The sequence below is a fragment of the Jeotgalibacillus marinus genome, assembly GCF_040801915.1.
In the GTDB taxonomy this organism is placed as follows: domain Bacteria; phylum Bacillota; class Bacilli; order Bacillales; family Jeotgalibacillaceae; genus Jeotgalibacillus; species Jeotgalibacillus marinus.
The window spans coordinates 57672-173014 of the sequence record NZ_JBFMIA010000005.1 but is presented as its reverse complement, the minus strand read 5'-3'; the positions used below and the strand labels follow the sequence as shown (position 1 = coordinate 173014).

The 115343-nt window shown below is 37.9% G+C and carries 105 protein-coding genes, 3 pseudogenes, 1 riboswitch and 2 other annotated features (2 of these 111 cut by a window edge); of the genes and pseudogenes, 92 read left to right on the top strand and 16 right to left on the bottom strand.

The features are described from left to right. The 8 genes from AB1471_RS08595 to AB1471_RS08560 form a co-directional block, all read left to right on the top strand. On the top strand, positions 1 to 400 hold the 3' portion of the coding sequence (locus AB1471_RS08595; protein WP_367779341.1) for a THUMP domain-containing class I SAM-dependent RNA methyltransferase. The gene continues 743 nt to the left of window position 1, outside the view; the window shows 400 of its 1143 coding nt (coding positions 744-1143); its start codon lies off the left edge, out of view; the stop codon is at positions 398 to 400. Positions 401 to 519: 119 nt separating this feature from the next. Next, a complete protein-coding gene (locus AB1471_RS08590; RefSeq protein WP_437342348.1) occupies positions 520 to 2451 on the top strand; it encodes an ATP-dependent DNA helicase in 1932 nt (643 codons plus the stop codon). A gap of 103 nt (positions 2452 to 2554) precedes the next feature. Beyond that, positions 2555 to 4075, top strand: a complete 1521-nt coding sequence (locus AB1471_RS08585; protein WP_367779339.1) for a carboxypeptidase M32 — start codon at positions 2555 to 2557, stop codon at positions 4073 to 4075. Positions 4076 to 4254: 179 nt separating this feature from the next. Next, positions 4255 to 5028, top strand: a complete 774-nt coding sequence (locus tag AB1471_RS08580) for an SDR family NAD(P)-dependent oxidoreductase (RefSeq protein WP_367779356.1) — start codon at positions 4255 to 4257, stop codon at positions 5026 to 5028. Positions 5029 to 5361: 333 nt separating this feature from the next. Further along, positions 5362 to 8973, top strand: coding sequence for a dynamin family protein (locus tag AB1471_RS08575; protein ID WP_367779338.1), 3612 nt, complete (start codon positions 5362 to 5364; stop codon positions 8971 to 8973). Between the two features lie 185 nt (positions 8974 to 9158). Then, complete coding sequence (locus AB1471_RS08570) at positions 9159 to 10013, top strand: sulfurtransferase (protein WP_367779337.1); 855 nt, start codon at positions 9159 to 9161, stop codon at positions 10011 to 10013. A 21-nt stretch (positions 10014 to 10034) separates the two neighbouring features. Next, a complete protein-coding gene (locus AB1471_RS08565; protein WP_367779336.1) occupies positions 10035 to 10928 on the top strand; it encodes a 5'-3' exonuclease in 894 nt (297 codons plus the stop codon). Further along, positions 10925 to 11191 carry a DUF6123 family protein gene (locus tag AB1471_RS08560; protein ID WP_367779335.1) on the top strand — a complete coding sequence of 89 codons (267 nt, stop codon included), beginning with the start codon at positions 10925 to 10927 and terminating at the stop codon, positions 11189 to 11191. Before AB1471_RS08565 ends, AB1471_RS08560 begins: the two co-directional genes overlap by 4 nt. A gap of 372 nt (positions 11192 to 11563) precedes the next feature. Here AB1471_RS08560 and AB1471_RS08555 read toward each other — a convergent pair whose 3' ends face one another. Further along, a complete protein-coding gene (locus AB1471_RS08555; RefSeq protein ID WP_367779334.1) occupies positions 11564 to 12520 on the bottom strand; it encodes a right-handed parallel beta-helix repeat-containing protein in 957 nt (318 codons plus the stop codon). A 616-nt stretch (positions 12521 to 13136) separates the two neighbouring features. Further along, on the bottom strand, positions 13137 to 13526 hold the full coding sequence (locus tag AB1471_RS08550; RefSeq protein WP_367779333.1) for a reverse transcriptase-like protein: 390 nt from the start codon (positions 13524 to 13526) through the stop codon (positions 13137 to 13139). A gap of 96 nt (positions 13527 to 13622) precedes the next feature. Here AB1471_RS08550 and AB1471_RS08545 point away from each other — a divergent pair, with 96 nt between their 5' ends. Both AB1471_RS08545 and AB1471_RS08540 read left to right on the top strand, forming a co-directional pair. Next, entirely contained in the window at positions 13623 to 14279 is a 657-nt protein-coding gene (locus AB1471_RS08545) for a reverse transcriptase-like protein (protein ID WP_367779332.1), read from the top strand. 23 nt (positions 14280 to 14302) lie between these two features. Next, complete coding sequence (locus AB1471_RS08540; protein WP_367779330.1) at positions 14303 to 14479, top strand: zinc-finger domain-containing protein; 177 nt, start codon at positions 14303 to 14305, stop codon at positions 14477 to 14479. A gap of 69 nt (positions 14480 to 14548) precedes the next feature. Here AB1471_RS08540 and cspD read toward each other — a convergent pair whose 3' ends face one another. Beyond that, positions 14549 to 14746: a cold-shock protein CspD gene (cspD, locus tag AB1471_RS08535; protein WP_367779329.1), complete on the bottom strand. Its 198-nt coding sequence runs from the start codon at positions 14744 to 14746 to the stop codon at positions 14549 to 14551. 341 nt (positions 14747 to 15087) lie between these two features. Between cspD and AB1471_RS08530 the strand changes: the two genes are divergently transcribed. From AB1471_RS08530 to AB1471_RS08460, 15 genes are all read left to right on the top strand, one after another. Beyond that, on the top strand, positions 15088 to 16029 hold the full coding sequence (locus AB1471_RS08530; protein ID WP_367779328.1) for a metal ABC transporter solute-binding protein, Zn/Mn family: 942 nt from the start codon (positions 15088 to 15090) through the stop codon (positions 16027 to 16029). Positions 16030 to 16031: 2 nt separating this feature from the next. Beyond that, positions 16032 to 16781, top strand: coding sequence for a metal ABC transporter ATP-binding protein (locus tag AB1471_RS08525; RefSeq protein WP_367779327.1), 750 nt, complete (start codon positions 16032 to 16034; stop codon positions 16779 to 16781). Further along, positions 16762 to 17670: a metal ABC transporter permease gene (locus tag AB1471_RS08520; RefSeq protein WP_367779326.1), complete on the top strand. Its 909-nt coding sequence runs from the start codon at positions 16762 to 16764 to the stop codon at positions 17668 to 17670. Before AB1471_RS08525 ends, AB1471_RS08520 begins: the two co-directional genes overlap by 20 nt. Then, a complete protein-coding gene (locus AB1471_RS08515; protein WP_367779325.1) occupies positions 17667 to 18539 on the top strand; it encodes a metal ABC transporter permease in 873 nt (290 codons plus the stop codon). Before AB1471_RS08520 ends, AB1471_RS08515 begins: the two co-directional genes overlap by 4 nt. 88 nt (positions 18540 to 18627) lie before the next feature. Next, the gene (gene mntR, locus AB1471_RS08510) at positions 18628 to 19047 is read left to right on the top strand and encodes a transcriptional regulator MntR (RefSeq protein WP_367779324.1); all 420 of its coding nucleotides are present in this window, start codon (positions 18628 to 18630) and stop codon (positions 19045 to 19047) included. Between the two features lie 83 nt (positions 19048 to 19130). Further along, positions 19131 to 19811: a class I SAM-dependent methyltransferase gene (locus AB1471_RS08505; RefSeq protein ID WP_367779323.1), complete on the top strand. Its 681-nt coding sequence runs from the start codon at positions 19131 to 19133 to the stop codon at positions 19809 to 19811. Positions 19812 to 19902: 91 nt separating this feature from the next. Continuing rightward, positions 19903 to 21588 (top strand): formate--tetrahydrofolate ligase, encoded by a 1686-nt coding sequence (locus tag AB1471_RS08500; RefSeq protein ID WP_367779322.1) that lies wholly within the window; start codon positions 19903 to 19905, stop codon positions 21586 to 21588. A gap of 93 nt (positions 21589 to 21681) precedes the next feature. Beyond that, entirely contained in the window at positions 21682 to 22401 is a 720-nt protein-coding gene (locus tag AB1471_RS08495; protein WP_367779321.1) for an HD domain-containing protein, read from the top strand. Continuing rightward, positions 22398 to 24266, top strand: coding sequence for an ABC-F family ATP-binding cassette domain-containing protein (locus tag AB1471_RS08490; RefSeq protein ID WP_367779320.1), 1869 nt, complete (start codon positions 22398 to 22400; stop codon positions 24264 to 24266). The genes AB1471_RS08495 and AB1471_RS08490 overlap by 4 nt, the downstream gene beginning before the upstream one ends. A gap of 71 nt (positions 24267 to 24337) precedes the next feature. Beyond that, positions 24338 to 25471, top strand: a complete 1134-nt coding sequence (locus AB1471_RS08485) for a conserved virulence factor C family protein (protein WP_367779319.1) — start codon at positions 24338 to 24340, stop codon at positions 25469 to 25471. Positions 25472 to 25483: 12 nt separating this feature from the next. Further along, entirely contained in the window at positions 25484 to 25918 is a 435-nt protein-coding gene (locus AB1471_RS08480; RefSeq protein WP_367779318.1) for a BrxA/BrxB family bacilliredoxin, read from the top strand. A gap of 49 nt (positions 25919 to 25967) precedes the next feature. Next, positions 25968 to 26744, top strand: a complete 777-nt coding sequence (locus AB1471_RS08475; protein WP_367779317.1) for a class I SAM-dependent methyltransferase — start codon at positions 25968 to 25970, stop codon at positions 26742 to 26744. 310 nt (positions 26745 to 27054) lie between these two features. Then, complete coding sequence (locus AB1471_RS08470; protein ID WP_367779316.1) at positions 27055 to 27660, top strand: YpjP family protein; 606 nt, start codon at positions 27055 to 27057, stop codon at positions 27658 to 27660. Positions 27661 to 27752: 92 nt separating this feature from the next. After that, positions 27753 to 28694: a thymidylate synthase gene (locus tag AB1471_RS08465; RefSeq protein ID WP_367779315.1), complete on the top strand. Its 942-nt coding sequence runs from the start codon at positions 27753 to 27755 to the stop codon at positions 28692 to 28694. Between the two features lie 14 nt (positions 28695 to 28708). Next, positions 28709 to 29221, top strand: coding sequence for a dihydrofolate reductase (locus AB1471_RS08460; RefSeq protein ID WP_367779314.1), 513 nt, complete (start codon positions 28709 to 28711; stop codon positions 29219 to 29221). A 91-nt stretch (positions 29222 to 29312) separates the two neighbouring features. Here the strand turns inward: AB1471_RS08460 and trhA are convergent, their stop codons facing one another. Then, complete coding sequence (trhA, locus tag AB1471_RS08455) at positions 29313 to 29948, bottom strand: PAQR family membrane homeostasis protein TrhA (RefSeq protein WP_367779313.1); 636 nt, start codon at positions 29946 to 29948, stop codon at positions 29313 to 29315. A 315-nt stretch (positions 29949 to 30263) separates the two neighbouring features. Here trhA and AB1471_RS08450 point away from each other — a divergent pair, with 315 nt between their 5' ends. The 16 genes and pseudogenes from AB1471_RS08450 to AB1471_RS08375 all read left to right on the top strand — a co-directional run. Then, the gene (locus tag AB1471_RS08450) at positions 30264 to 31106 is read left to right on the top strand and encodes a DegV family protein (RefSeq protein ID WP_367779312.1); all 843 of its coding nucleotides are present in this window, start codon (positions 30264 to 30266) and stop codon (positions 31104 to 31106) included. A 289-nt stretch (positions 31107 to 31395) separates the two neighbouring features. Next, the gene (locus tag AB1471_RS08445) at positions 31396 to 32187 is read left to right on the top strand and encodes an SGNH/GDSL hydrolase family protein (RefSeq protein WP_367779311.1); all 792 of its coding nucleotides are present in this window, start codon (positions 31396 to 31398) and stop codon (positions 32185 to 32187) included. A 13-nt stretch (positions 32188 to 32200) separates the two neighbouring features. After that, positions 32201 to 32776, top strand: coding sequence for a YpmS family protein (locus tag AB1471_RS08440; RefSeq protein ID WP_367779310.1), 576 nt, complete (start codon positions 32201 to 32203; stop codon positions 32774 to 32776). A gap of 17 nt (positions 32777 to 32793) precedes the next feature. Next, positions 32794 to 33351, top strand: coding sequence for a peptide-methionine (S)-S-oxide reductase MsrA (gene msrA, locus AB1471_RS08435; protein WP_367779309.1), 558 nt, complete (start codon positions 32794 to 32796; stop codon positions 33349 to 33351). Continuing rightward, entirely contained in the window at positions 33335 to 33763 is a 429-nt protein-coding gene (gene msrB / locus AB1471_RS08430) for a peptide-methionine (R)-S-oxide reductase MsrB (protein ID WP_367779308.1), read from the top strand. The genes msrA and msrB overlap by 17 nt, the downstream gene beginning before the upstream one ends. A 404-nt stretch (positions 33764 to 34167) precedes the next feature. Beyond that, positions 34168 to 34401: a YozE family protein gene (locus tag AB1471_RS08425; protein ID WP_367779307.1), complete on the top strand. Its 234-nt coding sequence runs from the start codon at positions 34168 to 34170 to the stop codon at positions 34399 to 34401. A gap of 64 nt (positions 34402 to 34465) precedes the next feature. Then, entirely contained in the window at positions 34466 to 35221 is a 756-nt protein-coding gene (locus tag AB1471_RS08420; protein WP_367779306.1) for a sporulation protein, read from the top strand. A gap of 83 nt (positions 35222 to 35304) precedes the next feature. Next, entirely contained in the window at positions 35305 to 36009 is a 705-nt protein-coding gene (gene deoD, locus AB1471_RS08415) for a purine-nucleoside phosphorylase (protein ID WP_367779305.1), read from the top strand. Positions 36010 to 36300: 291 nt separating this feature from the next. Continuing rightward, a complete protein-coding gene (locus tag AB1471_RS08410) occupies positions 36301 to 37833 on the top strand; it encodes a S41 family peptidase (RefSeq protein ID WP_367779304.1) in 1533 nt (510 codons plus the stop codon). A gap of 171 nt (positions 37834 to 38004) precedes the next feature. After that, on the top strand, positions 38005 to 38940 hold the full coding sequence (locus tag AB1471_RS08405; RefSeq protein ID WP_367779303.1) for a CobW family GTP-binding protein: 936 nt from the start codon (positions 38005 to 38007) through the stop codon (positions 38938 to 38940). A 2-nt stretch (positions 38941 to 38942) separates the two neighbouring features. Then, the gene (gene yoyC, locus AB1471_RS08400; RefSeq protein ID WP_367779302.1) at positions 38943 to 39215 is read left to right on the top strand and encodes a protein YoyC; all 273 of its coding nucleotides are present in this window, start codon (positions 38943 to 38945) and stop codon (positions 39213 to 39215) included. Positions 39216 to 39522: 307 nt separating this feature from the next. Then, positions 39523 to 40422: a CAP domain-containing protein gene (locus AB1471_RS08395; protein ID WP_367779301.1), complete on the top strand. Its 900-nt coding sequence runs from the start codon at positions 39523 to 39525 to the stop codon at positions 40420 to 40422. A 195-nt stretch (positions 40423 to 40617) separates the two neighbouring features. Further along, positions 40618 to 41409 carry a phosphotransferase enzyme family protein gene (locus AB1471_RS08390; protein ID WP_367779300.1) on the top strand — a complete coding sequence of 264 codons (792 nt, stop codon included), beginning with the start codon at positions 40618 to 40620 and terminating at the stop codon, positions 41407 to 41409. A gap of 486 nt (positions 41410 to 41895) precedes the next feature. Next, a complete protein-coding gene (locus tag AB1471_RS08385; RefSeq protein WP_367779299.1) occupies positions 41896 to 42786 on the top strand; it encodes an alpha/beta fold hydrolase in 891 nt (296 codons plus the stop codon). A gap of 150 nt (positions 42787 to 42936) precedes the next feature. Beyond that, positions 42937 to 43392 carry a GNAT family N-acetyltransferase gene (locus AB1471_RS08380; protein WP_367779298.1) on the top strand — a complete coding sequence of 152 codons (456 nt, stop codon included), beginning with the start codon at positions 42937 to 42939 and terminating at the stop codon, positions 43390 to 43392. A gap of 35 nt (positions 43393 to 43427) precedes the next feature. Then, positions 43428 to 43854, top strand: a pseudogene (locus tag AB1471_RS08375) (GNAT family N-acetyltransferase); the annotation flags it as partial. An 85-nt stretch (positions 43855 to 43939) separates the two neighbouring features. Here the strand turns inward: AB1471_RS08375 and AB1471_RS08370 are convergent. Next, positions 43940 to 45115, bottom strand: a complete 1176-nt coding sequence (locus tag AB1471_RS08370; RefSeq protein ID WP_367779297.1) for an oxalate decarboxylase family bicupin — start codon at positions 45113 to 45115, stop codon at positions 43940 to 43942. Between the two features lie 162 nt (positions 45116 to 45277). Here AB1471_RS08370 and AB1471_RS08365 point away from each other — a divergent pair. The 9 genes and pseudogenes from AB1471_RS08365 to AB1471_RS08325 all read left to right on the top strand — a co-directional run. After that, a pseudogene (locus AB1471_RS08365) lies at positions 45278 to 45769 on the top strand (GNAT family N-acetyltransferase); the annotation flags it as partial. 544 nt (positions 45770 to 46313) lie between these two features. After that, complete coding sequence (locus AB1471_RS08360) at positions 46314 to 48116, top strand: glycoside hydrolase family 3 protein (RefSeq protein WP_367779355.1); 1803 nt, start codon at positions 46314 to 46316, stop codon at positions 48114 to 48116. 73 nt (positions 48117 to 48189) lie between these two features. Then, positions 48190 to 49474: pseudogene (locus AB1471_RS08355) on the top strand (serine hydrolase domain-containing protein). 21 nt (positions 49475 to 49495) lie between these two features. Next, the gene (locus AB1471_RS08350) at positions 49496 to 50761 is read left to right on the top strand and encodes an exo-beta-N-acetylmuramidase NamZ family protein (protein WP_367779296.1); all 1266 of its coding nucleotides are present in this window, start codon (positions 49496 to 49498) and stop codon (positions 50759 to 50761) included. A gap of 315 nt (positions 50762 to 51076) precedes the next feature. Continuing rightward, a complete protein-coding gene (gene murQ, locus AB1471_RS08345) occupies positions 51077 to 51967 on the top strand; it encodes an N-acetylmuramic acid 6-phosphate etherase (RefSeq protein ID WP_367779295.1) in 891 nt (296 codons plus the stop codon). Between the two features lie 23 nt (positions 51968 to 51990). Next, on the top strand, positions 51991 to 53358 hold the full coding sequence (locus AB1471_RS08340; RefSeq protein ID WP_367779294.1) for a PTS transporter subunit EIIC: 1368 nt from the start codon (positions 51991 to 51993) through the stop codon (positions 53356 to 53358). A 60-nt stretch (positions 53359 to 53418) separates the two neighbouring features. After that, positions 53419 to 54486 (top strand): MupG family TIM beta-alpha barrel fold protein, encoded by a 1068-nt coding sequence (locus AB1471_RS08335; RefSeq protein ID WP_367779293.1) that lies wholly within the window; start codon positions 53419 to 53421, stop codon positions 54484 to 54486. 89 nt (positions 54487 to 54575) lie between these two features. Continuing rightward, positions 54576 to 55436 (top strand): MurR/RpiR family transcriptional regulator, encoded by an 861-nt coding sequence (locus AB1471_RS08330; RefSeq protein ID WP_367779292.1) that lies wholly within the window; start codon positions 54576 to 54578, stop codon positions 55434 to 55436. Positions 55437 to 55630: 194 nt separating this feature from the next. Further along, positions 55631 to 56434 (top strand): SDR family oxidoreductase, encoded by an 804-nt coding sequence (locus AB1471_RS08325; protein ID WP_367779291.1) that lies wholly within the window; start codon positions 55631 to 55633, stop codon positions 56432 to 56434. Positions 56435 to 56459: 25 nt separating this feature from the next. Here the strand turns inward: AB1471_RS08325 and AB1471_RS08320 are convergent, their stop codons facing one another. Next, complete coding sequence (locus tag AB1471_RS08320) at positions 56460 to 57815, bottom strand: MATE family efflux transporter (RefSeq protein WP_367779290.1); 1356 nt, start codon at positions 57813 to 57815, stop codon at positions 56460 to 56462. A gap of 488 nt (positions 57816 to 58303) precedes the next feature. Between AB1471_RS08320 and murG the strand changes: the two genes are divergently transcribed. The 4 genes from murG to AB1471_RS08300 all read left to right on the top strand — a co-directional run bounded on the left by murG (position 58304) and on the right by AB1471_RS08300 (position 62958). After that, complete coding sequence (murG, locus tag AB1471_RS08315; RefSeq protein ID WP_367779289.1) at positions 58304 to 59371, top strand: undecaprenyldiphospho-muramoylpentapeptide beta-N-acetylglucosaminyltransferase; 1068 nt, start codon at positions 58304 to 58306, stop codon at positions 59369 to 59371. A gap of 949 nt (positions 59372 to 60320) precedes the next feature. Next, positions 60321 to 60680, top strand: a complete 360-nt coding sequence (locus AB1471_RS08310) for a phage holin family protein (protein ID WP_367779288.1) — start codon at positions 60321 to 60323, stop codon at positions 60678 to 60680. 606 nt (positions 60681 to 61286) lie between these two features. Beyond that, positions 61287 to 61508: a transcriptional regulator gene (locus tag AB1471_RS08305; RefSeq protein WP_367779287.1), complete on the top strand. Its 222-nt coding sequence runs from the start codon at positions 61287 to 61289 to the stop codon at positions 61506 to 61508. A gap of 850 nt (positions 61509 to 62358) precedes the next feature. Beyond that, positions 62359 to 62958 (top strand): hypothetical protein, encoded by a 600-nt coding sequence (locus tag AB1471_RS08300; RefSeq protein ID WP_367779286.1) that lies wholly within the window; start codon positions 62359 to 62361, stop codon positions 62956 to 62958. A 686-nt stretch (positions 62959 to 63644) separates the two neighbouring features. Here AB1471_RS08300 and AB1471_RS08295 read toward each other — a convergent pair. Then, positions 63645 to 63878, bottom strand: coding sequence for a winged helix-turn-helix transcriptional regulator (locus AB1471_RS08295; RefSeq protein WP_367779285.1), 234 nt, complete (start codon positions 63876 to 63878; stop codon positions 63645 to 63647). A 1182-nt stretch (positions 63879 to 65060) separates the two neighbouring features. On the opposite strand from AB1471_RS08295, the gene AB1471_RS08290 reads away from it, so the two are divergent. From AB1471_RS08290 to AB1471_RS08270, 5 genes are all read left to right on the top strand, one after another. After that, entirely contained in the window at positions 65061 to 66392 is a 1332-nt protein-coding gene (locus tag AB1471_RS08290) for an HBL/NHE enterotoxin family protein (protein ID WP_367779284.1), read from the top strand. 386 nt (positions 66393 to 66778) lie between these two features. After that, positions 66779 to 68533 carry an HBL/NHE enterotoxin family protein gene (locus AB1471_RS08285; RefSeq protein ID WP_367779283.1) on the top strand — a complete coding sequence of 585 codons (1755 nt, stop codon included), beginning with the start codon at positions 66779 to 66781 and terminating at the stop codon, positions 68531 to 68533. A gap of 267 nt (positions 68534 to 68800) precedes the next feature. Next, positions 68801 to 69868 carry a fibronectin type III domain-containing protein gene (locus tag AB1471_RS08280; RefSeq protein WP_367779282.1) on the top strand — a complete coding sequence of 356 codons (1068 nt, stop codon included), beginning with the start codon at positions 68801 to 68803 and terminating at the stop codon, positions 69866 to 69868. Positions 69869 to 70294: 426 nt separating this feature from the next. Further along, a complete protein-coding gene (locus AB1471_RS08275) occupies positions 70295 to 70861 on the top strand; it encodes a hypothetical protein (RefSeq protein ID WP_367779281.1) in 567 nt (188 codons plus the stop codon). Positions 70862 to 71033: 172 nt separating this feature from the next. After that, positions 71034 to 71534, top strand: a complete 501-nt coding sequence (locus tag AB1471_RS08270) for a GNAT family N-acetyltransferase (RefSeq protein ID WP_367779280.1) — start codon at positions 71034 to 71036, stop codon at positions 71532 to 71534. A gap of 232 nt (positions 71535 to 71766) precedes the next feature. On the opposite strand, the gene AB1471_RS08265 is transcribed toward AB1471_RS08270, so the two are convergent. The 3 genes from AB1471_RS08265 to AB1471_RS08255 are packed head-to-tail and all read right to left on the bottom strand — an operon-like array spanning position 71767 to position 74074. After that, positions 71767 to 73038: an MFS transporter gene (locus tag AB1471_RS08265; protein WP_367779279.1), complete on the bottom strand. Its 1272-nt coding sequence runs from the start codon at positions 73036 to 73038 to the stop codon at positions 71767 to 71769. A 40-nt stretch (positions 73039 to 73078) separates the two neighbouring features. Continuing rightward, positions 73079 to 73399 (bottom strand): DsrE family protein, encoded by a 321-nt coding sequence (locus AB1471_RS08260; RefSeq protein ID WP_367779278.1) that lies wholly within the window; start codon positions 73397 to 73399, stop codon positions 73079 to 73081. 24 nt (positions 73400 to 73423) lie between these two features. Continuing rightward, complete coding sequence (locus tag AB1471_RS08255; protein WP_367779277.1) at positions 73424 to 74074, bottom strand: ArsR/SmtB family transcription factor; 651 nt, start codon at positions 74072 to 74074, stop codon at positions 73424 to 73426. 623 nt (positions 74075 to 74697) lie between these two features. Beyond that, positions 74698 to 74831: riboswitch (FMN riboswitch) on the top strand. Between the two features lie 117 nt (positions 74832 to 74948). Here AB1471_RS08255 and ribD point away from each other — a divergent pair. The 15 genes from ribD (at position 74949) to AB1471_RS08180 (ending at position 90863) form a co-directional block, all read left to right on the top strand. Then, complete coding sequence (ribD, locus tag AB1471_RS08250; RefSeq protein WP_367779354.1) at positions 74949 to 76040, top strand: bifunctional diaminohydroxyphosphoribosylaminopyrimidine deaminase/5-amino-6-(5-phosphoribosylamino)uracil reductase RibD; 1092 nt, start codon at positions 74949 to 74951, stop codon at positions 76038 to 76040. A gap of 6 nt (positions 76041 to 76046) precedes the next feature. Continuing rightward, the gene (ribE, locus tag AB1471_RS08245; RefSeq protein WP_367779276.1) at positions 76047 to 76700 is read left to right on the top strand and encodes a riboflavin synthase; all 654 of its coding nucleotides are present in this window, start codon (positions 76047 to 76049) and stop codon (positions 76698 to 76700) included. A gap of 12 nt (positions 76701 to 76712) precedes the next feature. Further along, the gene (locus tag AB1471_RS08240) at positions 76713 to 77906 is read left to right on the top strand and encodes a bifunctional 3,4-dihydroxy-2-butanone-4-phosphate synthase/GTP cyclohydrolase II (protein WP_367779275.1); all 1194 of its coding nucleotides are present in this window, start codon (positions 76713 to 76715) and stop codon (positions 77904 to 77906) included. Positions 77907 to 77918: 12 nt separating this feature from the next. Continuing rightward, positions 77919 to 78389: a 6,7-dimethyl-8-ribityllumazine synthase gene (gene ribH / locus AB1471_RS08235; protein WP_367779274.1), complete on the top strand. Its 471-nt coding sequence runs from the start codon at positions 77919 to 77921 to the stop codon at positions 78387 to 78389. Positions 78390 to 78716: 327 nt separating this feature from the next. Then, positions 78717 to 80009, top strand: coding sequence for an NCS2 family permease (locus tag AB1471_RS08230; protein WP_367779273.1), 1293 nt, complete (start codon positions 78717 to 78719; stop codon positions 80007 to 80009). A gap of 448 nt (positions 80010 to 80457) precedes the next feature. Then, positions 80458 to 81456, top strand: a complete 999-nt coding sequence (gene dapF, locus AB1471_RS08225; RefSeq protein WP_367779272.1) for a diaminopimelate epimerase — start codon at positions 80458 to 80460, stop codon at positions 81454 to 81456. A 115-nt stretch (positions 81457 to 81571) separates the two neighbouring features. Then, positions 81572 to 81812 (top strand) — a binding site (T-box leader). A gap of 29 nt (positions 81813 to 81841) precedes the next feature. Next, positions 81842 to 82061: a binding site (T-box leader), on the top strand. A 73-nt stretch (positions 82062 to 82134) separates the two neighbouring features. Next, entirely contained in the window at positions 82135 to 83538 is a 1404-nt protein-coding gene (trpE, locus tag AB1471_RS08220; RefSeq protein WP_367779271.1) for an anthranilate synthase component I, read from the top strand. After that, positions 83535 to 84104 (top strand): anthranilate synthase component II, encoded by a 570-nt coding sequence (locus AB1471_RS08215; protein ID WP_367779270.1) that lies wholly within the window; start codon positions 83535 to 83537, stop codon positions 84102 to 84104. Before trpE ends, AB1471_RS08215 begins: the two co-directional genes overlap by 4 nt. A 37-nt stretch (positions 84105 to 84141) precedes the next feature. After that, complete coding sequence (gene trpD, locus AB1471_RS08210; protein ID WP_367779269.1) at positions 84142 to 85164, top strand: anthranilate phosphoribosyltransferase; 1023 nt, start codon at positions 84142 to 84144, stop codon at positions 85162 to 85164. Next, on the top strand, positions 85161 to 85961 hold the full coding sequence (gene trpC / locus AB1471_RS08205) for an indole-3-glycerol phosphate synthase TrpC (RefSeq protein WP_367779268.1): 801 nt from the start codon (positions 85161 to 85163) through the stop codon (positions 85959 to 85961). The genes trpD and trpC overlap by 4 nt, the downstream gene beginning before the upstream one ends. Then, positions 85958 to 86572 carry a phosphoribosylanthranilate isomerase gene (locus AB1471_RS08200; protein WP_367779267.1) on the top strand — a complete coding sequence of 205 codons (615 nt, stop codon included), beginning with the start codon at positions 85958 to 85960 and terminating at the stop codon, positions 86570 to 86572. The genes trpC and AB1471_RS08200 overlap by 4 nt, the downstream gene beginning before the upstream one ends. Further along, on the top strand, positions 86569 to 87771 hold the full coding sequence (gene trpB / locus AB1471_RS08195; RefSeq protein ID WP_367779266.1) for a tryptophan synthase subunit beta: 1203 nt from the start codon (positions 86569 to 86571) through the stop codon (positions 87769 to 87771). Before AB1471_RS08200 ends, trpB begins: the two co-directional genes overlap by 4 nt. Then, on the top strand, positions 87764 to 88540 hold the full coding sequence (gene trpA, locus AB1471_RS08190; protein WP_367779265.1) for a tryptophan synthase subunit alpha: 777 nt from the start codon (positions 87764 to 87766) through the stop codon (positions 88538 to 88540). Before trpB ends, trpA begins: the two co-directional genes overlap by 8 nt. A 239-nt stretch (positions 88541 to 88779) precedes the next feature. Further along, the gene (locus tag AB1471_RS08185; RefSeq protein ID WP_367779264.1) at positions 88780 to 89460 is read left to right on the top strand and encodes a response regulator transcription factor; all 681 of its coding nucleotides are present in this window, start codon (positions 88780 to 88782) and stop codon (positions 89458 to 89460) included. Next, positions 89457 to 90863: a HAMP domain-containing sensor histidine kinase gene (locus tag AB1471_RS08180; RefSeq protein ID WP_367779263.1), complete on the top strand. Its 1407-nt coding sequence runs from the start codon at positions 89457 to 89459 to the stop codon at positions 90861 to 90863. The genes AB1471_RS08185 and AB1471_RS08180 overlap by 4 nt, the downstream gene beginning before the upstream one ends. On the opposite strand, the gene AB1471_RS08175 is transcribed toward AB1471_RS08180, so the two are convergent. Next, entirely contained in the window at positions 90844 to 91278 is a 435-nt protein-coding gene (locus tag AB1471_RS08175) for an Hsp20/alpha crystallin family protein (RefSeq protein ID WP_367779262.1), read from the bottom strand. The two genes, AB1471_RS08180 and AB1471_RS08175, sit on opposite strands and share 20 nt — an antisense overlap. Positions 91279 to 91601: 323 nt before the next feature. Between AB1471_RS08175 and AB1471_RS08170 the strand changes: the two genes are divergently transcribed. The 3 genes from AB1471_RS08170 to AB1471_RS08160 all read left to right on the top strand — a co-directional run bounded on the left by AB1471_RS08170 (position 91602) and on the right by AB1471_RS08160 (position 96557). Then, positions 91602 to 94424 (top strand): 2-oxoglutarate dehydrogenase E1 component, encoded by a 2823-nt coding sequence (locus AB1471_RS08170; protein WP_367779261.1) that lies wholly within the window; start codon positions 91602 to 91604, stop codon positions 94422 to 94424. A 29-nt stretch (positions 94425 to 94453) separates the two neighbouring features. Next, positions 94454 to 95701, top strand: coding sequence for a 2-oxoglutarate dehydrogenase complex dihydrolipoyllysine-residue succinyltransferase (gene odhB / locus AB1471_RS08165; RefSeq protein ID WP_367779260.1), 1248 nt, complete (start codon positions 94454 to 94456; stop codon positions 95699 to 95701). Positions 95702 to 95888: 187 nt separating this feature from the next. Further along, complete coding sequence (locus tag AB1471_RS08160) at positions 95889 to 96557, top strand: GNAT family N-acetyltransferase (RefSeq protein ID WP_367779259.1); 669 nt, start codon at positions 95889 to 95891, stop codon at positions 96555 to 96557. A gap of 313 nt (positions 96558 to 96870) precedes the next feature. Here the strand turns inward: AB1471_RS08160 and AB1471_RS08155 are convergent, their stop codons facing one another. Beyond that, positions 96871 to 97236: a GNAT family N-acetyltransferase gene (locus AB1471_RS08155; RefSeq protein ID WP_367779258.1), complete on the bottom strand. Its 366-nt coding sequence runs from the start codon at positions 97234 to 97236 to the stop codon at positions 96871 to 96873. A 527-nt stretch (positions 97237 to 97763) separates the two neighbouring features. Between AB1471_RS08155 and AB1471_RS08150 the strand changes: the two genes are divergently transcribed. The 7 genes from AB1471_RS08150 (at position 97764) to murB (ending at position 104387) form a co-directional block, all read left to right on the top strand. Next, complete coding sequence (locus tag AB1471_RS08150; protein ID WP_367779257.1) at positions 97764 to 98249, top strand: hypothetical protein; 486 nt, start codon at positions 97764 to 97766, stop codon at positions 98247 to 98249. Continuing rightward, entirely contained in the window at positions 98239 to 99003 is a 765-nt protein-coding gene (locus tag AB1471_RS08145) for a 6-carboxyhexanoate--CoA ligase (RefSeq protein WP_367779256.1), read from the top strand. The genes AB1471_RS08150 and AB1471_RS08145 overlap by 11 nt, the downstream gene beginning before the upstream one ends. A 5-nt stretch (positions 99004 to 99008) precedes the next feature. Further along, a complete protein-coding gene (bioA, locus tag AB1471_RS08140; protein WP_367779255.1) occupies positions 99009 to 100379 on the top strand; it encodes an adenosylmethionine--8-amino-7-oxononanoate transaminase in 1371 nt (456 codons plus the stop codon). Next, positions 100363 to 101541 (top strand): 8-amino-7-oxononanoate synthase, encoded by a 1179-nt coding sequence (gene bioF, locus AB1471_RS08135; protein ID WP_367779254.1) that lies wholly within the window; start codon positions 100363 to 100365, stop codon positions 101539 to 101541. The genes bioA and bioF overlap by 17 nt, the downstream gene beginning before the upstream one ends. Beyond that, positions 101538 to 102239 carry a dethiobiotin synthase gene (bioD, locus tag AB1471_RS08130; protein ID WP_367779253.1) on the top strand — a complete coding sequence of 234 codons (702 nt, stop codon included), beginning with the start codon at positions 101538 to 101540 and terminating at the stop codon, positions 102237 to 102239. Before bioF ends, bioD begins: the two co-directional genes overlap by 4 nt. Then, positions 102236 to 103234, top strand: a complete 999-nt coding sequence (gene bioB / locus AB1471_RS08125) for a biotin synthase BioB (RefSeq protein ID WP_367779252.1) — start codon at positions 102236 to 102238, stop codon at positions 103232 to 103234. Before bioD ends, bioB begins: the two co-directional genes overlap by 4 nt. Positions 103235 to 103529: 295 nt before the next feature. Continuing rightward, positions 103530 to 104387, top strand: coding sequence for a UDP-N-acetylmuramate dehydrogenase (gene murB, locus AB1471_RS08120; RefSeq protein WP_367779251.1), 858 nt, complete (start codon positions 103530 to 103532; stop codon positions 104385 to 104387). 180 nt (positions 104388 to 104567) lie between these two features. Here the strand turns inward: murB and AB1471_RS08115 are convergent, their stop codons facing one another. After that, positions 104568 to 104702, bottom strand: coding sequence for a sporulation histidine kinase inhibitor Sda (locus tag AB1471_RS08115; protein ID WP_367779250.1), 135 nt, complete (start codon positions 104700 to 104702; stop codon positions 104568 to 104570). 1006 nt (positions 104703 to 105708) lie between these two features. Between AB1471_RS08115 and AB1471_RS08110 the strand changes: the two genes are divergently transcribed. From AB1471_RS08110 to AB1471_RS08100, 3 genes are all read left to right on the top strand, one after another. Further along, positions 105709 to 106821, top strand: a complete 1113-nt coding sequence (locus AB1471_RS08110; protein WP_367779249.1) for an N-acetylmuramoyl-L-alanine amidase family protein — start codon at positions 105709 to 105711, stop codon at positions 106819 to 106821. Between the two features lie 475 nt (positions 106822 to 107296). Continuing rightward, positions 107297 to 107500 (top strand): DUF6501 family protein, encoded by a 204-nt coding sequence (locus AB1471_RS08105; RefSeq protein WP_367779248.1) that lies wholly within the window; start codon positions 107297 to 107299, stop codon positions 107498 to 107500. 109 nt (positions 107501 to 107609) lie between these two features. Next, positions 107610 to 108080, top strand: a complete 471-nt coding sequence (locus AB1471_RS08100) for a Rok-like winged helix domain-containing protein (protein ID WP_367779247.1) — start codon at positions 107610 to 107612, stop codon at positions 108078 to 108080. 59 nt (positions 108081 to 108139) lie between these two features. On the opposite strand, the gene AB1471_RS08095 is transcribed toward AB1471_RS08100, so the two are convergent. Beyond that, entirely contained in the window at positions 108140 to 108949 is an 810-nt protein-coding gene (locus AB1471_RS08095; protein WP_367779246.1) for an ion transporter, read from the bottom strand. 220 nt (positions 108950 to 109169) lie between these two features. Here AB1471_RS08095 and AB1471_RS08090 point away from each other — a divergent pair, with 220 nt between their 5' ends. Both AB1471_RS08090 and AB1471_RS08085 read left to right on the top strand, forming a co-directional pair. Further along, positions 109170 to 110051, top strand: a complete 882-nt coding sequence (locus AB1471_RS08090) for an ATP-binding protein (RefSeq protein WP_367779245.1) — start codon at positions 109170 to 109172, stop codon at positions 110049 to 110051. A 12-nt stretch (positions 110052 to 110063) separates the two neighbouring features. Further along, positions 110064 to 111980, top strand: coding sequence for a vWA domain-containing protein (locus AB1471_RS08085; protein WP_367779244.1), 1917 nt, complete (start codon positions 110064 to 110066; stop codon positions 111978 to 111980). A 381-nt stretch (positions 111981 to 112361) separates the two neighbouring features. On the opposite strand, the gene AB1471_RS08080 is transcribed toward AB1471_RS08085, so the two are convergent. Together AB1471_RS08080 and AB1471_RS08075 are read right to left on the bottom strand one after the other, a co-directional pair. Continuing rightward, complete coding sequence (locus AB1471_RS08080) at positions 112362 to 113543, bottom strand: toxic anion resistance protein (protein ID WP_367779243.1); 1182 nt, start codon at positions 113541 to 113543, stop codon at positions 112362 to 112364. Between the two features lie 2 nt (positions 113544 to 113545). Next, on the bottom strand, positions 113546 to 114190 hold the full coding sequence (locus AB1471_RS08075; protein ID WP_367779242.1) for a 5-bromo-4-chloroindolyl phosphate hydrolysis family protein: 645 nt from the start codon (positions 114188 to 114190) through the stop codon (positions 113546 to 113548). A 279-nt stretch (positions 114191 to 114469) separates the two neighbouring features. Between AB1471_RS08075 and AB1471_RS08070 the strand changes: the two genes are divergently transcribed. From AB1471_RS08070 to AB1471_RS08060, 3 genes are all read left to right on the top strand, one after another. After that, positions 114470 to 114805, top strand: coding sequence for an ArsR/SmtB family transcription factor (locus AB1471_RS08070; protein WP_367779241.1), 336 nt, complete (start codon positions 114470 to 114472; stop codon positions 114803 to 114805). Between the two features lie 74 nt (positions 114806 to 114879). Next, complete coding sequence (locus AB1471_RS08065; protein WP_367779239.1) at positions 114880 to 115254, top strand: fluoride efflux transporter FluC; 375 nt, start codon at positions 114880 to 114882, stop codon at positions 115252 to 115254. Then, positions 115251 to 115343: the 5' end (the start) of a fluoride efflux transporter FluC gene (locus tag AB1471_RS08060; protein WP_367779238.1), read on the top strand. 246 nt of this gene lie beyond the right edge of the window; 93 of the gene's 339 nt are visible here — the first part of the coding sequence; the start codon lies at positions 115251 to 115253; its stop codon lies beyond the right edge, outside the window. The genes AB1471_RS08065 and AB1471_RS08060 overlap by 4 nt, the downstream gene beginning before the upstream one ends.

Genomic DNA, 115343 nt, shown 5'->3' with positions numbered 1-115343 from the left:
TTACGATCAACCGTTAGAGATTTATGGGACAGATATCGATCATAAAATGGTTGAAATCGCGAAGGAAAATGCAATTGAAGCAGGTCTAGGGGAACTTATTCAGTTTAAGCAAATGCAAGTGCGAGACTTTACTGCATACAATGACTATGGCGTCATTGTCGGTAATCCACCATATGGCGAGCGTATTGGTGAAGAAGAAGCGGTTGAGCAAATGTATAAAGAGATGGGTGAAGCGTTTGAAAAATACCCAACATGGTCTAAGTATATTATTACCTCACACCCTGCTTTTGAAGAGCTATACGGAAAGCCAGCAACGAAGAAACGTAAATTATTTAATGGGTTTATCCGAACGGATTATTACCAATACTGGGGAACAAGACCTCCTAGAAAACCACAATAACCATCCAGATTTTTTTACCTTTAAGAGTGAAAGGCATGCAAGCGCAATCTGCATGCCTTTCTTCTCTGTTATATAAACCATTTACCATATGAAACTTGATGAAAAGAGGTCGGTCAGTTTTGACAACGAAATCATTGCCTTTCCCATTAACAGGAGACCAGTCATTTTACGAAGCGTTAGGAGATTGGATTGGAGATGTTTTTTATGACATTTTTCCTGAAAAAGGTTTGGAGCTTCGCGATGAACAAATTTTTATGGCTTTTCAGCTTGAACAAGCATTTAAAAAGAAGTCAATCATGTTTGCAGAAGCTGGTGTAGGGACGGGAAAAACGCTTGCTTATCTTTTATATACAATTTGCTATGCTCGCTATACAGGAAAGCCAGCAATTATCGCATGTTCTGATGAGACGTTAATCGAGCAACTTGTTAAAAAAACAGGCGATATTCATAAAATAGAAGAGCTATTAGACTTAAGCGTTGATGTACGATTAGCTAAGTCAAGAGAGCAGTATCTATGTTTAACAAAACTTGATAAAACTGCCTCTAAAACAGATGATGAAGATATTGATTTTGTGTATGAGCAACTACCTGAATTTGTGCATGGCAACGGATCAATGACTTCATTTTATCCGTATGGTGACCGTAAAGAGTACCCTTATTTAGATGATGATCAGTGGAAAAGTGTCAACTATGATTCATTACAAGATTGTCTATCGTGCGATGTACGCCACCGATGTGGACAAACATTAAATCGCGAACATTACCGTGCAGCTGGTGACTTAATCGTTTGTTCACACGATTTCTACATGGAACATATTTGGACAAAGGAAGCGAGAAAAAGAGAGGGGCAGCTACCATTACTTCCAGAAGCTAGTGCAGTTATATTTGATGAAGGTCATTTACTCGAGTTTGCTGCTCAAAAAGCATTAACGTATCGTACGTCTTTATCAAACTTGGCTGTTATTTTAGATAAACTATCAAGTAACGATATTCGCGAAAAAACGCTTTATTTAATTGATCGTATTCTTGAACAACATGATCAATGGTTTGCTGAAATCAGCAGACAAGCTGATCATAATAGCATGACAGAAAGACTTGCTATTAAACGCCATCCTGATTTAATGACAAAATCAAAAATGTTAAAAGAAAGCATTGATCAATTGCTAGAAGAACTTGTGTTTGAATCTGAACTATATGTCATTGATGATTATGATCTAAAAATAGTTGAAGAATACCTTGAACGAGTGTTGTTTTCTTTGAAGCTATTTGTAGACGACGATGGCGCGATTGTGTGGTTAGAAGAGTCCAGTGAAGATGACACGCTTGTGATCATGCCAAGACTCGTAGAAGATATTTTACGTGAAGAAGTTTTCTCTAAAAAAATTCCATATATCTTTTCTTCAGCAACATTATCTGTCAAAGAAGATTTCTCTTATTTAGCACATAGTCTCGGAATTGATCAATACGATGCATTCACGGTATCCTCACCATTCGAGTATGAGGATACGATGGATGTGACCATTCATGTGATGGATGAATTCGACAAAGGTGAAAAACAAGTAGAGTTATTAAAAGCTAATCATACTGGTGGCAGTCTTGTTCTATTTAATTCGAAAGGTGATCAAGATCTATTCCAAGTTGGTTGCTCTCATGAATTATCTAACAGAGGCACAATTTATTTTGAGGGTGATGAAGAGATTAGTACACTCGTTGAAAAATTCCAAATGGACTCATCGAGTATATTATCCGCACATCATTTATGGGAAGGGCTTGATGTCCCGGGAGTAAGCCTGAGTCAAGTCATTATTGATTCGTTACCTATCCCGCCGCTAGATCCGGTTTTTGAAGCAAAAAGAAACCATGTTGCTGACCCTGTTCAACAAGTTGATCTGCCTTATATGTTGCTAAGGCTTCAACAAGGGATCGGCCGTTTAATTCGAACTTCAAGCGATAAAGGATCGGTGCATATTTTTTTAACTCAGGAAGATTTAAAATGGATAGACGAAGTAACATCAATTTTACCCGTTCAACCGAAAATTTTGCAAAGATAAGAAACAAAAAAGAGAGAGCGCAAATGAGCTCTTTTCTTTTTTATTTCTTAATTTCTGAAAAATGTGATAAAATAGGTTATATGAACAATAAGGGGGAAGCTAAATGACAATTACAGTAGCACAACTAGAAAAAGAATTTCTTACATATGTAAATAAAATGACAGCTTACAATGAAGCGCTAGGGTTAATTTACTGGGATTTACGAACAGGCGCACCGAAAAAAGCAGTTGATCAACGTTCGCAAGTCATTGGAACACTTTCATCTGAATTATTTGACCTGTCAACCTCTGATGAAATGGCATCATTTGTTGCTGGTTTATCTCCTCATAAAGCAGAGCTTGATGAAGTAACGGTAAAAACACTAGAAGAATGTCAAAAAGAATATGAACGAAATAAAAAGATCCCTGCTGACGAATATCGTGAATATGTCATCCTGCAATCTAGAGCGGAAAGTGTATGGGAAGAGGCACGTGAAAAATCGGATTTCTCTTTATTCCAACCGTTTTTAGAAAAATTGGTAGAAACAAATAAACGTTTTGTGAATTACTGGGGCTATAAAGGAGATCCATATAATACTCTGCTAGATTCCTATGAGCCTGGTGTAACTGTTGAAGTGTTGGATCGTGTTTTTGGACAAGTAAGAGAAGCAATTGTACCACTTGTAAAACAAATTCAAGAATCACCTCATAAGCCAGACACATCCTTTATTTATAAGCATTTTCCAAACGATGCTCAGAAGAAATTCAGTTTAAAAATTCTTGAGGAAATCGGATATGATTTCGAAGCCGGTCGACTTGATGAAGCTGTTCATCCATTTGCGACAGGGTTGAATCCTGGAGATGTCCGCGTGACCACCCGTTACGATGAAGAAGATTTCCGTGGAGCGATCTTTGGGACGATTCACGAGGGAGGCCATGCTCTTTATGAACAAAATGTAAGTGAAAAATTGGTTGGGACACCGCTTTGTAGTGGAACATCAATGGGAATTCACGAGTCACAATCACTATTTTATGAGAATTTTGTTGGAAGACACCCGTCATTTTGGGCGCGTCATTATGGCTTGTTAAAAGAACATTCTACCGGTCAATTTGATGATGTTCCTGTTGAACAATTTGTACGCGCGATTAATGAGTCAAAGCCGTCCCTTATTCGAGTTGAGTCGGACGAACTAACCTATCCTCTTCATGTGATGGTTCGCTATGAAATCGAAAAAGGATTGTTTAATAATGAGTTCGAAGTGGAAGATCTCCCTCGAATTTGGAATGACAAGTATGAAGAGTATTTAGGTGTTCGTCCTGAGAATGACGGCGAAGGTGTGTTGCAGGATGTTCACTGGTCAAGTGGAGCTTTCGGCTATTTTCCATCGTATGCTCTTGGCTATATGTATGCGGCACAATTGAAACATTCGATGCTAAAGGACTTGCCAAATTATGATGAGCTTCTTTCTACCGGAGATGTTGAACCGATTAAACAATGGTTGACAGAGCGTGTTCATCAGTTTGGTAAAATGAAAAAGCCACTCGAAATTATTCAAGACACAACGGGTGAAGGGTTAAATGCACAGTACTTGATCGACTATTTGACGGACAAGTATTCAGAAATTTATTCATTAGAACACGTATAAGATTCGGTAAGAGCATTCCAGTTAGCAGCATTTTCGGGGACTTAACATAGAAAGAGCCCCTCGTGGTATATACGGGGGTCAAGACATATACGAACGTTCCTCTCATTGAGGATTTTATCATCATCTTTCTAACGGCACAAATCGTTAATACATCAATATTTATAGAGAGAGGGATAGGCGTGTACACACCTTCGTTTAGGTTAGATGGAAAAACAGCCATTATTACAGGAGCAGGTCGGGGAATTGGCAGGGCCTTATCGATTGGTCTTGCTCAAGCTGGTGCAGAAGTAGTGTTACTTTCTCGTACGCTAAAAGATCTTGAAGAAGTAGCAAACTTAATAAAAAGCCAGGGTGGAAAAGCACATGTGATGTCAGTAGATGTAACCGACCGTAGTCAAATCTACAATTGTATAAAACATGTTAAAGAAACAATTGGAAAGATCGATATTTTGATCAATAATGCAGGAATCAACATTCGCTCATCCGCTACGGAAGTAACAGATGAAGAATGGTCTGCAATTATGGATACTAATTTGAAATCTGCATTTATGATGTCTCAAGAAGTCGGAAGAATCATGAAGGAGCAGGAAAGCGGGGGGAGTATTTTATCCGTTTCTTCTGTAGCGGGACACGTTGCACTTCGGACGGGTGTTGCGTATGCTGCGTCAAAAGCTGCTTTAATTCAAATGACAAAAGTCTTGGCTTTAGAGTGGGGCGATCATAATATTCGCGTAAATTCCATTGGACCTTGGTATTTTGAAACCCCATTAACGGAACAGTTGTTAGCAAACGAAGAGTATTTGAACGACATTTTAGCTGTCACCCCTTTAAAAAGAGTGGGTCAGTTAGATGAATTGGTTGGTCCAGCCATTTTCTTTGTCTCGGATGCTGGTAGTTACGTAACTGGGCAAACACTTTTTGTAGATGGTGGAATGACTATTCAGGGTTTTTGATTAGTAGTTAAATGTTTAATAAAATTAAAACAAGCTTCTCAGTATATGAGAGGCTTGTTCGTTATCGTTTAGGAGATTATAGTGTTTAATTGGTGTGAAACACACTTTACCTACATTGTCACCTAGATCCGTGTTGCAAGCACTTCTAGATGGTTATTTTCTTTCACTTCTATTGTTCTGGAGACATGCCTAAAAATTTTGGTCAGCCCACCACTTATTATTCCAAAAGAATAATTCGACTCCTTTTGTGAGTGATTTTTCTTGTCAAGATAGGATTCTCTTGAAAAATCCGCTACAATTAAGAGAAGGTAAGGAAAAGGGGATGCATGTGTCATGGAACGTCAATTGTTTGAAGAAAACAAAGAAAATTTATTATACCAATTAGCCGAATTTCACTCTCAGTGTGTTGAAAATCAGGATGAGACGAGAGCGATTAAAATTGAAAAATTAGCACATAAACTTGTCCAAGAAGAATTGATCGTGGCTTTTTGTGGGCACTTTTCTGCAGGGAAATCTGCAATGATCAATCGCTTGATGGGCGAAGAGATTCTTCCCTCAAGTCCAATCCCAACAAGTGCAAATTTAATTGCCATTCACACTGGAGAAAACAAAAATATTCGTGTGACAACAAATGATAATCAAATCATCGAATTATTGCCGTCATTAGATGAAACAGTGATTGGAGAATTAGGGAAAGACGGCGTAAAAATAAAGCGAATTGATTTATATCGTACGAAGTCAAATATTCCTACAGGGGTAACTGTGCTGGATACACCAGGGATTGATTCAGTAGACGACGCACATAAACAATCAACAGAGTCGGCTATTCACCTAGCAGATCTATGTTTTTACGTAATGGACTATAACCATGTCCAATCCCAAATGAATTTTGAATACATACGAAATTTAATTCATTTCAATCGCCCAGTGCATGCCATCATCAATCAAATTGATAAGCACCGCGATGAGGAATTGCCGTTTTCAATTTTTAAACAATCAACAGAAGAAGCTTTTGCTGCTTGGGAAGCCACACCAAAAGCTTTTCACTACACAACATTAAAAGATCAGAGTCATGCCCACAATGAGATTGATGGAATTCACTCATATGTCACGTCTTTAATGGACAATCGTAAAGAAGTTATATTACAAACGACAACTGATTCACTTTCAATGCTAAAGCAAGAGCACCATGACTTCTTGCTAGATGAATACAAAGACATGCTGGATATATATAGCGATTTTCTTTCAAAAAAAGAAATAGATGAAAAAGAATTGGTTTTTCAAAAGGAAGAAACGTTTAAGAAAAAACATCAATCTTATTCTTTGGGTGACTGGATCGAGTCGTTTAACAAAGAACAAGATCAATTATTAAAATCTGCATACTTAATGCCTGCTGAAGTTCGAGAAAAAGCACAATTATTTTTAGAAGCAATGCAACCTTCATTTAAGATAGGTTTGCTGTTTTCATCAAAAAAAACAGCAGAAGAACGTATTAAAAGGACAGAGGAATTTGTAGAAACCTTTCAATCAGTTGTGCAGCGACAACTTGAATGGCATATGAAAAATTGTTGTCACACAAGCTTAAAGAGAGCGGGGATTGTGGATGTCGGATGGTCCAACAAGATTGATAAGATCGCAATTATCATTACAGGTGAACGAGTTGAGAAGCTTGTTAAGCGAGGCGCAGAAGTAAATGGGCAGTCCGTGTTAAATTACTGTGAGGATGTTGCAAAAAGTATTCGTTCTGAGGCTAAAAGTAAACTTGTTCAAATGAAGAAACAACTGTTAAATGATTTTGAACAAATGATAGAAGACTATACCGTTCAATCAGAAAAAGAATGGATGACCATCCATCAAAAAGCAAATGCGTTACGATACTTAACTAATCTAGAATTGAAAATTTCATTTCCACATCAGCCAACAAGCGATGATATTCAAAAAACTCTTTTAAACTGGCGAAGTGATTGGAATAGAGCAGAAGAGGAAGTCACTTATATAGACGAATTGTCTTCATATAATGGGGTAACAAGTGAAGAAATCAGCGTCACTGCAAGTGGTGTTGTTCAAAAAGATCCCTCAGTCAAATGGGATGAAAAAAAGGTCATACACAATTTAAACCTTGCAAGTGAACATATCAAGGGGTTAAAAGGGTTCGAACGTCAACGTGAGTTACTCTTAAGGAGAATAAAGAAACTACAATCAAAGGATTTTACAATCGCTTTATTTGGTGCGTTTAGTGCTGGTAAATCTTCCTTTGCAAATGCACTGCTTGGAAAAAAGGTTTTGCCCGTTTCACCAAATCCAACAACTGCTTCAATTAACAAAATTAAACCACCGAATAATGAAAATCCAGATGGAACGGTCCACATTTTTTTAAAAAAACAGGAGGGTTTATTGAATGATTTGCAAGAGGTGATGGCTGATTTTAATCATTATCCGAAAGATTTACAAGAGGCTTACATTATGGCAACAATGATTGTTGAAAAAGGTATCCTTGGGAACGACACGAAGAAAAGTTTTATTCAAGCATTTATAAAAGGGTGGAAAACTTATAAAGACAACTTAGGTGAGAGGTTACATGTAAGTAGGGTGGAATTTGAAGGGTACGTCGCAAATGAACATCAGTCATGCTTCGTTGAAAGCATCGATTATTATGTAGATTCTCCTCTTGGGGATGAAGGGGTTACGATTGTTGATACACCAGGTGCTGATTCAATCAATGCTCGTCATACAGATGTTTCGTTTGATTATATTCGGAATGCGGACGCAATCTTATTTGTCACCTATTACAACCATGCTTTTGCTCATGCAGATCGTGAATTTTTAATACAGCTAGGACGTGTGAAAGAAAGCTTCGAGTTAGACAAGATGTTTTTTGTCGTAAATGCTGTCGACCTTGCTGAAAGTGAAAAAGAAAAAGAACTTGTATTGGCTTATATTAAAGATCAGCTAATCGCTTTTGGCATTCGTTTTCCGCGAATTTTCGGGGTCTCTAGCCTTCAAGCGATCAGCGGTGATCAAACTGTTTCAAAAAAATCTGGAATTGATTTATTTAAAGAAGACTTTCATGACTTTTTACGTCATGATCTTCATGGGATGGCGTTGAGTGTTGCTAACAGGGACTTTAACATGGTGGTCCAGCGCATAGAGGGTTTAATTGAATCTTCTAAGCAGAGCGATGAACAGAAAAAAGAAAAATTGACCATTTTAAACCAAAGCAAATCCTTGGTACTTAGTCGATTTGAAAATCCCCAATTTCATTCTGTTGAAAAACGCTCTGAACAAGAGCTTAATGAGCTTTTATTTTACATGGAACAACGGGTATTTTACCGATTCTCTGATTTTTTTAAGGAATCTTTTAACCCAACATTATTTATTCAACAATCAAGTCAAAAAGCGCTGCAAGAGGCGATAATATCATTACTAAAAATGCTCGGTTTTGATTTTGCGCAAGAACTACGTGTGATCAATCATCGTATGGCTCAATTTATTGAACATCAAATAGCAAACAGCTTAGAGATAGAATGGACAAAGGTTCGATCAATATTTCCTGAAGGAATCCGACCACAAGTTGAATGGGAAGAAAAAGAGTTAGTAACTTTTACAACATGGTTTCAGGTTCTCAATCCTTCAGAATTTAAAACAGAGCTGTCATCGTTTAAAAACACAAAGTCCTTCTTTGAAAAAAACGAAAAGAAAGTCATGAGAGATAAGTTAGAAGCTCGATTACGTAAAATAACAGCAAGTGAAATCAAGAAGGAGCAATCGCGATTAGTAGAATGGGTTGATGAACAGTTTTCAACTACTGGTCGAGACATGTATAATAGATGGAGGTGCGATTTACTGGATCAAATTGATAGTGCACTAGAAGGATTGCAATCTGACGAAGTAATCGAACATTGGACACACGCTTACCAACGAATTACAGAGGGGAGCATTACGTAAAGGTGAAGGATTTCCACGCGTGTGCGACTTGCATTCATTTTCAGTCGATAAAAACACAAGAGGGAATGATCTATCGTTGCAAACGATTAGGCTTCCAAACAAAAACTCATTATCAATTCGACTGCTGGGAACCAAAACTACACATTATCAAGCTTATGAAAAAAGAATCATAGGGGGCGGATTAAATGAACTATACGGTAACGGCTGCATGGTTAGCTGAAAAATTTGATCAACAAAATGTGGTAGTGATTGACTGTCGTTTCTCATTGCAAAATCCATCAGAAGGTAAAACTCAATTTCTTGCTGGGCATATTCCAAGCGCTGTTTATTTTGACTTAAATAAAGACCTTTCTGGTGCTCCAGGGAAGCACGGTGGACGTCATCCATTACCTGTAGAAAATGACTTTAAGCAATTATTGCAAAAATCAGGTGTATCAAATTCTTCCATCGTAGTTGCGTATGACGGAGGAGAAGGTGCCTTTGCATCCCGCTGTTGGTGGTTATTACGTTATTTTGGCCATGAACAAGTGTATATCCTAAATGGTGGCTTTAAAGAATGGCAAGCTCATCAGTTGCCTATTGAAACTGAACAACAACAACCAGAAGAAGTAATTTTCACACCGAATATTCAACATGAGATGAAGACGGATGTTGATGAAGTAAAAAAAATCGTCAATGGCGAAACAACATCAATCTTAATTGATTCACGTTCATACGACCGTTATATTGGTCAAAATGAGCCAATTGATCGTGTAGCAGGTCATATTCCAGGTGCAATCAATAAAGACTGGATGAATGTCTTACATAAGGGATTCTTTTTAAAAGATGCAGAACAAGAGAATCGGTTTGCAGATTGGGAAAAAGATCGATCAATTGTTGTGTATTGCGGGAGTGGGATAACTGCTACACCAAATATAATTGCCCTAAAGCAAGCCGGATTCCAAAATGTAAAACTTTATCCAGGAAGCTACAGTGATTGGGTTTCCTATGATGACAATGAAATCGAACTTGGAGATTCAACCGATTTTGTGAAGAAGTAAGTGAAGTGAGGGAAATTTAAAATGCAGCAAAAACATATTTTACTAATAGATGGGATGGCACTATTATTTCGTTCATTTTTTGCTACAGCGATGACCAATCAATTTATGATCAATCGTCATGGCACACCAACGAATGCGATACAAGGGTTTATTCGTCACTCGCTAACGGCCATCCAACAGGTGCAACCAACTCATGTGGCGGTGTGTTGGGATATGGGGTCCAAAACATTCCGAAATGAAGTTTACCAAGAGTATAAGGCAAACCGACAAGCACCACCTAGTGAGCTAATTCCGCAATTTGATTTGGTTAAAGAGATCGCATCTCATTTTTCGTTTACCAATATCGGAGTTACGGGGTATGAAGCTGATGATTGTATTGGAACAATCGCCAAACTTGCCGATAATTCAACAAAAGTGAGTATTGTGAGTGGAGACAAAGATTTGCTACAGTTACTAACAAAAAACGTGGAGATTTGGCTCGTTAAAAAAGGATATGGCACATACGAGCGATTTAATGAAATTCGTTTTGTTGAAGAATACGGTATTACGCCAAATCAATTTATAGATGTTAAAGGCCTCATGGGCGACCCGAGTGATGGGTATCCAGGGGTAAAAGGGATTGGGGAAAAAACAGCGTTTAAATTGATCAAAGAGCATGAAACAATTGATGGAATTCTAGAGAATCTTCATGCAATCACCCCTTCCCAACGAAAGAAAATTGAAGAAGATTTAGATATGCTCCATGTATCAAGAAACCTTGCAGCCATTCATTGCGAAGTACCTTTGCCTGATGTTCTCTATGGAGAGTGGGCAGGTGTTCCATCTACAGCGCAAGAAATCATCGACTGGCATGAATTAAAAACAGTGCACCGATTTTTAACGAGTAATACCGTTCACTCAGGTGGTCGAAAATGAATTCATTAGATAATTTTTTAGCTGATCTAGAAACGAAAGGCTTTAAGTTAAGTGATGAAGCAATTGGCTTTATTTATTTCGGTCGTAAATATACGGATGCATCTGATACAATTGTTCAAGTCTCGATCGAACTTACGCTAATGCTTCAACAACGTTTTGATAGCAGCTTTTATATGTCGGTATTAGAAGAACTTGTTTCTTCAAAGTTGTCATCACGTTCAACTATGCTTGATCATTTCAGAAAAAAAGGTATTGCGATATAAAAGAATTCCTCAACTTTGAACTGCACACCAATTGTTAGACAACACTAATAATTGGAGGTGCGGTTTTTTTATGGATAAATTTTCAAAAGAAGAAAAACTAGTGGAGTTAAAAGACATTTAGCAAGTGAAGGTTCCCTTTGAGGGTCCTCGGTTGAAAGTATTCATTTCTATAACCATCAGCGTTTTCAGAAAAAATTAAACAACCTAACTCCTATGACCATAGGAATTAGGTTGCTTAGTAGAGATTTTTACTTCCTGTCTACTTGACAATACTCACTTCAGATACCGGACTCATGCTGTATCCGTTGCCTAAGTGTCTAAATTTTTGGGTTCACTTCACAAAGACGTAGGGATAAGTAGACCCAGAACGGATTAGTTACATATACTGATTGGGGAACCGTTACCACATTTATTCCCTTTAAAATTATTATTGGCACCTTGATTTTCAATATCAGGACCAGGAGTGTTACCGAACGCACGATTAAAGAAAACATTATTTTGATTAGAAGTTGAGTTTAAGAAAATACCAATATTATCATTCTCATTAACTTTATTCCGTGTAATTAGGTTATCATCTGAAGTGCTTAAGACAATACCATTCACCTCATTCTTATTAACGAGATTCCCTGTAATCATGTTGCTATTTGAATTGAGGGATAAAATAATACCACTACTACCATTATCATTAGTGGTATTTCCTTTAATCATGTTGTCATTTGAAATGCTTAAGAAAATACCACTGCCACTTTCAGTATTATTAGCGATATTTCTTTTAATCATGTTACTACCTGAATTGTTTAAGGAAATACCATCCACTCCATTATTATTAACATTATTACCTTTAATCAAGTTGTTACCTGAACCACTACTTAAGGAAATACCATTCACTCCATTATTATTAACGGTATTACCCTTAATCAAGTTGTTGCCTGAACCACTACTTAAGGAAATGCCAGCAACGGTAAAGTTTTGAATTCTAAAATTCTTCACTACTACGCCCGACTTACCATTAAGAGTTATACCCTCAGCTTGCACATCGGTTCCATCTATGACTGGTTTTGTTTTACCGATACCAATTAGCTTGATATCATCTTCAGTAATGCCAACGCTCTCCTCATAGGATGTACCATCTTCTTTTGGCTTGACTAATATAGTATCTCCTGGATTGGCCTCATTGACAGCTGCTTGAATGTCCGGAAACTCATCAGGTACAACGAGGGTTCTTCCACTAAAGAAAAAGAAAGTGAGCAAAAAGGTGCTTAAGAAGAATACTACAACAAACGTAAGCAGTATAGGCACTACGGAACACTTAATTTTTGAAGTTTTCAATCCTTCACCTCCCTGTCGAGAAAAAGCTGTTCTATAAGTTTTTTATCTTTGAAACACTTGCATACAAACTTAGCTGTGTTATAAGAAGTCAGTATGAAAACACGGACGAAAATCGTGGATATGACAATAGTTGGAGCCCGATTTTCTGGAACCTAGGAAAATCAATGCTGTTCATTTTCAGCCCAATTTTTAATTTTGTAACCTCTCTTATACAATATGAGAACCAAACAGTTCTGTCATAGATGGAACGCCCGTTATCATCTCCTGTATTCAAAATAAAAACTGCCCCCCAATTGTTAGACGTCATTGGAGGTGCAGCTTTTTTATAGATAAATTTTCAAAAGAATAGAAACTAATGATAGTAAAAAGACATTGAGTTGGTGAGGGTATGCAATCTCCGCAAGCGATAAACTAGATGTACTTAAACATATATAAGAACAAGAGGACGTCCACGAGAGGACATTGCCATTATTTTTAATATTAAGCCTCCAACCACCATTCAGAAGTGGCAAGCTATATGTAAAGATGGAGGTGCTGACGCATTATAACCGAAGGTAAAAGGGCGTCAATCCATAATAAAGTGTCTAACTTTTGGGGTCACTTTACTTGTTGTGGGTTACAAGCCCTTATGTATCGCTTGTCTAGCTAGAGCATCCGCTACTTTATTTTCTTTGCTTGGGATCCACTTAATAAAAAACAAATCGAATTGATCAAGCAATGGAATCATTTCATCCAAATAACGAGCATATTGTTTATTTTTAATAAATCGTTTTTCTACTGCTCCAAAAACAGCAATAGAATCGGTTTTGCATGAAATGATTTGGTCTTTAAAAGGTAGACACAACTTAAGACCATGAATGAGTGCTTCATATTCAGCTTCATGATTGTTCATGGCCCGGAGAGGGATCGCATGTTTTTTTGTGTGTTGGGCATTCTTTATAAAAATACCTGCGCCGCTTTTACCTGGATTTCCTGCGCTAGCTCCATCAATAAAAAGCTCTATCATAGAATCCCTCCTTTACTTTTCAATTATAGTCATACTTACACGTTCAAACAATATTGGAGTAAAGTAGGGGTTAGTCATGTAACAGGAGGAGATTGTATGGAAGTTAAACTACATTTTTTATACAAACATCCTACGCTTCCCTCGGTGCCATTTGAGTCTGATTGGATTCAAGATAAAATATCTTTGGCGATCATTTCAGATTTTGAAAAAACGGGGCGTATGAAAGAACTTAAGATTGAAGACGACTTTGGTCAAACTTGGAATTTAAAAGAATTTAAAAAATTAATGACACAAAAAGTCGAGCAAAAAACGAATGTGTCTATTGAGTTTGATGGGAGCTTCCATAAAGAAAACGGACAATCTGGAATAGGGGTTGTGCTACATTATAGTGAATCGAACAAGCGGTTTCGGGTGCGTGAAAATAATCATTTGAATCATTTGAAATCCAATAATGAAGCAGAATATGCTGCTCTTTATCGAAGCATCCAATTATGTGAAGAGCTCTTGATTAGTCATCAAAAAATTGCTGTGGTTGGGGATTCTTTAGTTGTTATCAACCAACTAAATGATGAATGGCCATGCTATGATCAGGTGTTAAATAATTGGCTTGATAAGATCGAAGTACTATGTAAGAAAAACAATTTAAAGATTGAAGCAACAGCTGTTAGACGAGAAAAAAATAAAGAAGCAGATAAATTAGCGTCTCAAGCGATAGAAGGCATCTTTATACAAAGTAAGACTGAGATAATGTAACCGATGAGAGGATGCTGAATATAGTGAAAAGAAGAAAAGTAATCGATGAAGTTCAAGAGTTGATTAATACGTACTGCGAAGGTTGTCCCGTTAAAAAACAACTTCGTATAGATGGAGGTAAAACACGTGCACACCGCTTTTGTATTCGTGAGTGTACAGTTGGGGAGAGAATTAGGCGCTACGGCAAACATTTAACTTAGTCGATTGAAAATTTTTCGAATAGAAAAAAGCTGACGATCAATGCGTCAGCCGAAGCTTTAATGAACTCATTATAACTTGACGACGTTTGAAGCTTGAGGGCCACGGTTACCTTCAACAATATCAAAAGATATTTCTTGACCTTCCTCAAGTGACTTGTAGCCATCCCCTTGGATTGCCGTAAAGTGAACAAAAACATCTTCACCGCCATCTACTTCAAGAAAACCGTATCCCTTTTCGTTGTTGAACCATTTAACTTTGCCATTCATATTACATCCTCCTACAACTTCAGAAGCACAGCACCGTGCTCAAGCCCGTGTATTTATCATTCCAAAAAACGGTCCGTTATATTACCATGACACATTTAGATCAATGATGATTTTAACTATACATCATTGATTATTCTTTATCAAGATAGCGATCGAATTTTCAATCAATTCACTTTGTTTTTTTTTCGTGAATATCTTGACAACTGTGGCTTAATTGATTAAAGTTGCATTAAGGAAACATTTGTGTTCGTAGTGAAATTTAATGTTGATTTATGTATTTTTTTGGAATTAAAGTTGCCTTTGTGCAAAAATAAAGCGTATGGGAAAAGGAGGATCTTTTTATGAAAAAGTTAAAGACAATGTTGGGTTTATCGGTTCTTAGTATTGCATTAGTTGGATGTTCTGAAGCACAAGAAGGAGATGGGGATACACCGATTAGGATCGTTACAACAACTTCACAAATTGGGGATTCAATTGAACAAATAGGTGGAGAGTTGGTAGAAGTTACTTCATTGATGGGTCCTGGAGTAGATCCTCACACCTATCAAGCGACTCAAAATGATATTCAATCACTCCAAAATGCTGACCTTGTTTTGTATAACGGCCTGCATCTTGAAGGTAGAATGAACGAAATTTTTGAGCAAATGGGTCCGTCAAAGTCTGTAGCTTTAGGTGATTCAATTGATGAAGAAAAATTACTAAAGAATTTTGAATATGAAGGGGCTGTAGACCTTGTAGACCCTCATATCTGGTTTGATGTTGATATATGGAAAGAAGCACTAGATATCGCAACTGAAACGTTAATTCAACATTTACCAGAAGATGAGGATCAACTAAAGCAGCGACAACAAGATTATTTTAATGAGTTGGATGAATTGATTGCACAAACAGCGCAGAAAATGGATCAACTATCCGATGAGCAGCGAGTGTTAGTAACAGCTCATGATGCGTTTGGATACTTTGGACGAATGCATGATTTGGAAGTGATTGGACTTCAAGGGTTAAGCACAGAAGATGAAATAGGCATTCGAGATATTGACTCAACGATAGAAATACTTGTAGAGCGAAATATCCCCTCGGTTTTTGTAGAAAGTAGTATAAGCCCTCGCTCCATTCAAGCAGTTATTGAAGGAGCAAAAGAAAAAGGTCATGATGTCACGCTAGGTGGAGAACTTTTTTCTGATGCAATGGGCGAAAAAGGGACAAAAGAAGGTACTTACATTGGTATGTATGAACACAATGTAGAGACAATTGTAAATGCATTGCTACGTGAGGAGGAGTAGAAATGGATGTTTTGACGGTACGAAATTTATCAACAGCATATCAAAGTAAAGTTGTACTTGATTCGCTTTCTTTCTCAGTTGAACAAGGGACGTTAACGGGAATTGTTGGACCGAATGGCGCTGGTAAATCAACGATGATCAAATCGATCCTCGGTCTACAACCAAAAATAAGCGGGGATGTGGAATTTTACGGAAACGCTCTGCAGTCTCAAAAACAACGAATTGGCTATGTTCCTCAAAGAGGCGCAGTAGATTGGGATTTCCCCACAAATGTAATCGATGTCGTAACGATGGGGTTATATGGACAAATAGGTTGGTTGCGTTTCCCGCGTGAAAAGCACCGTAAGCTTGCGATGGCTGCACTAGAGAAAGTAGATATGACAGAGTACGCGACAAGGCAAATCAGTCAACTATCTGGTGGGCAACAACAGCGTGTGTTTTTGGCAAGGGCACTTGTACAAGAAGCGGAACTATATTTTATGGATGAACCATTCGCAGGAGTAGATGCAAAAACGGAAAGAACAATCATTTCGGTTTTAGAAGAATTAAAAGATCAAGGAAAAACCGTTTTGGTGGTTCATCATGATTTGCAGACGGTCCCTCGTTATTTTGATCACGTGTTAATGCTAAATAAGCAACTGATTGCATACGGTCCAACAAAAGAAACATTTACCACAGCACACCTTTCCAAAACGTATGGTGGCACAATCCAGTGGTTGGGAGGGGAGAATCTTGGTCAGCGTTCTGTCTAGCCCAAACTTCCAATGGGTTTTGATGTCAACGATTTTGCTTGGTTTAGCAGCTGGAATGGTTGGTACAATGACACATTTACGTAAGCAAGGATTAATGAGTGATGCAATATCTCACGCAGCATTGCCTGGTGTGATGATGGCTTTCTTACTTTCAGGAGAAAAAGAACTTTTAGTACTCATCATTGGTGCTGCCATAAGCGGGTTGATTGGAGCCTATTTAATTCAAGTAATTGATCACACGACTCGAATAAAAGAAGACGCAGCGATGGGGATTATATTGTCTGTGTTTTTCGGTGGTGGCATTATGCTTTTAACGATAGCAAATCGAGTTGGTGGTGGAAAACAAAGTGGATTAGACAGTTTTATCTTCGGGCAAGCAGCATCAATGGTTAGAAGCGATGCGGTCATTATGGGCTTGATTGCTTTACTCGTAATTATATTAATCGCACTGTTTTTTAAAGAATGGAAAGTCGTTTTATTTGATCCAAATCATGCAAATATGATTGGTATCCCGGTAAAAGTGTATCAATCACTTTACACTTTTTTACTCGTATTTGTTATTGTCATTGGGATTCAAGCAGTTGGGGTTATTTTAATGGCTGCGTTGTTGATTATTCCTGCTGTTAGTGCCCGGTATTGGACGAATTCGTTGTTCGTTATGTTTATTTTATCAGCAAGTATTGGTGGTTTTTCTGGTGGGTTTGGCACTTTTGTGAGCACATTTGGAAGGAACTTACCGACAGGACCGTTGATCGTTCTTACGTCAGCTGCTCTATTTTTGGTGTCTCTCGTATTTGGCTCCAAGCAAGGCTTATTGAACACGTATAAACAAACGAATTTAATTAAAAAGAAACGGAACGTCCAAGTCCAAAGAGGTGATCTTGAATGAGCTATGTAGGCTGGATTTTAATTACGGGAGCACTTGTGGGCATTAGTTGTGGACTTATTGGTGTATTGCTTATTTTAAGACGAATGGCGATGATGGCAGATGCTATAAGTCATACTGTTCTTCTTGGAATCGTTGTAGCCTATTTGATTAGTGCTTCATTACAGGGTATGACGATGCTTATTGGTGCACTATTTGCTGGTTTATTGACTACTTGGCTCGTTCAGTGGTTTGAGTCGAAAGGGATTCACAGTGATGCCTCGATAGGGGTTGTATTTACAACACTTTTTTCAATTGGTGTGGTATTAATTTCAACAAGTGTAGGGAACGTTCATTTAGATGTGAATCATGCGCTAATGGGTGAAATTTCTTTTATCCCTTGGAATGTCATTGAGCTACCGATAATTGGTGACATACCATTAGCAGTCGTCATGCTAACGGTTGTAACACTTATTGTTGTTTTAATGATCGGTTTGTTTTATAAAGAATGGAAAATTACAACCTTTGATCCTGCACTCGCTGTGAGTCTCGGTATTCCTGTTCTCTTATTGCATTATGTTTTTATGACTATGGTTTCAATTACAACCGTTGCAGCCTTCGATGCTGTAGGTGCCATCATGGTAGTTGCTATGCTCATTACACCTGCAGCAGCGGCAAATTTATGGACTGATCGGTTACTCGTGATGTTTGGATTAAGTGCATTTTTTGGGGCCGCTTCAAGTACGATTGGATATGGGATTGCCATTTGGTTGAATACATCCATCTCAGGTTCTATGGCATTTGCAACCGGGCTTATTTTTTTAATCAGTTACTTAGTAGCTCCTCTATACGGAATGATTTCCCGTCTTACCCGTAAAAGAACAGTCATTTGACTAAGGAATAGTTGTATACTCTTAGTCCTTATAGTAAACTTTTTAATAATGACGTCTTTTTACGGAGATTACTGAGGAGGGACCCCACGTGCCAACACCAAGCATGGAGGATTACATTGAACAAATTTATTTATTAATTGACAACAAGGGCTATGCCCGTGTATCGGATATAGCAGAAGCTTTATCCGTTCATCCTTCCTCCGTCACCAAAATGGTACAGAAATTAGATAAAGATGAATACCTGGTATATGAAAAATACAGAGGGCTTGTTTTAACAAAAAAAGGAACGAAAATTGGTAAGCGACTTGTATTCCGCCATGACCTACTTGAGCAATTTTTGCTACTAATCGGTGTGAAAGATGAAAATATTTATAATGATGTTGAAGGCATTGAACATCATTTAAGCTGGAACTCGATTGATCGTATCGGTGATGTCGTTCAATTATTAGAAAACCGTCCAGAGCTAGTTGATGAGTTGAAAAGCTTACAAGAAAAAGAAGATTCTTAAGCCTCCCATTGTTGGGGGGTTTTTTAGTAGGTGAGTATTGGAAACTTGCTTAAGGAAAATATATTTGGAGGGATTGTCTGAACATGGCGAAGGGATCTTGGTCATCTAAATCACAAAATGAATGGAATGAGCAAGCCGAAAGTTGGCATAGTAAAAGTACTCATATGTGGACAAAAGGGAGCAGGAAAATCATTGTACCCACAATAGAAACCCATTTACCGACTAACTCTACTATTCTTGATGTTGGCTGCGGAGATGGAATTGGTTCTCTTTTACTTTCTCAAAAAGGGTACGTGGTAACTGGAATGGATATTTCAGAAGAAATGATCCGTTTTGCTCAAAAAAATAGCTCTAATCATCTTTCCTTTAAGGTTGGAAATATGGAACGGTTGCAACTTGATAAACATACTTATGATGCGGTAATGTGTATTAATTCGCTTGAGTGGACAGAAAATCCATATAGCGTTATGCACCAAGTGAATAACGTGCTAAAACCAGGTGGTCTTGTATTTTGTGCGATTTTAGGACCAACTTCTGGCCCGCGCAGTAACAGCTTTCCCAGACTACTTGGGGAAAAGACGATTTGCAATACGATGATGCCGTGGGAATGGAAGGAACTGGCGAGTAAAATCGGATGGAACTACATTGAAGAAAAACATGTCTACAAAGAACGAGTGAACTCATTAGAAGTTGATCACTTGCCTGCTAAACTAAAACAATCTTTGTCGTTTTTTACGTTATTTATTTTCAGAAAACAAATCTAGAAAAAAGACAAAGATTTAAAAAAACAATAGAAGAAGACGGTCGTATTCATGGTATGATTATAACAGTACATAAAATATTGGGGGGACAAGTATGACAACGAACAAAACAGTACTATCAGATATTGAGATTGCGCAACATTCAAAAATGCAACCGATCACAACTATTGCAAATGGCATTGGCTTATCAGAGAATGATCTTGAACATTACGGGCAATACAAAGCGAAAATTAGCTTTGATGCGATCAAACGTTTGAAAACAGCTCAACAAGGTAGACTTATTCTCGTGTCATCAATCAACCCTACGCCGGCTGGTGAAGGAAAATCAACAGTGACAGTTGGACTTGGCGATGCTCTTCGGAAATTAGGTAAAAACGCAATGATTGCCATGCGAGAGCCTTCACTTGGTCCTGTAATGGGGGTAAAAGGTGGTGCAACAGGAGGCGGTTATGCACAAGTTTTGCCAATGGAAGATATCAATTTGCATTTTACTGGTGATATCCATGCAATTACGTCTGCAAATAACACGTTGGCTGCGATCATTGATAATCATTTACACCAAGGGAACAAGTGCAATATCGATCCAAGAAGAATCATTTGGAAACGTGTAATTGATATAAACGATCGTGCACTACGCAACGTTGTGATAGGACTTGGTGGACCTGTGCAAGGAGTACCACGCGAAGATGGTTTTGATATTACAGTGGCATCGGAAATCATGGCTGTGCTGTGTCTTGCTTCTGATCTTGAGGACTTGAAGAGAAGACTATCTCTCATGGTCATTGGGTTTACATACGATAAGGAACCAGTAACAGTAGGAGAACTAGGGGTTGAAGGTGCACTAACTTTATTATTAAAAGATGCGCTTAAACCAAACCTCGTTCAAACGATCGAACAAACCCCTGCACTTATTCACGGTGGACCTTTTGCAAATATTGCTCACGGCTGTAATTCAGTTATGGCAACAAAAACTGCACTTAAACTTTCTGATTATGTTGTAACAGAAGCAGGATTTGGTGCAGATCTAGGAGCAGAGAAATTTTTAAACATCAAAACGCGTGCCATTGAAAAAAACCCAGATGCTGTGGTTATCGTTGCAACCATTCGCGCACTGAAAATGCATGGAGGACAAGCGAAAGGCGAACTTGTCAATGAAAATTTACCTGCTTTACAAAGCGGTTTAGAAAACTTGAAGAAGCATATTGAAACGGTACAATCATTTGGACTTCCTTTTGTCGTAGCGATCAATCGTTTTCATACAGATACGCAAGCTGAGATTGACTTGCTTCAAAATTGGTGCAAAATTCAAGGTGTACCATACGGCTTAACGGAAGTTTGGGAAAAAGGTGGCGCTGGTGGCATCGACCTTGCTGAGCAAGTTTTAAGCGCCTTGGATGAAGAGCACTCTTTCCAACCACTTTATTCATTAGAAGACTCATTAAAGTCGAAAATCGAAACAATTGCTACAAATGTGTACGGAGCAAAAGGAGTGTCTTTCTCGTCAAAAGCAGAAAAGCAGCTTTTACAATTTGAACAATATGGATGGGGAGCTTTACCTATTTGTATGGCAAAAACGCAGTACTCATTGTCTGATGATGCATCACTTTTGGGTCGCCCAACCGACTTTACGATTGAAATTCGAGAAATCATTCCAAAACTTGGTGCAGGATTTATTGTCGCTCTAACAGGAAACGTCATGACGATGCCTGGTTTGCCGAAAAAACCAGCAGCTCTTCAAATGGATGTTACGAACGAAGGTAAAGCAACAGGTTTATTTTAAAAACATTCTTATTCGTGTGTGTCTTTATTTAGCTGTGATAGAATAAAGAAAATAAAAGAAGTCATAAAAATCAGTGGAGAGAAAAGCGGTGTAATGAAATTTCGCACCGCCTCCTCTGATCTGAAACAAATGATTACTACGAACGGTTGTGGAAGAATGAATACCATTAATAAGCAACATATCTTAACTGCAGAAGCATATGTCCGTCCTTTTTTTGAGCGCGATCATTCAGGACACGATTGGGGTCATATCCAACGTGTCAGAAGGAACGCTCTTTTTATTTGCAAACAAGAGTCATGTCAAAACCCTCAAGCAGTTGAGTTAATCTCATTGCTTCATGATGTCTCAGACCCTAAGCTGCATGAAACATATGAAGTCGGTCAAGACGCATTGGAAAAAGTGTTGAATGAACTATCATTTACACGTGAAACTGAACTACTCGTGAAGGAAGCAATAGTCTCCGTATCCTTTAACGGAGGGCATGAAAAATCTTTACCGTGCACTGAAGCAGCCATTGTTCGAGATGCAGATCGTCTAGATGCAATAGGGGCTGTTGGAATCGCTCGTACATTTGCATACGGTGGTAGCAGAGGTGCGAAAATGTACGATGATGAGATCCGAATCCGAGAAAAGATGACAGAGAAAGAATATCGAAGCGAGACGTCTACCACTGTTCATCATTTTTATGAAAAGTTACTTAAATTAAAAAACTTGATGGTGACAGAGACAGGAAAAAAACTCGCACATGAACGACATCAATTTATGGAAAGTTACTTAAAGCAATTTTTAAAAGAATGGAAGGGACAAGCGTGAAACAATTTGCAATCGAACAAATTGAAAAATCATACGGTGAAAAAACACTGTTTCGTGATTTATCGTTAACAATTACAGGTCATGAACGAATTGGGTTAATAGGTGTGAATGGCACAGGGAAATCGAGTTTACTTCGTTTAATAGCGGGACTTGACGGGGTGGATGCTGGGAGATTTGATCATCCAAATGATTTCGTTGTACGCTATTTAGCTCAGGATCCAATTCTTGATGAAGAACTAACGGTAATCGATGCAGTGTTTCAAAGTGACGCACCGATCATTCGGCATATGCGTGAATACGAGCAAGTGATGACTGAATATGAAAAAAATCCAAATTCAATCCAGATACAAGAGCGGTTTATGAAAGTTCAACAAGACATGGATCGAGTAAATGCATGGGATGCAAACTCTTCTGCTAAAACAGTTTTGTCTAAATTAGGTATTCAAGATGTAACAATGAAAGTAGGATCTCTATCTGGCGGACAAAAAAAGAGAGTGGCACTTGCACAAGTGTTGATTGAAACACCGGATTTGTTGCTACTGGATGAGCCAACGAACCATTTAGATTATGAAGCAATCGTTTGGCTAGAAGAATTTTTAAAAAGATACAAAGGTGCTGTCATGGTTGTATCCCATGATCGTTATTTTTTAGATCAAGTATCAACACGCATGATAGAAATTGATAAGGGGAAGGCCTATTCCTATAAAGGGAATTACCAAGCATTTATTGAAGCAAAGGCATCGCGTGAAGAGCAGGAAAGTCAGCTAATGCAGAAAAAACAAAACCTTTATCGGAATGAACTTGCGTGGATGCGCAAAGGAGCAAAAGCCCGAACAACGAAACAAAAAGCACGAATCCAGCGTTTTGAATCGCTTGAAGAGGAAGTGAGTCCGTCCACTAATCAAGACCAAATGGCTGTTGGAATTGCAGCAAGCAGGCTTGGTAAACAAGTAATCGAGCTTAAAAATGTTGCAAAATCATTTGATGGAAAAATGCTGTTTCAACAGGTGAACTTGCTCGTTCAGCCTAGAGCTAGATACGGCATAGTTGGCAAGAACGGCACCGGAAAATCTACCTTGTTAAATATTATTGCACGTCAACTCGAACCAGATACGGGAATTGTCATGATAGGACAGACCGTTAAAATGGCGTATTTCTCTCAACATGCCAAAGATATGGATCCATCCTTACGCATGATCGAATACATTCGTGAAGGAGCAGAAGTGATCGAGACAGAAGAAGGCAGTGTATCGGCAGCACAAATGCTTGAACGCTTTTTATTCCCTCTATCATCTCACGGCACCCCCATTTACAAACTTTCTGGTGGAGAAAAGAGAAGGTTATATTTATTAAAACTGCTCATGGATCAACCTAACGTACTGTTATTAGATGAGCCAACAAATGATTTAGATACAGAAACACTTACGGTTCTTGAGCAATTTATTGAAGAATTTTCAGGTGTTGTGATAACTGTATCCCATGATCGGTATTTTCTTGATAAAATTGCCGAACATTTAGTGGTGATTGAAGGAAATGGACGTATTGAAATCTTACAAAGTGATTACTCGACGTATTTAAAGCATCAATCAGAAATGAAAAAACACGTTCAAACCCAAAGCAAAGTAGTGACAACTCAGACTGAGAAAAAGAAAAAAATGTCTTACTTAGAAAAGAAAGAATGGGAAGAAATCGACGAATCAATCGAAAAAGTTGAATCTCGTCTTGAGCAATTAGAAATAGATCTGCAAAAAATCGGCAGTGACTTCGAAAAAGCGGAGCAGATAATGGAAGAACAAGTTAAATGTAATGACGAATTGGAAAAACTGATTGAACGCTGGAGCTATTTATCTGAATTAGCCCTTTAAGTCTCTGTCTTCGATTCGAGCAACGTTATATGTTAGAATCGTATAAAATGCCATGTGAAAGGAGCGGTTCTTTGAAAATTTTATCGATTGAACCAACACCAAGTCCAAATACGATGAAAGTCATTTTAGATCAAGCACTTCCCGAAGGAAAAAGTAACAACTATAAACGTGATGACGCAGACCAAGCGCCTGATAAAATTAAAACGATTTTATCCATTGAAGGTGTAAAAGGTGTTTATCACGTTGCTGACTTCTTAGCAGTAGAAAGGCACCCGAAAATGGATTGGCAACAAATCCTTCCACATGTCAGAGAAACTTTCGGAGAAGCCCGCGAAGATGTGGATCCATCTCATCAGATCGATGAGCACTTTGGTGAAGTTCAAGTGCAAGTCTTGCAGTTTAAAGGCATCCCATTACAAGTTAAATTATTGGATGGTATGAGTGATAAGAGATATGGACTTCCAGATTATTTTACTCAATCAATGTCAGAAGCACAGCTTGAAGGTGACAATGTTGTCCTATTGCGCAAATGGAAAGACTTTGGTGTCCGGTATGGGGAACTTGATCAAATTGCTCAAGAAGTCATTGATGAATTGCTTGCGTCATATCCATCCAGACGAATTCAAGCCATAGTGACAGCAGCTAAAGAAACAGGTGTAAAAGAAGCACCCGTAAGGAAAGGCTTAGTTAAAGTTGATATTCAGATGTTCCAACAAGCAGAAAACTGGCAACAACGCTATCAATTGCTTGAACAAATGCCTACACCAACGGTTGATGAATTACCAGTACTCAATGAAGCATTGAAAGATGAAAAACCATCCGTTAGAAGACTATCAGTTGTTTACTTAGGAATGATTGAGGATGAGCGCGTATTGCCATCACTTTACCGAGGTCTTAACGATAAAAGTGTAACCGTGCGACGTACTGCTGGGGATTGTTTATCTGACTTAGGTTTCGCTCAAGCAGAATTTGAAATGGCTCGGGCGCTTAGCGACAAAAATAAACTTGTCCGTTGGAGAGCAGCCATGTTTTTATATGAAGTAGGAACAACAAACTCACTTTCTGCATTAAAGAACGTTCAAAATGATCCCGAATTTGAAGTTAAGCTTCAAGTAATGATGGCAATCGAACGTATTGAAGGTGGAGAAGAAGCAAAAGGTTCAGTGTGGAAGCAAATGACTGAAGCAAGACAAAATGGAGTGTAGGAGGAATTGATTATGTCGATGGCATATGAAGAATACATGAAGCAATTAGTAAAACCAATGCGTCAAGAGCTTACACAAGCAGGCTTTAAAGAATTGGTAACAGCAACTGAAGTCGAGGATTTTATGACAAATGCTGATGGAACGTCGCTTGTTGTAATCAATTCAGTTTGTGGCTGTGCAGCCGGACTTGCACGACCAGCTGTTACGCAAGCGTTGATCACGCATGAAAAAGAACCGGATCATCTTATCACTGTTTTTGCAGGTCAAGACAAAGAGGCAACGATAAAAATGAGAGGTTACATGAATGGGTTAGAACCTTCATCACCATCGATCGCCTTGCTAAAGGGGAATGAAGTCGCTCACTTTATCCCACGTGAAGAAATTGAAGACCATTCAGTAGAAGAAATTGTTGCGAACTTAAAAGGCGCAATGGATATCTATTGTTAAAAAGCGCCTTTTCGGCGCTCTTTTTCTGCACAAATGGAGGGAAATAAGAATGATTATTACAACGGCTGGCCGTCCATCTTCACAGCAACTAAGTCTAGGAAATGAAGTCGCTACCCATTTTGGAGGACGATTTGTAGAGCGGAAAAAAAGATCGATTGAAAAGATGCTTGTGACCTATAAACAACCTTTAATCGTCGTTAGTAAGAATCGATTTGAGTTATATGAGAAAGATCATCAAGCACCATTCTTTTTTCATCCTAACTCAAGCGCATTTCGTGTCAAAAGAATGATCAAGGGAGAAGTAGATCCACTGATTGATGCTGCTTCTTTAGTTGAAGGAGACTCTTTTCTTGATTGCACACTGGGCATGGGTTCGGATGCAATCGTTGCATCTCTTGCTGTTGGATTGAGTGGACAAGTGATTGGAATCGAACATAACAAAATAATTGCCTATTTAATTAAACAAGGATTAGAGACTTGGGATTCGGAAAATCAAACAATGAATGATGCGATGAGAAAAATAGAAGTGTATGCAAGTAATCATTTGGAATATTTAACCTTATGTGAGTCCAAGTCTATTGATGTTATCTATTTTGATCCAATGTTTGAAGAACAGATCAATGAAGCAAATGGAATTGAAGAATTGCGTCAATACGCGAATTATTCAGATGATTCGATTGCTCAAGCTGTAAATGAAGCAAAAAGAGTGGCACGAAAACGTGTTGTATTTAAAGATCATTTCAGGTCAACCCGTTTCGAGCAGCTTGGGTTTAACGTCATTAAAAGACATTCTTCAAAACAACACTATGGATTCATACAAAGTTAAGATCCTCACTATAAATAATCGACCGCGCCTCATCGCATGTCAACACTAAACTACCAGTAGAAGTTGTTGAAGAAAAACAAAACACACCGTCAATCGACGGTGTGTAGTCATTACTCTGCAACCTGAAGGTAGACAAAATAAGCTAACATTAATAAGAACCCGCTGCCAATTAAAATACTTTCCATGGTGTTCCCTCCTTATCGTACATCGCTGAATTAAAAAACCTGGAGAAATAATGAAACCTTTAGCAAATTTCTTCGTATTCAAGTATAATGTATATAAGAGTAAAGAGACAAGGAGGGATTTGCCAATGATGCCAAACTGGATAAAGAATTCACTCGTTGTTCTTATTTCAATCATAACGTTTGGTTTGGTCACACCACAAGACTTGCTGGCAGATCGACCAAAAGACGACCACAAATTCGATAAATCCTTTTCATCGATCCAATCAGAACAAATTGAACACCATGCCGTTGTAGCTATTACGCCGAAACAACCAAAAGAAGAAGTCATTGACCAGCTTATGGATCAAGCAACCGTAATAACGGAAGAAAAAATTGGTGAACGACTTATGCCAAGAATCGAGCGGGAATTTCAAGACATTATTTTACCAAAAATGGAACAAGTCATTAGCGATTTAATGAATACATATCCTGATTCGAACCTTAACCATTTGGTTATATCGCCAGCAATTGGAAAGGGGGATGGGGAGCGTATCTTTCATATTATGGATGACAAGACTGGTGAAGATGTGATCTCTTTCCATGTACGTCGTGATCGACCACCATTAGAAGGGTACACATTTAATTTCCATTACCATACACAAAAAGATCGTTTTGAATCGCACAATATGCTTGCAAACATCTATTGGGGAAAAGATACACCAGCTAAATTTGGTTCGAAAATGGTTCATTAATTCTTACTCTTGTAGAATTTCCTACAAGAGTTTATTTTATGCTATAACAAACAGACGTATAATGAACGAGGATAGAAAGGAAGGTTTTCACTGTGCAGCAGTATTTAAATCTATTACAGAAGGTGTTAAAAGACGGAACAGAAAAAAGCGACCGGACAGGAACGGGTACGATCAGTTCATTTGGCCATCAAATGAAATTCGATTTATCTGAGGGCTTTCCGCTTGTTACGACAAAAAGGGTGCCTTTTCGTTTAATCGCTAGTGAACTGTTATGGTTTATAAAAGGCGACACTAATATAAAATATTTATTGCAACAAAATAATCATATCTGGGATGAATGGGCATTCCAAAATTGGGTTGAATCTGATTCTTATGATGGACCTGACATGACTGATTTTGGCTTACGCTCCCAAAAAGATGCTGAATTCAAAAAAATATACGACAAACAAATGGAACTCTTCAGAACGCTTATTTTAGAGGATGAACATTTCGCGAAAGAATTTGGGGAACTAGGTGATGTATACGGTAAGCAGTGGCGTGCTTGGAGTAAATCAACAGGTGAGACCATTGATCAATTAAAAGAAGTGATTCAATCGATAAAAAACAATCCTGACTCAAGAAGACATATTGTTAGTGCTTGGAATCCGGAAGACATTCCATCTATGGCATTGCCTCCTTGCCATACGTTATTTCAATTTTATGTAGCCGATGGCAAGCTTTCGTGTCAGCTATACCAGCGGAGTGGAGATTTATTCTTAGGTATTCCTTTTAACATTGCTAGTTATGCGTTGCTTACTCACATGGTTGCGAAAGAATGTAACCTTGAACCTGGTTCATTTATCCATACAATTGGAGATGCTCATATCTACTCTAATCATCTCAATCAAGTAAATGAGCAGTTAAGTCGTCAACCAAAAGAATTACCAACATTAAAACTTACAAATGAACAAGATGTATTTTCTACGCAGATGGAACACATTGAATTGATCAATTACAATCCACATCCATCTATTAAAGCCCCGGTAGCGGTATAAAGGAGTGTATTTAAGTGGTTTCAATTATTGTTGCACATGCAAATAATCGTGTGATTGGTTTTCAAGGAGATATGCCCTGGCATTTGCCTAATGATCTTGCTTATTTTAAAGAAAAAACAATTGGTAAGACATTGTTAATGGGCAGAAAAACATTTGAATCGATGAAGGGCCCACTCAAGGGACGAACAAATATTATATTAACCTCTCAAAAAGATTGGTCACACGAGGGGGTAATTGTTGTTCACTCATTGGAAGATGGTCTAAAAGCTTTAAAAGATAAAGGGGATGAAGAAACCTTTGTAATTGGTGGAGGTCACCTTTACGAAGCAGCGATCGATTATGTTGACCGATTGTATATTACAACAATTGATTTAGATACACAAGGGGACACAACATTTCCTGACTACGAAACAGATGAGTGGATAGAAGTATCTGCTATAAAAGGGGTTCGTAACGACAAAAATCCTTATGATCACACTTTTAAAGTCCTTGAACGACCAAATGATCACTCAAAAAATCTATTATAGAAAATTAAGAGCACAAAAAAACAGCTGATCAATATTGATTAGCTGTTTTTATATGTAGAGAAAATACTTTAGACTGATAGCGCTTTTGTATTTACGCATAAAACATTACACAAAAGTACATAAAGGCACTACCTGCAATAACAAAAAGATGCCAAATCGCATGATTATACGGAAGCTTCCTCCAAATGTAAAAAATAGCGCCGATAGAGTAAAACAATCCACCAGTTAATAGTAATGCGAACCCTGCTCCAGTCAACTCCTTGTATAGTGGTACAATCGCGATCAAAATCAACCAGCCCATTAACACATAAAAAAGCGTTGCGATAACCTGAAATCGGTCAACAAAATAACATTTAAATACGATACCAGCAACCGCAAGCCCCCAAACGATTCCGAAAATGGTCCAACCGAGTGCATCGCGAATCGTGACGAGCATGAAAGGGGTATATGTTCCTGCTATCAATAGATAAATAGCAGAATGGTCCATGATCGCAAAGAATTTTTTCAACTTTATACCTCGAACGCTATGGAGCAATGTCGAACAAAGAAATAGAAGAAGCATAGTGGAACCAAATATCGTAAAACTTACAACGTGCCATGCTGTTCCTTTATCAACTGCCACTAAAATTAAAAACACGAGTGCGGGTATGCTTAGGGCAAAACCTACGCCATGTGTGATGGCATTAGCTAGCTCTTCTTTCCAATCCTTATAATCAAAAGTCGTCATTAAATTATCTCCTTTACACGACATTTCAAAAAACAGAAAAATATTTTAATGAACCGAAAAATGAGTGTATTGAAATTCTTTATTTCACTATTGTATCCATTATAATTAAGTTGTGCAATTATTCATTTTTTTGAATTGAATGATTACGTTTTCATTGCGAATAGAAATTGAAATTGATAAAATTTAACAGGAAAAAACCGGAATAGCTTATATGACACTTGTCACATCTTACATAGTAGGAACAGATACTATTTGATACGCTATCCTTTCCTAGTATAATATTGAGTAGGAATTGGATGATAGGATGTGTTTACAATGGCCAAAATTAAAATCGTTACAGATTCGACAGTAGATTTAGCAGAAGATATTGTAAGAAAATATGATATTACAATTGTTCCGTTAACACTTTCAATTGATGGAGAAGTATTTATTGATCGATTGGAAATCTCACCGAAACAATTTATGGAAAAAATGGACAATGCGAAAGAATTACCAAAAAGTTCTCTTCCTTCTGTAGGTGCATTTAAGGAAGTGTATGATGAGCTTGGACAAGATGGCAGTGAAATTATTTCCATTCACGTGACAGGTAACATGAGTGGAACTGTAGGCTCTGCTGAAAGTGCAATGAATTTGACATCAGCTGAAGTGACTGTCATAGATTCTCGCTTTATTTCAAAAGCTTTATCCTTCCAGGTTGTTGAAGCTGCAAAAATGGCACAGGCGGGGGCAACGAAAGACGAGATTGTTTCTCGAATAGCAGAAATTCGAAAAGATACACACTTATTTATTGTGGTTGATACGCTCGAAAACCTTGTGAAGGGTGGACGAATTGGTAAAGGGCGTGCAATGATCGGTTCGTTATTAAATATCAAACCGATTGCGTCACTTGCAAACGGTGAATATACACCTGTATCAAAAGCACGAAATCACTCGCAAGTTATCAAGTATTTAACGAAACAATTTATGAATGATGTTAAAGGACGAACGATCAAAGGTGTTGGCATTGTTCATGCAGATGGTTTAGCTCTTGCACAGTCTGTGAAAGATAAAATCATGCAAGAATCAGGTTTTCAAGATATTACAATTGAAGAAACAACACCAATTATCTCCACGCACACAGGAAAAGGTGCAATTTCTATTATGTATTACGTTGAATAACAAAAGCGTAAACAGGCGTTTAGCTCCGATCGACGTAAGACGATCAACACAAGTAGCCGCTTATGGTTTGGTTGGGTGATTAGACCTTAGAAGGACTAGCAACACAGAGCTGGATGACTTCACAATTTATATAACAAAAATAAAGACCTTCGCTGATCTTACCTATGCGAAGGATTTTTATTTTCTCCATTGAGGCATTGAAATTTGTTTGATAAGCCCTAATAGGTTTTATCAAGCACCTCAAGTGATATAATAGCAGTATAGCAAGTGAAAGAAGGTGGAGAATGTGATGAAGACTTGGAAAAACATCGGATTGGTGATTGTATCATCAATTGTCCTAGCATCTTGCACATTGCCAACCGCCGGAGAACATGAACAAGTTAAACGTGAGATTTATTTGGAAAACAAGCCACTTCCAGATAAAACATTTATTCCAATGGATGTGAATGTTGTTTCGGTCGGAGACTCACTTACAGAAGGAGTTGGCGATAGCACAGGACTTGGTGGGTATGTACCATTATTGGAAGTTAAATTAGAAGAAAATGATTTAATTAGTGATGTTTCCATCATGAATTATGGAAAGAAAGGAAATCGTTCAGATCAGTTGTTAAAAAGAATGAAAGAGGATAACGAGATCCGAATGTCATTGCAAAGCGCGGATTCGGTCATTGTAACAATTGGAGGAAATGATGTGATGCAAGTGTTTCGTTCAAACTTTCCTTCACTTACCTACGATGTTTTTTCAACAGCACTTGTCCAATACGAAGAGCAGTTGACGAATGTTTTTAGTATCATTCGATCTTTGAATCCACAAGCATCCATTGTGCTTTTGGGCATTTACAATCCTTTTGCTGATATTCAAGAGATGAGTATGATCATTGAAGAATGGAACACAGTTTCCCGAAAAATTACATCACAATGGGAAAATACAGCATTTATAGAAGTTGAGGATATTTTTAGAGAATCAGATCAAAATTTACTACACACAGATTATTTTCATCCGAATGATAGGGGATATTTACTTATTGCCAATCGTATTAAAGAAGGAATGTTACCAGTTTTGATCGATTCACAGGAATAGAAAGAGGTAGATTATGAAAAACAAATGGAAAGTTGCATTCTGGGGATTGCTAAGCTTTATTATGTTTTTAATTCTTTTTATTTTGTTTCAATTGTTTCAACCAGTCGATGAGCAACCTGTTGAGCTCTCTCCATCGCTCGTACCAGAGGTTGAAGCGGAATTTACTGTAGAAACCACAAGGGAAGATTTAACGATCGTGGTCAATCGCTTTATTGAAGAAGAACTTAATGATTCAATTAATTATTCAGTTTTATTTGAAGATCAAGTGTCTTTAAATGGGTCAATACCTGTATTCAGTACCGAAATTGATTTCCAGATGACATTTGATTCCCAAGCTTTGGAAAACGGTGATTTATTGTTAACACAACAAAGTCTTTTTCTTGGTGCAATGGAGATGCCGGTAGCGAATATTTTGAAATTTATAGAGAAATCTTATGAATTTCCAGAATGGGTTGAAATCCAACCAAATGAACAGCAAATTATTGTACAAGTGTCAGAAATTAATGTTGCTTCAGGGTTGAGTGTGAAAACGAATCATTTTAACTTACGGGAGAATGACATTTCCTTTTCCGTTTATGTACCACAATAAGCTAGGAGGAACTTTTTATGAATCAATCAGAGCATAAAGTTGCAACATTTGCAGGTGGATGTTTCTGGTGTATGGTAAAGCCATTTGATCAGCAACCAGGTATCATAAGCGTGATTTCAGGATACACAGGTGGTCAAACGGAAAACCCTACATATCAAGAAGTTTGCAGTGAAACAACCGGTCATCGAGAAGCCGTTCAAATCGAATTTGACCCGACACTTTTTTCATATGAAAAGTTGCTGGCGTTGTTTTGGAATCAGATTGATCCAACAGATGCTGGAGGTCAATTTTTTGATCGAGGTGAATCGTATAAAACAGCGATTTATTATCATGATCAGGAGCAAAAGGAGATCGCTTTAGCTTCTAAAAAAAAGATAGATGGCAGCAATCGTTTTAATGCACCAATTGTAACTGATATTTTAGAAGCAAAACCTTTTTACCCTGCTGAAACTGAACATCAAGACTATTATAAAAAACATCCATTGCGCTACAATGCTTATCAAAAGGGGTCAGGTAGAGCAGCTTTTATTAAACGCAATGAATTAGGGGGATACAAACATGACGAAAAATTTTGATACCAGCAAGCTAACAAAAATGCAGTACCATGTGACCCAAAGTAACGGAACAGAACCTCCTTTCAAAAATGAATACTGGGATGAATTTGGCGATGGGATCTATGTGGATATTATCTCTGGAAAACCACTTTTTAGTTCAACGGATAAATATGATGCAGGGTGTGGATGGCCAAGTTTTACAAAACCGATCGTCGATGTAGAAGTGCTTGAAAAATCTGATACTAGTCATTTTATGGTTAGAACAGAAGTTAGAAGCAAAACGTCTGATTCACATTTAGGTCATGTGTTTAATGATGGACCGGGCCAAGATGGATTACGTTACTGTATCAACTCTGCTGCTCTTAAGTTTGTTCCAAAAGAGCAGCTTGATAAAGAAGGGTATGCCGTCTATCAAAAATTATTTAATGTGTAGTGGTTCTTGGCAGGTGACTATGAACGTCTCTGCAAAATAATAAAAGCCGTTTAATCAATGCGTTGATTGGACTAACCTCCAATAACGAGAAACTTAAAACACCTTCGTAAGTGGTACAATGGAAAAAAGTACCGAAAGTGAAGGTGTTTTTCTAATGGGGAAAAATCGAATATTCGATTGTATTTGAGTAGAATTAAAAATAATATGTAGGTTAAAAAGATACACTGTGTGTTACAATTGGCTCAATATGACTACTTTTTATTGGATTAGCGTTGTTAAATAATAAATATAGGTATTTACTAGTTCCGGATTTTGATTATTGTTTAAAAAATAAAAGAGTAATTTTTTTCAGAAGTGTATTCGGATAAAGAAATAACCCTCGTAATATTGGAAGGAGTAAAATTATGAATCGTTCATTTTATCATTTTATTATGAAATATAGAGAACCAGTGGAAAAGACGAAAGAAGGTATTTTTGCAAATACGATGTATAATGATCTTGATTTCCCAAAGATGTCAGAAGATTACAATGAAGTTAGTGATTATATCGAATTAACAGAGATCTACAATGACAAAGTAGCGGTATTTGATGAACTTTGGGAGGAATACCGGATAATCATCAAAAAAGAACTTATTTAGAGAGCCTTTCTGGAAACGACTTAGTAGCAACTCCAAATGAAGAACTAAAGGAGGGAACGTTTATATGTCATTTTTTAATAAAGCATTAGCATCATTAGGAATAGGTGCGACAAAAGTGAATACTAGACTTTCCAGATCAACCTTTAATGCAGGGGAGACAGTCGATGGTGTTGTTATAATTAAGGGTGGAAACGTTGAACAATCAGTCGATACGATTTATTTAACTCTCTTCACTAATTACTCAAGAACATCAAATGATCGAACCTATGAGGACCATGCGATAATTAAACACATCAAGGTCGCAGAACCATTTGTGGTAATGCAAGATGAAATTATTGAAGTGGAGTTTTCTTTCATTTTACCTCTTAACTCACCTGTAACAACTGGTCAGACAGCTGTGTGGGTTAAAACAGCAGTAGACATTAAAAATGCAGTTGATCCAAGTGATGAAGACTCCTTAACCATAGGCCCATCACCGTTTATGAGTGAAATTCTTGATTGCATTACTTCGCTTGGGTTTTCAATTAGGACTGCACATTGTTTTGAAGCCCCGAACCGTTTCCGAAGTAAGCAAGCTTTTATACAAGAGTTTGAATTTGAACCTTTGTCAGGGGGATTCGAAGGAAAACTGGATGAACTTGAAGTGATTTTCTTTGCTGAAAATGATGAATCCTATGAATTGTTAATTGAAGTTGATCGAAAGTCTAGTGCAAATGATCGATTTGATTCTGATGAATCCATCGTGCGGATGAGGGTGAGAAAAAGTGAAATTGCTGAATTCTCTCTTCGATTTAAGCAAACAATAGAACAGTACTCCTGATATAGACTTCATTGGGTTGATATCAAGAATAAAAAAGAGTACAATAGGAAAGCTAAAAAGCATTTTAGGGAGGAAAATAGCACATGAGTATACATATTGGTGCAAAAAAAGGCGATATTGCTGAAACTGTATTACTACCAGGAGACCCATTACGTGCGAAATATATTGCAGAAACGTTTTTGGAAGATGTAACTTGCTATAATGAAGTTCGTAACATGTTTGGCTACACAGGTACTTACAAAGGAAAGCGTATTTCTGTTCAAGGTCATGGTATGGGTATGCCATCCATGTCGATCTATGCAAATGAGTTAATGGCAGAGTATGGTGTACAAAACTTAATTCGTGTTGGAACTTGTGGAGCGATTCAACAAGACGTAAAAGTTCGCGATGTGATTATTGCGATGACAGCATCAACAGATTCAAATATGAATCAACGTACATTTAACGGAATAGATTTTGCGCCTGCTGCAAACTTTAACCTTTTAAGAAACGTTTATGATATAGGTGTTGAAAAAGGTTTAAACTTTAAAGTAGGAAATGTGTTGACTGTAGACAGTTTCTATGATGACAACGCTGAACATGAAAAATGGGCGAAATACGGCATTCTAGCACTTGAAATGGAAACAGCTGCTTTATACACACTAGCTGCTAAATATGGTCGAAATGCACTATCAATTTTAACAGTAAGTGACCATATCGTAACTGGTGAAGAAACATCTTCTGAAGAACGTCAACTTACATTCAACGATATGATCGTTGTTGCACTAGACGTAGCAATCGCACAGTAGGTACAAAAGCGGAAGCAGATCGTTCAGCTCGGACAAGCATAAGATGTGATGTGGAAGTAGGTGATCTTTGTCTACTTTGAATGGTGACTTATGACTTCGAGGAGCCATCCGCTGTAGGTGATTTATTTCCCTTCGAATTTTAAAGGTTGGCTATGTTAATAGCCAACCTCTTTTTTTTACATAACGAGATTCAATTCTAATATCTTTTACTTGTCTATAAAAACTGATAAGATAGAAAATAGTTATTTTGAAAAATTTAATTGAAACGTTGAACTAGAAAGTGGTGAATCCATGGAAAAAGATCCAAATGGTCAAGACCAACATGGTCAGGAGCAGGAAATTGAAGAGGACAAAGAAACGTTACTAAAGTATGTCAATATCAAGAAATTTCATTTTGTCATGCTTCTTTTCTTAACCGTTTTGGCAACAGCGGGTGTATCCATTTTCGCATTGTCATTTGGGGATGAGAAAACTGTAAAGGTAGGGGTAGTACCTGAACGAACTGAATTTACTAAGCTATACGAGGCATATGACAAAATAAACGCAGATTACTTTTCGGACATTGAAGGAAGTGATCTGGTGGATGGAGCCATTAACGGTATGATCGATGCTTTAGATGATCCATATTCCGACTATATGAACCAAGAGGAAGCATCTCAATTTAACGAAAATATTTCCTCTAGCTTTCAAGGCATAGGAGCAGAGATTCAATCGTTAGATGATTTTATTACGGTTGTATCTCCAATTAAGGGTTCTCCAGCTGAACGTTCGGGCATTTTACCGAATGATAAAATTTTAGCGGTTGATGAAGAGAACATTCAAGGTATGAGTGCAAACGAAGCAGTACTTTTAATTCGTGGAGAAAAAGGTACTGATGTTACATTAACGATTCAACGTGATGGTATGCAAGACACAATAAATATCAAGATTACGCGTGATGATATTCCAATTGATACTGTCTACTATGAAATGGATGACAATAAAATCGCTACTGTTCAACTAACAAGCTTTTCTGAACACACGTTGGATGAGTTAACAACAGCTCTCGATGATCTTCAATCACAAGGTATGGAAGCGATGATTTTAGATATGCGTCAAAATCCAGGCGGGCTTTTAGATCAGGCAATTGAAATTGCAGATTTATTTGTGCCCAAAGGTGAAAAAATCGTTCAACTCGAGGGGAAAAGTGGAGAAAAACAAATTATCACAGCTCAAGCAGGTGATAAGATCGATATACCTGTAGCTGTTTTGATTGACGAAGGTAGCGCAAGTGCTTCAGAAATTGTTGCTGCTGCTATTAGTGAAACAACAGATATTCCTCTTATTGGGCAAACTACATTTGGTAAAGGAACTGTGCAAACAGCAGAAGAGTTTAGTGATCAATCTAATTTGAAGATGACAACTGGTCGATGGTTGACACCAAATGATAATTGGGTTAATGAAGATGGAATCGTGCCCGATAAAGAAATAAGCTTACCAGATTATGCATTTTTGCCATTCTTAGATGTAGAAATTGCGTTAGAAGAATCAATGTTATCCGAGCAGGTTAGAATTGCACAGCAAATGTTGCAAGCAGTTGGATTCGATCCAGGAAATGTTGATGGGTTTTTTGATACAGATACTAAGGAAGCAGTTGAAGAATTTCAACAAGATAAAGAGCTTGAAGTAACAGGCGTGATAGATGAGGGAACAGCAGCTGCAATCATGTTAGCGTTACGCGATAAATTAGAACAAAATGATCCACAAGTAGAAGCAGCTGTAGATTATCTTCTTAAAGAAACAGGGATAGAGGAAACAACTGAAAGTGAAGAAGATGCAGCATAGTTGTAAGGTGGATTGATTTCAGACTTTGGCTTTTATGTACACTGGAAGAAACAGGAGAGAAAGCTAGCGCAATTACGGCGCTAGCTTTCTCGCGTATAATGGAATATAAATTAAAAGCGATGGTATAGTAAACGAATTAGTCTAGAATGTACACTTAGGAGTGAATGAGATATGAATAAGAAGTCAAAAAAAGATGTCTATATTTTATCTGGATTTCTAGGTAGTGGAAAAACAAGTTTGTTAAAGCAAATGATTCGGATGCATAAGGCAGCAGGAAAAGTACCTGCTGTATTGATGAATGAACTGGGCAACGTATCAATTGATTCCTCTGAAGTCGATCAAGATTTGCCTCTTGCTGAATTATTAGATGGTTGTATATGTTGTACGATACAAGACAAACTCGAAGCACAGCTACAAGAATTACTGTGGAATGAAGAGTTTGACACGTTGCTAATTGAAACAACAGGTGCTGCTCACCCAGTTGAAGTAGTCGATGCGATGATGTCGCCTCTTTTTGCAGAACATTTGGAATTTAAAGGGATATTAACAGTGGTTGATGCGATGCAATGGGTTAGAAGGCAGGAATTATCTCCTCAAGTACTGCAATTATACCGTGAACAAATAAGACACGCCGGAGTTGTATTGTTAAATAAAGTGGATCTACTGAAAGAAATGGAGCAATCAACTGCCGTCAGTGAACTACAAGGTATCAACAAACATGCTCGTATTATCATGACCAATTACGCTAACATTTCGGAGAATGTACTTGAGCAAATTTCGAACTTTAACCAAACTGAGCATGATCGAGTTCGAATTCAACACGAACTATCTATGCAGGCAATTGTTTACACATTTAATGGAGTAATCGAGCAAGAAGCATTTGAAAACTGGATGCGTGCACTGCCATCCACTGTTTACCGAATGAAAGGGTATGTTCCATTTAGTCATGAAAAATACCCCATGCTTTTTCACTATTCATTTGGAATGCCTGTTTATTTACCAGAGGACATGAATATGCCGAAAAATCTTGTCATTATTGGTGAAGGCATTTCAAAAGAAACGATCTCACATGACTTGAAAAGATTAGAGCAGTTAAAGGAAGTGTAACAATGAAGTTAACAGCACTAAACCTATTGGAATCATACAAGAATTTATGGAGTGAGCGCACTTTACCATCTGAGCTTTCAGCTGAAGAAACACTTCATCAAGTGATTAAAAGAGAGTTATTAGATGAATTAACACATCCAAGGCTACGAAAATCCCAAAATGAAAAGTATTATCTTGCTGTCGAGAGAATTGTCCAGTCTTCACTTGAGTTAGCGCATAAGGTTGAACTTATTAAACGTTATACGCAAATTCATAGCTCCATTGAGGGAGAATGACTCGTCATACCACTGTCATAATTGTAAAAGATCTTCATTACTAAAAACTTGTCAATACTAAAATAGCGTTAATAATTATAAGAAGTGCACGAGATCCACCAAATTTAACATGTTTATCCTATATAAGAACATAAAAGGCAAACCTATTAAATCAATAGGTTTGCCTTTTATGTTAAGTAAATCACAAAATCTTTTTGTGTAAGAAATAAAGATTGTATGATTGCCAATTTCGACCACGATTATGACAAAAAAAGAATGATAGGATGAAGGTATAGAAAAGACAACAACAAAGGAGCAAGTAAACATCATGAAAGGTAAATTACTAATTGTTTTAGGAACTGCAGCAACCGCACTTCTAGTCTCGCCAACTCCAACTCCTGATTTTCAAACACAGAATCAAAAGCAGGAAGACATAGAATTGGGCACTCAAACCCTTGATCTGAAGAATCCACTAGAAGACTATAAAGTTAATTGGTTGGAACTTTCACCCCAATTAAATAAATGGGACATCGATCGTTCTTCATTAAAAGAAAATCAAGATCAAGAAACGTCAAAAACACAACAAACACCAAAACAACAGAAAACAATATTACAACAAGAAGCACCAGTACATCAGGAAACACCAGCACCAGCATCACAACAAGAAACACCAAAACAACAAGAACAACCAAAACAACAAGCACCTGAACAAAAAGAAGAGCAACCTGTTGAGACACAGGAAGTAGAAACACCTCAAGTAGAGAATCCTAAAGCACAAAAAGTCGCTCAGTCATCAACTGAACAAGAAGTAGCACCTAAGGAATCAACTCAACAAGATGATGCAACAAATGTATCAAGCTTTGAACAACAAGTGGTTGAATTAACAAATGTTGAAAGAAACAAAGAAGGTTTAGATGCACTTCAACTTGATACACAATTAAGTAATGTAGCAAAAGACAAATCGAAAGATATGCAACAAAATCAATATTTCGATCATACTAGTCCAACATACGGTTCCCCTTTTGATATGATGAAAGCATACGGAGTAAACTATAGAAGCGCTGGAGAAAACATTGCTATGGGACAACGTTCACCAGAAGAAGTTGTTCAAGCATGGATGAACAGTGAAGGACACCGTAAAAACATCATGAGTTCATCGTACACTCATATTGGTATCGGTCATATTGAAGAAGGAAACTACTGGACACAAATGTTCATTGAGAAATAAATTAACCAAAAGAAGCTAGTCGCAAATGCGAGTAGCTTCTTTTTTAACTTGCTTTTTTCTTTTTAATAGGCTCTTTTCATAAGGTTGTTGTTTTTAAATAAGATAAGGATAATTTTACTTTTTATGGTATTGTATATATAGGAGCTTATACAGCTAAAGGGCAGTTTAATGGAACAAGACAAGGAGGTGTATTATATGTCTAATAGTTCAAATGAGGAATTGTTAGCTGGTGGAAACGTCTCAAAAGTTTATCGTTCAGGTAATACAGTTAGACGAGAATTAAAGTCAAATAGCAAAAGAATTCATGCACTGTTGAAACACCTTGAAAACAAAGGGTACGATTATGCACCTAAATACCAAGGTATCGATGAAAAAGGAAGAGAGATACTATCATTTATCGAAGGAGAAGCTGGTAATTATCCTTTAAAACGATATATGTGGTCTGAAGATGTCTTAATAGAAATAGCGAAAATGCTCCGTCATTATCATGAATCTGTAAGCGACTTTTCATTTGATGATAGTTGGCAATCCTTAGATAATACCCCACAACAAGTGGAGGTACTATGCCATAATGACTTTGCAATATACAACATTATTTTTCAGAATGAAAGACCAATAGGTATTATTGATTTTGATGTAGCTGGACCTGGTCCACGACTTTGGGACATAGCTTATACTCTTTATACTTGTGTACCATTAAGTAGATTTTATCTTACTGAAACAGGTAAAAAAATTTATTATAATTCATTCCAGCATGCTAACCGTATTAAACGTAGAGCTAAAGTGTTTTTTGATTCTTACGGTGAAGGATTTGAAGAAGATTATTTAGAAATGGTATTGCTACGATTACAAGGGTTATGTAAAACAATTAAAAGAAAAGCGAGTGTAGGTGACCTTGCTTTTCAAAAGATGATAGATGAAGGACATCTTGAACATTATCAAAATGATATTAAATTCATTGCTGAGCATAGGAGTGAATGGATTTAAGTCTTTATTCCGTTAAAGGCGAGGGCTTTAATGGAATAATTGTAATGTCTGCATCCTACACAACTTGAATATGTAAGAACAACTCTTGAAGGGGAAGGGTAACGACATGATTGGTGCAGGATTGTCATGGACAATCATAACTAAATAATCAACAGATTTCTGACTTTAATTTATTGAACATTTTAAATATTCGTAGTATCACTTATCCTAATAACTGTTATTATTTAGCTGTTAAAACAGATTCATCCTATATTTGGATAAAAACTAAAAAAGAGGAAAACTAATTTAAAAAGGAGTTTTTAGTAAGCTTAGAGTAACCCAAGAAGAGTGAAAATTTTGGATAACTATTTTAAAAATGAGAGATTAGGTGAATAAGCACTCTACCAGGTTAAGAAACTAAAACACTTTGATAAAGAGAAAAAATATTCAGAGCAAGAGGTTAAAGAAGTATGAAACCTATTTATACTGACGAGGTTGGTGGTATCAATGAAAAGAAAAATTGAAACATATACAGTTGACGGAAAAACACTCGAGTATTCAATTATAGGGGATAGTGAAATGCCAATATTTGTTATGAGTGGTGGGCATTCGAATTGTTATGAGGAATTTGGATATGACAAATTAGTTCAGAGTGGCTTCTCTATAATTACCCCTTCAAGAGCAGGTTATGGAAGGACCTCCAAAGAAATTGGGGGAAATTTATCTAAAGCTTGTGAATACTATTTGAAACTATTAAACCATTTAAAAATTGAAAAAGTTCACCTTCTTTCTGTTTCAGCAGGAGGACCAAGCGGAATTTATTTTGCTTCTCATTACCCAGAAAGGGTCCAAACACTAACGTTGCAAAGTGCGGTTACAAAAGAATGGCTAACTCCTAAAGATAAAGAATACAAGGCTGCACAAATTTTATTCAGGCCTTTTTTTGAAAAAATCACATGGAAACTCGTTTCGATCATAAATAATCGTTTTCCTCACTATATTTTTAAACAAATGGTTCCTTCATTTAGTCAGCTTTCGTACGATCAAGTGATGAGTAAGATGAAGGAAGAGGATGTTGATGAGATTAGAAAAATGAACAACCGCCAGCGATCAGGACACGGTTTTTTAATTGATTTACTACAAACTAAAGAGCTTTCTTCAGAAGATTTGCAGGCAATTTCTTGCCCAACTTTATTGATGCATAGTAAACACGATGGAGCTGTACCTTTGGAACATGTCCATTATGCCCATCAACATATCCCAAGTTCAAAAATTTGTTTGCTGGATTCGTGGGGGCATTTAATATGGCTTGGAAAAGAGTCGGAGGATGTAAATAAAAAGTTAATAGAATTTCTTAGCAAATATGATGAAATCCTGCGAATAAGTGGGCATGCGTGAGAAATATCTATTTGGTTTTTTTGTACACTCATCATACTGAAGAGCTTTGTTTTTTGTCAAAGTAGAAATTTAACGCTCTACAGGTATGATAACGGGGCAGGTAAGCAATAAGAATAATAAACATAATCTAATTAGAGAGGGTGGATAGCTTTGATTGAAAAAATTGATATAACTAATCCTAAATTTGCTGAAGAAGTTTTAAACATTCAAATCCCTTCATATATGATAGAGGCAGAATTAATTAACTTTTACGAAATCCCACCTTTAAAAGATACAGTTGACACCTTGCAACGATGTGGAGAAACTTTTTATGGTTATTACTTAAAAGAAGAGTTAAGCGGAGTCATTTCTATAAAAATAGCAAATGGTGTTCTGGACATACATCGATTAATGGTACATCCAAAGCATTTTAGAAAAGGAATTGCTAAGATGTTATTAGATTTTATCGAAAAATGTGAAAAAGGTATTGAAACAATTATCGTATCAACTGGTTCCAAAAATACACCTGTAGTGTCACTGTATAAAAAAAGTGGATTTTCAAAGAAAGAAGAAATAAGAGTAACAGAAGATTTATCTCTCACTTCTTTTAAAAAGAAAATTACATAAAGTCTTATTAAGCTAACGGGTGTAATCGTTCCCCAATTCTTCATATTCAGCAACAAGAATACAACATTCAGATAAACAAGGATGATCAGCCCGACTTGTTTACTATAGAGGATTTTTATCAGACTATTTTTGGATCGCTCTCTCTTTATGACGGGAAAATAGTTGGTACAATTAGTTTTTTAGACATAGGGAATAATCAAGTTGCATTAAGAAAGATGTTTGTAGATAAAGAATACCGAGGAGCAAAATATAAAACGGCAAGTCTTTTATTAACCAATGCCATTGAATGGGCAAGAGAAAAGTCAATTAAAGCGGTGTATCTCGGAACAACACCACAATTTTTAGCTGCTCATCGATTTTATGAAAAAAATGGATTTTCAAGTATAGATGCTAAAGATTTACCAGAGAATTTTCCAGTGTTACAGGTCGATAAAAAGTTCTTACAAATATTTGGTTGGTTAGCTCAAATGAAATTTAGATGGTTTGGAAAACGTCCTGCGAAATACCCGATATCAGTCTTGAAGTATGTTAATTGTGTTTAGTGATTTTACTCGTATTTGACGACTGGCCACTTCTCCTTACGTAAGGCATTTATCAATTCCGGTCCTACATCTAAGTTTTCTTCTACTAAACTAGGGGGTGTGAGCGCCATCCATTGGTTGAGAGAAATATCCTCGAAGCGTCTGCTTTTAAACATTTCTAGGAACCACAAGCTCTCATTCCCTATATTTTGGATGTAATGACCAAAAGCAAAAGGTACGTAACCGACATCGCCAGCTCTATAATTAAAGGTGCGAGCTGTACCCTGACCTGCGAACACTGTCATGCGAGCTTTTCCTGTAAGATAATACTGCCACTCATCTGTGTTCGGGTGCCAATGCATTTCGCGTATTCCTCCAGGTACGACCTCGACTAGAGCAGCTGCGATTGTTGTTGAAACGGGAAAGATTGTTGAGTCAACAATTCGCACCGTTCCTCCTGATGTCTTTATTGGTTTTTGACCTAGTAAGTTATGTGTAAAACTTTTCGGAACTGTACCATAGGGGCTCTTGACCTTCTCGTTTCCTAAAGCGTTAGGGATATTCGATTGAAATATGTACTTTTGTTTAGTAGGAATGTGGGAGAATGCGTGTTTTGGTACACCAAAATTGGCTGTTAGTATGTCCTTCGGTGTGTGTGCAAACCAATCAGAGATAGATAACGTATCACTTTCCGAAAAGCTTCCGTCATCAAATACGAGCAAGAATTCGCAGCCTTCTTCTAAACCTTGAATCGAGTGCGGAATGCCAGGGGGGAAGTACCAAAGCTCTCCTTCACTAACATCGGAAATAAAGTTTCGTCCGTTTTGATCCACAGCTGTGATACGAGCCTTGCCAAGAAGCATGTATGCCCACTCTGCCTGTTTATGCCAGTGCATTTCTCTAACTCCTCCTGGGGTCAAGCGCATGTTTACGGCAGCTAGGGTGGTTGCAATCGGCAGCTCTCTAATCGTTACTTCACGTGCCCACCCGCCCTTATATAACTGCATATTCGTGTCAGAAAAGGAAAATTTCAAGTTAGGAATCCTTCCAGAATCAGTAACAGGTGGTACGAACATATCAGGGTTTTCAAGATCGCGCATGATGTCACGAGGACCGAGATCTGTCGCACCGGCACCATCTTCTTCTCTAATAGGTTGAGGAACATTTGTAACTTCCCCTGTCCCGTTAGGCTGTCTATCCATGAATCGCCCTCCTTTAAGTAAGGAATTTTTCAGATATTATACGTTATAGTTTATGGTGGTAATTTATGCGTATGCGAATTTCATAAATAGTCAATTAAAGCGAGTTATTTTAATGATCTTCTAAACTTTAAACCGTGATCTTGATAGGAAGGATGGGATCAAGTTATAAATAAGTTGTTTGAAAAAGAGTTTAGGCAAATGGATAGATATTCTTTTATTTTTAATGAGGATACATACTCAACAATAAACAAAGCAAAACTCTCTAAAGAATTTATAGTAAGTAGAATAAATGAAAAAATAATTACTGAAAGTCCGGAATTTAATGAATCTTATTATAATGAATATTGGGGTTCAGTATCAAATTTTATTGAGAATGGTTTTGGTTATTGTTTGCTACATAATGATACTGTTGTGGGTGAGTGTACATCTATATTTAAGTCACCACAATTTGCTGAAATTGATATTGCAACTCAAAATAAGTTTAGGGGAATAGGCTTAGCTGGAAATGATGCAGAAATATTCATTGAACATTGTATTGAAAGAAATTTGAAACCCAAATGGGATTGTGATGTTAATAATTTTGCATCGATAAAATTGGCTGAAAGATTAGGGTTTGAAGATCCAATAAAATATTCAGTATTCGTTATAAGATAAAAAATTTTTGCTACGTGTAGATGGTCACTATTGTTTTATCTCTTAGTATAGAAAATGACGGATATTTATATTAATTTGAAGAATAAGATTAATGCAAGCGATGATCTTTGCTAGTTTTTTTATGTAGACATCTTGTTCTTTTTTATTCCAATGCCTTTTTTAAGGATTATAGCGGGTGTATTCATTTTCGAGTGGTAAAGATTTTTCAATAAATCATGACTTATCACAGAATTTATTATGCGATAGAAAGGGGAGTTGTTCACACAAGACAGTATTGTGAATTTATCGGTTCTCTCTGGTTTTCTTTTGTTAAGTGTTGTAATAGGAAACAAATTTTTAAAATGGGAAGTCTAAATGGGCTATTTCGTCTCCTCAATCCATTCAACGCGTTCGTTCCTTCTTTCCTTCAATCGGTAAAAGAATTCAGCTCGTTCATTTCATTCAAAGGTATGGATTAATCTTGAGAAAAGTTGAAAGCAAACTGTGTTTGATGAGGTATCAATTCGACTTGTGAACTAACCTTTAATTCATTGGCAACTTATTGGTGTCAAAGAGGAAACGAAAACTTGAGGAGGGTCCTTTTTTGAAACAACATAACTGGATATCGATGGTCTCACTAATCTTAGTAGTTGTTCTAATCTTCTCCATATACGATAGTGCTCGTGGGGGTAACTCGATAGAGACAGGCTGGAAAGATGGCGACGTTAAGAGTTACATTCAACATATGACCCTAGAAGAAAAGATAGGTCAACTTTTTATCGTCCACGTATACGGCAAAACCCCGACAGACCCAGACTATGAAGAGACCAATTTAAACTCAAACAGGGGAGTAAAGAACTTTGAAGAAATGATAGAAAAATACCACATCGGAGGTGTCATTTATTTTAATTGGACAGATAACATCAGTTCCCCCCTTGACGCTACTCTAGTCAATGAACTCTCAAACGGTATACAAGAAATCGCGATGAATAAACGTATACCCATTCCGTTGCTCATTTCAACTGACCAGGAAGGTGGGATTGTGGCGAGAGTGACGGAACCAGCCACTGTGTTCCCAGGTAACATGGCGTTAGGTGCTACTCGATCGCAGGAATACGCGAAAAATTCCGCGAAAATCATGGGGATGGAACTAAAAAGTTTAGGAATCAATACGAATTTCGCACCGGTGATTGATGTCAACGTCAACCCCAAAAATCCGGTCATTGGTGTCCGTTCATTTGGAGAAGATCCCAACTTAGTGTCAGACAAGGGTATTAATCAAATGGAGGGCTATCAATCTGAAAACGTTATTACAACAGTGAAACACTTTCCCGGACACGGGGATACTGATGTCGATTCACACTACGGACTGCCCATTATTGAACAAGATCTAGAAAGATTGCACGAGGTAGAATTAAAACCTTTTAAAGCAGCTATTGATGCTGGTGTCGACGCAATCATGCCTGGACACATTGTCGTTCCTGCACTCGATGATTCGGACTTACCCGCCACTTTCTCCCGAGTGATACTGACTGACCTTCTACGTGGGGAGTTGGGTTTTTCCGGTCTTATTGTCACGGACAGCCTTGATATGGCTGGAGCAAATGTCTTCCCTCCTGAGCGGGTAGCGGTTGAAACGTTTAAAGCAGGAGCTGACGTCCTGTTAAATCCACCTGACGTCGATTTGGCGTACAATGCTATGCTAGAAGCGGTGCGCAACGGTGAAATTAGTGAAAATAGAGTCGACCAATCGGTATCTCGAATATTGGAAATAAAAATGGAAAAGGGTCTGTTCCAAAACCCTTACACCGATCCGGACAACATCAGCCTTATCGGAAACGAAGAGCATCTTCGTCAAGCGAACGAAATGACGAACGACAGTATTACGTTGGTCAAAAACGACAATCATATACTGCCGTTTGAAAAGAATGCCAGCTTACTAGTAACCGGTCCGAGTTCTGGACGGACCGACTTACTAGCAGATCTCTTAAATGAAAAAACTGTGAAAGCAGACAGTTACGCGACAGACCTTAGTCCAACGACTGAGCAAATTAACATTGCTGCCTCCCGAGCAAAAGACGCCGACGCTGTCATTGTAACGACATATACAGCCAATACGAACTCCGACCAGCAAAAACTAGTTCATTCACTGAGGGAAACGGGAAAGCCGATCATTGTCACTGCTGTACGGAATCCGTATGACATTGCGGTATTCCCAGAAATCGACGCTTATGTAACAACCTATGGCGATCAAGATATTTCTATCCACTCATTGGCAAACGTTTTAACCGGCGAAGTGAATCCTAAGGGTAAACTGCCCGTCACTATTCAGGGACTGTATGAATACGGTCACGGTTTGAGTTATTAACCGCAATCCGACTGTTCACGTTCCGGAAGAACACGGAATGCATTAGGTGGGAAAAACATTGAAGAGTTTTTTCATGCGAGGTTTTATTATCCTATGTCTTTCACTATCACTCTTGTTTTTAAATGGAGGATATCCACACGTGTCAATTAGTAGCGAAAGCCAACCACACCCCCAGTTTTACTGGGGAGAGCCAGGACCGTCTACCCCTGTTTTACACCCCGGAAGTCCGAGAAGTGTTGGGATGAATCCACAGCCATTGGCTGACATCGACGCAAAAATAACACAAGCGATAGCAGAACGTATCATACCGGGAGCAGTTGTGCTCATTGCCAGAAAGGGAACCATCGTCAAATACGAAGCTTACGGTTATGCCGCAAAATATCAAGATGACCGTTTCACGGAAATGGACAACCCGTTGCGGGTGCAAGAAGATACGATTTTCGATCTTGCGTCGATCAGCAAGTTGTTTACGACCACGGCAGCACTAAAATTATACGAACAAGGAAAGTTTGGATTAGACGACCCTGTCGCTAAACATATTCCTGAATTTGCGCAAAACGACAAATCGGAAGTGACCATTCGCCAGCTCATGACTCACACGTCTGGATTCACGGCTTGGATCCCTTTGTATCAAATGGGTGAGAACCGTGAACAGCGTATGCAGCTCGTATTTGACTATCCTCTCGACAATGAACCTGGAACGACTTACACCTACAGTGACTTAAATTTGATCACACTTGGAGCCCTCGTTGAACGCCTTTCCGGAAAACGACTGGATGTATTTGTCGAAGAAACGATAACCGGACCGCTTGGGATGAACCATACAATGTACAACCCTCCTGCGTCGTTGCGACAATCTGTCGCCGCAACGGAATACCAGCCGTGGACAGAGAGAGGTCTCGTATGGGGCGATGTACATGACGAAAACGCCTGGTCGCTCGACGGCCGATTCGATTCCCGTATTCAGATTTAATAGAGAGACATCGTGGTTTTCAGGCTACGGAGACAACTTGAATAATGAATTGATCGCCTCAGTAGAGCTGGAACAAGATGCTGTATTCTCCTTCAATACATGGTATCGAATAGAGTATGCCAATGATTACGGCGTGGTAGAAATATCAACTGACGGCATGGAGTGGAGCGAAATTGGCGAAACGATGACAGGAAGTAGCGGATCATGGGTTGAGAAATCGTTTAAAGTACCGCAAGACACTTCGTTTATACGCTTTCGGTATCAAACGGACCCATCCGCAAACGGGAGGGGATGGTATGTAAACAACCTTCGGCTATCTTTACCCAACGGTGAAGAAATAAAGCTAGAGTGGAGAAGTGATCACTGGATTCAGAGAAATGATTAAATCTCTAAGGAGAGATGTAACGTGAAAAAAAGGTACATTATCACCTTATCAGTCGTGCTCTTGTTTTTATCGCTGTCTCCTATCCTTGCAAGCCAAGATGACTCAGGCAAGCAACAAAATCACCCCCAAGAAAAATTCAAGCTCGGCGTTGAATTGTTGCTAAAAGATGATCTAGATCAATTAAAAGGTAAAAATGTCGGGGTCATTACCAACCCTACCGGCGTTGACCAAAACCTAGAAAGTATCGTAGATGTTTTGTACAACCACCCTAACGTCAACCTCGTCGCTCTGTACGGTCCGGAACATGGCGTACGTGGGGATGCACAAGCCGGCGAGTATGTGGAGTACTACATCGACGAAATAACGGGACTTCCCGTTTACAGTTTATACGGTAAAACGAGAAAACCGACTCCGGAAATGCTGAAGGGTATTGATGTCCTTCTATTCGACATTCAGGATGTTGGTACTCGTTTTTACACTTACATTTACACGATGGCCTACGCTATGGAAGCGTCTGTAGAAAATAACATATCGTTTATCGTGCTGGATCGTCCCAATCCCCTTGGAGGTACAAAAGTACAAGGCCCAGTACTTGATCCCGCGTACAGTTCATTCGTCGGTATGTATCCGATCCCAGTGCGTCATGGCATGACCGTCGGTGAGCTAGCCTTGTTGTTTAACGAAGAGTATGCTATTGGTGCCGACCTGAAAGTCATTAAAATGAACGGATGGGAGCGCTCTATGTACTATGATGACATACCGCTCACTTGGGTCCTTCCATCTCCCAATATGCCGACATTGGACACGGCACTCGTCTACCCAGGAGCTGCCTTGATCGAGGGGACAAACGTCTCTGAAGGAAGGGGCACGACTAAACCGTTTGAACTCATCGGAGCGCCATTTATTAATGGAACGGAGCTAGCGGAAGAGTTAAATGGACTACACCTCCCTGGCGTTCAGTTCCGTGCTGCGTATTTTACGCCAACCTTCTCTAAACACAGTGGAATACTAAGTGGTGGCATACAAATTCACATTACCAACCACAATGACTTCGACCCGTTTATAGTTGGGTTGTCTATCGTAAAAACCATTCATGATATGTACCCAGACGATTTTGAATTCCTCGCTGAAAACAGCGAAGGCGTATCTTTCTTCGACCAATTAGTAGGCAACGGTTGGATCCGCAAGGAGCTCTCCAAAGGGGCTCCCATCAATGAGCTAGCTGACAACTGGCAAATAGACTTACAAGCGTTTATCGATATCCGAAAACAATATTTGCTTTATTGAAAAACGGGACCGCTCATACTTATTACAGTTCGAGCCCAAAAATCAATTTGATAGAAACAGAGAGTCAAATGAATTAAGCCATGGTCAAACACGTACATGGCTTTCTTGTTATCCACGAGGACCTCAAGTTGGTTGCGATAATGGGTGATAAACAAGCTGCATCTTTCGGGATTCGGCTTGTTTATTTATTGAAAATAGCACTTATAGTATCCAAATTGATATGAAATTTACTTTCATTTTTTATCAAGGTAATATTGATTTCTTATTTCTGTAAGCGCATACTATTAGATAAATAGAATACTAGCAGGTGATAATATGAAATTAGATAATTTGTCAACGGAGCAACGAAATTCAAGAACGGAAGGCTTAGATTCCATGAGCATTCGCAAAATTTTACAAACGATGAATGAAGAAGATCGGTCGGTGTCGGAAGCTGTTAAGGAAGTTATTCCTCAGCTTGATGTACTTATCACCCAAACGATCGAACGTGTTAAAGTCGGTGGGAGAATTATTTACATTGGAGCGGGTACAAGTGGCCGTTTAGGTGTACTAGATGCAGCTGAATGTCCACCAACGTTTGGTGTCGATCCAACCTTAGTTGTTGGTATTATTGCTGGTGGTGAAAAAGCACTGCTTGAAGCAATTGAGGGCGCTGAAGATTCAGAAACACTGGCAGCAGATGATTTAGCTGCTATCTCCCTTTCAGAAAAAGATGTGGTCATTGGGATTGCTGCTAGTGGAAGAACACCTTATGTTCGAACGGCCCTAGAGTATGCAAGGGCACAAGGTTCACTAACAGCGAGTCTTTCATGTAATACAGATGCCATTATTAGTAAAGCTGCTGAGCACCCGATTGAAATGAATACGGGTCATGAAGTATTAACAGGTTCCACTCGTTTAAAAGCAGGCACAGCACAAAAGCTTGCACTAAACATGATTTCAACTTCAGTCATGATCGGTCTTGGTAAAGTGTATCGAAATTTAATGGTTGATGTGAGAGCAACGAATGTAAAGCTTCAGCATCGAGCAAAAAACATGATCGTCCAAGCAACAGGTGTAGACGCAGAAACAGCAGCTTCATATTACAATCAAGCAAATCAAAATGTTAAAGTAGCGATCGTGATGATTTTAACGGAGGTGAGCTATGAAGAAGCCAGCAAGCGATTAGATTCTGCTGAAGGGTTTGTTCGACAAGCAATCAAGTAAATAAGGGGTAAGGGGGGACTCGGATGAAGAAGGAACAACATCTAGCTCATTCGATTATGGAGAAAGTCGGGGGAAAAGATAATATCATTCAGCTTAACCACTGTATGACGAGAATTCGACTGAATATGAAGGACGAATCTCTTGTTGATCTTAAAGGACTTAAGAAAGTCCCAGGCGTTATGGGGGTAGTGGAAGATGATACGCTACAAATTGTTGTAGGACCTGGAACGGTTAACAAAGTTTCAGATGAAATTAGCAAAGAAACAGGGCTTCGCATAGGAGAAGTTTCGGCTGATCCAAGCTTGATGGCAAAAGATCGACAAACCGCTTTGAAAAAGAAAAACAGCACTCCTATTAAAAATGGATTAAGAAGAATTGGTAATATATTTATTCCTCTTATTCCAGCGCTTGTGGCATCAGGTATTATCAATGGTGGTGCCAACTTTGCTGTTAACGCGGGGGTTGATAAGGAAGAAACATGGATGGCGATTTTACTATTCCTTGGTGGAGGGATTTTCAGTTATTTAGGTATACTTGTTGGTTGGAACACAGCGAAAGAATTTGGTGGGACACCAGCACTTGGTGCGATCGCGGGTATCATTATTATTAATCCAGCAATTGAAACGATTACGCTATTTGGAGAACAGCTTGTTGCTGGACGAGGTGGCTTAATCGCCGTCATTTTAGCTGCGTGGTTTATGGTAGTAATAGAACGTTCAACCCGTAAATTTGTACCGAATTCACTTGATATTATTTTAACTCCTCTTGCCACGGTTTTAATCGTAGGTTTTGCCACGTTATTCATTATTCAACCAGTTGGCGGATGGCTGTCAATAGGTATTATGGAAGTAATCAATTTTGTTTTAGATATAGGTGGCGCATTTTCTGGGGCTATACTTGCGGGATTTTTCTTGCCGCTTGTTATGGTTGGACTGCATCATGGTTTAACGCCTATACATATGGAATTCATCAATTCAATTGGAATTACACCAATTTTAACAATTCTTGCAATGGGTGGAGCAGGTCAAGTTGGTGCTGCCATTGCCATCTTTGTGAAAACAAAAAACACTCGTTTGCGTACAACAATTAAAGGAGCGCTTCCTGTAGGTTTCTTAGGAATAGGAGAACCATTATTATACGGTGTAACGTTACCGCTTGGTCGTCCATTCGTAACCGCCTGTATGGGTGCTGCTGCCGGTGGAGCCTTCCAAGCGGTAATGGATACAGCTGCACGTGGAATCGGGGTATCGGGTCTCTCACTAATCCCATTAATTGACGATGGTAAGTTCTTACTTTATTTCCTAGGACTTGTTGTGGCGTATACATTTGGCTTTATCTTTACGTATTTATTTGGATTTAAAGAATCAATGGCCGATAATTTAGACAACTAATATGGAAGGGGGAAGAGGCGACTCTTGCCCTTTTAGTATTCATTAAAAGGAGGTAACCGCATGATCGGTGCATCTGTATTTTTAGGACAACAAGAAGAGCATGAACAAGAATCCTATCTTGATGTCATTGCAGAATTGGGTGGAATGACTATTTTTACTTCTTTACACATCCCTGAGGATAACGCTTCAATATATATAAAAGCACTTCAAACACTTGGCTCTCAAGTTCAGGCACGTAACATGGAGCTTTATGTAGATATGTCTACCCATTCAATGGCATCACTTGGATTACAATGGGAGGAATCGCGCACGTTGCTCGATTGGGGAGTTAGTGGCATTCGGATGGATTACGGTATTGAGTCAGCGGTGATTGCGAATACATCACAATACATGCCCGTTGCGCTAAATGCCAGCATTATAACACCTGAATGGATGGAGGATCTTTTTGCGTTAGGACTCGTAAAAGACCATGCAGAAGTGTGGCACAATTATTATCCGCGTCCCGAAACAGGGTTGGATGCTGAGTGGTTTGATAAACAAAATCGTTGGTTTAAAGACAATGGATTAAAGACAGTTGCATTTATACCAGGAGATGGTCGATTAAGAGGACCTTTATATAAAGGATTGCCAACGTTGGAAGATCACCGCTCCACGTCACCTCTTGCTTCGTACCTTTCTCTTGTAAAAGATCATCCTGTCGATGGCATTCTCATTGGCGATCCTTCTCTTAGTCGGCCATCTGTTGATCAATTTAAATACTATCAAAATAACACTATTTTAATACGTTATGAATTATTAGTGGATGAAAGTCAAATGAGTAGTTTGCTTCATTTAGATCACTGGAATCGCTTTGATCCTGCGCGTGATGTCATTCGTTCAGAAGCAGCGCGGCCATTTGCACAAAAGCTTGTAGAACCAATCGCTGCAAGGAACCAGATTGCTCGTACAAAAGGTGCGATCACGGTTGATAATGAATTATACGGTCGTTATCAAGGTGAACTTCAACTAATCAAAACACCACTAAAAGCGAATGAAGCAGTGAATGTTGTGGGGCAAGTCGTGAAAGAGGATCTGCCATTACTTGAATTCATCGGTGCGGGACAGCGTTTCTCACTAAAAAGACTTTAATTTAGACGTAGCGGTGGAGAAATACCTTTTACCTTTATATAATTAAAGGTACTGCAACATGACTGTACACGTTCACATAGGAGGAAAAGATGTCTGTTTTTTCAGTTCTAAAGCAAATAGAGCGAAACATAGAGCACTGTACACGTGCCGAGAAAATGGTTGCAATCTATGTATTGGAAAACCCTGCACGAGTAATGGAAATGACTACAAAAGAGCTTGCTGCTGCTTGTCAAAGTAGTGAAGCGGCGATCATGCGTTTTTGTAAACGAATCGGTATCCAAAGTTTTAAGGTAATGAAGTTAGAACTTGCAAAAGAGCTTCACGCAAATGGAGAGGGAACGTCAGAAATAGTTGATTCTCCGTTCCAATTAGAAGACGATCCGAAACTCATTATGAAAAAAGTCATGTTCAATACGATTCAAGCCCTCCGAAATACAGAAAAAATGATTTCGGTAAAAACCTTGTCTGAATCAATTGAGAAACTTCACAAAGCAGAGCGTGTCTTTGTATATGGGGTGGGAGGGTCGGCTATCGTTGTGCGTGATTTTGCGCAAAAATTACTTAGAATTAACGTGAATGTCTTTAGATCAGATGATAGTCATTTGCAAATGGTAATGACGGCGAATGCAACAAAAAAAGATGTTGTTTTTGTTGTATCAACCTCTGGGAAAACAAAAGAAGTTGTCAACATGTTAACGATCGCAAAAGAACGTGGCGTTTGCTGTATTTTGCTTACTCAAAATGGTTCATCACCTGCTCGCAGACTTGCGGATCTGGTTTTAACAATGTCTGAAGAAGAACATAATCTACGTATCGGCACCATGACAGCACGTATTGCACAACTTGCAATTATTGATGCTTTATTTGTGGGCTTATGTTCTATACGTGGACAAGATGTATTTGAACGAATCATCGATACCTATCAAGTGGTTCAACGTTTAAAAAAATAATTGACTTCGCTTTTTGATAAGACATTCAACATCGATCCAGTTGTAGGAAAAAAAATTTGTTTAAAAATACGATGACATTCAAAGGTGCAGGAATGATTGACTAGCTTCGATGTGTTACAAGCGTTGTTGACAGTTGCAATTGGCTGAAAATCGTTCATACTTAAAGGACGACGATCTAATTGGAGAGGATATGAGTGAAGAAAACGGTTCTGATTACTGGGGGAGTCAAAGGCATCGGACGAAAAGTGGCTGAGACATTTGCCAGTCAGGATGTTAATATCGTAATCAATTATCGAAGTGACGAAAAAGCAGCGTCTAAGCTTGTTCAAGAGCTTAAACAAACGAATCAAAACGTTGTCCTTGCGATTCAAGCAGATGTCTCACGTGTAACTGATTGTCAACGTTTAGTTGATATCATAAAGGAAAGGGGCATACAGTCTGTTGACATCCTTATTCACAACGCTGGACCATACATAAACGAACGAAAATCGATGACAGATTATTCGATAGAAGAATGGGATTACATGATAAACGGTAATTTGAGTGCGGTGTTTTATTTAACAAAGTTTGTTTTACCAATGATGCGTGATCAGCAGTGGGGGCGTATTATCACATATGGGTTCGACCGGATAGATACCACTCCTGGCTGGATGTATCGTTCTGCGTTTGCGGCAGCGAAAAGTGGAGTGGCATCTTTAACGAAAACCTTATCGATGGAAGAAGCGGGAAACGGAGTCACGGTTAACATGGTTTGTCCAGGTGATATTCGAGGTGATTGGAAAGAAAAACGTATTACCGAGGCCATCGGCGAAACGGATCATGAAACGCCAATCGGACGCCCAGGAACGGGCGAGGATATTGCTCGAACGATAGCGTTTCTTTGTGATCCAGGATCAGATTTTATTACAGGAGCGATCATTCCGATCACTGGGGGGAAGGATGTTTTAGGAAAGATTTACCGGCAGTCTGAACGGTCAGAAAAAGATCTCCTTAACTAGAAAGCTAGGTTAAGGAGATCTCTGTTTAGTGTAGCTGTTTGAATTGCTTTTTTTGGATAAGGAAAAGTCGAATGGACAACGTGATTGCACCAGCAGTTAAACCTGTAATTAATCCAATCCAGTAGCCAAAATACTCAAGACTTGTAAAGTTCGCAAGTAGCCAACCGCTAGGTAACCCTATGACCCAATAAGAAACGAGAGTCATAATTAACGTAATATTTACATCTTTATAGCCGCGCAATGCACCTTGAACGGGAGCTTGAATGGCGTCAGAAAGTTGAAATAATACAGCGAAAAATAAGAATTGAACAGTAAGATCAATCACTTCTGGATCTTTCACATAGATAGATGCAACAGGTTCTCTGAAAAAGAACAAGATGATACCTAAGATGGAAGATGTGATGACCCCCACCCCCACTCCCATCCAACTGTATTGCTTTGCATCTCGAAATCGTTTAGCACCAACTTCAAAGCCAACAACGATCGTTAAGGCCATCCCGATACTTAAGGGGATCATATATAGAAATGAAGCAAAGTTAAGTGCTGCCTGATGTGATGCGATGATTGAAGTAGAATAATTACTCATAAGTAATGTAACAGCTGAGAAAATACTCGTTTCAAAAAAGATAGAAAATCCAATTGGAATACCGATTACCAAGATTTCCTTCCATTTTGAAAAAGCTACACCATAGACGCGACTAAAAATATGAAAATGTTTAAATGGTCTATTTTTATGAACAACGAAAATAGATATGATCGCAATTAGCCAGTATGTTATAGCAGACGCAACACCTGCACCAACACCACCTAATGCTGGGAAGCCAAATTTTCCGAAAATCAGCATGTAATTAAAAAGAACGTTAAGCGGTAATGACATTAACGTGATGATCATCGAGATTCTCGTTAATCCTAATGCATCAATAAATGAACGTAAAACGTTGTAGACGAAAAGTGGAACGATTCCAAAAGAAAGTGCCACTAAGTAAGATTTGGCTATACGTCTTACTTCATCTTGAATACTCATCGCATTTAATATTGGATCGAGGACGAAAAAACCAATAAGGACAATGGATAACGCCATAAGAATAGCGACGTATACCCCTTGAATGACGGTGAAAGGAACGTCTTTTTCTTTTTTTGCACCAACCAGCTGTGCTACGATTGGTGTAATTGATAATAATATCCCAGCTAAACCTGTAAAAATAGGGACCCATAAAGAAGACCCAATTGCAACACCCGCTAGGTCAGTCGTTGAAAATTGTCCTGACATTAACGTATCAAAAAAATTCATGGCAAAGAGCCCGAGCTGTGTAATAAGAATAGGGACCAATACAAATGAAAATTGCTTTACTTTACCTTGGATCGAATGAGTTTGATCCATATTTATCCCTGCTCTCTATAAAATACTAGATATAATAATCAATGATTAAAATAGTAACATTATATCATAAAAATGACTAGGTGGTTCTAGTTTTAACCGGTTATATGGAGGGGATATATGGAAGATAGCTCATTATTCTCGTGTCAGGTGTACAATAAGCGTAATATGTTCCTCAGTTGCCTGTATCCTCATAGCCCTAATCCATTACTCTTGCATCGAAATACCCATGACACGTTGTACGTAAACATCGTATTATTGTTTGATCTAAAGTGCTTTTCTAATACAATTAACCTTTGGTAAACGATCGGGTGATTAGTCCTATAAAACTTTCATCCCTTTTTTGACCATAAAAGCATATAAAGTACTATAATAACTCATTGTATTAAGGTTATAAAAAACTAAAAGTAGCACTTAATCTATCTAAGGTAATAAGGTAGTGTGTTCACAAAATGTATAGGGAGTAATCAATTGACGATTGGAGTAAGAAAATGACAAAACGTATTTTATTTACAGGTGGAGGTTCAGCTGGTCACGTATCAGTCAATGTGGCGCTTATCCCTCGGTTTAAAGAAGAAGGGTGGACCATAAGTTATATTGGTTCCCACAATGGAATCGAGAAAGATATGATAAAAAAACAATTTCCAAATGTACCTTACCATGGAATTTCAAGCGGCAAGCTCCGTCGATATTTTTCTATGAAAAATTTTACTGACCCGTTACGTGTATTAACAGGTGTGATGCAAGCGTTTCGAGTCATCAAAAAAGAAAATCCGGATGTTATTTTTTCTAAAGGCGGGTTTGTATCTGTTCCGGTGATGTTTGCTGCGAAAATGGCAAAGGTACCTGTAGCAATTCATGAATCAGATGTAACACCTGGTTTAGCGAACAAACTAGCCGTACCATTCGCAACGAAGATTTATACAACATTTAAAGAAACACTTCAACATATGCCAGCAGATAGATCGACATGTGCAGGAGCGATTATTCGTAAAGACCTTTTTTTAGGAAAACGTGTAAAAGGGGAAGAACTAACGGGTCTACAACCTTCCAAGCCTATCCTGCTTATAATGGGTGGTAGTCTTGGTGCGAATGCTGTTAACAAAATTGTTCGTGATTCTCTTGATGAGTTGCTAGAAAATTTTTCAGTTATTCATTTGTGCGGTAAAGGAAACTTGTCACCAGATGCTCCTGAAGGGTATGTGCAATATGAATTTGTTACAGATGAATTGCCACATATTCTCGCAATGACAGACCTTGTTGTTTCAAGAGCTGGCTCGAATTCGATTTTTGAGTTTTTGGCGTTGAAGAAGCCGATGTTGTTAATCCCGCTCCCAAGAGAATCAAGTAGAGGGGATCAAATATTAAATGCAAAATCATTTGTCCAGCAAGGGTTCGCTTTAACCCTCGATGAAAAAGACTTAACACAAGAAAGCTTTGTCACAACCATTCGTCAGCTTCGTGATCAACATTGGACGATGGTTGAAAAAATGGAGAAAGCACCACCTTCTTATACAATCGATCAAATGGTCGATGAGATATCCGGTTTAGCAAAGTAAATGGTTTACAAAAGAAGATCTCTAAAAACAAGATGGTGCCATTGTTTTTTTTGGAAGTGAATGACTTAGAGTCTTTAAAAATTAAGACTGCTGGAAAAAGCACAAAAAAAATCCCTGTGAGTGTTCACGGGGATTTTTTTTGCCTTTAAAGTTGTTTCGTGGATGTCTTCTATTTCGTCACACATCATGTGAAGGGGGAGTAATTTCTATATTGATGTGGATAATGCACGGAAAACTATTTTAAGGACAAGTAGATGACAGGTAAGTGGTAAGAGGAGAATCTGCTATGAGCAAAAGAGAACGTTGAACAACCAACGACTAGAGCAGAGAATCATTGATTAAGACTCAACTACTAAAAGAACGAATTCAAGCGCTTGAAAGCAGCTATAGGGAGCAAATAAACTTATTATGAAAATAATTTTTCCCCAATGTCTTATTTTATCTTGGTGTAGAGTACCATATATATAGACAAGCTTTGACTATAAATCATACTTACCTATAAAAAATTCAATAACATGGCGTTGCTTGAAAAAAGGAAAAGAAAGGTGGAAAGGGTAATATGGCAGAAAAAGTGAAAATGAAAAACTAAGGCAGGCAATTAACCTGTTTTTTGATTTGTTTTTAAAAGGGAAACAATCACGTCACAATAGCAAGTTTATCAAGGTTTTAGGAGGAAAAAATGGGATTTGAATAGTATTGAAGTATTTCGTGAAGACAAATTGGAACGTTAATGTCAATGGGAAATGTATTCCACATCAAGATTGAGTTCAAAAATTTATAAAAAAGCGCTTGTCACTCAAAATGATTGCGTTGTATTTGTTCTGGGGATTTTTGAAAAATGTTATACAAATTTATTAGATGTTTAATGAAAAAAGGAAAGAAGGTGTATTAATTGTCATTTTTTAAGTGAAACTACATGCTGTTAAGCGTGCCGTCTGGGGTTGGAGGTATGGTTATTGCTGTCTTTTATGATGTGTGGAGTCCGCTTCTAGGTGTTTTGATAGCTGCTGTCATTCTTGACTATCTATCTGGCGTAGCATCTTCTTATATTCAGGGAACGATTAGTTCAGCAGTAGGATTCAAGGGTATTGTGAAGAAGTTTTTTATCTTTATCATTGTATGTGTTACATGGCTAATTGAAGCGGCTGTTGCAGGTTCACAGGAGTGGCTGGCGACCACGGTTTTATTTTTCTTCATATCGAATGAGATTATAAGCATTCTTGAGAATGCAGCTAAAGCAGGAGTGAAAGCCCCTCCTATTTTAGAAAAATTCATAAACGAAGCAAGAGAAAAGATAGGTGAGAAATGAAGGTAACTAGATTTCATATTCTCGGGACAGAAAAAAAATCATTACAGGTAACACGGAAAAAACCAAATAAATAATAACAAAAAATGAGGAGGAAACAAAATGACAAAAACATTTTTTTAGATGAAGGACATGGTGGAATCGATAATGGAGCAAGTGGTCATAAATTATTTGAGAGAAATTTAACTATTTTAACCGGTCAAGTAGACAATAGATATGATGATAAGAGGAGAATCTACTATGATCAAAAAAACATTGAACATTCACCTATGAAATTAAAGAACAGGTAGTTCAACTTTACCTCAACGGCAGCCGCGCTGATCATGAGATGAGAGTATATGTGATCGAGATTTTCTTGTGGGTTAAGATGGCCAGAAATACAAAATAATAATGGATAAAAAAATCTTTTTTTGGAAACGTTGGTAGGTAAAGAACCGAATATACTTCTGAACTACATGTTTAACTTCTTCAAATGAACAGCATTAAAGAGGTTAAAGTAATCTGGTTCTGAAGATGAACCGAAGTTGGAACTCATTGGATGAGAAGGTTATATTTTTTTGTTCTAAAAACGAACGTTTGTTCTGTGATGTATTAAAAGGAGTGAACAAAGTGAAAAATAAGCTGTTTTATGCAATGGAGAGTAACCAGATGGTTGAGATGATCTACATGTCAAATCGCGGTCAGATTAGTCAAAGGAGAATTAACGTTTTAAAAGTAAACGAAAGCTCAATGGTTGCTTACTGTTACTTGCGTAGAAAGCAGCGTACATTCAGCTATAGTAATATTCTTTCTTTTATTCCGGTATTTAAAAAAGAAAAAATGGTGATTTAATAAAGGTTATTGTACATGGTCTATGATTAGAAACAGGTGATTACTATAAAATTAGATGTCTTTCCTGGAGTCAGTTAAATCAAGGAGATTGATCATAGTAACATAGTACAAATAGATTATTAAGAACGATTGAAAAGACAAGTGGACTACCTATACAGAAAAATTTATAAACGAAGGTGGTTCTATCACAGAACGGGAAATTCATAATCCCTATATTTTTAATAAATATAGGGACTGTTTGTTTCTTGAGCTTCTACCCATAGTGGGTCTACTTCTAATCTAAACTCTTCATACTCTTGTCCCATACCTGGCTTAAGAAAGTTCCTACTTAGTGCCATACACCAATTTTTCAATTTCATGAAGGTTTTCCATTCTCCTTTATATCCTCGAAACTGGCATTTCATAATTCAACCAGTTCTGTGTCCCTTTTTTACAGCGATTGAATTATAAGGAATCGTGAATAAAATCCCACCATCTTCAAGTTCTTCCTCTAAAAATTGTGTTACTCGTTTTTATTCTCATCAAAAGGGTTAGGTGCAAGTAAATTCTTTATTCGAAAAATAATCATTGTAATGAGAAGGAATTTTAGGGATAGAAACAGAAAGAGTGTATTGAAAATTCAATACATTATCTAGACCGTTTAGTTTAGCGTTGGTATACAGTTTTAACGATGTAATCATATTTCAGATGTTTACATTCGTAGTTCTTTGATTACAAATCGAGATAATTGTTAAAAAGCATATTCATATTCGTTTGGAGAATTTTAATAATTTGAATATTCAGAGGGGGTGGTGTGACCGATTAATGATTGCAAGTAAGAATCAGTACAAGAATGAGGGAGGAATTGATGATGGGGACTGTTTTGAAAAGAAAAAGTATGTTAAGTCTATTTTCAACCTTGGTTATACTGGCGGCGTTTTTTTCATTTAGTAATAGTACGAAGGCGATGTCAGGACAAGCACCTGACCTATCTAATTTAGAGAATGTAGATGCTAAATTTGATATAAATAAAGACGGTATTCAGGAAGAAATCGTCTATGATGAAGACGGTGAATCTGTAGGGACTCTACAAATTGAAAAAAAGGTTAATACTCCTGATCCGATTGAAGTTCCTGAAGGGAACACACCGCTGTGGTATGAGATTACATTCAGCGGTGATGGTGAGATGATACGCTCGATGAAGTACGACCTAGCCGTTGTTAATCATGAATGGGGAATTTATCTTTTACAGTGGGATAACCCTATTACTAACGTATATGATGGGTACGTTCCATGGAATAGAGGTTTTGATATAAGAAATCTGCATGAATTTTACGGACCACCAGCCCACATGATCTACTATACGCACATAGGCGACCTCGCTCAAGATAGAATAATAGGCGAGGCTAAGCTAGATGTGCAAGGCGTAGCAGGATATTTATACGTAGATTATACATTTGAAAACTATTAAATTTATATAATAAAAAAAATGAAAAAGGCGAGTGCTCTGACATTCGTCTTTTTTGGTCTCAAAAATCGTTTAGAAAAGCTATGTTTAGATGAGACCGTCTTAAGTATATTGCAACATTAAAATAAGTGACATAAAGGTTGACCAGATGAACTTGTTTTAATAATTGAGTACATTAATCAAAGATTGAACGTAAGAAACGTACAGAATAAGGCTTTTTTTATTTTAAGTTTGAGTTCAACAGTGGTATTTGCAGGATCGTCCATTCAATAAATCCTTCATAGCAAAAAAGGGAAAGGATTTTTTGGGTTTTACACCTAAGCCTCTAAGCATTATTTGTTTTAGTATATTAGCAAGTAATTTTAGACCACAAATACTCGTTGAAAGGTTTGGCCTATCATTAACACAAACTTCAAGATATGGAAAGCTAGAGGATTATCTTATAGAAGAACAAATAAAGAAAAGGATTTTAAGGAAAATGGAACTTAACTGTTTTAATTGAGAGGTGATCTATGAGTGCTGATCTATTTTAATTAACACTCTTCCAACAGCAACAATAATTAAAATTACAAATTTCAATCCTCACATAATACACGATCTAAATGCTTTTTATCTATATGTATAAGTCCCCAATTACAAATCATATCGAGTAAAGGAATTATAGTCCCCCCTTTTTCAGTTAAAGAGTACTATACTCGAGGAGGAACTTCTGGATAAACAATTCTTTCAATCAATTCATCATTTTCAAGCTCTCTTAATTGTTTTGTTAGTGTTTTATGTGAAGTATCTCTTATATATCTTTGCATCTCTCCAAACCTGGTAGGTTGATTTTCATACAAATGATATAAAATCATAACTTTCCATTTACCTTGAATAATTTGCATCGTTGCATCAAATTCGTTTAAATATTTTTTTCTGTTCAAACCATTCTCCCCCTTGAAAAGTTACCTTAAGGTTACTTAATAACACAAAGGTACTGACCTTTTTCAATAAAAAAATTGGCTGTAGCTTGTCCATTTCCAGATGAAGCACCTGTGATGACAATAAATCCGTTTTTCATGGTTAAGTTGACTCCTTTTTAATCTTTAATTTAGTGTAAGTCTACAATCCGCATAATATGGCTCCTTATTCTAAAGGAGCGTGTCAAAATACTTGAAGCATACACTTCGGACGACATGATCGAAATCAATCTTGGTGGCATAGACACTGAAGAAGATTTAGAGGGAAGTCATAAAAGAAGCGTATAGCGTCAATGAAGTAATCGATACATCTGAACTAACGGATGAAGAGTTGGAAGAATGGTTACGAGAGTTGCTATAGTAAGAATTGGATGAAGCGTCGTAACTAAACTGTAGTGACCCCTGTCAAGTAGGCAGGAATTAAAAAGAAAAGTAAGTAGCCTGGGTCCTGGATTCATAAGGACTCAGGTTATTTTTGTCGCATTTTTTTGTTGGGCTGGAAGTGATTTTTGACACAGACGCGTTAAATAATAGTGTTAAGTTTCCGAACCAAACCTAAAAATTGTATATTGAATAATAAGAAAAGTCTGATATAATGAAAGATAGATATACATATCTATCTTTCATTAAGCCTGTTTTTTTGTATATACACGTTTGAAAGGAGTGAAAGGACCTAACTACTATTAGATTGGCTTTTTTTTAGCTATTTAAAGCACATTTTGTATTACGGAAGGTACTAGCATGCTCTAAATTATCAATTTGTTTCTAATAACCGTTTGTGATGAAATACCAAAAGAATTTACCATTTATTGTTTTTTATTATGATAGCGCTTTTAATGCGAAGGAGGGTAAAATTATGAGCGTTGTCATATTTAAAAAGGTGGTAGGTTCGGAGTTATGCTGAAGGTGATACGATCATAAAACTATTGTTATCGTTATGTATTGGTCTTTCGATATTTGGTGCGTATTCTGGTGTTCGTCAAACAGCGGACTATTTTTTTATAAGAGATAAGAAAGAAAAAAGGGGGTGGAATATGAGGAATAAATTGGGTAGATTCAGGCTTCCTTGAGAAGAATGGGTTGAAAACGGGGGGACAAATAGACCCTTCATCATTCACATACAATCATAGAAAAGGAGAATTCATTATGAAGAAACAGGCAAAAAGATTCATTGCACTCGGTTTAACGGTTAGTTTAGCCAGTGTCCCGACGCTGAGTGAAGTGTCCCAGGCAAATGAAATCAGTGATATTCAAGAGCAGAGCCTTTCGCTTCTATCGACAGAGATCGATGAGGCTATGCTGAGTATGGAAGCGAATCGATTATCGAGCGAAGATTTAGCTCTTTCAACCCTTCAACAACCAGTCATCGATAGTCCACTTGAAGGGATGGAAGAATTCACTGAACAGCAACAAGCGATGAATGAGAACGCCGAAAAATTTTTGGACGAGTATAACTTTGAGTTGAAGGATGCACATAATCGGGCTGAAGATATTGCGGAAAAAGTGGACTCCTACATGGCTACGGCTGATCAGAAAGTGAAGGAATTTGAAAACGGTGAAATCACAGAAGAAAAAGCAAGAAACGATATTCGATTAAGGTTAGAAAGACTTAATACGCTTATCAAAGAAGAAGCGCGTACAGTTGAACAATCTCAAGAACGTGTAGAAGATTTTCATTTGGACGTGGAAAAGGATTACAAAGAGCTTGAAGCTAGTGTGAAGAAGGCAGAAGAAGTTCTCATTGAACAAGGAGATGTGACAGAAGAAGAAGTAAGGGGACTTAATGAAGCGCTTGATGAATTGTATGCAGAACAGATCAACCAGAACAGAGAAAACCTTCGGGTTGGGATGATGGCTTCATCAATTGCAGATGGTCCTATCGCCTCCCTTTCGGCAAAAAAAATAAATTTTTTTCAGGGTGCGCAATCAACTCAACCTGATGATCTGAAGATGTTTCCAATCGAGTTAGCAATAGTGTTTACAATTATTGCTCTTGGTATAGTAGTACCCATGTTATATCTACTTATTTCTACTATAATCAACTTTGTCAAGGGACCCGAGAATGATTATTCTAAAGCTTCGGCAGTCAAAGGGAAATCTGAAGCAATGTATGAAACAACGGGTAACGTAGTGAATGCTCTCGATGATTATACAAACGCATGGAATAAATCACAAGAGGGTATACAAATCATGATCGAGCAGGTATCGAGTGATAACGATCTAAGCACCTTAAAGCCCATTTTTAAAGAAGCTTCTGATTCCTGGGGGACTACTCAAAACATAGCTAAAATGAATCAACAGCTTGAAGCAAACACTTCGGACGACCCGATCAAAATCAATCTCGACGGGATAGACACTGAAGAAGATTTAGAGGAAGCTTTAAAAGCCTATGACTTCGATGAATTGATCGACACATCCGATTTTACAGACAAAGAACTAAAAGAATGGTTAGAGTCGCTAGAGGAAGACGCCGCATAATCAAACCACAAAAGCCTTGCCTACGGGCCGAGCTTTATAACAAATAGTGAGACTCCTACGGGGGCACGAGCCTTTCGTTTAGTGCCCCCTATCAAGTAGGAAGGAATTTGCGCCCTATGTTGGGATTCAAGGAGTAAATCATCCACTTCTATATTGAATGGCGTGAAGCTATGCATATGATAAAAAGGACAACCGCAGGTGGAGTCTGTTCAAAAATGAAGTTGAATTCAAACATAAGTTGTTTGGAATCGCATCACAAACTGTCATCAGAACAGTCGGTTTATATTTCTTTCAAATGATTTATTCACCAGAATTTTTTTAGAAAGTATTATCTCGTGACAGATAATACTCTCCTTAGCGAACATTTTTAAAGGAGGAGAACACCAATGAGGAAAGCACTTTTGAGAAAAATAGTTCTAGCTATGTTTTTTTGCAGTTTAATATCTACCATGGTTCCGGGAAACATAGGTATTGCAAATAATGAAAGGTCATTAACAACCCCCAGGGAGCTCGAAAAAGTATTAAGTAACTTCGATAGTGATTTGGAATTACTGGAGAACTATTCAACTTTGATTCTATCGTATCAAGATCTATCTTTACCCAAATCCCAAAATAGCCTATCCAATTCTCTTAAGGATCTCATGGGTGAGTTAGGTGATGACGACGAGTCGATTGCGGAGATAGCTGACTTTTTAGACGACGTCTCTGATGGAGTGGATAAGGTTAATGAAATCCTGCCAGAATACCAAAGGTCGGCTAGAAATAATGCTCGAGTATGGATGTATAATGTATACCCACAGTTATTTGAGACGATTAGGTTAGTTATTGAGTATGCTGAGGAATTTGATGAGTCATCTCGGGAGCTATACGACCTTATTCCTGAAATCGAAAAAGATGATGACCAGGCAAAAGAAAAATTTGAGGGGATTCTAAACGATTTATTGGGCGGTATCGAAAGTAAACGCCCAATGGTAGAAGAGGTCGTATCTACTTTACAAGCTTTTCGCTCTGTCGTCCTGAACGACGCGCAAAATTTAGGAGGTGTTCAAGATATTTTGGATGATTTTACAAATCAGGGGGGAGGTGTCGTCTCTTCATTTTGGGATGTGTATGATGATTTGGATGCTAAGGAGAAGGCCTATAGGGAAAACGGTGATAGAATATTGAGAATTTCTGGTTCCTGGGAGGCTGCTGAGCCTTATTATAAGAAGGAAGATGCAGTGAAGGATTTTAAACCGCGTTGGGGCAGTTTTGCAAGTGATTTCGAGTCTCAACATGGAAATATAAGCAGTTTGCTTGATGAAATAAGCCCGATTGTTCAAATGGTGTCCGATACCACGAACATTCTTCAAAAAAATATCGTTGGTGGTTGGGAAGAGTTAGAAAGTCGGGTTGGGGGATTAATACGCGGGATCAATTGGATAGACTCAGACTTCCTTGACTTATTAGAGGAGGATTTGGATCTTGCGGTTGGAAATTGGAGAAATTTAAAAGATGTAGCAGAATCACTCCAAGCCTTCGAAGACCCTCGTGATGATAGACCCGATCCGCCAACCCTTGACTATATAGGGATCTATTATACGACATTCACCTCTATCGGGATAGAATGGTCCAATGAGGGGGATACACCCGAAGAAGTCGAAAAATGGATTATTTACCGCGATAACATGGAAATTGCAACGATTGAGGATTATAAAGTAACACAGTATAAAGATGAGAATTTATTTCCGAATGAAAAATATACGTACCGTGTTCAGCCAGTTAATGTTTTAGGGGACCGTGAGGAAGACCGAACGGAGATTTCATTCTCGACAAGAAATCTTTACCCCCCTGAAAATATAAAAGACATCTCGAGAACATCAACTACGGTGACCCTTGAATGGGACCCGGCGCCTACTTTTGACGGTGTAACGTTAGAATATGATATTTATCAAATGGAGGGCAATAAAGTTATTGGCTCAACAACAGAAACGAATTTTACAGTTGAAGGGTTAGAGCCTTCTACTAACTATGCTTTTACGGTTAAAGCCAGAGAAGAGAACCGATCCTCAAGATTGGATAGTATACTGATGGTACAAACAGCCCCTACGGAAAGAACACTTGAAAATTTTGTTATCAACACTGAGGTCATTAGTAATTAATATATTTTTTTAGTTCTGATGCAAAAACATTTTGATAGAGACATAGTTTTCCAATTTATGATGCGGTTCCAAACAACTCTTGTATGAATGTAACTTCATTTCGAACAGGCTCCATCTTTTTCGGTCTGTAGGTGAATCACTTCGAGCGATTGAAGACCCTTGTGATGTTCGATCGAAACCACCAAGGCCGCCTGGGGATGGGGTTATTCAACGTAACTACTTCAGAGCTAAACAATATTCTTTGTAAAAGAAAGGAGAAAGTTCACTATGAACAGAGTATTTGTAGTGATGCTTATTTTATGCTTGATGTTTACAACAAATCTAGGTAATAGGGCTATGGCACATGATGGAGAAGCTAATGTGGGGGCGCTTCTTGTAAGCCCTACGGTAGAGGTAAAAGGTTTTGATGTTGATTATTTAGATAATGGATATGTAGACATAGAGGTAAACTGGCCAGTTTTTGGAGGATCTTCGAATTATAAAGATCTTAAACTCACGTTAATTCGTAATGGGAAAGAAGAAAATTCGATTTCCATTTCAGGTGATGAAAAAACTTATGCCCTTAGGAGTTTAGTGACTGTTGGTGAGACTTATAGTTTTCAAGTGAAAATAAAAGGAAAACAGAAATGGTATCAGAATATTGGTTTCAAATGGGTTAACTATGAAACCGTAAGCAATGTGATTACAGTGGATGACGTTCCTCCTGTCTCTGATCCTAAACCTGTTGATTTTGAAGTTACAGATGTTACAGAATCAACGATATCTTTAAAATGGGAATATTCACCTTATTGGTATGTGAATAATTTTTTTGAATTTATTATTGTAAACGGTGAATGTGTCATACCTCAAGGTGTGAAGTATGAAAAAAATGCATGCGAAGAGTATGGTTCTACACGAAACCAAGACATCAAACTTAATAATCTTGATGGGACGTATGAGTTTAGAGTAATGCCAATAGGTGCAGACGGATATGTACAAGCATTAAGTGATCCAATAGTTGCAAGAGTCGGTTTTTCAACAGAGATAAGGGTGTATGCAGGAGAGAACTTTTTGGGGGTGTATGAAAAACTTCCCGAAATTGTTGATGATGAAACAGGAGAAAACATTATAGTTGAATTCAGAGACAGAGAAGGAGAAACCTCGACAGATTATTTCACCTTTGGGATAAGTTATGACAGATATATAGGTAATCTTGTCATTCATAATGAAGACTATGCAGATAAAAGTAAATTGGAGGAGTTGATTTCTGCTATTCTTTCGTTAAACGAACAAGAGGGGAGGGAAATATTTAGTAGAGCTGAGATTGAAGAAGGACCCACTAACACAGAAGATTAAAATATTTATCGTTTCCGGTATTTGTGCATTAAAAGTAGCTATAATATGTGTGCTTTTGTAGATGAAGTAATATAATGCCACTGGTCTTGTGAGATATGATCCATTTGACCATACGAATAAGTATATTAGTAGTAATTTCTATTTGATAGGATGGTGTTTTTCAGGGAATTACAAGTAAACCAAAGTTAAACCCTTTACAAAACACTGATTTATCAAACATAATAGGATTACAATCGAATCTGAAATGTTTCAGGGAAGCTTTATATAATAGAGTTATCAAAAGCAAGCGCTTAATCCCTTGATATATAAGGGATTAAGCGTTTGTTCCTTCCAGTCGATTTTCTTTCTTATTCGAAGTTAAAATAAAAAAGATTCCTATAAGTGAAAAATTTACTTTTAACTCGATAGAATTAATGAGGTGAAAGCATGGGAAGAAGATATTCAGAATATGTAAGTTCAATAAAATATTTTAAAAAACGTTATGGAAATTTAAATGGGAAAACTATAACATATCAAAATAAAATTAAAGAATTAATTAAAGTTCATCATACCCATGATGAAGTAAATGATTTGTTTAAAAAAATTACTACTGACTTGGAGATTAATGAGTCTACAAAGCATTTTATTGGTATACCAAATATCATCCTTGCTTCATTGATTGCATTTATTCCCACATTTGTACTTGCATATATAACTAGCAAAACAACATCACTGTTTCAATATGCTAACAAATTACTAGAGATTAACCTAAAAGAATATGAAGATAAAGAAGCGGCTTTAATTTATACAAAAGAACTTCATGAATCAGTTGATGGATTTAGCGAAGTATATAATATCTTTTTTTATTATATGATTTGTTTTTTTATCATTTCAATCTTGATTTTTGGAGCAGGATATTACTCCTTTTTTAGAAAGAAATCCAATATTTATTTATATAGGATGATCTTAGAAGAAATTATATCTGAGAAAGCAAAAGAACATAATAACAGTTAAGCTTTTATATTTAACTATCGAATTCTTTTGAAGGGTACAACACGGTTTAATATTAAGAAAATTTTCATCTTCTTTTTGTGCAATTTGCATTACAATGTGATTATCTCATTTAGAATATTTCACATGTTGCTTTTTATAGTGTTGGGGACAAAAATAGTGGGGGTAAAAGAACATGAATTGTAGACTAGCAACTGTGCAAGACGCTATACATATTTATAATATAAAGAAAGATCTAGTAGCCAATACAAACTTTTTTATCACAATTCCACCAGAATTAAATTCTCAAGAAGAAGAATTTTTGATGAAGAGAAATTTTGATAATGGAGGGGCTACCTTCGTTATGGAAGATGAGAAAAAATCAATTGTAGGATTCATATTCTTATCCAAAGGTTCGAGACAAAGAGTTTCTCATGTTGTAAATATTGGGATGGGGGTTAAGAGAGAAAATTGGAGTCAAGGAATTGGAACTATTCTATTGAATACAGGTATAGAATGGGCTCAAAAAAACTCAGGGATAAAGAAATTAGCTCTTGGAGTATTCTCAAATAATCCTAGAGCTATAAAACTATATGAAAAACTTGGTTTTAAGGTTGAAGGTGTTAAGAAAGATGAAATTAAGTTAAATGATGAAAATCTTGTGGATGATATTCTTATGGGGTTAAAAGTTAATTGAAAATTTAAATTAATTGTTAAAGGAGATTATTATGAAACATATTTGAATTACTTATTACTCCAGAATTAGTTGAGTATATAAAATTGTAAAAGATAATATCAAAAAAAATGACAATATGGATAATAATGATAACATTCAAACACCAGAAGCTGCGGTTGAATGGGCTGAAAATATCGGGCCATCAACTTTGAACATCGTGTGTAACAAAGTTATTCAATTTTTTAAAACTCTATTATGCTCTACCTCTACGAGACCAAATCACAACAGGTATAAGAACTAAGGATAAAAATCCTCCACTCAAAGATAATGTAGCATAACTTGTATTAGCTACTACCATTCCCGAAAGAGCACCGCCAGAAGCTCCTGCTAATGCAATAAAAACATCAAGTGTTCCTTGTGTTTTCGCACGTGTTGAAGGCTCTGTAGAATCAACTATTTGAGCAGTACCACTAATTAAACCAAAGTTCCATCCCAATCCAAGTAAAGAAAGAGCAATTACTAACAGAATCATTGAATCACTTGGTGCGAATGCTGCTAATAAGCCAGCGAATAACAATGTAATACCCGAAGCTATGCTCATTGCTGTTCGACCAATTTTATCAACAAGAATACCTGTTACAAGTGAAGGTAGATACATTGAACCTATATGAAATCCTATAACAATTCCGACTTCAGCTAAACCATGACCATGATGTTTCATATGGACTGGTGTCATGGTCATAATTGCAACCATTACAATTTGAGTTAGAACCATAACCGTTGCACCGACTGTAAGACCTTTTTTATTTATTGTTTTATCAACAGAATCCGATTTATTTCCATGCTCATTTTTTTGTTTATAAGCTGCTATCCTTTTTGCAATATTTAATGGATCGGGACGCAACATAATAAAAAGTACAAGTCCTGCTAAGATAAATGCTGTAGCTGATAAAATAAATGGACCTGCAAGAGCCGGAACACCAATGGAAAGAGCAAATTTACCCATAATTTCTACTAAATTCGGACCTGCAACAGCCCCGAATGTTGTCATAGCCATTGTAGTACTGATTGCAGTTGCTCGTTGTTTATTGTTTGCTAAATCAGTCCCTGCATAACGAGCTTGTAAATTTGTTGCAGTTCCTGCGCCATAAATTAGGAGAGAAGAAAATAAAAGAATTACACTATTCATCATGGCAGCAATCACAACTCCAATTGCTCCGAGTCCACCTACAATAAAACCTGTCGATAAACCTGTACGACGTCCATAACGTTGAGAAAGTTTTCCTACGATTAAAGCTGCTCCTGCTGCCCCTAAAGTAAATAAAGCTGACGGAACTCCTGCATAGGCATCAGTTCCAAGCATTTGTTGGGCCAAAAGAGCACCTACCGTAATCCCTGCCGCAAGTCCCGCCCCACCAAAAATTTGTGATAGACTCACAACAAACAACACTCGTCTATATAATTTTTTTAGCTTTTCTGGTGAATCTATATAACTGTCGATTGAATCTTGTTCTTTACCGAACACTTATAAACACCTTCTTATATTTATTGATTTATCTTGATGATTAAAACGTAACCATTTTGTCAGCCCATTCTACAACCTTAATACAATCATCCATTGTAGAAATCGGACATGAAGATGTTTTATCTAGTAATCTCGATTTTAAACATGTTCCGCAAGCCAATAGTTCACCCATTAATTCCTCAAATTTATTCATTTCTTCCTTAACTTTAAACCTTGGATGTTCAATGTTTTCACATTCAACGGCTTCACCCATTAGAAAAATTTTGACTTCATGTTCTTTCATTAATCCAGCATTAGCAAATCGAAAAGCATTCCACGCTTTCTCAGGCTCTTTTGTCTCCAAAATGATCCCTAATTTCATTTTTAATCCCCCGAACTAATGTAATTATTTCGTTAATTGTTGCCATTCTCTAACACCGTCTTCCAATCGAAATGCAGTAATCCCTTTTGCCTTCAGAATTTCCACTGCTTCTGCCGACATTAAACAATAAGGTCCTCTGCAATAAGCAACTACATTACAATTGGCTGGCAAAGACGAAAGTTTATCTTCCAATTCTTCGATAGGAATAGAAACAGCACCAGGAATATGAGCCTTTTCATATTCTTCTTTCAATCTTACATCCAACAGTAAAACCTCACCTTTATCCATTCGATCTTTAAGCTCTGAAAGAGTTATCCCTTCTATACCAAGTTGATTATTTAAAAACTCTTCTTTTATTTGTTGTACCTGCATATGCTGCTTTTCTGATAATGCATGCAATGAGTTTAAAAAATCAGAAATTACTTCATCCGCTAGTTCGTATATGACGTAGTTTCCTTCCTTCTTAAACTTAACTAACCTCGAATTGAAAAGAGTTTTCAAGTGTTGAGATACATTAGCAACAGACATGGTTGTAATTTTTGCTAAAGCATCCACAGACTTAGGACCTTGTGATAAAAGGTCAAGAATTTCCAATCGTTTAGGGCTTGATAAACTTTTCCCTATCCTTGCGAACTCTTGATATAATAAGTCCTTTAAATTTCGTTCATTAAGCATGTAAAAGCCCCTCTCAACTATTCAATTAATTTATTGAATAGTAGAATTCTAATCGTAAATATAGTCTATGTCAATTACTTCTTCTTCAACAAACCTGCTTACTTTAGTTGTATAATTTCAAAACAAAATGAAATTTTTAAACGACTTTTTATTTTTTAAACAACTTTATTATCTCTGTACAAAAAAGCCCTACAGATTATCAAAATGTTAATCTGTAGAGCTTTTTCATTCACTGGTAAATCCATTGGTAATGTACGGTAAATTCCTTGGCGAACATTGGTAAGAAATATGTCAATGGTGGTAAAATCTAATGGCTGTAATCAAACAATGAACAATTATTAGATATCAGTTTCTGTAAGTACATCAAATTTTGTGCTTTCTCGTCCCCAAAAACAAAAATACCTTTTTGAACTAATGTTGTACTAATTTAATTAAAAGAAACTGTCAGAAGATATTTGGTGTACTTACAGTATTCATTATTTATAGTTAAAATAAATTCATATCTTCGACTTCATCTATCCACTCGGAAATTATCAGTTTTCATATAAACGACAGGTAATCCGAAGACAAAAACCTTTACAAAACACTGATTTATCAGACATAATGAGATTACAATCGAATCAGTTATCCTTCGGGGAGGGTGTAATTCCCTACCGGCGGTGATGGACCTCGGTCCTCAGTCCGTGACCCGGCGATGCCGGTGGATTTGGTGAAATTCCAAAGCCGACAGTGAAAGTCTGGATGGGAGAAGGAAGAAGCGATTAGGTGAAAAAATTGTTCACTTAAACGCTTATTTATCTATGCTTTCATCGCCCCCTACAAACGATTATAGGGGGCTTTTTTGTTGTCATCCAAAAAGAAGAAAGGTGATAGCATGGATCAAAAATGGATGAAGTTAGCTATTGAAATGGCGAAAAGTACAATGGGGCAAACGTCTCCAAACCCGGCAGTTGGAGCGGTTGTGGTGAAAGATGGCCGAGTGATTGGGATGGGTGCACATTTAAGAGCTGGAGAAGGGCATGCTGAAGTAAATGCGTTAAAGCAAGCAGATGACGAGGCACGAGGAGCAACGATTTATGTCACGCTCGAACCTTGCTCACACTTTGGGAAAACGCCGCCATGTGCAGAATTAGTTATTGAAAAGGGAATAAAGCGAGTGGTGATTGGTTCGGCCGACCCAAACCCGATCGTTGCTGGTAAAGGAATTGCTCGTCTGAAACAAGCTGGAATTAACGTGGTGGTTGGTGTTTGTGAAGAAGAAGCTCGCTCATTAAATGAATTTTACTTTTATCATGTTGCAACACAAACACCATTTGTCACACTTAAAGCAGCAATGACATTAGATGGCAAAATTGCGACAGAAACAGGAGATAGTAAATGGGTCACATCACCTGAAGCAAGAGAGGATGTTCATTTAGATCGACATCTTCATGATGCCATCTTAGTTGGGGCAAACACAGTAAAAGCGGATAATCCATCTCTCACGACTAGACTGCCCAATGGAGGAGTTTCTCCGATTCGAATTGTTTTAGATACAGCATTATCAATAGGGGATCATTCCACTATTCTAACGGATGGATGCGCGCGGACTTGGGTGATTTGTGGAAAAAGCGCATCTAAAGAACGAGAACAACTAATTACGAGACACAATCAAGTATGGATTATTCGTATGGCTGAAGAAAAAATTCTATTGCCAGAGCTATTAAAAAGACTTGGCGAAGAAAAAATTCATTCTATTTATGTAGAAGGTGGAGCCAAAGTGCATGGAGCATTTTTGGACCAAAAGCTAGTAAACCGATTGGTTATGTATATCGCACCAAAAATAGTAGGCAATGGGCGTGCTTTCTCTGTCTTTAATGGTGCAGGTGTATTGAAAATGGATGACGCCTGGAAACTTTCAATCGAATCAATGCATACGATTGGACCAGACATTAAAGTAACAGCTCTTTTGCAAGAAAGAAGGTGACGATGATTGTTCACAGGCATTATTGAAGAAGTTGGTTCTGTTGTTTCAATGACACGTGGGAGCGAGTCGATGGTGTTAACAATTAAAGGACCAAAGGTAGTAAGTGACGTTCAGCTAGGCGATAGTATTTCTGTAAACGGTGTTTGTTTAACGGTAACAGAATTCACTGATCAAACGTTTTCAGTTGATGTGATGCCAGAGACTGTTAAAGCGTCTACATTGCATCAATTAAAAACCGGTTCTCGCGTTAATTTAGAACGTGCGATGGCAGCAAATGGTCGATTTGGAGGCCACTTTGTCTCAGGTCACATTGATGGTACTGGAACGATTATTTCCCGTAAACAAAAAGAAAATGCGATTTACATTTATATTGAAATGGATCCGACTCTCATGCCTTATTTTATAGTGAAAGGTTCAGTTGCTGTTGATGGTACTTCATTAACGGTTTTTGACGTAGAGGATACGGCAATCATGATTTCACTAATCCCTCAAACAGTTGATGAATCAATTGTTGGGTCGAAAAAAATGGGTGATCGAGTCAATATTGAATGTGATATGATCGCGAAATATATTCAGCGTTTCCAGCAGCCAGGTACTACGCAGCCTAAGAAGAATAGCGTTGACGAATCATTTTTACAAAAACATGGTTTTATGGATTAGGAGGATGACGTTATGTTCAACCGCATCGAAGACGCATTAGAAGATTTAAAAAGAGGGAAAGTAGTCATTGTCGTGGATGATGAGGACCGTGAAAATGAAGGTGACTTTATCGCTTTATCAGAAGCCGTCACTCCAGATATAATCAATTTTATGATAACAGAAGGCCGCGGACTTGTGTGTGTGCCGATTACTGAAGAGCGTGCAAATGAACTAGAGCTAAAACCGATGACAGACAGGAATACAGATTCACACGGTACGGCTTTTACTGTGAGTGTTGACCATATTGAAACGACAACGGGAATTAGTGCCCCCGAGAGAGCATTAACGGTACGAGAGCTAGTTCATTCAAGTGCAACTGCAACAGATTTTAACCGTCCAGGTCACATCTTTCCGCTTGTCGCAAAAAAAGGGGGCGTACTAAAACGTGCAGGTCATACAGAAGCTGCGGTTGATCTTGCTGTGTTAGCTGGTTCAAAGCCATCGGGGGTCATTTGTGAAATCATCAAAGAAGATGGCACGATGGCACGCGTACCCCATCTAGTAGAAATCGCTGAAAAATTTGATTTAAAATTGATTACCATTCAAGATTTAATCGCGTATCGACGCAAGAAAGAGAAGTTGATTCAACGTGAAGTGGATGTACATATGCCAACAGAGTATGGAGAGTTCCGAGCCGTTGCCTATACAGAAACGTTAACAGGGCAGGAACATGTGGCGCTTGTAAAAGGAGATATTTCTTCCGTTGATTCAGTACTCGTACGCGTTCATTCAGAATGCTTGACAGGGGATGTGTTTGGTTCCCATCGTTGCGATTGTGGTCCCCAGCTTGCTGCAGCACTTTCTCAAATTGAAAAAGAAGATCACGGGATTTTGCTGTATATGAGACAAGAAGGCCGTGGCATTGGACTCGTTAATAAACTTAAAGCATACAAGCTTCAAGAAGAGGGGTTAGATACAGTTGAAGCAAATCATAAACTTGGATTTGCTGCTGACTTACGAGATTACGGGATAGGCGCTCAAATCTTAAAAGATCTTGGTGTCACAAAAATGCGTATTTTAACGAATAACCCTCGTAAGATTGCGGGGGTAAATGGTTACGGGTTAGAAGTTGTTGAACGTGTATCGATCCAAATGCCCACAAAAGAGCAAAATGCAAAATATATGGAAATTAAAAAAACGAAGCTTGGACACATGCTTAATCTTTAGGAGGTCGTATTGATGAAAAACATTTATGAAGGACATTTAGTTGGGACGGATTTGAAAATAGCGATTGTGGTAGGTCGTTTTAATGAATTTATTACAAGCAAATTACTTGGTGGTGCAGAGGATGCATTGAAACGTCATGGTGTAAACGATGAAGACGTATCTATTGCATGGGTGCCAGGGGTATTTGAAATCCCGGTCGTTGCGCAACGTTTAGCGAAGTCAGGTAAGTATGATGCAGTCATTACACTAGGTACAGTCATTCGTGGTGCAACACCTCATTTTGAGTATGTCAGTGGAGAAGTTGCAAAAGGTGTAGCAAACATTGCTCTAAATGAAGGACTACCAGTCATTTTCGGCGTTCTAACGACAGATACAATTGAGCAAGCAATAGAACGCGCAGGAACGAAAGCAGGGAACAAAGGCTGGGAAGCTGCAACCGCTGCGATTGAAATGGCAAGCTTGTTTAAAAAAATGGATGTATAAGAGTTAGGAGTTTCAAAAGAGCCAGTTACCACGACTGGCTCTTTTCTAATTGTTTGGCTTGGATACTATATTTATGTGTGGATAAGCTAAACATGGAGACATTCTTCCTCTAGTACAAGTGGCTAGTCCCTCTATGGTCTCCTTACGCTGTAAAGTAGACAAAGAGCACCTTATTCTTACCTTAGCTAAACAGGCTGCGTTGCACTTTTGTGCTGAATATTTTAATGACAATGCTCACTTAGTGCAGTATAATAACTCTTGGTGGCTGACCTCACTTTTGAGGTTGAGCGGGTAGGGAGAGGGCGCTTGCAAAGGCAGGCAATTATTATGAAAGTAGTAGAAAGAATGTTTGGTTTAACGAGTCATCAAACTTCGTTTAAACAAGAAGTAATGGCTGGGGTTGTTGGGTTTTTCACGATCGTTTACATCGTAGCGGTCAACGCATTGATTTTATCTGAATCGGGGATGCCGTTTGAAGGAGCTGTGATCGCGACGATCGCAACATGTGCACTTGGGTGTATTATGATGGCCTTTATCGGAAATACACCGATTATTTTGGTCCCAGGAATGGGAATCAATGCGATGTTTACGTACACACTTGTTCATGCAATGGGCTTTACATGGCAAGAAGCACTCGGAATAGTAGCGATATCAGGCGTTTTGCTTATTGTTGTTGCATTTACGAAGCTATCAACGATTTTGAGTGAAGCCATTCCTCAATCGTTGAAGGATGCAATTACCATAGGACTAGGTTTTTTTCTACTCCTAATCGGGCTTGAAAAAGGATCGCTCGTCACACAAGGAGACCACTCACTGATCGCCATTGGTGATTTTGCAGAACCTGCTGCAATCGCAACGATTCTTACGTTTTTAGTAGCGATTGTGCTCTTTGTTAAAAACGTTCCTGGACATTTTCTTTGGACGATCTTATTTGGAACTGCACTTGCATTTATCATGAATATCGAACCTTCAAATGCAACACAAATATCGGTCACAAGTGAATCCGTTGTTTGGTTTCAACTCTCTTTTGAAAAATGGCTAGAAATACCTTTTTGGATCGGCATTTTTTCTTTAACTATGGTGCTGGTTTTTGAAAATATCGGCTTAATTCATGGGCACGTATCGTTTATAAAACGACCAGAAGCGTTTAGTCGATCACTTAAAGCAAATGCATTGTCTGTATTAAGTTCAGGTTTCTTGGGCACGAGTCCGACTGTTGCGACAGTTGAGTCAACCGCTGCTATGGCTGCAGGAGGTCGTACGGGTTTAACGGCTTTAACTACCGGTGTATTATTTATCGCTTCTGCGCTGTTTATCCCTTACATGGGATTCATACCTGATCATGCGATTGCACCGATTTTAATCATTATCGGCATTTTAATGATTCAGCATATGAAACATTTGAACTTAGAAGATTTCACTGAGTCAATTCCAGCCATTATGTTGATTGTGATGATTCCATTTACATTTAGTATTGCAGACGGAATCGCAATTGGCTTTATCCTTTATCCATTTATCAAATTCATTACGGGGAAGGCGAAGGAAGTAACGAAGACTCTGTACATTATTGCAGGGCTGTTTTTACTTTATTTCATCCTTCACTTTATGCCGTTTATATAACGAATACACTCAAGAAGTAACCACTTGAATAAGAGGTGGTTGCGTCTTGAGTTATTTTTTAAAATTAAAAATTCAAAAAAGTTCAAAAGTATACCTGTTATTAAGTATCTATTCATTTTTTGTCTTGCTGAAAAAGTATGTGGATGTATTTTCAACAATTTTTCTTCAGATGCTAGCGATTAAATCAACTCATGATATCCCGCCATCCATTTTGTCATATAATAAATTGAGGCAGAATTTATATCGAACCGAATAAGATAACGGCCCTATTCTCCACATTTCTCTACTCGATTCTAGATCAAAATAAAACTGAGAATCCTCAAATCTCTTAATCACTAACCTATGTATGTATATACAGCCATGTTGTAGGAAAAGATTTCTTGCGGAAAAAAATATTATATGGCAATCTTAAATGATTACTGTAGGATGCTTTTAGGGGGAAACAGAAATGAACATAAAGGTAATTAAATGTCATGGTTCAAGCAATGATTTTATTATACTTGATGAAACGCTTTTAGAGCATTCATTCAATGATACAGAACGCGCTCAATTAGCTAAGTCACTATGTAATAGGCAACATTCTATAGGAGCGGATGGGGTGTTATACATCTCATCAAGCAAAACAGCACACGCAAAAATGAGCGTGTTTAATTCCGATGGATCAGAAGCTTCAATGTGTGGCAATGGATTGCGTTGTGCAGCTCGTTATATCGCTGAGCGTGATGGTGAAACCAAATTTGTTGTTGAAACAATGAAAGCGAATCTTACAGTTGAACAAGTCGAGTCGTTGTTTGGAACGATTCCAACGTATGCTGTTGAGATCTCACCTATTCTATTTGATCTAGACGCACTCCCGCTTGCTCTCTCTTCAAATGATCTCATCAATCAACCTGTATTGGATTGGCACCCAGATCTTGCGTTTTCAGCTGTCGCTGTACCGAATCCACACTTGATTTCGACGGTCACAGCAGAGGTGCTTACGAGTGATGTTCAACAAACACTTGCAGAACAATTTAATTCACCAAACCCATGGTTCAAAGATGGCGTGAATGTAAGTTTTGTCGTTCCTCTTGATAAGGATGAAATTTTTGTTCGAACGTTTGAACGAGGGGTTGGTTTTACCAATGCATGTGGTACGGCAATGTCTTCGTCAAGCTTAGTACAAGTTTTGTTAGGTCATAGCGAACCTGGTCAATCCATCGATGTTTATAATGATGGGGGACGAGTGAAATGTGTGATTCACCGCGAGAATGACGATTATAAACGAATCGATTTGATTGGCAATGCGACCTTTACTGATTACTTTGAACTTGAAAATAAAGATGTTTCTCCTTTTGCATTTTCAATTGTCAAACATACGAAAACAGATGAAGAAGATACGTATCAAGTAATGGCTCGCCGTGCGAAAGAACATATTCTTGCGCATAATCCTGGATTATTGTCTTAACTCATTCTAAAGATACATGTGATCTTTATTTGTGGGTATAGTCGTCGTACCAAAGTAAATATTTATGATTGACATTATTTTTTGAATGGACTACTATAATAAACAAATTGAATCTTTTAACGCGATGATGAAGAGTAGTAGTATGAGTGTCTTTTTTAGAGAGCTGGTGGATGGTGCGAACCAGTAAAGGCATTATATGAATGGACTTCTGAGCATCTTGCTGAACCTTTTATTGGTGTAGGCGTAGACGGTTCACGACCGATAATAGTGGTAGAGAGCGTATGACATGCTTCTACAATGAGTGGGTTTATTTTTTAACCAACAAAGGTGGTATCACGGGTCTTCCCGTCCTTTATTAGGACAGGAAGGCTTTTTTATATTTAAATAATAATCGAAGACTGGGAAGAGTAGAATAATGAGCGCTGATCAGAGAGCCTGCGGGTGGTGAAAGCAGGACAGTGCAGTATTTGAATGGGCCCGTGAGAGTTGCTTTGAATCGAGTAGGAGCAAACGAATAATCCACGTTACAGGATTTGGCGATACGTCAACGAGTGGGAGCATATGCTCTAACGTGAGGTGGTACCGCGGGTCAACCCGTCCTCCGTACAGAAATTTTTCTGTGCGGAGTTTTTTTATGCTAATTTAATCCACCGTAAGCGGTGAAGAGAGGTGTAAGAGTTGAGCAGAGTAGAGAAGAGTTATTTTAAGACAGAAGTGGTGAATGGAGATTCGTTAACACCTATTTCCATTTTCCAGAGTTTAGAAGGATCCAAAAAGTGTTTACTAGAGAGCTCTTTAAAGCATGAGGAGTCAGGAAGGTATTCGTTTATAGGGGCCAACCCTTATATGGAGTTCATAGGACAAGGGAATGAAACATTGATTAAGGAAACTTCCAGTGGCGATTTTGATCGAGTAAATGGAAAACCGCTTGATCAATTGGAACGTTTACTGAAAGAACAACAGGTTCAAGCTCTGAGTGATATGCCTTTTGCAGGAGGGGCAATCGGATACATTGGCTACGATGCGATTCGCATGTATGAAGAAATTGGTGAATTGCCATCCGATCAGCTAGAGATGCCAGATGTTCATCTGATGCTCTATGACACGATCGTCATCTACGACCATAAAAAGTATGAAGTGACGATCACTGCACTGAATCCGAAAAATAAATACACGATGCAAGAACTTGAACAAAAAGTCAACAGCATTAAAAAGCAACTTTCTCATTATAAAAACGTACAGCCTGGGCTGGATGAATTGTCCGTTTTAGCGTACGTATCCAATATTGAACAGTCTGATTACCACGAAGCAGTAGAGGTTGCCAAATCACATATTCGCGATGGAGATATTTTTCAAATTGTATTGTCACAACGTTTAAGTGCACCATTTGAAGGCTCACCATTTTCGTTTTACAGAAAGCTGAGACTAGATAATCCTTCTCCTTACATGTTTTTTATCGAATTTGATAATTATACGGTACTCGGTGCTTCGCCAGAGAGTTTGATTAAAGTAACAGGCCGTGATGTGACAACGAATCCAATTGCGGGTACGAGAAAAAGAGGTCAATCGAAAGAAGAGGACTCAAATTTAGAAAAAGATCTTTTAAACGATGAAAAAGAGTTAGCTGAACATCGAATGTTAGTTGACTTAGGTCGCAATGATTTAGGCAAAGTGTGTGAGATTGGAACGGTTGAATTAACAAAATACTTGACCATTGAAAAGTATCAACATGTCATGCATATTGTGTCCGAGGTAAAAGGGGTACTCAAGTCCGACATGTCAGGTCTTGAAGCACTGATTTCTACTTTACCTGCAGGGACAGTGTCGGGCGCGCCAAAAATTCGTGCCATGCAGCTGATCAATGAGCTTGAAAAAGTAAAACGTGGTGTGTATTCGGGGGCTGTAGGGTATGTTGGTTTTGATGGTAACCTTGATTTTGCTCTAGCGATTCGAACGATGGTCATTAAAGATCGAGTGGCACACGTACAGGCTGGAGCAGGTATCGTTTATGATTCTATACCTGCGATGGAATACCAAGAAACGTTGAACAAAGCACGTTCGTTGCTGGAGGTGAGATCATGATATTGCTCATCGATAATTATGATTCTTTTACCTACAACTTGTATCAGTATTTAGGAGAAATAGGCGAAGTGAAGGTTGTTCGAAACGACCGATTGACGATACAAGAAATCATTGAGCTTGGTCCATCTTTAATTGTGATTTCACCTGGACCTGGTCACCCAACAGATGCAGGGATTTGTGTGGAAGTAGTGAAAGAGCTAGGCGAAACGATCCCCATTTTAGGTGTTTGTTTAGGTCATCAGGCGATCGGTGTTGCATTTGGGGCAACCGTTGGTAAAGCAACAAATGTCATGCACGGGAAGGTGTCGTCCATTTGTCACACAGAGCCACAGCTTTTTGGGGAGGATGATTCGATTGATGTAATGCGCTATCACTCGCTTGCCATCGATCGAAACACACTGCCTGCTGAGTTAGAAGAAATCGCGACTGCCCAAGATGATGGAGAAATCATGGCTGTGATGCATAAAACACAGCCTATAATAGGACTTCAATTTCATCCAGAGTCGATCGGTACAAGGGATGGAAAAGCATTTGTAAAAAAAGTCGTTCAATTTTTAGCTGAGTGAAAAGACGAGATGAGAAGAGATAGGAGAGTGGAGCTAGATGAGAGAGTTGCTCGAAAAAGTACAAAACAGTCAGAGTTTAACCGAACAAGAAATGATGAAAGCAAGTGAAGCGATGTTTAATGAAGATACAAATGATCAATTGATCAAGTCATTTATACTTGCGCTTAAAGAGAAGGGTGAAACAGCTGATGAAATCGTAGGCCTAGTAAAAGTAGTACGAAAACACGCCCTTCAAATAGAATCACCGCTACCAAATGTGATGGATAATTGTGGAACAGGTGGCGACGGCTCAAAAAGTTTTAACATCAGTACATGTTCAGCTTTCGTTGTAGCTGGTGCCAATGTGGCCATTGCGAAACACGGCAATCGTAGTGTATCAAGTAAAACTGGAAGTGCGGATGTTTTAGAGTACTTAGGTGTTCGGCTGGATTTTTCAAGGGAGGAAGTTAGTCGCCTGCTAAAGACTAACAATATTGCGTTTTTATTTGCACCTCACGTGCACCCTGGGATTAAAAAAGTCATGAGAGCGAGAAAAGAACTAGGTGTTCCAACGATTTTCAATTTAATTGGACCCCTAACAAACCCGCTCGATTTACAATCACAGCTCGTCGGTATTTATAGAAGAGAGATGCTTAACACGATAGCTGAGGCACTACACCGAATTGGACGAAATCGCGGAATCGTGATCAGTGGAGCAGACCATATGGATGAAGCATCACTTGCGGGAGAAAATCACTTAGCGATTATTGAGAATAATCAAGTGAAAACCGTTACACTAAAGCCGGAAGATGTAGATTTACCGAAGATCGCAAAAGAAGAAATTATTGGTGGAGATGCCAAACGTAATGCCGAAATATTACTTTCTGTATTAAACGGAGAGCCATCCGCTTACCGAGATACGGTTTTATTAAATGCTGGACTTGCGTTATTTGCACACGGGACGGTGCCCTCGATTAAAAAAGGGATTGAACTGGCCAAACAAAGCATTGACTCATTAAACGCACTAGAAAGATTGAATACCCTCGTTTATTTTAGTAACAGTAAGGAGTTGGCACAATGACTCGAACTATCTTAGATACCATACTTGATAAAAAAGTCGAAGAGGTTGCACGTATAAAAAAAGACTCTTCCTATTTACTTAAACGAAAAGCGAAGCAAACAATAAAAGCAACGCTCAAAGAACGTTTAGATGAAAAAGAGACATTGGGTGTAATTGCCGAAATTAAGCGAGCATCTCCTTCGAAAGGAATTATCAATGGTGACGTAAATCCGGTGGAACAAGCCAAACAATATGAATCAAATGGTGCATCTGCTATTTCTGTTTTAACAGATGAAGCGTTTTTTAAAGGGTCAATGGAAGATTTAACAAATGTAGCCGAAGCTGTGTCCATCCCAGTATTGTGTAAAGATTTTATCATCGATGAGGTACAACTCATTCGGGCAAAAACAGCGGGTGCCTCGATCGTGTTACTTATTGTTGCTGCATTAGACCAAGCATCCCTTCAGCGGTTGTACAACAAAGCAAGTGAGTTAGCATTAGAAGTTTTAGTTGAAGTTCATAATGAGGCAGAACTTGAACGGGCACTTGCCATTGACGCGACGATTATTGGCGTGAATAATCGAAACTTAAAAACATTTGAAGTGGATCTTGCCATTAGTAAACAGCTTGCTGAAAAGATGCCGTTAGAAGACATTCATTTTATTAGTGAAAGTGGAATCTTAACTGCCAAAGAAGCCTCCTATGCTGCTGAAAGTGGAGCAAGTGGGGTGCTTGTTGGTGAAGTGTTGATGCGTACTACCAATGTTTCAGGTCTACTTCAATCACTCCAAGTGCCACGCAAGTGTGTGACAAAATGAAAGTAAAAATTTGTGGTTTACAACAAGAAGAACATGTTCGTGAATCTGTCAGTAGCGGGGCTGATTTTATTGGATTTGTCTTTGCACCTAGTAAACGAAACGTATCCATTGAGCAAGCGCAAAAACTTGTCGCTATGTTACCTTCTACAGTCAAAAGTGTCGGTGTATTTGTGAATCCAACAAAAGAAGAACTTGAAGAAACGATTCAGCAGGTTGGATTAGACATTGTACAGTTGCATGGTGATGAAACGGCCGAATTTTGTGCGAGTATTTCTAAGCCTGTCATAAAAGCATTTAGTATAAACAGCGTTGAGGATTTTGATCAAACGAACGATTATCCAGTTGATTATCACTTGGTTGATGCACCCGGTTCGACGTATCGAGGCGGAAGTGGACACACGTTCGACTGGTCGCTGATTCAAAATCAGCAAAAAAAGACTAGTTTAATTCTCGCTGGGGGATTATCTGTAGAAAATATTACACAAGCCATTAAAACGGTTAAACCGTATGCAGTCGATGTATCAAGCGGTGTGGAGACAGACGGCGTAAAAGATGGACAGAAGATTCAGGAATTTATTCAACGAGCGAAAGCGGGGAGTGAGCAATCATGAGTTACACACAACCAGATCAAAACGGACAGTTTGGGCAATTCGGTGGACGATTTGTACCTGAAACGTTAATGCAAGCAGTGATTGAATTACAAGAAGCCTACGAAGAAGCACAAAAAGATTCTTCTTTTCATCAACAGTTAGATCATTATTTACACGATTACATTGGAAGAGAGAATCCACTTTATTTTGCTGGAAATTTAACGAAAAAAACGGGTGGAGCAAAGATCTATCTAAAAAGAGAAGACCTGAACCATACAGGTGCTCATAAAATCAACAACACGATTGGCCAAGCACTTCTTGCTGTTCGTATGGGGAAGAAAAAAATTGTGGCGGAAACAGGCGCAGGTCAACATGGTGTAGCGACTGCGACTGTTTGTGCCCTCCTTAACTTAGAATGCGTCATTTATATGGGGGAAGAAGATATAAGACGCCAGCAGCTGAACGTGTTTAGAATGGAACTGCTAGGTGCGAAAGTCGTGAGTGTCTCACACGGCAGCGGCACACTAAAAGATGCGGTAAATGAAGCCATGCGCTACTGGGTGTCAAATGTCTTGGACACGCATTATATTATTGGTTCTGTACTTGGACCACACCCATTTCCACAAATGGTAAGGGACTTCCAAAGTGTGATTGGGAAAGAAACAAAGCAGCAAATTCTTGATAAAGAAGCGCGCTTGCCAGATACGATTATTGCTTGTATCGGCGGTGGAAGTAATGCCATGGGGATGTTTTATCCGTTCATTGAAGATGAAGATGTTAAGTTAATTGGTGTCGAAGCCGCTGGATCTGGTATTGAAACGAGTAAGCATGCCGCAACGCTAACTGCTGGTGATGTTGGAATCCTTCACGGCTCAATGATGTATTTACTCCAAGATGAAGATGGACAAATTCAAGAAGCACATTCTATATCCGCTGGTTTAGACTACCCAGGTATTGGACCAGAGCATAGTTATCTACACGAAATAAATCGAGTGCAGTACACCTCTGTAACTGATGCTGAAGCCCTCGATGCGCTTCAGCTTATGTGTCAGACAGAAGGGATTATCCCTGCCCTAGAAACGGCTCATGCCATACATCAAGCGGTCGAAGTGGCGAAAAATTCTCCCAAGGAGCACATCATCGTTATCTGTCTTTCAGGGCGCGGTGACAAAGATGTCATGACAGTAAAAAGTGCATTGGAGGAACGTGCGAATGGGTAAAAGAACAATTCAACAGGCGATCGAGCAGGTCAATCAAAATGGAGAGAAAGCCTTTATTCCATATATTATGGCAGGTGATCATGGATTAGAAAATTTAAGAGATCAACTATTGTTTTTACAACAATCAGGTGCCACGGTTATTGAACTTGGCATTCCGTTTTCTGATCCAGTAGCAGATGGTCCAACGATTCAAGAAGCAGGGAAACGGGCTCTCAAGCAAGGTACAACGTTGAAAAAAATCTTTGATACGTTACAAGAAATTCGTCAAGATGTAACCGTCCCGATTGTTTTAATGACCTATATTAATCCTGTATTCAAATATGGTTTGGAACGATTTTTTAAGGATAGTGAAAATGCAGGCGTTGACGGATTGATTATTCCAGACGTTCCACTTGAACAACGATCACTATTTGAACAGCATATGCAACAAACCGATCTTGCTTTGATTCAGCTTGTCACATTGACGAGCCCTGATCAGCGAATTGAGAGTCTAGCAAAAGCATCTGAAGGTTTCTTATACGCCGTTACGGTAACAGGTATAACTGGTGCTAGATCAGAAGTCAGTGAAAAACTAGAAAGCTTTATTGATAAATTAAAGAAACATAGTGATGTGCCAGTATTAGCTGGGTTTGGCATTTCCACACCAGCGCAAGTAAGAGAAATTTCTTCACTTGGCGATGGAGTGATTGTCGGTAGTCGAATCGTTGATCTTCTTCATAAAGGTAAGCGAGATGAAATTTTTGAGTTAATTCAAGCAGTACGAGGATAAATGTAAGAAGCTGACCTTTCTGAGGTCAGCTTTTTGCTAAGAAAAAGATCAAAAGCCCCATTCCCAAACACAATTCTGTATTTTTTACCGATATAGGCTACAATGTAGAAAAAGATAAAAATGATGACACACGATCAAAACGATCTGACTGAGAAAGGTTTTTCTCTAACACATGCGATCGAACGAATGACTGAGTAGATCTAATTAGTCTTGTGTAAGATTAAAAGGAGACGAAAAAGGTGGACAAAAGCGTTTTAGTCATTGAAGATGAAAAAAACTTAGCACGATTTATCGAACTTGAATTACAACACGAAGGGTATGAAGTGACACTTTCTTTGGATGGAAGAAAAGGTCTTGAGAGGGCAATTGAAGGAGAGTTTGATGTCATATTACTCGATTTAATGCTGCCTTCGTTAGGTGGGATGGAGGTTTGTCGACGAATTCGTCGATTAAAACAAACACCTGTTATTATGATTACAGCTAGAGATAGTGTAATGGACCGTGTTTCAGGTCTTGATAGTGGGGCAGATGATTATATCGTCAAGCCTTTTGCCATTGAAGAATTACTTGCCAGAATACGTGCATTGACTCGAAGAACGAGTGAGCCAGCAAAAGAAAAAGTGTCCGTCTTAGTTCATAAAGACTTATGCGTAAACCTGGATTCTCATCTTATTCAAAGAGGGGACACTGAGATTGTTTTGACCAAAAGAGAGTTCGATTTACTGCAGATGCTTCTTGAAAATCAAGATATTGTTTTAACTCGTGATCGGATCTTGGAAAAAGTTTGGGGGTTTGATTCTGAAGTTGAAACAAATGTGGTAGATGTGTATATTCGACACCTTCGCCATAAAATTGACCAACCTAACGTGCAGAGCTATATCGAAACGGTTCGAGGTACTGGGTATGTGATGAGATCATGAACAGACTGACGAACATTTGGAACAACTTATCATTAAGATGGAAATGGACGATTGCAGGTGGAGCATCAATCTTTCTTGCCTTTACAACGTTTAGTATTATTTTAATCATTTCCATGAGTCAATTAATGTTTCAAGAAGAAAAATCATCTGTAGATGAAGTATTAGATGACCTTGCTTCTTTTTACAAAAATGAATACAGGGTTACGGAAAGTGGAAGCATTGAGGTTTTTGATCAAATATATGAAAAAGGACAAACGATTCGACTTTATAATCAAGATGGATCGGAAGTTCTTTCTTTTCAGGGTGAGGTACCCAGTTTATCGTTACCTTTTACACCTACGTTGGACAGGCAAATTAACCGAATGAGCGTAAGCAATCAAGATGTGTTAGTTGGCAGGTCACCTATACGATCTCAGCAGTATATTATTGGGTACGCAGAGGTGATCCATCCACTTACGATGTATAAATCAATGCGAAATTATATGATTTTGTTGTCACTCGTTTTTGGTCTAGGTGCTTTACTATTTAGTGCGGTTATTGCTTACTTCATGGCAGGACGATTTATATCTCCTGTAGTTGCACTTGGTCATGCGATGAGGAAAACGCAAAAGGAGGGCTTTCAAAAACGATTGGAGATTCCAGTCGTTCAAGATGAGGTTGGGGGATTAGTAGAAGTTTTCAATGATATGATGGATGAGCTAGAAGCGACATTTATGAAACAACGGCAATTTGTTGAAGATGCGTCTCATGAATTGAGAACTCCTATACAAATCATTGAAGGGCATCTATCTCTTATTAATCGGTGGGGGAAAGAAGACCCCGCTGTATTAGCGGAATCGCTTGGGATCTCCATTCAAGAGCTGGATCGTATTAAACGTTTAGTAAATGAATTATTGACTTTAACGAAAGCTGATCGTGAAGTAGTCTTTTCAGCGAATGCTTATTCAATGCCACATACGGTCGTAAGCAGTGTCGTAACGAGAATTCATGAACTACATCCAGATCGTATCATCCACATGAGCCTTGCAGAAAAAGAGCCACCAGTTGCACTGGAAGCTCACCATATCGAACAAGTGCTATTTATTTTAATTGAAAACGCATTGAAATATTCAGCCATCAATGAAGCGATTGAAATAAAAACTTTAAAAACCAACGATCAATTTTCAATTTCCATTCAGGATCATGGAATTGGTATACCTGAGGAGGATCTGCCATTTATTTTTGATCGATTTTATCGAGTGGATAAAGCAAGAAGTCGAGATCAAGGTGGCAATGGACTAGGGCTTTCCATCGCTCAAAGGATCTTGAAAGTCTACGGTGCACAAATAACAGCTTCAAGTAGACATGGGCATGGAACGACGATGACGATTTATTTACCGCTAGTTAGTCAATCGGATCGATAGAAAGCTCCATTTCAAATTGCTGTCTACTTTTAGGTAAACAAATTTCAAGTGTCTCTTCTTTCACTTCTGCTGTTGCTCCCTTTTTTGAAATAGGTGCTGGCAATGTAATTTTTAATTCGGGTTGTTCATGAATCCGAATGATTAGTTGGGTTAATGTATGGTGAACTTGTATATCATTAAGCGAAATCTCATGAACTGGGATATGAATGTACACATAATGAAATGATTCAAACATAGAATACGCTGAATTCGAATTCGAATTCGGTTGAGAAGATGGAGAAGGTTGAGAAGATGGCATAGATGGCATGGCATCTGGGGATAAATTAGAAAATGATTCATTCATATACTTTTGAAGCCATTCCTGCCAATCATCTGGCGAATTTGACTTCGGAAATAAGGACTGCCAAAAATCCATCCTCTCACCCCCTTACATAATGATATATGATTGTACAGGTTAAAACATACCGTGCAGATTTTGTCGGAAAACAGATTGAAAAAAAATCCCTTGTAATGGTTAAAGATAACAAATTAAATATGAAGAATAGAAATGAATAATGATTCACTTCATCCAGCAGACCTATTTTTTTAAAAAAATGATACGAAACGCTTTATCTCATGCCTTTACAGTGATAAAATGACACTGTAAGCGTTTTATAACAAGTTAATTACTATTTTTACATAGCATTTTTATACATAAAAAAATTGTATAAAGATGTCCAACATGTTGGAGGTTTCAAAATGAGAAAACAGTCGGAACAACAGGATTTATCAAGAATGAACTTTTATGGTCCCAACCTCGGTTATATGATCGAGATGTATGACCTCTATCTTGAAGATCCAACGTTTGTTGATGAAGAATTAAGAACGTATTTTAAAAAACATGGTGCCCCTGGTTCAGTTAACGGTGGGAGCGCTGAAAGTCGCTCGTCAGAAGTGAAAATTGAAGGCACGGATTACGGTAAGGTTATTGCTGCTATTCAATTAGCTGACAGTATCCGTACATACGGTCACCTTGCAGCGGATATTAATCCTCTAAATGACCGCGAAAAAGATACAAATCGTATTGAACTTACTTCTTACAATTTATCAAAAGAGGATCTAGAAAAAATCCCTGACAATGTTTTGATTCAAAAGTCAGTTCCTGAAGTGACAAATGGATATGAAGCCATTCAATACTTGAAAAAAATGTACACAAAAACAGTTGCATTTGAGTACTCCCACGTACATAACCAAGAAGAAAAAGCATGGTTAAAGAATTATATTGAGTCGGGCATTTTAGATGTGTCAATCGATGAAGAAAAGAAAAAAACTTTACTTAATCGTCTTATTCAAGTAGAAGGTTTTGAGAACTTTGTCCATAAAACATTTGTTGGACAAAAGCGTTTTTCCATCGAAGGATTGGATACAATGGTCCCCCTTCTTGATGAAATTATTCAATCAGCCGTTCAAAAAGGTGCTGAATCAGTCAATATTGGCATGGCCCACCGTGGACGTTTAAATGTTCTTGCTCATGTTCTTGAAAAACCCTATGAAATGATTTTTGCTGAGTTCCAACATTCACCTATTAAGGATCTTATTCCGTCAGAAGGCTCGATTGGAATTACTTATGGATGGACAGGAGATGTGAAGTATCATTTGGGTGCTGACCGCAACCTTAAAGACTCGGCAAAAACACGGATTACGTTAGCGAATAACCCAAGTCACCTAGAAGTCATTAGTCCAATCGTTGCTGGTTATACAAGGGCTGCCCAAGAAAATCGTTCGAGAGCAGGTTACCCTGAACTTTTGGCAGAATCTTCACTTGCAATTATGATTCACGGTGATGCTGCATTTCCTGGTCAAGGTGTTGTAGCTGAAACATTGAACATGAGTCAGCTTAGAGGCTACCATAACGGTGGGTCGATCCATATCATTGCCAATAATATGATTGGTTTTACAACAGAATCATTTGATTCTAGGTCAACAAAGTACGCATCTGACACAGCAAAAGGTTTTGAAGTACCAATTGTTCACGTGAATGCGGACGATGCTGAAGCATGTTTAGCTGTTGCGGTCATGGCTCTTGAATACCGCTCAAAATTTGGCAAAGACTTTGTGATCGATTTGATTGGTTACCGCCGTTTTGGTCATAACGAAATGGATGAACCAATGGTCACTAATCCGAAAATGTACACAATTATTACGAAACATGATAACGTTCGTAAATTATATGAAAAAAAACTTGTTGATAACGGGACACTTTCAGCTGATGAAGCGTCTGACTTGCGTGATTCGAACCAAAAAATGCTCCAAAAAGCATATGATACAGTTCCTAAAACAGAAAGAGATCCAGATTCAAACATGAATCCACCAGAAGGTGTGATCAACTCTAAACTCGACGTCACAACCTCTGTTGAAATGAATCGTCTACAAAAAATGAACGAAGATCTTTTAACATGGCCAGATGGCTTCAATGCATTTAAAAAGCTTGAAAAAATTCTAAAACGCCGTGAAGAGCCATTTACAAAAGAAGGTAAGATCGACTGGGCTCATGCTGAAACACTCGCATTCGGAGCGATTTTACAAGATGGTACTCCAATTCGTTTAAGTGGACAAGATTCACAGCGTGGGACGTTTGCTCACCGTCATCTTGTACTCCATGATGAAAAAACAGGTGATGAGCTAACACCACTACATCATATTGATGGTGCGGAGGCATCATTTGTTGTTTACAACAGTCCATTAACTGAAGCCGCAGTTGTCGGTTTTGAATATGGATACAACGTAATCTCACCTGAGACATTAGTTTTATGGGAAGCACAATTCGGTGATTTCGCAAATATGTCTCAAGTGATGTTTGATCAGTTTGTTTCTTCCAGTCGTGCGAAATGGGGACAAAAATCAGGTCTTGTAATGCTGTTACCTCATGGTTATGAAGGTCAAGGACCCGAACATTCATCAGCAAGGTTAGAACGTTTCTTATCACTTGCTGCCGAAAACAACTGGACCGTTGCGAACCTCACAAGCTCAGCTCAATACTTCCATATTTTACGCCGTCAAGCAGCAATCTTGAAACGTGAAGAAGTAAGACCGCTTGTGATTATGACACCAAAGAGTTTATTACGTCATCCACTTGCTTCTAGAAAGGTAGATGAATTTACAGAGGGAACGTTCCAACCGTTAATTGAACATGATGTATACGGTCAAAACCAGGAGAGGGTAGAGAGACTAGTTTTTTCAAGCGGGAAAATCGGAATTGATTTGATCGAACGCGCAAGTAAAGAGGCCGACAATGATTGGCTTCACTTAATTCGTATCGAAGAAATCTACCCATTCCCAATGGATGCTGTAAAAGAAATTATTGAGCGCTACCCATACTTAAAAGAAATCAAGTGGGTTCAAGAAGAACCTAAAAACATGGGGGCTTGGACATTTGTTGAACCACTTCTAAACAAGCTGGTACCCCGAGGTGTTGAGATAGAATATATTGGTCGTCGCAGAAGAAGTAGTCCATCTGAGGGTGACCCAATAGTGCATAAAAAAGAACAAAATAGAATTCTTACAAAATCCGTTACAAAATAGTAACTCGATCCAATAAGGGGGACGTCGCAGTGGCAGAAATTAAAGTACCAGAATTAGCAGAATCAATTACAGAGGGTACCATCGCTCAGTGGCTTAAGCAACCAGGCGATAAAATAGAAAAAGGTGAGTACATTGTTGAGCTTGAAACAGACAAAGTAAACGTTGAAGTCATCTCAGAAGAAGCCGGTGTGATCACAGAGCTTAAAGCGGAAGAAGGCGGCACCGTTGAAGTTGGTGAAGTAATTGCCATTGTTGGAGCTAGTGGTGAAGGCACAGCTCCAACGAACGAAGCTCCAAAGAAAGATGCATCGTCTGAACAGCCTAAAGAACCATCTGATGAAGTAGAAGAATCTTCTTCTGAAGATGACAAGAAAGAAAGAACGATCGCTTCTCCTGCAGCTCGTAAGCTAGCACGAGAAAAAGGCATCGATCTTTCCTCAGTATCAACCATTGATCCAATGGGGCGTGTGCGTAAGCATGATGTAGAGTTTCATTCATCTAAACCGCTTGAAGAACCGAAGAAAGAATCAAAACCAGCGGCGAAAACAGAACAAACGACCAAAAAAGAAGAGTCAAAACCTGTCGTGCGTGAAAAAATGTCAAGACGTCGTCAAACGATTGCGAACCGCCTTGTAGAGGTTCAGCAAACGGCTGCGATGCTAACGACGTTCAATGAAATTGATATGACAAACGTGATGGAACTTCGTAAACGCAAAAAAGATCAGTTCTTTGAAACAAATGACGTACGTCTTGGCTTCATGTCATTCTTCACAAAAGCCGTTGTTGCCGCTTTGAAGAAATTCCCATATGTTAATTCTGAAATCGATGGCAATGAAATCGTTTTGAAGAAATTTTATGATGTGGGTGTAGCAGTTTCCACCGAAGATGGTCTTGTTGTCCCTGTCGTACGTGACTGTGACCGTAAAAACTTTGCTGAAATTGAAGGAGAAATTGTTGAGCTTGCGACTAAAGCGAAAAACAAAAAACTTCAACTTAGCGACTTACAAGGTGGTTCATTTACAATCACAAATGGTGGTGTGTTCGGATCTCTTATGTCTACACCAATCTTAAACGGACCTCAAAGTGGTATTCTTGGAATGCACACCATTCAATTGCGACCTGTTGCAATCGATAAAGATACAATGGAAAATCGTCCAATGATGTACATTGCACTATCATATGACCACAGAGTGATTGATGGTAAAGAAGCAGTAGGCTTCCTGTCAATGGTTAAAACATTACTTGAAAACCCAGAAGATCTACTTTTACAAGGATAATATTTGTGGACGACTGAGGTATTTTTTAAAAAAGATCATGGAATTTATTTTCCATGATCTTTTTTCTCTTTACCGTTTTATCTGCCTAGTTCGGTACAGGATAAGCATCTAGTTATAGAATCAGCATGAACCACAATATTCGGAGCAAACAGTGTTCAATAAATAAATACTTATCTAAGGAGAAAAAATGGATATTATATGGAGAGAAGCCACCATACAGGATTTAGAAATCATTCGATCTGCTCTACAATTATACGATGAATCATTCCCATATGAAGTACGTGAACCCCACGAAGTGTTTTACCAAAGTCTTCAATACCAGAAGGACTGTTTCCCAAACTCTTTTAGGTTTTTAATAGGGATTTATAATAATAAGCTATGCTCATTCGCTACAGCCCATTATTTTGCTAACGTTAACTTTGGATTTATTGTTTATATTGTGACTGATCCATCTGTTCGGAATGCAGGACTAGGATCGATTACACTGCAAAAAATAGACGAAATATTAACAAAAGATGCTAAAAAGGCAGGCTATGATTCATTAGATGGTATCGCATTAGAAACGGAGAAAGAAGAAATGGTGAAATCAGAAAAAGAACGAATAGACTGTATTAAACGAAACCATTTTTTTGAAAAAAATAACTATGTTCAAATAGATACTATTAATCATGTGCAACCTCCATTACGTTCGGAGGATCGTGCTGTACCACTGAATCTTTTTATAAGAACTTACAATAACCCTCTAACTAATCAACTTGTTAAGGACATTATTGGAGAGATTTATAAAGAAAAATATCAAAAAGTTAATAATATACCTAAGGATATACTTGAAAAATGTTACAAAAATATATTTTAAATTTACTTATTTTGTACCAGTATCACAAATATAATAAGAATTACTTTATATAGGAAAAGGTAATACCATATTAGAAAAAAGTCAGTGGTGTTCTTGAACAGAAAACGCCACCATTGAATAAAGACGATTAAAAAATGGTGACGTTTTATTTTTTAATCGTCTATTTCCTCTAATCACCCCTTTGTTGTTAAATAACTCCTCTCAGGATGCATGATTAGACAACTCTTTTTCTAAGCAATAATGAAGCATTCCTTTGTAATCAACTTCCTTAAATTTTCGGTAACCTAATTTGTACCAGAATGCTAATCCCTGCTCATTTATGAACAGCAAGTCGTAATACTTTCTTATTCATTTTATAAATCATTTGCTCAAACGACTGATAGGCTAACGTTGCATTTCCATTTCCTTGATATTTTTTATGTATAACAAACAAGCTAATCCATGGCTTATTATCTGATGGATTTGACAAACAATAGTCAACTAGACCAATGTAGTTCTTATTCTGTTTAATTAATAGACGTTCGGCATTTAATCTTTCACTCTCAAGATGTTCATCCCGTATATCCTCTTCCTGAATTTTTTCTTTATTTTTGGAAATTAAATTGTAGGCTGGATTTGAGTTCATTATTTCCATTTCCAACTCTAGCTTATTTATATTATTTTGCTCTAAAGCAATCATTCCATATAAGCCTCCTGTACAGATGTTTGAAAACAAGCTTTTCCCTACTAATCTTTATTTTTTGACCATTTTGCGGAATATGCCTACCTGCCATTCGCTGGTAAATTTATGATAATCTAAGCGTATCATAAATTTCATTTGTTGAGAATAAGCAACTTTAAACGGACGCCTGCTCATGGATAAACGATCTATCATTCCACTTCATGTTACGTACACTCCTTCAACAGTCACTTTCTTTTCCTCTCTACCCCTCGTCTTTATTTGCGATTTCATGTCCATGACCAAATGTAAGTTTTCCAATCAGTTGATCAAACCGAGAATTGCCATTGTTATACCATTTCATCCACATTTAATTTTCAAAATATTACTAATTCCATAACCTCTTGATTGTTGATTTACGAATTCACTTCTTTTTAAAGGCACTGATATAGCTACATAACTTTTGAATCACATTGACAGATTTCGTTTTTGTATGTAATATGTCAACTGAAATGATATTTAGGTTTACATATATCAGGAGGCGAAGAATGAATGTAAAACTTATTGAGTTAACAAGGATTTCGTTACTAGCTGCTTTTATTTCTGTGACTGGCATGATGAAAATTCCTTCTTTTATGCCCGGAGCTGAATTTCAATTATCTGCACCAATTGCTATTGCTATTGTAAGTGTATTTGGCTTTTGGCGTTATTTGTTGGCGGGATTTCTTTCAAGCTCAGTGTTATTTTTTCTAGGAATACATACGATTTTAAATATAGAAATATCAATGGTTTATCGAATTGTTGCTGGAGGAATCGTGGCGATATTTGGTCCATCTGCACCCGTACTGTTAGCAGCAGGACCAATGGGTTCAATTGCCGCTCGATCTGCTTTAGCAGCTACTTTCAATATTGAGGTATGGCCTTTATTGCTAGGTGCTATACCAGGAATGATATTTACGATGTTGACTGTCATTCCACTGACAAAAATGTTGCAGCGAACCTATTTGGTGGTGAATAAAAAATATGCCTACTGATTATTACAGTGTTCGAATGAGAGCAGCAACAGGGGGCCCCCATGAACAGGGAGGAAAACACATTTCGGGTGGAGAAACACTTTCAACCTATGAAAAGATCGATCGAGAGATAAGCTCACTTGTTAAAAAAGCACTTGCTCATTCGAGAGGAACACCAGATTTTATGCAAATTCAGTTGGAAAAGGTAGAACAAACAATCACAACGCTGTCACCTTTGTCCATCGCAACGAACCATGTATTAACACCACAAGAAGGGCATCTCACCGCAAGGGATCTATTACAAAAAAGTGGCGTTCCTCTTCAAGCTATTGAATATGCCTACCAAATGATAGACGAGGAGCCTACTGTCAGAGGTGCATGTTTAATCGATATTTATACAGGTAAGAGAATTGATCAGCGGAGAGACAGTGGGGTCCGTGTGTCCCGAATGGCTTGGCAAGAAAATAGTTACCAAAAATGGATAACTGACCTTATGATTGATAACAATATTCGTCTAAAAGAAGCGATCTCACTTGCTACAAAGGTAGCTAGTCATGGTGGCACAATAGCAGAATTATGCTGGTCCGATGATCCTGATTACGTGACAGGATATGTAGCAAGCAAAATGGTAGGCTATCAGCGTATTACTTCTCTAAAAGAGTTTGGAGATGAGAGTGGATGTCGCGTATTTTTTGTCGATTTGGAGAAAGAGGAAGATAGGAAGAGTTATATAAACTATTTAGAGAAAGAACCAGTATTACTAAAATGGGAGTGAAAAGTATGGCTAGTGATTTGATTGAAAGTAGTAAAAAACATTTATGGCTACCTTTTACACAAATGAAAGATTATGACGAGAACCCACTGATCATTGAGAGTGGAAAAGGAGTCAAGCTGAAGGACATAAATGGAAAAGAATTTTATGACGCCTTTTCTTCTGTTTGGTTAAATGTACATGGACATCGAAAAAAAGAACTAGATGAAGCGATTAAAAATCAATTAGATAAAATTGCTCATTCAACGCTTCTTGGAATGACCAATGTACCTGCAACAGAGCTGGCAGAAAAACTTGTTGAAATTACTCCAGAAAATTTAACGCGTGTGTTTTATTCAGACAGCGGTGCGACTTCCATGGAGATCGCACTTAAAATGGCCTTTCAATACTGGAAAAACATTGGAAGATCTAACAAGAAAAGATTCGTTGCGATGAGAAACGGTTATCACGGGGATACCATTGGCGCTGTTAGTGTCGGTGCCATCGATATTTTTCATCATGTGTACGGTGCACTAATGTTTGAGAGCTATAAAGCACCCATTCCATACGTTTATCGGTCTGAAAGTGGGGACGCCAAGAAAAGTAGGGATGAGTGCTTGCAGAATCTTGAACAATTATTGGAAGAAAACCACGAAGAAATTGCGGCTCTTACGATTGAATCCATGGTTCAAGGTGCAGGTGGAATGATCGTAATGCCAGAGGGATTTCTATCAGGAGTTCGAGAGCTATGTACGAAATACGATGTTCTTATGATTGTGGATGAAGTAGCAACTGGATTCGGACGAACAGGAAAGATGTTTGCATGTGACCATGAGGGCGTTCAGCCAGATTTAATGGCGGCTGGTAAAGGGCTAACAGGTGGATACTTACCAATTGCTGTTACTTTTACGACCGAAGCAATATATGAAGCCTTTTATGATGATTATGAAAAGATGAAAACATTTTTCCATGGTCATTCTTATACGGGGAATCAGCTTGGCTGTGCGGTTGCTCTAGAGAATTTACGCCTTTTCCAAAGTGAAAGAATCGTAGAAGGAGTACAAGAGAGCGCACAAGTTCTGAAGGATTTGTTCATTGAACAAATAGAAGAGTTACCTCACGTTGGAGATATTCGTCAATTAGGACTTATGTGCGGGATTGAACTTGTATCGTCGAAAGAAACGAAGGAAGCTTTTCCTGTCGAAAAACGTGTTGGCTATAAAGTGTCTTTAAAAATGAGAGAACTCGGCATGCTTACAAGACCTGTAGGGGATGTCCTCGTATTTATGCCGCCTTTAGCGAGTACGAAACAAGAACTTCGAGACATGATTCTGATTATGAGAGAAGCGATCCAAAAAGTGACAAAGGAGGAGGCAGATACGATTGGATCAATCATTTGATTGTTGGCTTCAAAATCGTGTGGATCTTTTAAAAAATAAGGGGCTTTATCGAACGTTACATACGATGAATTCATCACCTGGGCCAGAAGTGAATGTCAATGGAGAGAACAAAATCGTGTTTTCTTCTAACAATTATCTTGGTCTTGCAAATGATAATCGGGTTAAAAACGCAGCTAGTCAAGTGGCTCACGAATTTGGAGTAGGGAGTAGCGGGTCTAGATTAACGACCGGTAACACAAAATGGCATGCAAGATTAGAAGAGAGAATCGCACAATTTAAACAAACAGAGGCAGCTCTCCTTTTTTCAAACGGCTATTTAGCAAACATAGGTGTGCTTTCTTCTCTACCTGAAGAAGGAGACGTGATTTTAAGTGATGCTTTTAACCATGCCAGTATCATAGACGGCTGCCGGTTATCAAAAGCTCGAACGATTGTTTATAAACATGTTGATTTGATAGACCTTGAACAGAAGTTAATGGAAACACAAAAGGCCGATCGAAGATTTATTGTGACAGACGGCGTTTTTAGCATGGATGGTGACATCGCTCCGCTTGATTCTATTATGCAATTAGCTAAGAAATATAGCGCGTATGTAATAGTAGATGACGCTCATGGAACGGGAATTCTAGGAGAGTTTGGACGAGGCACTTGTGAATATTTACAAGTAAAACCTGATGTCATGATTGGAACACTAAGTAAAGCGGTCGGAACAGAGGGAGGGTTTGTAGCGGGGTCAAAGGAACTGATTGACTTCCTTATCAATCAGTCTAGAACGTTTATTTTTCAGACGTCACTTCCGCCAAGCGTATGTGCAGCCTCTTGTCAGTCGTTAGAAGTGATCGTTCAAGGCAAACAGTTAAGGAATGCTCTAGTCACAAACATTTGGGCTGTTACAGAGGGGTTGACGAAAATAGGCTATCGTATGAAAGGGACAAATACTCCTATTATCCCTCTTATCATCGGAGATTCATATAAGGCAGTAAAGTTTTCACAGATGCTTCACGAAAAAGGAATTTTTGCCCCTGCGATACGCCCTCCAACTGTGCCGAAGGGTGAAAGTAGAATTCGTATTACGGTAACAGCCGAGCATACAATAGAGGAAATCAATCAATTAGTAGATGCATGTGAGTTAATAGGAAACGAATTGAGCGTGATAAGGTGAAAGGGCTTTTTATAACAGGTACAGATACTGATGTCGGAAAAACTTTTGTAACGGCAGGATTAGCAAATGTTCTAAAAGAAAAAGGCCTGGATGTAGGTGTTTTTAAGCCATTGTTAAGTGGCATCAATCGTGAGGACGAAACAAGTGATACTTTTTTACTGAAAAAAATGTCACAAACATCGCTAACACTCGAGGAGATCACTCCGTTTCAATTTCGAGAACCTCTTGCGCCTTTAGTTGCTCAAAGACTCGAAGGAACCGTACCAGTCACTTTAGATGATGTGTTGAATCACTGGAATTTGATCAAACAACAACATGATTTTTTCCTCATTGAGGGAGCAGGAGGGATTTCGGTTCCATTAGGCGAGTCGTTTTTAGTCAGTGATCTTATGAAAGCGCTAGACATTCCTGTTTTAATTGTTACTCGGCCGAATTTAGGAACACTCAATCACACCTTCCTAACGGTTCAATATGCTAAAAAACTAGGCTTGAATATATTAGGTATTGTGATAAATGGGATCAGTAATCAACCAGATATAGTAGAAAAAACAAATGCAGAGTTAATGGAAGAAATTTGTGGTGTTCCTCTATTAGGCATCATTCCACGAATTGAGTCACAATCAAGTGAAGCAATCTATGAAGCGGTATTAGAATATTTAGATTTAACTACTTTACTAGAAGGGATGGAGAAAGAATGAATAAATGGATGGAGCTTTCAGAACACGTTTTACTTGGAGAGGAATTAACAGATCAGGAGGCACTTTCTATTTTAGAATGTCCAGATGACGAAGTATTGTTGCTGATGCATGCAACTTACCAAATAAGGAAGCATTATTTTGGAAACAAAGTAAAGCTGAACATGATTATGAATGCAAAATCTGGTCTATGTCCTGAAAATTGTGGGTATTGTTCGCAATCATCTATTTCAACCGCACCGGTAACTTCTTATAGGATGGTAAATAAGGATGAGATAATAGAAGGTGCGAAAAAAGCGCATGAATTAAATGTAGGGACCTATTGTATTGTTGCGAGTGGAAGAGGACCGTCCAATAGAGAAATTGATCAAGTCGTTGATGCTGTGACAGAGATTAAAGATACATATGGCTTAAAAGTTTGTGCATGTTTAGGTATCTTAAAAACGAACCAAGTAACCCGTCTAAAAGAGGCAGGGGTCGATCGATACAATCATAATTTGAATACGTCTGAAGCTCATCACGACCAAATTACTACTTCTCATACTTATGAAGACCGTGTGTCAACAGTAGAAATGGTTAAAGATTCAGGGATTTCGCCTTGTTCAGGAGTCATTGTTGGCATGAAGGAAACAAAACAAGATGTGATTGATATGGCTCGAAGCCTAAAAGCTTTAGATGCAGATTCTATTCCAGTCAATTTTCTCCATGCAATAGATGGGACACCGCTTGAAGGAGTGAAGGAATTACATCCATTATATTGCTTAAAAGTTTTGGCGCTATTCCGTTACATAAATCCTTCAAAAGAGATTCGTATATCTGGGGGACGTGAAGTTAACTTGCGCTCCTTACAGCCTTTAGGTTTGTACGCAGCTAACTCGATCTTTTTAGGTGATTACTTGACAACAGAAGGCCAAGAAACAACAGAAGACCACCAAATGTTACATGATTTAGGATTTGAAATAGAAACAGCAGAAGAAATGTATAGTGTTGAAAAATAAATGTAAATATCAATCGAGATTGGCAATAATGATTATAAATGTAAAAATAGTGATGCTACCTAATTAGGTAGCATCACTATTTTTACATTATGGGTGAATTTACTTCTCTACAACTTTAAATGATGATAAGATTCTATCGAGGAAAATAGTTTTCCACGTTCAAACGTTGTAAGGTGATAGTAGCTTATGATCGTCCTCCGTGCATTGGTAACTTCATTTTACACGAGGCGCATGGATTTTTTCCATTTTCATTCTTTTTTACTGTCGCGTTGTTTAAATTTAGGAGGGAAAAATGATGTTAAAAAATGCATCTTTAAAAGAATACACATATACAAAAATTGGTGGTCCCGCGGATTATTTGAGCATCCCTAAGACCATTGATTCGTTAAAAGAATCAATTGATTTTGCAAAAAACAAAAAAATACCGTGGATGATTCTAGGTAATGGATCCAACGTGTTGATTCGAGACGGTGGGATTGAGGGTCTTGTTATCCTAACAACATCTTTGGTTCAATCATCAATCAAAGATACGACAATTATCGTTCAAGCTGGCGCACCAATCATTGAAATATCTCAGTTGGCTCGGGATCAATCGTTAACTGGTCTTGAATTTGCGTGTGGTATTCCAGGGAGTGTTGGTGGAGCTATTTTTATGAACGCAGGAGCTTATGGTGGAGAAATAAAGGATGTATGTAAAAGCGTTACTGTTTTAACAAAAGAAGGAATAGTGAAAAAATTAAACGCAGATCGTTTGAATTTTTCTTATCGATCCAGTTCGGTTCCAAAAAACGATTGGATTGTCTTAGAAGTTGAGCTCGAACTAAAAAAAGGTGATTATCCTAGCATCAACGAAAAAATGGAAGAGCTAACGTTTTTACGTGAATCAAAGCAACCACTTGAATTCCCTTCTTGTGGTAGCGTTTTTAAGCGCCCAGAAGGTTTTTACGCAGGTAAGTTAATCCAAGATGCGGGCTTGCAAGGAAGTCAAATAGGTGGTGCACAGGTTTCACTTAAACACGCTGGCTTTATTGTAAATAAAAACGAGGCGACTGCCAAAGATTATCTTGATTTAGTAAGACACGTTCAAAAAACAGTAAAAAATAAATTTGATGTTGACCTTGAAAAAGAAGTACGTGTGATCGGGAGAGATTAAAAGCTGTTTACAATCATTAGCTTTTTAAGGTGGGGTGAAAAACAGCATGCGAAGAATTTTGGGAAGAAGTGTCGTAGTTGGTTTGACAGCCCACCTTTTGAAGGTACTGTCTCACTTAATAGTACCATTCATCCAATAAAAAACATGCAATCCAATAAGGATTACATGTTATATAGTCAATCATTTTTTGTTTTGTACGGCGTGTATGCCTCTTTTTTTGATTTCTTTTCGTAAGATATTTTGTGTGTTTTGTTCACCGTGCTTTTCTGCATCACGATACGCTGCCACCAACTGCTCATTACTTAAAATTTTCATCGAATATCGACCCCCTTAAGTAATAATGGAATAATCTAATAATTCCATTAACAAAATTATAGCAGGTCATGCTCGTATTATTCAATGAATATTCTCAATTGTCACAAAAATGTATTATATCCTAAAATAAGACATGGTTTTGAAACCATGTTTTTTCTCATTACATGGGAAGATGTAAAATTTGTTGTTTTTTGAAGGATTATCGAAATTAAGAATTTATAGCAATGGAAAAGGAGGTTCAGTGTATATGAAAGCGATTATACAGTGTTCTTCCTATTCGTAGCTTCTTGCAGGAGGATTAGGCATCGTGTTTTTATCCTCCCGAACTTTTTGTGGAAACAAAGTAAATGAGAAAAAGGCACAGTAAGAAAAACTGCTGTGTCTTTTTTTGTTAAGTTTCTTTTTTAAACCATTCTCTGCTCTATGGTTTGATTTTGACAAGCTGAAATAAGCATTTGTTCTACTTGTTTTTTTAAAATGCTAAGTATTTCTAATCCAGAGCCAACGAAACGAGTAGAAGGTCTACTTTTGAAAACGCCGTATTCACGTCTTTAACCATTTGTGAAGTTATTAATATGCTGAATGTGGTAGATGCCTTATTTGACTCTTCTGTTTGTCGGTCGATAATAGTTTCATGTTGCAAATTCTTGATTTTTGTGAATTTTTTGTTGTTAGTGGTGGATCTAAAAAACAATTCTGCTACATAGTAGGAACTCGGAAAGCAATTAATTTAGCAGAAAGGGGTTAAAGGCAGTAAAACGTTAACCCATGGATGCAGGTGATCACCTGTGCTGTATGTGTGGGTATAGAGATGTACGCCACATCGTTTGGTTTTTTCTAAAGACTTGTATAGATGTAACTAAATTAAATTTAATTAGTGTTAAAGCTTAAAAACTTCAAATAGAGTCACAGATTTAAAGTCAGAAAATATACTATTAATAGGGATCTAATTAAACTAAATAAGAATCCTAACCTAATAAAAAATAATAGAAAGGAGTGATAGTTAATGGCTAAAATTGTATGGGATGCAGGGCATGGTGGTAACGGATCAACCCCTGGAAGAAGAACACCAGACGGAGAGTATGAGTGGAATTTTAGTGACAAAATCGTACGAGCTGGCATGAGTTTTTTAAATGGGTATGAAAACGCACAGCAACTACGTGTGGATGATGCGACAGGAAAGACAAACGTATCTTTATCTTCTCGTACCAATCAAGCAAACAGTTTTAATGCCGATGTGTTCGTGAGTGTGCATCAAAACGCATTTACAGGTTCTTGGGGAACACACTCAGGAACGGAGACCTATGTCATGACTCCTGCGTCAAACAATCCTAAATCAAAGGCATTGGCTGATAAAGTACATCCAAAACTAGTACTAGCGATGGGTCTAAATGATCGAGGAATTAAAGCGGAGAACTTTCACGTTTTGCGTGAAACAAAAATGCCTGCCATTCTCGCGGAGTGTGGTTTCATGGATTCTACTATTGATGTTAAGCGTATGCGATCGGAAGCAGTTTTAAAATCAGTTGGTGAGGCAATAGCAAAGGGCGTTGCGGAGTATTTAGGATTAAAACCTAAAAATGAAGGAGTTGATACGTATACCGTTCAACGTGGAGATACGTTAAGTAGCATTGCCCGAAGGTTTAACACTACTGTGGATGCACTTGTATCATTAAACGAACTATCTGAACCAAACTTGATTTATGTCGGTCAAACGTTAAAGGTTAGTTATACGTATACCGTTCAACGTGGAGATACGTTAAGTAGCATTGCCCGAAGGTTTAACACTACTGTAGATGCACTTGTATCATTAAACGGACTATCTGATCCAAACTTGATTTACATCGGTCAAACGTTAAAGATTAGTGGGTCCGTGCCAACCCCGCCAAAAGAGTATGTACAACTTCCAGGGTCTGCTGCCACATGGCGAACGTATAAATTAGATGTTCAGCCGATCAAAAAAAATAGTGATTGGAGTTTGACACCAAGTGCATTCGGTGGACTAGAATATGAGATTTTAGGTAAACCGTACCCCGATGTTGTCACGATCAATACGAGCAGAGGCAAACGTAATATTTATGTAGCTGCAAGTACAGGCGCAAAGATTATTAAAAAGTGATAGTAAAAACCCTCCGACAAAAAGCAGAGAGGTTAACTTCAAAATACAAAATATAGCTGCTCACATTCAGCAACAAATCGGAAGAAAGAACGATTCAATTATATTAGCTTCCATGGTGGGATTTCACTAGATTCTTTGGTGATTATTGACATTAACTGATAAATCTCCTCGCGTTCTCTTTCTACTCTTTTCGATCAGATGGAGCGAATTATTCCGCCCCTTACTTTTTATATTTCACTGATCATAATTCCTCTTTAATGTCGTTATCTATAGAAAAGTTCTTAATTTGGTCATCAATTATCAAAAGGAAACTTTATTTATTTTTATTTTATGATACCATCAGTGATACTGGTAATGTTTCTTGATATACTTTTATTTGATTAAAAGATATTCGTCAAGTTCATTAAATGATGACTTCACCAAAATAATTATTTAAATTCACAAACATTTAGTTGAATGAGAAGGAGAGATTGGGATGATTCATAAAGGCTGGGAAGAGCGACCATCCATTAAAAGAGTAATTTGTGTCCACGATGATGCTGCAAAATATGTTGTCAATAACGTGCTAACGGTTGGCAAAGCGTATGAGGTCAAAAATGAAACAGATGAGTTTGTTTTTATTATTGATAACAGCGGAAAAGTGGGAGGGTTTTACAAAGATTACTTCAAAGATGCCTAATTGTTTGAAACTCTAGTTTTTTCTTAAAACTAGAGTTTTTTTCTTTTCAATTAGAATTTTAAACATTATAATAAATAGTATAGACAAATAACTTAAAGGGGAGAATCCCATGTTTACTGAAAGAGTGGCATTAAAAATTCGTTTAGAACAGCTACAAGATTCAGAGGAAAGAATTTTTCAAGAGTTTAGGAGAGAAAGACAATTTATCTTGAAGCGCCTTAGTGAACTTGATGCTAACGGTTTAGAAAATCCACAACATCAATCACTGTACACACCTGAGATGGTTGAGATCGTTTCATCGCCTTTTACAAATGAATCCATTCAAACCCCACAACCTGCTGCAAAGCGAATTCTAAAAACGAAAAAAGTAGGAAAATCTAGACAAATGCATGAGGCTGCATTTAAAATTTTACGTGATCGCTTAAAACCTGTAAAAGGAACAGAAATTCAAGAATATATTTTAAACGAGACTGGCTTTAAAGTGGCGAATATGACAACGTTTATGAAAACAATTCAACGCAAAGACCAACAAGTTCGAAAACTAGATCGTGGATTATATATTTTTGAGAAAGAATCTTAATAGTGATTTAAAAAGGGCTGGTTGATGCATACATTTCGTATGACACAACCAGCCTTTTGCTATTTAATTTTCGTTCGGTTAACAACTTGTTGATCACGTAGTAACTGCTTAATCTCTTCTAGCTCTTCTTGTACTTGATTAAGCTTTATTTCAGTTGGAGAAGGATTCTCCGCTTGATTCGCTTCTTCCACGTTTGTCACAACAACCCCAACAAATAAGTTGAAGATGACGAATGTACCAAACAATATAAATGTGACAAAAAACCACCACGAAGATGGACTTTCAGCTATGATTGGACGCATCACACCGCTTGCCCAAGATTCGAGCGTGACAACTTGGAAGAGGGTTAAAAATGACGCATGAAGCGTGCCGAAATATTCTGGTGCAATTTCCTTGAACATTGTTGTACCAATGACGCCATAAATATAAAAGAAGACCCCGAGAAGCAACATGATCGTTCCCATGGAAGGTATTGTCGCTATAAGAGCATTTACCATTTTTCTTAAAGAAGGAATAATCGATATCGCACGAAGTACACGAAGTACACGCAGGATTCGAAGAACGGTTACATAATGTCCTCCAACTAGTAAATGCCCACTCGCTACAATTAAAAAATCAAATATGTTCCATGGTTCTGAGAAAAACGATTTAAATGAGCGACTACCTAATAAGCGAATTAAAATTTCAATTGTAAAAACCCAAAGCAATAGCTGGTCGGCATATGTAAACAAATCCAAGTTTCTTTCGTAGATACCTGTATACGTCTCAAATCCTATTAAAATCGCGTTTAGTAAAATGAGTCCTATGATAATATTCGTAAAATACGGGTGTTCAGAAAGTGCGGAACACCGACTTCTAATAGATTGCATAAACTCTTTTTCTCTCCTTTCTCAAACTTCATTTTTACCAAACTTCATTTTACTTCTAAAAATCCATTTTGTCATCTGTTGTGGTAAGCGATAACATAACCCGCTGTATATACACGTTGAAAAAAAGAATGAACCTGAAAGAGTTGCTTGTCTAACCATTGTCACGTTAAAATAAAGCATTACAGAAAATATGATCTAACTAGTGAGGATGAACGAATTTATGAAGGTTCTTATTGAACAATTACCACAAACCATTCAACAAACCATAAACGATCGTAAAAAGACTTATTCAGAAGAGGATTTGCCACGTGTTGGTGTAGGTGGTTATACGTCAGAGGATGCATCAATTATGGAAGATGCTGTGATTGGTCTTTCACTCGGAAAAAATGTGTTGTTAAAAGGACCGACTGGTTCAGGGAAAACAAAGCTAGCTGAATCACTCAGTGAAGTGTTTTCTCAACCCATGTACAGCATTAACTGTTCGGTTGACCTTGATGCTGAAGCGATGCTTGGCTATAAAACAATTGAACAAGTTGACGGTAACGCTGTAATTGTATTTGTTGAAGGCCCGGTCATACAAGCAATGAAGAAAGGCCAGTTATTATACATCGATGAAATTAACATGGCTAAGCCTGAAACATTACCTATTTTAAATGGAGTGCTCGATTATCGTAGAACGATAACAAATCCATTTACAAATGAAGTGGTTAAAGCACAAGACGGATTTGGCGTCATTGCGGCCATCAATGAAGGATATGTAGGTACAGTGCCATTAAATGAAGCGTTAAAAAATCGTTTTATCGTCATTGATGTTCCCTATATACAAGGTGAGACATTAAAAAAGGTCATTGAATCTCAGAGTAAGCTAGAAGACCAACAAGTAATTACACGATTTGTGCAGTTATCAGAAGACTTACTAACACAAGTTCAAAATGGTCAAGTAGCAGAAGAAGCTGCATCCATTCGAGCTTTACTTGATACATGTGATTTAGCCGTTTACTTACCACCGTTACGTGCGATTCAACGAGGCTTAATTGATAAAGTTGAAGACGAACGAGAAAAAGCTGCTATACGAAATGTAGCAGAAACGATTTTTGAGTGAGGATGACTTTGTATGCAGCGTTTCATTCAATTTAATGATGAAAATGTAAATTCATTCCTATTGATGGAATTGATCGATTTAGCGAAAACGTTGACGAAAGAAAAAGAAATGGATGTTGACTATGGACCACTAAGCTACTTTGATCAACCAAACAATAAAATTGTTGTTAGTCATTTTTGGGATCACCGAAATCCTATCGATGAGTTTTTAGGGCTAAAATCAGACATTTACTTACGTGCGATAGGAACAAATCGATTTACAGATGTGAAAGAAGTGAATAAGTATCTAACCTTTACGAAAAAAACATCAATAAAATCGTTCTCGAAACAATTTTTTATGATGGTTGAAGACGCAAGAGTTGAAGAAGAAATTATGCGTTTACGTCCAGGTACAAAACGAGCGTTCGAGGTTCGCAGAAGATTATACACGCACTATTTCGAATCTCAACTTAAAGTCCATGTCGTAAAAGGGGTTCCGACAGATGCGTTATTTAATCTACTTTACCTATTACTACACGCACGATCACCGATTGATGACTGGCCAAGTATACATCCGTTGATTGATCAAGCAAAGCCTTTTATTAACCAACAAATTCAACGTACTTTTGATGCTAAGTCAACAGCACAAATCGCGTCAATTAGCGAAGAGTTAATTGAAATGCTCGACGAGGTGGTAGCAAAGGATATGTTAAATGAGTACTTTCATTTGCCAGAAGGGGTGATGGAAGAGTGGGAAAAGAGCTTAACTTTTGATGATTTAAAGCGCTGTGACCCTTTAGTGAATGATGATGAAATTGAAGAAAAAGCCTCTGGTGAAGAAGAAGTAAATGATGATGAGTTTCGGACATGGCACCGTGAATCAGGTGATAAAGGCGAGTCATTTCTTCGGTTAGATCTTGATCAGGGAGCTAAAACGAATATAAAAGGTGGCACAGCAAGAGAAGGTGACGATGGTGACCAAGCACTTGGAATGGTTCAAGGAGCTAGTAAAAAGACCAACCAGCACCAATTTGATGGGGAAGTAGAAGAGCAACAATCGGAAGAAGTGAAGGCAGGACAGGCTGATGCCTATGGAAGAGACAATCGTTATGCGTATCCGATTTTCCAAAGCGCTGCATCAATTTCAAATAAAGATCTGTCTGATTATAATCAACAAAAGAAAGAAGTAGCATTCTACCAAAAGAAACTCCAAAAAATCATTGAAAAAACGCTGGACCACAAAAAGGTGAAACCGAGAGACAACCTTGCTTTTGGCAGACTTAGTAAAAAGCTAATTCCATTTCTCACAGATGACCATCCTAAAGTTTTTTACAAGAAAAATGAAAAATCACCACAAATTGATGCTACATTTACACTACTGCTTGATTGTTCTGCATCTATGCACGATAAAATGAGTGAAACGAAGAAGGGACTTATTTTGTTTCATGAAGTATTAAAATCAGTAGGTGTGCCCCATGAGATTGTAGGATTTTGGGAAGATACAGATCAGGCAAGTGAAAAGGGTCAACCAAATTATATGAAGACCGTCATTGACTATGATCAATCTACTTATACGAAAAAAAGTGCAGCAATTATGCAGCTTCAACCAGAAGAGGATAATCGTGACGGCTATGCGATTCGCCATATGACGGAGCGGCTAATGAAACGAAAAGAAAGTCAGCGTTTTTTATTAGTTTTTTCTGATGGTGAACCAGCGGCGATGAACTATGAACAAAATGGCATAATGGACACACACGAAGCTGTGGTGATTGCCCGCAAACAAGGGATTGAAGTAATGAATTTGTTTTTATCGAACGAAGAAATCCTAGAATCCCAAAAAGATGTGATTCGAAACATGTATGGAAAATTCAGTTTGTTCATACCAAACATACAAGAGCTGCCGGACATTTTGTTTCCCTTGTTAAAGCGTCTCCTGTATAAGAGTATTTAGGGGCTTTAGGGCTTAAAAAAGATCCTTCTCGCGGTGGAGGTAAGATCATTCTGTGACACCGTTTTTTAATCTCTTCTTCTATCTAAAATAAAATAACAAGAGAAGAAGGCATGAAGACGCGATGAATAACTACATGACAATTAATCATCAAGCAAGAATGGATGAGCTTAACCGCCACAAATGATAAAGTAAATAAAAATCATTGGAAATCCGCTAAGAAAAAAATTGAAAAGGTTTCAAACAATGTTCAAAGGATGATCGACAAACGAATGTAACGTAAAAGCACCTCTCCTGAATGTAGGAAGAAGTGCTTTTTCTTTTTTATCATCTCTTCAGCGGAAGCCTTTCAAGGTATTCTTGCTGAGCTGAGTAGCTTCTTTTTTATTTTTTATCCTGTATTTGAAGAAGTTGCTGCTTTAGTTCGCTTTCCATTGCTTGTATCTCAGTTTCAGCCTGTCTCCGTCTATCTCGACCTTCTTGTTGGATACGAATGGTTTCTTCTAATGTTGAGACAAGGTTGGCTTGTGTCGTTTTTAATGTTTCTATATCAACAATACCACGCTCATTTTCTTTTGCTGTTTCAATGCTATTTGTCTTAAGCATTTCTGAATTCTTTAAAAGAAGTTCATTTGTGGTTTTTGTCACCTGTTTTTGCGCTTCAACCGCACGTTGCTGACGGAATAAAGTTAACGCAATCGCAATTTGATTTTTCCACAGTGGGATAGCTGTTAAAATGGACGCTTGTATTTTTTCAGCAAGTGCTTGGTTGATGTTTTGAATCATACGAATTTGTGGAGCACTCTGGATGGTAATTTGTCTACTTAACTGTAAATCGTGCAGACGTTTTTCTAATCGATCCATGAACTGCATCATATCATTTACTTCTTGATAAGCCATTTGATCATCACTTGCTTCGGCTTTCTTTTTAAGCGCTGGGATCGTCGTTTGCTCGAGTTCCTCACGCTTTAATTCTGCGGCTGCGATATATATATTAAGCGCATGAAAGTAATCTTTATTTTGTTGATAAAGTTGCTCAAGCATTTGAATATCATCTATCAATGATTTTTTTGAATGATCCAGTTTTACACTAATGCGATCAACTTGTGCACCTAGTTTTTGATATTTAGAAAGTACTTCATTAACAGAACGGCTAACACGGGTAAAGAGTTTGGATAGCATGCCGCGCTTTTGATCCGATAGTTCTTCAGGATTGATTTGTTCTAAACGATCCATCAGTTCCTTTAAAATATCACCGATTGGTCCAACATCTTTACGCTGAACATGATCGAGCATGGAATGAGAAAAATGGGATAGCTTTGATTGCGCAGCTGTCCCGTATTGTAAAATCGATTGGTGGTTCGTCGGATCGATTTGCTGTGCAATTTGTTTTGCTTGTTCACGATCTCTTTCTGGAATGACATCAACGAGACGCTTTGGAGCTGATTCAGTGCCTTGGTCGGATAAAACTTCTGTTAACTCGTTGTCACCGAAGGGATTGCTAAGTAAATCTTCTACGTTTTGATTTCGCTCTTGTACTTTAACCGCTTGTCGATTGTCTTCCATTGTTACATCCCCTCTCTAGAACGTTCCAACTGTTCTCGATGCAACGATTTTTTTGCAACGTCTAGTTCAATTTTTAAGGTGTTAATATCATTCGTTAAAACGTTCATTAACTCTTTTTCAAGAGATGAATTCAAGTCGAGCAATGTTTTCCTTGTGTCTTCAAGTGAAGAAAGAACTTCTTTATTTTTTATCGGCTGTGTCACCAACATCGTGTATTTGTCTGTTAGTTCGACGGCAGAATCTAAATGGTTAAAGAAAAACCGTTCAGATGAATAGAAACGCTTAGGGTCTTTTTTAACAATGTTAAAAATTCGTTTTGACAGCTTAATCATATCATTTAGTTGGCGCATAGCTGAGATAGAGCGAATTTGAAACATCTTGCCTTGGAGTCTTGAGATTTTCTTTTGCGCTTCTTTTAAATTGTTGTGAATATACTTATATTCTTGAGCGCTTAGCCCATACGATTGTAGCACAGATCTTCGTTGGAAAAATTTAATCGTATAAAACGGGATCAGACCTGCCAGTAAAGCAAAAACTAGTGTTAAAAAAAAGTTTATGCCTATAATAAATAATGTAATGATCCACGTTAAGATGGCTAACGGGATGGCAATTCCTAGTCTTGCTAGGAAATATAAGAAATCTCTCATGATCATCTACTCCTTATGTAGGCTTGTCTTTTAAATACGAGTGGACGAATGGTTTAGTTTCATTTTTTAAAAATTAATGTGCAGATGTTGTTTATATTGTCTCTGATTCGCGTATTAATGGCAAGTAGGTGACACGAAATCGTGTATGCTTAATATCCTGCTTGTAAAGTAGATAATACCATAAAACTAGTATATTATTTGGTTTCTGTATATAATAGGAGTGTAGACCTAATTGACTATGATATATGGGAAATTTAGAAGGGGGATCAAGGACAAAAAGTGAGCCAATACTACTATTTCATTGATGAGTTAGCAGAAATTTATCGGTTGTTTGGAGATAAAACTCGATTAGTCATGGCAAAAAAATTGTCTGAGGACGAGTGGACTGTATCAGAATTTGTTGAATTCTTCAATATAAGTCAACCTCTTGTAAGTCAGCATATTAAAAAATTAAAGGACGCGAATTTGGTTACAGAAGAGCGACAAGGAAAACGGATTTTATATCAGTTGGATCGTGAATCTCAACACTATTCTTTAGTTCAAAGGTTGATTGAGCCAATGATTTTAAAAGAGGACCTACCCAACGTTGTACAATTATCATTAAAGAATAAGTAAGACGAAATGCAGTGGACAATCACTGCATTTTTCTTTATGGTTATTTAATGTAAGAGACAAGCGGAGGGAGAAAAATGAATTTAATATTGGTAGGTTTTGGGGGAGCGATCGGTGCTTTCTTACGTGCGTGGTTATTTATTTTTGTTCCAATCACTCACCCATTTCCAATTAGTACTCTTCTAGCGAATTTAGTAGGAACATTTGTTTTGTCGTTTATTACTTTTCTATTTATACATAAGTATCGCCGGATGAAGTTGTTTTTAGGAACTGGAATCTTAGGCAGTTTCACGTCAGTGTCAGCTTTTAGCGTTGAAACGATCGGCTTGTTTGGAGTGAACGTGTTATACGCTTCAATTTATCTTGTTGTGACAGTTGTTGGGGGCGTTCTGTGTGCGTTTCTTGGCGCCTATTTTGCTCGTTCATTTAGCAAGGAGGAGGGAGTGGCATGATTTATGTGATGGTTGGGGGAGCAACCGGTGCAGTCACAAGGTGGCTACTGGCTAAAGGGTTATCATCTTTTTGGGGTACAGCATTTGTA

Bases quoted from the DNA above. Each gene is read 5' to 3' on its own strand.
- AB1471_RS08475 (WP_367779317.1), top strand. From the start codon at position 25,968: ATGATTATTACAACGGCTGGCCGTCCATCTTCACAGCAACTAAGTCTA.
- AB1471_RS08505 (WP_367779323.1), top strand. From the start codon at position 19,131: ATGGCGAAGGGATCTTGGTCATCTAAATCACAAAATGAATGGAATGAG.
- AB1471_RS08560 (WP_367779335.1), top strand. From the start codon at position 10,925: ATGAATTCATTAGATAATTTTTTAGCTGATCTAGAAACGAAAGGCTTT.
- ribH (WP_367779274.1), top strand. From the start codon at position 77,919: ATGAAAAACATTTATGAAGGACATTTAGTTGGGACGGATTTGAAAATA.
- AB1471_RS08575 (WP_367779338.1), top strand. From the start codon at position 5,362: ATGGAACGTCAATTGTTTGAAGAAAACAAAGAAAATTTATTATACCAA.
- AB1471_RS08110 (WP_367779249.1), top strand. From the start codon at position 105,709: ATGGCTAAAATTGTATGGGATGCAGGGCATGGTGGTAACGGATCAACC.
- deoD (WP_367779305.1), top strand. From the start codon at position 35,305: ATGAGTATACATATTGGTGCAAAAAAAGGCGATATTGCTGAAACTGTA.
- AB1471_RS08145 (WP_367779256.1), top strand. From the start codon at position 98,239: ATGCCTACTGATTATTACAGTGTTCGAATGAGAGCAGCAACAGGGGGC.
- AB1471_RS08500 (WP_367779322.1), top strand. From the start codon at position 19,903: ATGACAACGAACAAAACAGTACTATCAGATATTGAGATTGCGCAACAT.
- AB1471_RS08105 (WP_367779248.1), top strand. From the start codon at position 107,297: ATGATTCATAAAGGCTGGGAAGAGCGACCATCCATTAAAAGAGTAATT.
- AB1471_RS08095 (WP_367779246.1), bottom strand. From the start codon at position 108,949: ATGCAATCTATTAGAAGTCGGTGTTCCGCACTTTCTGAACACCCGTAT.
- trpB (WP_367779266.1), top strand. From the start codon at position 86,569: ATGAGTTACACACAACCAGATCAAAACGGACAGTTTGGGCAATTCGGT.
- murG (WP_367779289.1), top strand. From the start codon at position 58,304: ATGACAAAACGTATTTTATTTACAGGTGGAGGTTCAGCTGGTCACGTA.
- ribD (WP_367779354.1), top strand. From the start codon at position 74,949: ATGGATCAAAAATGGATGAAGTTAGCTATTGAAATGGCGAAAAGTACA.
- AB1471_RS08340 (WP_367779294.1), top strand. From the start codon at position 51,991: ATGAAGAAGGAACAACATCTAGCTCATTCGATTATGGAGAAAGTCGGG.
- AB1471_RS08075 (WP_367779242.1), bottom strand. From the start codon at position 114,190: ATGAGAGATTTCTTATATTTCCTAGCAAGACTAGGAATTGCCATCCCG.
- AB1471_RS08370 (WP_367779297.1), bottom strand. From the start codon at position 45,115: ATGGATAGACAGCCTAACGGGACAGGGGAAGTTACAAATGTTCCTCAA.
- AB1471_RS08270 (WP_367779280.1), top strand. From the start codon at position 71,034: ATGAATTGTAGACTAGCAACTGTGCAAGACGCTATACATATTTATAAT.
- AB1471_RS08570 (WP_367779337.1), top strand. From the start codon at position 9,159: ATGAACTATACGGTAACGGCTGCATGGTTAGCTGAAAAATTTGATCAA.
- AB1471_RS08160 (WP_367779259.1), top strand. From the start codon at position 95,889: ATGGATATTATATGGAGAGAAGCCACCATACAGGATTTAGAAATCATT.
- murB (WP_367779251.1), top strand. From the start codon at position 103,530: ATGTTAAAAAATGCATCTTTAAAAGAATACACATATACAAAAATTGGT.
- AB1471_RS08150 (WP_367779257.1), top strand. From the start codon at position 97,764: ATGAATGTAAAACTTATTGAGTTAACAAGGATTTCGTTACTAGCTGCT.
- AB1471_RS08085 (WP_367779244.1), top strand. From the start codon at position 110,064: ATGCAGCGTTTCATTCAATTTAATGATGAAAATGTAAATTCATTCCTA.
- AB1471_RS08080 (WP_367779243.1), bottom strand. From the start codon at position 113,543: ATGGAAGACAATCGACAAGCGGTTAAAGTACAAGAGCGAAATCAAAAC.
- AB1471_RS08200 (WP_367779267.1), top strand. From the start codon at position 85,958: ATGAAAGTAAAAATTTGTGGTTTACAACAAGAAGAACATGTTCGTGAA.
- AB1471_RS08470 (WP_367779316.1), top strand. From the start codon at position 27,055: ATGATGCCAAACTGGATAAAGAATTCACTCGTTGTTCTTATTTCAATC.
- AB1471_RS08310 (WP_367779288.1), top strand. From the start codon at position 60,321: ATGGTTATTGCTGTCTTTTATGATGTGTGGAGTCCGCTTCTAGGTGTT.
- AB1471_RS08180 (WP_367779263.1), top strand. From the start codon at position 89,457: ATGAACAGACTGACGAACATTTGGAACAACTTATCATTAAGATGGAAA.
- AB1471_RS08300 (WP_367779286.1), top strand. From the start codon at position 62,359: ATGGGGACTGTTTTGAAAAGAAAAAGTATGTTAAGTCTATTTTCAACC.
- AB1471_RS08390 (WP_367779300.1), top strand. From the start codon at position 40,618: ATGTCTAATAGTTCAAATGAGGAATTGTTAGCTGGTGGAAACGTCTCA.
- AB1471_RS08515 (WP_367779325.1), top strand. From the start codon at position 17,667: ATGAGCTATGTAGGCTGGATTTTAATTACGGGAGCACTTGTGGGCATT.
- msrB (WP_367779308.1), top strand. From the start codon at position 33,335: ATGACGAAAAATTTTGATACCAGCAAGCTAACAAAAATGCAGTACCAT.
- AB1471_RS08545 (WP_367779332.1), top strand. From the start codon at position 13,623: ATGGAAGTTAAACTACATTTTTTATACAAACATCCTACGCTTCCCTCG.
- AB1471_RS08230 (WP_367779273.1), top strand. From the start codon at position 78,717: ATGAAAGTAGTAGAAAGAATGTTTGGTTTAACGAGTCATCAAACTTCG.
- AB1471_RS08090 (WP_367779245.1), top strand. From the start codon at position 109,170: ATGAAGGTTCTTATTGAACAATTACCACAAACCATTCAACAAACCATA.
- AB1471_RS08425 (WP_367779307.1), top strand. From the start codon at position 34,168: ATGAATCGTTCATTTTATCATTTTATTATGAAATATAGAGAACCAGTG.
- AB1471_RS08275 (WP_367779281.1), top strand. From the start codon at position 70,295: ATGGGAAGAAGATATTCAGAATATGTAAGTTCAATAAAATATTTTAAA.
- AB1471_RS08410 (WP_367779304.1), top strand. From the start codon at position 36,301: ATGGAAAAAGATCCAAATGGTCAAGACCAACATGGTCAGGAGCAGGAA.
- yoyC (WP_367779302.1), top strand. From the start codon at position 38,943: ATGAAGTTAACAGCACTAAACCTATTGGAATCATACAAGAATTTATGG.
- AB1471_RS08480 (WP_367779318.1), top strand. From the start codon at position 25,484: ATGTCGATGGCATATGAAGAATACATGAAGCAATTAGTAAAACCAATG.
- msrA (WP_367779309.1), top strand. From the start codon at position 32,794: ATGAATCAATCAGAGCATAAAGTTGCAACATTTGCAGGTGGATGTTTC.
- AB1471_RS08240 (WP_367779275.1), top strand. From the start codon at position 76,713: ATGTTCAACCGCATCGAAGACGCATTAGAAGATTTAAAAAGAGGGAAA.
- AB1471_RS08175 (WP_367779262.1), bottom strand. From the start codon at position 91,278: ATGGATTTTTGGCAGTCCTTATTTCCGAAGTCAAATTCGCCAGATGAT.
- AB1471_RS08565 (WP_367779336.1), top strand. From the start codon at position 10,035: ATGCAGCAAAAACATATTTTACTAATAGATGGGATGGCACTATTATTT.
- AB1471_RS08170 (WP_367779261.1), top strand. From the start codon at position 91,602: ATGAGAAAACAGTCGGAACAACAGGATTTATCAAGAATGAACTTTTAT.
- dapF (WP_367779272.1), top strand. From the start codon at position 80,458: ATGAACATAAAGGTAATTAAATGTCATGGTTCAAGCAATGATTTTATT.
- AB1471_RS08405 (WP_367779303.1), top strand. From the start codon at position 38,005: ATGAATAAGAAGTCAAAAAAAGATGTCTATATTTTATCTGGATTTCTA.
- trpA (WP_367779265.1), top strand. From the start codon at position 87,764: ATGGGTAAAAGAACAATTCAACAGGCGATCGAGCAGGTCAATCAAAAT.
- AB1471_RS08335 (WP_367779293.1), top strand. From the start codon at position 53,419: ATGATCGGTGCATCTGTATTTTTAGGACAACAAGAAGAGCATGAACAA.
- AB1471_RS08420 (WP_367779306.1), top strand. From the start codon at position 34,466: ATGTCATTTTTTAATAAAGCATTAGCATCATTAGGAATAGGTGCGACA.
- AB1471_RS08115 (WP_367779250.1), bottom strand. From the start codon at position 104,702: ATGAAAATTTTAAGTAATGAGCAGTTGGTGGCAGCGTATCGTGATGCA.
- trpD (WP_367779269.1), top strand. From the start codon at position 84,142: ATGAGAGAGTTGCTCGAAAAAGTACAAAACAGTCAGAGTTTAACCGAA.
- AB1471_RS08320 (WP_367779290.1), bottom strand. From the start codon at position 57,815: ATGGATCAAACTCATTCGATCCAAGGTAAAGTAAAGCAATTTTCATTT.
- AB1471_RS08395 (WP_367779301.1), top strand. From the start codon at position 39,523: ATGAAAGGTAAATTACTAATTGTTTTAGGAACTGCAGCAACCGCACTT.
- AB1471_RS08550 (WP_367779333.1), bottom strand. From the start codon at position 13,526: ATGATAGAGCTTTTTATTGATGGAGCTAGCGCAGGAAATCCAGGTAAA.
- AB1471_RS08495 (WP_367779321.1), top strand. From the start codon at position 21,682: ATGAAATTTCGCACCGCCTCCTCTGATCTGAAACAAATGATTACTACG.
- AB1471_RS08330 (WP_367779292.1), top strand. From the start codon at position 54,576: ATGTCTGTTTTTTCAGTTCTAAAGCAAATAGAGCGAAACATAGAGCAC.
- murQ (WP_367779295.1), top strand. From the start codon at position 51,077: ATGAAATTAGATAATTTGTCAACGGAGCAACGAAATTCAAGAACGGAA.
- AB1471_RS08155 (WP_367779258.1), bottom strand. From the start codon at position 97,236: ATGATTGCTTTAGAGCAAAATAATATAAATAAGCTAGAGTTGGAAATG.
- AB1471_RS08525 (WP_367779327.1), top strand. From the start codon at position 16,032: ATGGATGTTTTGACGGTACGAAATTTATCAACAGCATATCAAAGTAAA.
- AB1471_RS08385 (WP_367779299.1), top strand. From the start codon at position 41,896: ATGAAAAGAAAAATTGAAACATATACAGTTGACGGAAAAACACTCGAG.
- AB1471_RS08585 (WP_367779339.1), top strand. From the start codon at position 2,555: ATGACAATTACAGTAGCACAACTAGAAAAAGAATTTCTTACATATGTA.
- AB1471_RS08445 (WP_367779311.1), top strand. From the start codon at position 31,396: ATGAAGACTTGGAAAAACATCGGATTGGTGATTGTATCATCAATTGTC.
- AB1471_RS08450 (WP_367779312.1), top strand. From the start codon at position 30,264: ATGGCCAAAATTAAAATCGTTACAGATTCGACAGTAGATTTAGCAGAA.
- AB1471_RS08260 (WP_367779278.1), bottom strand. From the start codon at position 73,399: ATGAAATTAGGGATCATTTTGGAGACAAAAGAGCCTGAGAAAGCGTGG.
- bioA (WP_367779255.1), top strand. From the start codon at position 99,009: ATGGCTAGTGATTTGATTGAAAGTAGTAAAAAACATTTATGGCTACCT.
- bioB (WP_367779252.1), top strand. From the start codon at position 102,236: ATGAATAAATGGATGGAGCTTTCAGAACACGTTTTACTTGGAGAGGAA.
- AB1471_RS08215 (WP_367779270.1), top strand. From the start codon at position 83,535: ATGATATTGCTCATCGATAATTATGATTCTTTTACCTACAACTTGTAT.
- AB1471_RS08285 (WP_367779283.1), top strand. From the start codon at position 66,779: ATGAGGAAAGCACTTTTGAGAAAAATAGTTCTAGCTATGTTTTTTTGC.
- AB1471_RS08100 (WP_367779247.1), top strand. From the start codon at position 107,610: ATGTTTACTGAAAGAGTGGCATTAAAAATTCGTTTAGAACAGCTACAA.
- AB1471_RS08290 (WP_367779284.1), top strand. From the start codon at position 65,061: ATGAAGAAACAGGCAAAAAGATTCATTGCACTCGGTTTAACGGTTAGT.
- AB1471_RS08280 (WP_367779282.1), top strand. From the start codon at position 68,801: ATGAACAGAGTATTTGTAGTGATGCTTATTTTATGCTTGATGTTTACA.
- AB1471_RS08440 (WP_367779310.1), top strand. From the start codon at position 32,201: ATGAAAAACAAATGGAAAGTTGCATTCTGGGGATTGCTAAGCTTTATT.
- AB1471_RS08065 (WP_367779239.1), top strand. From the start codon at position 114,880: ATGAATTTAATATTGGTAGGTTTTGGGGGAGCGATCGGTGCTTTCTTA.
- AB1471_RS08255 (WP_367779277.1), bottom strand. From the start codon at position 74,074: ATGCTTAATGAACGAAATTTAAAGGACTTATTATATCAAGAGTTCGCA.
- AB1471_RS08530 (WP_367779328.1), top strand. From the start codon at position 15,088: ATGAAAAAGTTAAAGACAATGTTGGGTTTATCGGTTCTTAGTATTGCA.
- cspD (WP_367779329.1), bottom strand. From the start codon at position 14,746: ATGAATGGCAAAGTTAAATGGTTCAACAACGAAAAGGGATACGGTTTT.
- trpC (WP_367779268.1), top strand. From the start codon at position 85,161: ATGACTCGAACTATCTTAGATACCATACTTGATAAAAAAGTCGAAGAG.
- trhA (WP_367779313.1), bottom strand. From the start codon at position 29,948: ATGACGACTTTTGATTATAAGGATTGGAAAGAAGAGCTAGCTAATGCC.